Here is a 111,631-nt window from a genome sequence, read left to right as displayed (position 1 = left end):
ACGGCGAGCCGAGGAAGTTGTCCTTGTCGAGGAACGGGGCGACGTAGTTGTCGGCGTCGGGGAAGTCAGGGAACCAGCCCATGCCGTAGACCTCGTACTTGCCCTTCTTCTCGGCGGGGCGGAACACGTCCCAGGCGGTGCCCTTGATGTCGACGTCGAACAGGCCGCTGCCGTTGAGCTGTTGCTTCAGCAGCTCGAACTCGTTCTTCGTGGCCGGGCCGTAGTGGTCGGTGGTGTAGTGCAGCGTCAGCCGGACCGGGGTGGTGACGCCGGCCCGCTCCAGGATCGCCTTGGCCTTGCCGTTGCTGGGCTCGCCGTACTTGTTGAAGAACGAGTTGGAGTGGCCCGTGATGCTGGCGGGGACCAGGGAGTACAGGGGCTCGGCCTGGGAGCCGTACACCTTGGAGACGAGTTCGCCGCGGTCGATCAGCTGGGCCATGGCCTGGCGGACGGCCTTGCTGCGCACGCTGGAGTCGTTGGTGTTGAAGGCGAGGTAGCGGATCTCGAGGCCCGCCATGTCGATGAGGTCGACGTCGTCGTCGGAGTCGGCGGACAGCTTGTCGATCTGCCCCGGCGACATGGCGCGGGTCATGACGTCGATGTCACCGCTGTCGAGGGCGGCGCCCATCGCGTCGGCGCTGTCGTAGCTGCGCATCTCGACCTTGTCGTTGTTCACCTTCAGGCTCCCCTTGTACTCGGGGTTCTTGGTGAACTCGGCGGAGACGAGCTTGTCGCCGTCGACCTTCGCCTTGAAGGTGTACGGGCCGGAGCCGTCGACCTCGAAGCCGCTGCGCAGCTTCTTCTTGTCGTACACGTCCGGGTCGATGATGCCCGCGACCGGGGTGGACAGCTTGTACGGGAAGGTGGCGTCGGCGGTCTTCAGGTGGAAGACGACCTCGCGGTCGCCGCGCGCCTCGACGGTGTCGATGGTGGACAGCAGGGCGAAGACGCCGCTGTCGGCCTTCAGGGAGAGGGCGCGGTCGATGGAGTACTTCACGTCGTCCGCGGTGACGGCGTCGCCGTCGGCGAACTTGAGGTCCTTGCGCAGGGTGCAGGCGTAGCGTTCGTTGCCGCTGTCCGTGAAGCTGCAGCTCTCGGCGGCCTCGGGGACGGGTTCGCCCTCGCCGCGCGGCTGGATCATCAGGGTCTGCACGGTCTGGCGCAGGATGTTCCACAGGCCGACGTCGTAGGCCCAGGCCGGATCGAGCGGTGCGGGGCTCTCCTCCGAGGCAGTGAACACATCCGTGGTGCCCACGACGATCCCGTCGCCGCCGCCGCTGCCGCTGTCGGCTCCGCCACAGGCGGCGAGAACCGGCGCGAGCAGGCCGATGACGACCGGCAGCACCAAAGTCTTGCGGTTCATGCTCGGGTTTCTCCAGCTGTCTTCTCCGTGTATCCGCCATGCAGAGGGTGGTGCGGCGGATCACGGGGGTAAGGGCGATGTTCTCGCGACGAGATTAGTCCGCGCCCACAGGAGGGTTGGAGGGGACCGGAGTTGAGCCTTCCTCACTCAGCGGAATCGGATGTGGACGCACCGGAAGGCCAAGGCGGGAAGGATTGGCGCACCGATCCATGAATCAGGACACAAGGGTGCGCTCGAAACCGCTGTCCGGGGGTGGGAAGCATGCGGAGGGCACCCCCGCGCGACCCCTTGGAGTGGCGAACGTCACAGATTGGACGATCTTGAGGGGGCGCCGGAATTCAGCCGTCCGGCGCGATCGAATTTCCATGCGGAATTTCTCCGCCGTCAAAGGGCCATCAAAGCAGCACGCTCGGTGAACAACTGGCGGATTCAAGTTGTCATGACTGTGACGAGTCGTGGTCAGACCGTCATCAGGCCGCGCAGAAATGCCAGATCGACGTGTTCCAGCGAGGGCACCACCGTGCGCCGGGCGGCCGGCGCGATGGGCGCGATCGAGGGCACGGCCACCACATGGCAGCCGGCGGCCTCCGCGGCGGCGACCCCGGTCGCCGTGTCCTCGACGACGGCGCACCGGGCGGGGTCGGCCCCGAGGCCGACGGCGGCGAGCAGATACGGGTCGGGGTGGGGCTTGGTGCGCGCCACCTCGTCACCGGCGACGGTCAGGGCGAAGTGCTGCGGGCCGAGCGTGGTGAGCACCCGGTCGATGATGCGGCGGTGCGAGGCGGAGACGAGGGCCGTCGGGATCCGGTGCTCGGCCAGCTCGGCCAGCAGCCGGGCGGCTCCCGGCATCAGAGGCAGGGAGTGGTCGATGCGGTCCTCGAAGCCCTGGTTGAGCAGCACCGTGAGCTCGTCCAGGCCGATGTCGGCGCCGGTGGCCTCGATCAGGAAGCCGGCACTGCGGGTCATGGGCCCGCCGACCACGACATGGCGCCAGGTGTCGTCAAGGGTGTGGCCGAGGGAGGCGAAGACCTCGACCTCGACATCCCACCAGAAGCCCTCGGAGTCCACCAGGGTGCCGTCCATGTCGAGGAGTACGGCCTGCAGGGCCGATCCGTCGGCCGTACGGGTCGACGGGGCGGGGACGGTGCTGGTCATCCACGTACCTCCTTCAAGGGACGACCAGGCCGGTTCCCACGGAGGGAACCGGCCTGCGGTGGACCGTCCAGTGTACGACGCTCCCCGCGGTGTCGCCTGAGCGACCCGCTGTGCCTTCGGCACACCGGCGTCGGGCCCCCGGGAGCGGGCGTCAGCGTGCGTTGAAGTACTTCGCCTCCGGGTGGTGGATCACGATGGCGTCCGTGGACTGCTCGGGGTGGAGCTGGAACTCCTCGGACAGGTGGACGCCGATGCGCTCGGGACGGAGCAGGTCGGCGATCTTGGCGCGGTCCTCCAGGTCGGGGCAGGCGCCGTAGCCGAGCGAGAAGCGGGCGCCGCGGTACTTCAGGGAGAACATGTCCTCCATGGCGGCCGGGTCCTCGCCGGCGAAGCCGAGCTCGGCGCGCACGCGGGCGTGCCAGTACTCGGCGAGGGCCTCGGCGAGCTGGACGGACAGGCCGTGCAGTTCGAGGTAGTCGCGGTAGGCGTTGGCCTCGAAGAGCCGGGCGGTCTCCTCGCCGATGCGGGAGCCGACGGTGACGACCTGGAAGCCGACGACGTCGGTCTCGCCGGACTCCTGGGGGCGGAAGAAGTCCGCGAGGCACAGACGGCGGCCGCGGCGCTGGCGCGGGAAGGTGAACCGGGTCCGTTCGTTGCCGTGCTCGTCGAGGACGATCAGGTCGTCGTCCTTGGAGACGCACGGGAAGTAGCCGTGGACGACGGCCGCCTCGAGCAGGTTGTCGGTCTGGAGCCGGTCCAGCAGGCCGCGCAGCCGCGGGCGGCCCTCGGTCTCGACGAGCTCCTGGTACGACGGCCCGCCCCCGGACCGGGACTCCTTCAGGCCCCACTGCCCCTTGAACAGGGCGCCCTCGTCCAGCCAGGAGGCGTACTCCTTGAGCTGGATGCCCTTGCTGACGCGGGTGCCCCAGAACGGCGGTTCGGGGACGGGGTTGTCGGTGGCGACGTCGGAGCGCACGTGACCGTCCTCGGGGCGCTCCTCGACCACGGCCTGCGCGGTCGCCCGCACCCGGCGCTGCCTGAGCTCGGGCAGCTTGGCGCCGGGCACGCCGCGCTTGACGCCGATGAGGGCGTCCATCAGGCGCAGTCCCTCGAAGGCGTCGCGGGCGTAGCGGACCTCGCCCTCGTAGACCTCGTGCAGGTCCTGTTCGACGTAGGCGCGGGTCAGGGCGGCACCGCCGAGGATGACCGGGTAGTCGGCGGCGAGGCCGCGCTGGTTCAGCTCCTCGAGGTTCTCCTTCATGATCACGGTGGACTTCACCAGGAGCCCGGACATGCCGATGACGTCGGCGCGGTGCTCCTCGGCGGCTTCCAGGATCGCGGAGACAGGCTGCTTGATGCCCAGGTTGACCACGGTGTAGCCGTTGTTGGACAGGATGATGTCCACGAGGTTCTTGCCGATGTCGTGGACGTCGCCGCGCACGGTGGCCAGCACGATCGTGCCCTTGCCCTCGGCGTCGGACTTCTCCATGTGCGGTTCGAGGTAGGCGACGGCGGCCTTCATGACCTCGGCGGACTGCAGCACGAACGGCAGCTGCATCTGCCCGGAGCCGAACAGTTCGCCGACGACCTTCATGCCGTCCAGGAGGGTGGCGTTGACGATGTCCAGGGCGGGCCGGTCCCGCAGGGCCGCGTCGAGGTCGGCCTCCAGGCCGTTGCGCTCGCCGTCGATGATGCGCCGCTTGAGGCGTTCCTCCAGCGGCAGGGCGGCCAGTTCCTCGGCCCTGCCGGCCTTCAGGGACTTGGCGGTGGCGCCCTCGAACAGGGCCATGAGCTTCTGCAGCGGGTCGTAGCCCTCGGCGCGGCGGTCGTAGATGAGGTCGAGGGCCGTGCGCACCTCTTCCTCGTTGAAGCGGGCGATCGGCAGGATCTTGCTGGCGTGCACGATCGCCGAGTCCAGGCCGGCCTTCACGCACTCGTCCAGGAACACGGAGTTCAGGAGGATGCGGGCGGCCGGGTTGAGGCCGAAGGAGATGTTCGACAGGCCGAGCGTGGTCTGCACGTCGGGGTGGCGCCGCTTGAGCTCGCGGATCGCCTCGATGGTGGCGATGCCGTCCTTGCGGGACTCCTCCTGACCGGTGCAGATGGTGAAGGTCAGGGTGTCGATGAGGATGTCGGACTCGTGGATGCCCCAGTTCCCCGTCAGGTCCTCGATCAGCCGTTCGGCGATCTCGACCTTCTTCTCGGGGGTGCGGGCCTGCCCCTCCTCGTCGATGGTCAGCGCGATCAGGGCCGCACCGTGCTCCCGGGCCAGCTTCGTGACGCGCGCGAACCTCGACTCGGGGCCGTCGCCGTCCTCGTAGTTCACGGAGTTGATGACCGCGCGTCCGCCGAGCTTCTCCAGGCCGGCCTGGAGGACGTCGACCTCGGTGGAGTCCAGCACGATCGGCAGCGTGGAGGCGGTGGCGAAGCGCCCGGCGAGCTCGCGCATGTCGGCGACGCCGTCCCGGCCGACGTAGTCCACGCACAGGTCGAGCATGTGCGCGCCCTCGCGGATCTGCTCGCGCGCCATCTCCACGCAGTCGTCCCAGCGGCCGTCCAGCATGGCCTCGCGGAACTTCTTGGAGCCGTTGGCGTTGGTGCGCTCGCCGATGGCCAGGTAGGAGGTGTCCTGACGGAAGGGCACGGTCTGGTAGAGCGAGGCGGCGCCGGGCTCGGGGCGCGGGTCGCGCTCGGTCGGCGCCAGGTCCCGGACCCGCTCGACGAGCTGCCGCAGGTGCTCGGGCGTGGTGCCGCAACAGCCGCCGACCAGGGACAGCCCGTAGTCGCGGACGAAGGTCTCGTGGGCGTCCGCCAGCTCCGGGGCGGTCAGCGGATAGGTGGCGCCGTCCTTGCCGAGGACGGGCAGGCCCGCGTTCGGCATGCAGGACAGCGGGATGCGGGAGTGCCGGGAGAGGTAGCGCAGGTGCTCGCTCATCTCGGCGGGTCCCGTGGCGCAGTTCATGCCGATCATGTCGATGCCGAGCGGCTCCAGGGCCGTCAGGGCGGCGCCGATCTCGGAGCCGAGGAGCATGGTGCCGGTCGTCTCGACGGTGACGGAGACGATGATCGGCAGGTCCAGGCCGGAGAGCTCCCGGGCGCGCTGGGCGCCGATGACGGCGGCCTTGGTCTGCAGCAGGTCCTGTGTGGTCTCCACGATCAGCGCGTCGGCGCCGCCGGAGATCAGGCCCTCGGCGTTCTGCTGGAAGGCGTCGCGGATGGTGGTGTAGCCGATGTGGCCGAGTGTGGGGAGCTTGGTGCCGGGGCCGATGGAGCCCAGCACCCAGCGGTCGCGCCCGTCACGGGCGGCGTAGGCGTCGGCGGTCTCCCGGGCGATGCGGGCGCCGGCCTCGGACAGTTCGAAGACGCGCTCGGGGATGTCGTACTCGGCCATCGCGGCGTGGTTCGCCCCGAAGGTGTTGGTCTCCACGCAGTCCACGCCCGCGTCGAAGTACGCCTCGTGGACGGAGCGGACGATGTCCGGCCGGGTCACGTTCAGGATCTCGTTGCAGCCCTCGAGATTCTGGAAGTCGTCCAGCGTGGGGTCCTGGGCCTGCAACATGGTGCCCATCGCTCCGTCGGCGACGACCACACGGGTGGCGAGGGCCTGACGGAGGGCGGACACACGGGTCCGGCTGTCGGCGGAAGGGGTCGGTGGCAACGAGGCCATGAAAGGGCTCCCTGGAGTGCGACGGCTGTCGGCTTTGCGCCCGCAGGGCAGGTTCCACGGCGGGCGCACCTCGTCAGCGTAGCCGGGAGCGCCGCGCGATGGTCGCGACGTCCACGGGCCGGGACGCGGACGGCCCCGGGACGGCACCCGGTATACGTGTGACACGGTCCGGACGGATGAAGTCCGACGGACCATTAGCGGAGGGTCGACATCGACCGGTAGTGTTCGACATTGCCGAACGACGGCAGCGACGTCGTGTAGGTCGACGGTCGAAGGGGACGGAGGCAGTACGGCGATGGCACGGAACATCCAGTCGCTCGAACGGGCGGCCGCGATGCTGCGGCTGCTCGCAGGTGGTGAGCGGCGCCTCGGCCTGTCGGACATCGCCTCCTCGCTGGGCCTCGCGAAGGGCACCGCCCACGGGATCCTGCGCACCCTCCAGCAGGAGGGGTTCGTCGAGCAGGACGAGGCGTCCGGACGGTACCAGCTGGGGGCCGAGCTGCTGCGCCTGGGCACGACCTATCTGGATGTGCACGAGCTGCGCGCCCGCGCGCTGGTGTGGACGGACGACCTGGCCCGCTCCAGCGGCGAGAGCGTCTATCTGGGGGTGCTGCACCAGCAGGGCGTCCTGATCGTGCACCACGTCTTCCGCCCGGACGACAGCCGTCAGGTGCTGGAGATCGGTGCCATGCAGCCGCTGCACTCCACCGCGCTGGGCAAGGTGCTGTCGGCGTACGACCCCGTGGCGCACAGCGAGGCCGTCGAGGCCGGCCGCAAGGCGTTCACCGAGCGCACGGTGTGCGAGCTGGACGACTTCGAGCAGCTCCTCGACCTGACCCGCGCGCGGGGGTACGCGGCCGACGTCGAGGAGACCTGGGAGGGCGTCGCGTCGGTCGCCGCCCCCATCCACGACCGGCGCCGCATGCCGGTGGGCGCGGTCGGCATCACCGGCGCGGTGGAGCGCCTGTGCCGCGAGGGCGAGTTGCGCGCGGAGCTGATCGCGGCGGTGCGGGACTGCGCCCGCGCGGTGTCGCGGGATCTGGGCGCCGGGCGCTTCTGAGCCGTCCGCCCGCCCCTCGACGGGGCAGGACCACGACATTTGACGACCCGGACGCCGGACGGCGCTCCGGGTCTTCCCACGTGCGCCCGCGGGGCGTGCCGATGCGGGCGGTGCGCACACAGCGTGTCCCTTACGCACCCGTACGCACACGTGACGTCGTATCGACAAATCAACACAGCCGATAACGATCGAGCATTCAGGAACAGGACTCTTGACGCACCCCTGACGCCGGGGCAAGACTCCCGTCCATCGGTCGGCATTGTCGAACACCTACCGGCAATACGCGCTAGAGTGGGACAACGCCAGAGGCCGGTATCGCTCTCATCCCGAGAGCAACACGAACCACCGGTGGGACCCGGGGTTCGGCTTCCCCTGGACGAAGGACAAAGGAGTCGCGGGTGTCCAGCTCCGACATCTTCATCGGCGAGACCATCGGTACCGCCATACTCATCCTGCTCGGCGGCGGCGTCTGCGCCGCGGTCACGCTGAAGGCCTCCAAGGCCCGCAACGCCGGCTGGCTCGCCATCACCTTCGGGTGGGGCTTCGCAGTACTCACGGCGGTCTACACCTCGGCACCGCTCTCCGGCGCCCACCTCAACCCGGCCGTGACCGTCGCCATCGCGATCAAGGACAACGCCTGGAGCGACGTCCCGACGTACTTCGCCGGACAGCTCCTCGGCGCCATGATCGGCGCGGCGCTGGTGTGGGCCGCCTACGCCGGCCAGTTCCACGCCCACCTCACCGACAAGGAGATCGTCGGCGGCCCGGGCGCGCAGGCCACGACCACCAAGGCCGTCGAGGCACAGGAGAAGGGCGCCGGTCCCGTCCTGGGCATCTTCTCCACCGGTCCCGAGATCCGCAACGTCGTGCAGAACCTGATCACGGAGATCATCGGCACCGTGGTGCTGGTGCTCGCGGTCCTCACCCAGGGCCTCAACGACAGCGGCAAGGGTCTCGGCACCCTGGGCGCCCTGGTCACCGCGCTCGTGGTCGTGTCCATCGGCCTGTCGCTCGGCGGCCCGACCGGGTACGCGATCAACCCCGCCCGTGACCTCGGTCCGAGAATCGTCCACGCCCTTCTGCCCCTGCCCAACAAGGGGGGCTCCGACTGGGGCTACGCCTGGATCCCGGTGGTGGGACCGCTCATCGGCGGCGCCGTCGCGGCAGGCATCTACAACGTCGCGTTTGCCTAGGAACAGCGCTTCACCCGTCCGGGTGAGAAGCACCGAAACTCTCGGCGCACGCCGTACGTAAAGCCCCATAACCACGGACTTCCAGGAGCTAACAGTGACCGACGCCCACACCGCCGGCCCCTTCATCGCCGCGATCGACCAGGGCACGACCTCGTCCCGCTGCATCGTCTTCGACCGCGACGGCCGGATCGTCTCCGTCGACCAGAAGGAGCACGAGCAGATCTTCCCGAAGCCGGGCTGGGTCGAGCACAACGCCACCGAGATCTGGACCAACGTCCAGGAAGTCGTCGCCGGAGCCATCGAGAAGGCCGGCATCACCCGCGACGACATCAAGGCCATCGGCATCACCAACCAGCGCGAGACCACCGTCCTGTGGGACAAGAACACCGGTGAGCCCGTCCACAACGCCATCGTCTGGCAGGACACCCGCACCGACTCCCTGTGCCGCGAGCTCGGCCGCAACGTCGGGCAGGACCGCTTCCGCCGCGAGACCGGCCTGCCCCTCGCCTCCTACTTCGCCGGTCCGAAGGCCCGCTGGCTGCTGGACAACGTCGAGGGCCTCAAGGAGCGCGCCGAGGCCGGCGACATCCTCTTCGGCACCATGGACACCTGGGTCATCTGGAACCTGACCGGCGGTGTCGACGGCGGCAGGCACGTCACCGACGTCACCAACGCCTCCCGCACCATGCTGATGAACCTGCACACCATGGAGTGGGACGCGAAGATCGCCGAGTCCATCGGCGTCCCGCTGCAGATCCTGCCCGAGATCCGCTCCTCCGCCGAGGTCTACGGCGAGATCACCGGCGGCAAGCTGGGCGAGCTGCTCGGCGGCATCCCGGTGGCCTCCGCGCTCGGCGACCAGCAGGCGGCCCTGTTCGGCCAGACCTGCTTCGCCGAGGGCGAGACCAAGTCGACGTACGGCACCGGCACCTTCATGGTGATGAACACCGGCGACAAGATCATCAACTCCTACGCCGGTCTGCTGACCACCGTCGGCTACAAGATCGGCGACCAGGACACGGTGTACGCCCTGGAGGGCTCGATCGCCGTCACCGGTTCGCTGGTGCAGTGGATGCGCGACCAGATGGGCCTGATCTCCACCGCCGCCGAGATCGAGACGCTCGCGCTCTCCGTCGAGGACAACGGCGGCGCCTACTTCGTGCCGGCCTTCTCCGGCCTGTTCGCCCCGCACTGGCGCTCCGACGCCCGCGGTGTGATCGCCGGCCTGACCCGGTACGTCACGAAGGCGCACCTCGCCCGTGCCGTCCTGGAGGCCACCGCCTGGCAGACGCGGGAGATCGCCGACGCCATGGTCAAGGACTCCGGCGTCGAGCTCATCACCCTCAAGGTCGACGGCGGCATGACCGCGAACAACCTGCTCATGCAGACCCTCTCGGACGTCCTGGACGCGCCCGTGGTGCGCCCGATGGTCGCCGAGACGACCTGCCTCGGTGCCGCCTACGCCGCCGGTCTCGCCGTCGGCTTCTGGAACAGCACCGACGACCTGCGCGCCAACTGGCGCCGGGCCGCCGAGTGGACCCCCCGCATGGACGCGGAGACCCGCGACCGTGAGTACAAGAGCTGGCTCAAGGCCGTCGAGCGGACCATGGGCTGGCTCGAGGACGACGAGAGCTGACCCGCTCCTCGCCGGCCCTCGAACTCTGATGAGGAGTAAGAATCCGACATGACCAATCAGACCACCCTGCAGTCCGTGCCTGCCCTCGGTACGCACCCGGCCTCCGGCTCCCAGCCGAGCCGCGCCGAGACCCGGGAGCAGCTCTCCAAGGCGTCGTACGACCTCCTCGTGATCGGCGGCGGCATCCTGGGCATCTCCACCGCCTGGCACGCCGCGCAGTCCGGCCTCAGGGTGGCCCTGGTCGACGCCGGTGACTTCGCCGGCGCCACCTCCTCCGCCTCCTCCAAGCTCCTCCACGGCGGTCTGCGCTACCTGCAGACCGGCGCGGTGAAGCTGGTGGCGGAGAACCACTTCGAGCGCCGTGCGGTCTCCCGCCAGGTGGCCCCCCACCTGGCGAACCCGCTCACCTTCTACCTCCCTGTGTACAAGGGCGGGCCGCACGGCGCCGCGAAGCTCGGGGCGGGCGTCTTCGCCTACTCCGCGCTCTCGGCGTTCGGTGACGGCGTCGGCCACCTCCTGTCGCCCGCCAAGGCGGCGCAGGACGTGCCGGAGCTGCGCACCGAGAACCTCAAGGCCGTGGCCGTGTACGGCGACGACCAGATGAACGACGCGCGCATGGCGCTGATGACGGTCCGCGCGGCCGTCGAGTCCGGCGCGGCCGTGCTCAACCACGCCGAGGTCACCGGGCTGCGCTTCACGCAGGGCCGGGTGACGGGCGCCGACCTGCGGGACCGCCTGTCCGGTGACGAGTTCGGGGTGAACGCCCGGCTCGTGCTGAACGCCACCGGTCCCTGGGTCGACCACCTGCGCAAGATGGAGGACCCGAACGCGGCGCCGTCGATCCGTCTGTCCAAGGGCGCGCACCTGGTCCTGAAGCGGACCGCGCCCTGGAAGGCGGCGCTGGCGACCCCGATCGACAAGTACCGCATCACGTTCGCCCTGCCGTGGGAGGACATGCTGCTGCTGGGCACCACGGACGAGGCGTACGAGGGCGACCCCGCGGACGTCGCCGTCAACGACAAGGACATAGCCCAGATCCTGGACGAGGCCGCGTTCTCCATCCGCGACCAGCAACTGGGCCGCGACCTGATCACATACGCCTTCGCGGGCCTGCGGGTGCTGCCGGGCGGCCCCGGCGACACGGCGAAGGCCAAGCGCGAGACGGTCGTGACCGAGGGACGCGGCGGGATGCTGTCCGTGGCGGGCGGCAAGTGGACGACGTTCCGGCACATCGGCCGGACCGTCATGAAGAAGCTGGAGGCGCTGCCGGGCGCCCCGCTGGGCGACGACTTCGAGCCCATCTCCGCGCTGCCGAAGAAGCTGCCGCTGCCGGGTATCGCGAACCCGCGCGCGGTCGCCCACCGGCTGCTGACCGACCGTCCGGCGCCGGGCCCGCGCATGGCGGCGGACACCGCCCGGCACCTGGCCACGCACTACGGTTCGCTGGCCTTCGACATCGCCCGCCTCGCCAACGAGAACCCGGAGCTGGGCGAGCGCGTCCACCCGGACGCCCCGGAGATCTGGGCGCAGGTCGTCTACGCCCGGGACAACGAGTGGGCGGAGACCGCGGACGACGTGCTGCGCCGCCGGACGACCCTGACGATCCGGGGTCTGGCCACGGACGACGTCCGGGCGAAGGTGCAGGACGTGCTCGACAAGAAGTGACCTCGCGCGCGGCGGGCGGTTTTCGCCGGATGAGCCGTCCGCCGCGCGGGGTCCGGCCACTCCCCTGACCGCGCCGGACCGTACGAGGGCGGCCCCTTCCGCACCGGGGCCGGCCACCACCGGAGGGGCGGCTCCTCGCCGACGGAGCCGCCCCTTCGCGCTGCCCGGACCGCGTACGCCCGCCTGGGCGGCCGTACATAATGTGCCGAGACATCGGAGGTCTCGCGGGGCGGGGTGGACGACGGGGAGGGCGGCCATGGCGGTCACCGACGAGGCGATCGAGAAGATCAAGGGGATGATCGTCTCCGGCGCGCTGCGCCCCGGCGACCGGCTCCCCAAGGAGAGCGAGCTCGCCGCCGTCCTCGGGCTGTCCCGCAACTCGCTGCGGGAGGCGGTAAGGGCCCTGTCGCTGATCCGCGTCCTGGACGTCCGGCAGGGCGACGGGACGTATGTGACCAGCCTGGACCCGCAACTGCTGCTGGAGGCGCTGAGCTTCGTCGTCGACTTCCACCGCGACGACACGGTCCTGGAGTTCCTGGCGGTGCGCCGCATCCTGGAGCCGGCGGCCACGGCGATGGCGGCGACCCGGATCAGCGAGCGGCAGCTCGACACGCTGGCCGGCCGGCTGGACCGGCTCGGTGACGCCCCGTCGGTGGAGGAACTCGTGGCGAGCGACCTGGAGTTCCACCGGGGCATCGTCAACAGCGCGGGCAACTCGGTGCTGTGTTCGCTGCTCGACGGTCTGTCGGGGCCGACGACGCGGGCCCGGATCTGGCGGGGGCTGACCCAGGAGGACGCGGTGGGCCGGACCCTGTACGAGCACCGGGCGATCCTGGCGGCGCTGCGGGACCGGGACGCGGAGGCGGCGCGGTCCTGGGCGACCGTGCACATCGCGAGCGTGGAGCAGTGGCTGCGCTCGACCCTGTGACCGGCGCCCGGCCGTGCCGGAACACGGCGGCCGGGGACCCGCGTTGTGCCGTGCGGTGTGGACGTCGGATCTCTGCTGGGGGTGTTCCCGGGTGGGGATCGGGGCAGTGATCCCGCATCCCCCCTGCGAGGGGGCTGCGGGCGCCCCCGCCGCACGCCGTAAGGTTGGTTCGTCAGGCGAGGGCACGTCGGAAGGAGGCGCTGGGTGATCGAGCTCGAGGGGGTTCCCGAGCTGATCGACCCGGTCATGGTGGCCGCGTTCGAGGGCTGGAACGATGCCGGCGACGCCGCTTCCACCGCGGTCGCGCATCTGGACAGGGAGTGGAAGGGCGAGGTGTTCGCGGCGCTGGACGCCGAGGACTACTACGACTTCCAGGTGAACCGGCCCACGGTGTGGATGGACGCCGGAGTGCGCAAGATCACGTGGCCGACGACCCGGCTGTCCGTGGTCCGGGTCGGTGGTGACAAGCCGCGCGACCTCGTGCTGGTCCGCGGTATCGAACCGTCCATGCGCTGGCGCTCGTTCTGCAACGAGCTCCTCGGCTTCGCGCACGAGCTGGGTGTGGAGCTGGTGGTCATCCTGGGCGCCCTGCTCGGGGACACCCCGCACACGCGTCCGGTCCCGATCAGCGGGACCACCTCCGACCCGGACCTGGCCCGCCGGATGGATCTGGAGGAGACCAAGTACGAGGGCCCGACGGGCATCGTCGGCATCCTCCAGGAGGCCTGCACGCACGCCGGTGTGCCGGCGGTGTCGCTGTGGGCGGCGGTGCCGCACTACGTGTCGCAGCCGCCGAACCCGAAGGCGACGCTGGCGCTGCTGAACCGCCTGGAGGACCTGATCGACGTGCGGATCCCGCTGGGCGAGCTGCCCGAGGACGCGCGCGCCTGGCAGGTCGGCGTGGACCAGCTGGCGGCGGAGGACAGCGAGGTCGCCGAGTACGTGCAGTCGCTGGAGGAGGCCCGGGACACCGCGGAGCTCCCGGAGGCGTCGGGCGAGGCGATCGCCCGCGAGTTCGAGCGGTATCTGCGCCGGCGGGACGGGGGCGGGCCGACGGCCGGCGGGCACCCCACCGACGGCCCGGACGGTCCCTCAGGGCCGCCGTACCGGCGGGAGGGCCCCGGTGGCCGTACACGTCCGCCGAAGCCTCCGCGGTCCGGCGGCAAGGACCCGGGCGAGGGCGACGAGTCGTCGGAGGACTGAGGGTCGCCGGCACGGACGACGAGAAGGACCGAGGGCGGTGCGCTTCACGCGCACCGCCCTCGGTCGTCCTCAGCCCCGCACCGGCTACAGGGCCACGCCCATGAGCGCGTCCACGGCGCGGGAGACGACGCCGGGGGCGGCGGTGTCCGTGCCGCCGTGCTCCTCCTGGGCGGCGGCCCAGCGGTCGACCGCGGCGAGCGCGGTGGGCGCGTCCAGGTCGTCGGCGAGGGCGTCGCGGATCTCCTCGACGAGCGCCTCGGCCGAGGGTCCGTCGGGCCGGGAGACGGCGGCGCGCCAGCGGTCGAGACGGGCGACGGCCTCCCGGAGCACGTCGTCGGTCCACTCCCAGTCGGCCCGGTAGTGGTGGGCGAGCAGGGCGAGCCGGATCGCGGCCGGGTCGACGCCGTCGCGGCGCAGCTGGGAGACGAAGACGAGGTTGCCCTTGGACTTGGACATCTTCTCGCCGTGCAGGGCGACCATGCCGGCGTGGACGTACGCCTTGGCCATGGGGAACTCGCCGGTCAGCACCTGGGCGTGGGAGGCGCCCATCTCGTGGTGCGGGAAGGCGAGATCGGAGCCGCCGCCCTGGACGTCGAAGCCCATGCCGAGGTGGTCGAGGGCGATGGCGACGCACTCGATGTGCCAGCCGGGGCGGCCCCGGCCGAGGGAGCCGCCGTCCCAGCTGGGCTCGCCGGGTCGGGCGGCCATCCACAGCATCGGGTCGAGGGGGTTCTTCTTGCCCGGCCGGTCCGGGTCGCCGCCGCGCTCGGCGGACAGCAGCCGCATGGCGGCGGCGTCCAGGTGCGAGACCTGGCCGAAGTGCGGGTCGGACTCGACGGAGAAGTAGATGTCGCCCCCGAGTTCGTAGGCGGCGCCTGCCTCCCGGAGCCGTTCGACCAGCGGGACGATCCCGGGTATGGCCTCCACGGCGCCGATGTAGTGCCGCGGCGGCAGCATCCGCAGGGCCGTCATGTCCTCACGGAAGAGTGCGGTCTCCTTCTCGGCGAGGGCCACCCAGTCGACGGAGTCGCGCTCGGCCCGCTCCAGGAGCGGGTCGTCGACGTCGGTGACGTTCTGGACGTAGTGGACCTGGCGCTTGGTGTCGAGCCACACGCGCTGCACGAGGTCGAACGCGTTGTAGGTCGCCGCGTGCCCCAGGTGGGTGGCGTCGTACGGAGTGATGCCGCAGACGTAGATACGGGCGACGGGACCGGGGTCCAGGGTGACCGGGCCGCCGGTCGCGGTGTCGTGGATCCTCAGGTCGCGGCCCTGACCAGGCAGGGCGGGGACCTCAGAAGCGGGCCAGGCATGCATGTCATGAGCCTAACCGGACTGGAGTTCCGTATACGAACCGGACCGGGCCGGATGGCCGGTAAGGCGCTCTTGTGTGTCGGCGGCCGGTGTGCTGCCGGCCGCCGCGCGGTCCTACACGGGCGGCCAGGGGATGGCCGGCCAATCACCGCCGGGCTGCGGGTGGACGCCGATGGCCAGCAGGGCGGCGACCCGCGCGCGGGTGGCGTCCACCTCGGCGGGGGTGATGAGCTGCCCGAGGCGCGCCGCGAGGGCCCCGCCGTCCTTCAGCCCTTCGTCCAGGATATGCAGGACCCGCAGGGCGTCGTCCGTCAGCGGCTCCCCCGCCCAGCCCCACAGCAGGGTCCGCAGCTTGTCGTCGACGTGGAAGGTCACGCCGTGGTCGATGCCGTGGAGCCGGCCGTCCGCGGTGGGCAGCAGATGCCCGCCCTTGCGGTCGGCGTTGTTGATCACGGCGTCCAGGACGGCGAGCCGCCGCAGCCGTTCGTCGTCGGCGTGCACGAGCAGCGCGGTGCGGCCCTCGCCGACGTCGGCGAAGCCGATCGCCTTCCATCCGGGCTCCGGCTCCTCCCCGTCCACGAGGGCGAGCAGTTCCGCCTCGGGGGTCACGTCGACCCAGAACTGGACCATGCCCTCGCCGTACGGCCCGTCACGCAGCACGGTGGGCGGGACGAGCCCCCAGCCGGTCGCCTCGGAGACCTCGTACGCGGCGACCTCCCGCTCGGCGAGGGTGCCGTCGGGGAAGTCCCACAGCGGCTGCTCGCCGGCGACCGGCTTGTAGACGCAGGACGCCTCACGCCCGCCGTGGGCGACGGTGCACAGGAACGCGGCGTTGGACGCCTCGCGGATGCGGCCGCGCACCGTCAGCTCACCCTCGGTGAGCAGGTCCACGGGGGTCACGCTCCGCGGCGGTATCCGTTCTGGCGCGGACATACGTGTCCTTCCGGGTCGAGCGGGAGGCTGCACAGCGGGCACGGCGGCCGCCCGGCGTTGACGACGTCGAGGGCGCGTTTGGCGAAGGCCCTCGCCTGGGCGCCGGTGAGCCGGACCCGCAGCATCGGGGGGCCGTTCTCCTCGTCCTGGAGGAGCCGCTCCTCGGCCTCGGCGAGGTCCTCCTCGGTCTCGGCGTCGAGCTCCACCAGGGCCTGCGCCTCGACGATCATGCGCTGTTCCTCGCCGTCCCAGGCCAGCGCCATGGTGCCGACGCGGAACTCCTCCTCGACGGGGGTCTCCAGCGGGCCGGTGTCGGCGATCTCGCTGGGGGCCACGACGGGGACGGCGGCGCTGCCCCCGCTGCGCCGTACGACCTCGTCCAGCAGTTCGTCCATGCGCTCCGCGAGGGCGGCGACCTGTGTCTTCTCCAGGGCCACGCTGGTCACCCGGGGGCCGGCGGTGGCCTGGAGGAAGAACGTACGGCGTCCGGGCAGTCCGACCGTGCCGGCCACGAAACGGTCCGGGGGGTCGTAGAGGAACACCTGACGGGACACGTCCTGTCTCCATGGGGGTCGTGAGTACGGCGGTTCGTGGGAATCACGGGTGGTGCGGGCGGCGCTGCTTCGACCGCTTCACCCTACTGCGCCGGACGATCACGGTGCGCCCGCGCCGCCCCCGACGGCGGCGTCACCGGCGGCGGGCTCCTCGCGGGGGGCGAGGGACGCGAAGTCGCCGGTGTCCCCGAGGCGTACGAGGAACGGCCTCAGACGGGTGTAACGGATCGCGGTGATGGAACACGGTTCAACGGAGATCCTCTGGAAGAGGTCGAGATGAAGACCGAGTGCGTCCGCGACGAGCGACTTGATGATGTCGCCGTGCGAGCACATGAGATAGACGGCGTCGGCGCCGTGGTCGCGCTCCACGCGCGCGTTCCACTCGCGGACGGCCTCGGCGGCGCGGGTCTGCATGGCCCGCATCGACTCGCCGCCGGGGAACGCGGCCGCGGAGGGGTGGGCCTGGACGACGTCCATCAGCGGCTCGTCCTTGAGGTCGGCGAGCTTACGGCCGGACCAGTCGCCGTAGTGGCACTCGCCGATGCGCTCCTCGGAGTGCGCGGTGAGGCCGGGGCGGGCGTCCAGCAGGGGGCGGATCGTCTCCTGACAGCGCTGCAGGGGGCTGCTGACGACCTCGGCGATCGGCAGGGCGGCGAGCCGGGCGGGCAGCGCGGCGGCCTGCCGGGTCCCGCGTTCGTCGAGGGCGACGCCGGGCGTCCAGCCGGCGAGCACCCCTTCGGTGTTGGCGGTGGAACGTCCGTGGCGGACCAGGATCAGCGTGGGCATGCCGTCCAGCGTAGGCATACGGGCGGACACACTCGGGACCGGATGACGGGAGAACACACCCTGTGATCGTCGACTGCGCCATCTACCGTGACGGGCGTCGCTCGGAGGAGCCCCCTCGGGACTTCTCCGACGCCCTCGACCTGTGCCGTCTGCGGGACGACGCCTTCGTGTGGATCGGCCTGCACGAGCCGACCGAGGACGAGTTCGACAAGGTCTCGGAGGAGTTCGGGCTGCATCCGCTGGCCGTGGAGGACGCCTTGAAGGCGCACCAGCGGCCCAAGATGGAGGTGTACGACGACTCGCTGTTCGTGGTCCTCAAGCCGGTCGCCTACGAGCCGGACAGCGATGTGGTCACCGCGGGCGAGGTGATGCTGTTCATCGGCGACTCCTTCGTGGTGACGGTCCGGCACGGCGAGGAGACCACCCTCGGGGCGGTCCGCCAGCGTCTGGAGGGGGATCCGGACATGCTGCGGCACGGCCCGACGGCGGTGCTGTACGCCGTCGCCGACTCCGTGGTCGACCACTATCTCGAGGTGGCCGAGGAGCTGGGCATCGACCTGGAGGAGCTGGAGGCGGAGGTGTTCTCGCCGACGGCGAGCGGCTCGCGGAACACGGCCTCGCGCATCTACGCCTTCAAGCGGCAGGTCCTGGAGTTCCGCAGGGCGACGGGCCCGCTGGCGCACCCGCTGGTCCGGCTCGCCCAGACCGGGCCGACCGGTACACGGGTGCCGTTCGTGCGCGACGAGGCGCAGCCGTTCTTCCGGGACGTGAGCGACCACCTCACGCGCGTGAACGAGTCGGTGGAGGGCCTGGACCGGCTGGTCTCGGACGTCCTGTCGGCCCATCTGGCGCAGACGGGCGTGCAGCAGAACGACGACATGCGCAAGATCTCCGCATGGGCGGCCATGGCCGCCCTCCCCACGTTGCTCGCGGGGATCTACGGCATGAACTTCGAGCACATGCCCGAGCTGACCTGGGTGTGGTCGTACCCGGCGCTGCTCGCGATCATGGCCGCCCTGGAGATCCTGCTGTACCGGACCTTCAAGCACCGGGGCTGGATGTAGAGGTCAGGCGAACTCGGGTGCCGAGGTGGCCGGTCCGCCGAGGGCGTCGCGGCGCTCCGGCATCGACAGGGACACCATGCGCCGCCAGCCCGCGATCCGCTCCCATGCGTACACCGCGTGGATGCCCGCGGCGAGTACCGCGGCCCTGGGCCGGGACCAGCCCAGGATGCGGCCCATGTGGTCCATGACGGCGAGGCTGACGTCGCGGTAGATACGGATCTCGGCGAGCGCGCTCTCGCGCAGGGTCCGCTGGATGGCCCGGCCGTGGCCCTGGGCGGCGTAGCGCAGGAGTTCCTCGTGGCAGTAGGCGAGGTGGTTGTCCTCGTCGCCGGAGATCATCCGCACCGCGCGGCCGATGTCGGGGTGGTCGGCGAAGTGCCTGCGCAGCAGTTCCATCTGCTCGGAGGCCCGCTGCTCGGTGACCCGGCTGTGCGCGAGGTAGGTGACGATGTCCTGCAGGGTGAGCGGCTGGTCGCTCTTGAGCTTGTCGTGGGCGAGGCCGATGCCCTGCCGCTCGAGGAGCATCGTGTAGTCCGTCTCGGGCGGGACGGGCACCGGTTCGAGGCCGCGCTTCTTCAGCAGGGCGTTGAAGATCCGCCCGTGCTTGTCTTCGTCGGCGCCGTGCCTGGAGATCTTGGGGGCGAGGGCGCGTTCGCTCGGGGGGACGAGCGCGGCGATGCGCGCGTTCTCCCAGCCGCCCTGGGACTCGCCGCTGGCCGCGATGGAGCAGAACAGCCGGAACGACTCGTCGTTGTCGAGGATCTCCTGGAACAGACTCTTGGCCGAAAGCATCGTGGGCCACCTCTCTCAGGACGCCGCAGGATTACCGCGAAGAACGAGTCAAATGCGGTGAGAGTGGTGCTGCAACAGCTGTGTCGGACAACTGGGCCGAACGGATGACGTGCGGGGCACGACGGGAGCGTAACCACTTGGGGCACGCGGGCGTTGTTCTCCGTGACGGCCGTGGCGGGGAAGACCCCCGAGCCCCCACCACGGCCGTAGGAATGTCCGGGACCGGCCCCCGGGGTCAGGCCAGGCCGGCGCGCTCCAGGGCCTCGACGCCGGCGCGCAGCGAGCGCAGCCGCTCGTCGAGGGTGAAGCCGGCCGGGGCGAGGGACAGCGTGGTGACACCGGCGGCGGCGTAGGCCTTCATCCGGTCGGCGATGCGGTCGACGGAGCCGAGCAGCGTGGTCCGGTCGATCAGCTCCTGCGGTACGGCGGCCGCGGCGCCCTGCTTGTCGCCGGAGAGGTACTTGGCCTGGATGTCGGCGGCTTCCTTCTCGTAGCCCATGCGCTGCGCGAGCTGGTTGTAGAAGTTCTGCTTGGCGCTGCCCATGCCGCCGACGTACAGCGCGGTGTAGGGGCGGAAGGTGTCCGCGAGCGCGGCGACGTCCTTGTCGTCGCCCACGGCCAGCGGCAGCGTCGGGCAGACGTCGAAGCCGTCGAGGGTCTTGCCGGCCTTCTCGCGGCCCGCGCGCAGGTGCCGGATGGTGGTGTCCTCCAGGTGGTCCGCGGAGGGGAAGATGAGCAGGGCGCCGTCGGCGATCTCCCCGGTCTGCTCCAGGTTCTTCGGGCCGATCGCGGCGATGTAGAGCGGGATGTGCTCGCGCTGCGGGTGCACGGTCAGCTTGATCGGCTTGCCGGGGCCGCCGGGCAGCGGCAGCGTCCAGTGCCGGCCCTCGTAGCTGAGGCGCTCGCGGGTCATGGCCCGGCGGACGATCTCGACGTACTCGCGGGTGCGGGCGAGCGGCTTGTCGAACTTGACGCCGTACCAGCCCTCGGAGACCTGCGGTCCGGAGACGCCGAGGCCGAGCCGGAAGCGGCCGCCGGACAGGGAGTCCAGGGTCGCGGCGGTCATCGCGGTCATCGCGGGCTGGCGGGCCGGGATCTGGAAGATCGCGGAGCCGACGTCGATGCGTTCGGTCTGGGCGGCGACCCAGCTGAGCACGGTGGCCGCGTCCGAGCCGTACGCCTCGGCGGCCCAGCACACGGCGTACCCGAGCCGGTCGGCCTCCTGCGCGACGGCGAGATTGTCCGCGTCCATTCCGGCACCCCAGTAGCCGAGGTTGATCCCGAGCTGCATGGCCGACTCCTCTTACCGATCAGTAACGTCCTGGTGCGCCAGACCTTAGCGCGGGGGGCCGGTCACGGGGAGGGCGGTGTGGCGGGCGTCGCCCGGCCGGGGCCGTCCACCGCGCCGAAACTGGTCATCCACAGGCCCCCACAGGTCAGGTTCTGGCCAGTAATCTCGGCGTCCATGGAGCAGAGGCATCTCGGCCGCACCGGCCTGCGCGTGTCCCGGATCGGGCTCGGCACCCTCACCTGGGGAAGGGACACCGACGAGCACGACGCGGCGGACCTCCTGAAGACGTTCTGGGAGGCGGGCGGCACCCTCGTGGACACGGCCGACGTGTACGGCGACGGGGAGGCGGAGTACCTGCTGGGCCGGCTCATGGAAGGGCTCGTCCCGCGCCGGGACCTGGTCATCTCGACGAAGGCGGGCAGCGTCCCCGACCCCGACCGCAGGGTCGACGGCTCGCGCGGCCATCTGCTCTCCGCGCTGGACGCCTCGCTGGCCCGCCTCGGCACGGAGTACGTCGACATCTGGCACATCCACGCCTACGACCCGCACACCCCGCTCGACGAGACGCTGCACGCCCTCGACCTGGCGGTGTCCAGCGGCCGCGCCCGCTACGTCGGCGTCTCCAACTTCTGCGGCTGGCAGCTCGCCAAGGCGGCCACCTGGCAGCTCGCGGCGCCGGGCACCCGGACCAGGCTGGCGAGCACGCAGCTGGAGTACTCGCTGCTCCAGCGGGGCGTGGAGCGTGAGGTGCTGCCCGCCGCGCTGGACCTGGGGGTCGGCCTGCTGCCGTCGTCGCCGCTGGGCCGAGGCGTGCTGACCGGCAAGTACCGCAACGGGACGCCACCGGACTCGCGCGGCGGCTCGGAGCACCTGGCCCCGTTCGTCGCCCCCTACCTCGACGACACGGCGAGCCGCATCGTGGACGCCGTGCAGACGGCCGCCGACGGGCTGGCCGTCTCCCCGCTCCAGGTCGCCCTCGCCTGGGTCCGGGACCGGCCCGGCGTGACCGCCCCCGTCGTAGGCGCGCGCACCTCGCAGCAGCTCACGGCCGCGTTGTCAGTGGAGGACCTTAGTCTTCCTGACGAGATCTGCCGGGCGCTCGACGACGTCTCCGCGCCCGTGCACCACTACCCCGATCACGACTGGAGCACGCTGTGAGCACGGAGCCGCCCGAGAGCACGGAGGACGCCGAGCCGGGGACGCCGGCGGACGAGCCGGCCGGCACCGAGGGGCCGGAGGGCACGGCCCCCGCGGCCGAAGGCGACGCGGCGAAGCAGTTGTCGGAGGCCGAGGCCGAGCTCGCCGCCCAGCGCCTGGAGCGGGAGCGGATCGAGCGGCGCAAGGCCGAGAAGCAGGCGCCCGTGGCCGCCGGGGCCAAGCTCAGCGGCAAGGCCGCGGACCTGCTGGCCGCGGTGCGGGCCGTGGAGAGCGGCGCCAAGCCCGCCGCCACCGTCTTCAGCGAGCCGGAGCCGCCGCGCCGCCCCGCGCCCGAGCCGGTGCGCCGCCTCGAGCCCGTGGCCGAGCCGGGCGCCCCCGCGGCGCCGGCAGCGGAGAGCGTCGAGGCGGTGCGGGGCGTGCTGACCGAGGGCGGCGCCCCGGAAGGGCTCGCCCCGCAGGTGGCGGCGGTCCTCGGCGAGACCGCCGCGCAGGCACTGCGGGAGGACCCGTGGCAGCTCCTGCGGGTCGCCGGCGTACGGCCCGAGCAGGCGGACGGGTTCGCGCGGGCGCTGCTCGGCGCCGAGTGCGCACCGGACGACGAGCGACGCGGCCGCGCGGTCACCGGATGGCTGCTGGAACAGGCCGCGATCGCCGGGCACACGGCGCTGGAGCTGCCGGCGCTGACGGCCGCGCTCGCCCGGCAGGGGGTTCCCGACCCGGACGCGGCCGTGCAGGACACGCTGGCCGAGGGCGAGGCCCTGGCGTTCCAGGACGCCCTGGAGGAGCCCGGCGCCCAGGCCGCCCCGGCCGCGGCGGGCGGTGGGGCGGGCGAGGACGAGGAGCGCCCGGTCCGGGTCCTCGTCGGCCTCGAGCGGTACGCCCTCGCGGAGGAGAGCCTCGCCGACGGACTGGCCCGGCTGATCAACTCGGCGCCCAAGCAGGACGGTTCGGCCGAGGACTGGGAGGGGGCGGCGAGCGGCGCGGGTTCCGCCGCCGAGCTGATCCGCGCGGTCGCCGCGCACGGCCTCGTCCTGCACACCGGCGGGGAGGCGTCGCTGGCCGAGCCGGCGGCCCTGCTGCGTGCGGCGGGGGCGCTGGGGCTGCGGGCCTGGGCCGCCGCGCACACCCCGGGCGGCCGGGACCGCTTCACGGCCCTGTCCGACGGGCCGGACGCGGGGGGCGGGGGGACCGTGGCGACCGTCGCCGGTCTGCTCTCCGGCGCGGAGGGCCCCGGCAGGGACGCGGACGGCGCCCTCGACCTGGACCTGCTGATCGTGCTGGACGCGCCGGTGCTGGATGTCGAGACGGCGGCCCTCCTGACCGAGTCGCTGCCCGACGGCGCCCGGCTGGTGCTGGCCGGCGACCCCGGAGTGCTGTGGTCGGCGGGCCCGGGCCGGGTGTTCGCCGATCTGCTGGCGGCGCGGGTCTGCCCGCAGCTCGCCTCGCGGCGCCCTGATCCCGGCCCGCTGGGCGAGCTGGTGTCCGGCATCGGCATCGGCGAGCTCAACCAGGTGGAGGCCCCCGGCAAGGAGGTCGTGATCGTGCCGGTGCGGGACGCCGGTGAGGCTGTCCACCGCACCGTGCAGCTCGTCGCGGACTCGGTGCCGCGGGCGATCGGCGTCTCGCCCGAGGACACCCAGGTGATCACGCCGGGACACGGCGGCGCGGCCGGTACACGCGCGCTCAACGCCGCCCTCAAGGAACGCCTCAACCCCGGCCCGGGCCGCTTCGGCGGCTTCGACCCCGGGGACCGCGTCGCCTACTCCCCCGCGCCGGGCCGTACGGTGCCGGGGCAGGTCGTGGGGGCCGACACCGAGGGGCTGCGGCTGACCTGCGCGGGAGAGGCCGTGCTCGTGCCGAGGGCGCGGGTGGAGCAGTCCGTACGGCACGGCTGGGCGCTCACCGCGCACCAGGCGGCGGGCGGCCGCTGGCCGGCGGTCGTCGTGGTCCTGCCCGGTGACGCCGCCCAGGCGCTGAGCCGTCCCTGGGTCTACACGGCCTTCAGCCGCGCCGACCGCCACTTGTCCGTCGTCCACGGCGTGGAGCAGGCCCTGCCCCGGGCCGTCGCCGAGGTCCCGGCGAAGCCGCGCACGACCCGGCTGGCCGCGCTGCTGCGGCCGCAGGTGCCGACGCCGGCGTGACCTGACGGTCCGCTCACGACGGCGGCGGTGGTCACGGAGGGTTTCTCCGTGACCACCGCCGCCGTCGTCGCCTGTCGCTTGGGCGCGGGCGGCGCTTCAGCGCCGGTCCACGTCGTCGTCCGCGTCCAGGGGCTCGGCCTCGTCGTCGTCTCCGTCGTCCTCGTCTCCGGCCTCGTCCGGTTCGGTGTCGAGTTCCTCCTCGAGGTCGTCGTCGGCGTCCTCGTCGGGGTCCTCCGCCTCGTCGACGTCCTCCAGGTCGTCGTCGAAGACGGTGCTCACGTCGAAGCGGCAGATCACCCGCTGCGGGTCGGCGCCGTCGAAGGGCGCCTCCAGCCACTCGCCGGGGTCGGCCTGCTCGTCCGACGCGGTCACCCAGAGCGTCGAGTCGCCCTCCTCCAGACCGAACTCCTTGTGCCGGGACGCGATCTCGTCCGGCTCGAACTCGCCGAACAGCACCCCCAGCGCTCCGTGCACGGTGCCCGAGGCGTCCCCGTCCGCGCCGTCGTAGTCCGCCGCCTCGATCCGCTCGGCCTGGGCCATCAGCCGCTGCGGCTCCACCACGGAGTAGTCGCGCCGGATCAGCACGCTGACCGCGCTCGGTTCCTCGGGCCCCGTGTACGGGGGCAGTGCGTCCTCGGTGCCGGGGATCTCGAAGGGGGTGACCTCGTCGTAGCGGTCGTAGAGCAGCTCGTCGTAGGCCTCGGCGGCGGCGGCCAACTCGTTGAACGCCTCGTAGACGGCCGGGTCGTCCTCACCCGACCGGCGTTCGACGGCGGCCAGGTGGCGGTCGAGCGCGGTCTTGACCGCCTCGGCGGCGGCGCGTACCTCGGCAGCGGTGGGCTGCACAGCATCAGACATAGTGCAGACGCTATCCGTACCGGGCCCCAGCCCGCACAATAGATGCGATGCCGGAATACGAATTTGTCGACGTGTACGTACCGCGCGGGGTCTCCCGCAAGGACGCCACACGTCTGCTGACGGACCATGCCGAGTACGGACACTGGGAGTTGGACCGCCTGAGTCTGCTGCGCGACGGCAGCCGCCGGGTGCGGTTGCGCCGCCGGATCATCCGCCAGGTGCGGGCCACCTGGTGAGCTGAGCCACAGACGGGACGGACGGAACGGAGGCGGGCCCCGCGTGGACGGGGCCCGCCGTGTTCGTACCGGTCCGCTGTGTCCTGCTAGGCGGACTGACGGGTCTTGCGGTACAGGACCGCGCCCGCGAGCAGCGCGCCGGCGCCGACCGGCAGGACGAGGCCCATCGGGACGTCGCTGCCGGTGTGGGCGAGCTGGGCGTCGCCCTGGGGCTGGGTGACGAAGTGGGCGCCCGGCTGGTTGCCGTGCGAGCCGCCGCCCGGGGTGTTCGGCTCCTCGGGCGTACCCGGGTTGCCGGGCTCACCGGGGTTGCCCGGCTCCCCCGGGTTGCCGGGCTCACCGGGGTTGCCGGGGTTCCCCGGGTTACCCGGCTCTCCGGGGTCGCCCGGCTCTCCGGGGTTACCGGGCTCACCAGGGTTGCCGGGGTTCCCCGGGTTGCCGGGGTTCCCCGGGTTGCCGGGGTTGCCCGGCTCCTCGGGCGAACCGGGCGGGTTCTGGTGGCCGCCGCCGTTGGCGCAGTCGTTGTCCTCGGCCGCGTTGCCGATGCCGATGACGTCGACCGTGTTGCCGCAGACGTTGACCGGCACGTGCACCGGGACCTGAACGTGGTTGCCGGAGCCGATGCCCGGCGAGTCACTGGCGTGCCCGTCGGCCTTGGCGCCCGAGCCGCCCTTGTTGGCGCAACTGTTGCCCACCGCGGGGTTGAGGACGCCCACCACGTTGACGGTGTTGCCGCAGACGTTGACCGGCACGTCCACCGGCACCTGCACCGAGTTGCCGGACAGCACGCCGGGCGAGTGGGACGAGGAGCCGTGCGCACTCGAGCCGGTGGCGTGCGCGGCGCCGCCCGCGGCCGCGATGACCCCGGTCGCCGCCGCCACGGTCATCAGGCCCTTGCGGGTGACCTGTCGCATTGCTGGATACCTGCCTTCGACCTTGTTCCGAGAAGACACGTCGGGAGATCGGCCGACGTTCCGTAAAGGCCGGTCGGCCCCGGAGCGCATGGCACGCACTCCGGGGCCGACGGCTCAGCCCTGGTCACAGGGCGAGACACAACGTCACTTGTTGATGCAGGTGTTGCCGAAGGCGGGGTTCAGCAGCCCGATCACGGAGACCGTGTTGCCGCAGACGTTCACGGGGACGTGAATCGGAGCCTGGATCACGTTGCCGGACACGATGCCCGGGGAGTGCACGGCGGCACCCTGGGCACCGGAGTCGGCAACGGCCATGCCCGCGCCCGCGAGAACCAGCCCACCGGTGGCAGCCGCAGCAGCGACGACCTTCTTGATCATTGTTCCTCCTTGTTGGCAAAGCGATCTCACTTGCTGATCGCATCACCTGTAACGAGGAGCGGTTAATAGAGCTACGACCCTATGAGCGTGTTCACCCGTCCAGATCACATCCCGTACCCCTGGTCGAATTACGACGCGTCGATGAACCGGTCGAGCACCCGCACCCCGAAACGCAGCCCGTCGACCGGTACGCGCTCGTCGACCCCGTGGAACATGCCCGCGAAGTCCAGCTCCGGGGGGAGCTTCAGCGGGGCGAACCCGAACCCGCGGATGCCGAGGTCGTCGAAGGACTTGGCGTCGGTGCCGCCGGACAGCATGTACGGGATGGCCTTGGCCGCCGGGTCCTCCGCGACCAGCGCGGACTGCATCGCGGCCACGAGGGCGCCGTCGAAGCCGGTCTCGACGGCCTTGTCGGCGTGCACGTCCTCGCGCCGCACGTTCGGTCCGAGGATGCGGTCGAGGTCGGCCAGGAACTCCTCCTCGTGTCCGGGCAGGAAACGGCCGTCGACGTGCGCGGTGGCCTCGCCGGGGATGACGTTGACCTTGTAGCCGGCGTTCAGCTGGGTCGGGTTGGCCGTGTTGCTGAGCGTGGCGCCGATGAGCTTGGCGATGCCGCCGAGCTTGGCGAGGGTGCCCTCCATGTTCTCGGGGTCGAGCTCGGTGCCGAGCGCGTCGCCCAGTTCGTCGAGGAAGGCGCGGGTGGTCTTGGTGACCCGGACCGGGAACCTGTGCCGGCCGAGCCGCGCGACGGCCTCCGACAGCTCGGTGATGGCGTTGTCGCGGTGGATCATCGAGCCGTGCCCGGCGGTGCCGGCCACGGTCAGCTTCATCCAGTGCATGCCCTTCTCGGCCGTCTGGATCAGGTAGAGCCGCCGCTCCTCGCTCACCGTGAACGAGAACCCGCCGACCTCGCTGATGGCCTCCGTGACGCCCTCGAAGAGGTCCGGATGCTTGTCGACGAGGAACCGGGCGCCGTAGGTGCCGCCCGCCTCCTCGTCGGCGAGGAAGGCGAGCACGATGTCCCGGGGGGGCTTGCGGCCGCTGCGCAGCCGGTCGCGGACGACCGCGAGGGTCATCGCGTCCATGTCCTTCATGTCGACGGCTCCGCGCCCCCACACGCAGCCGTCGGCGATCTCGCCGGAGAACGGATGGTGGGTCCAGTCGCCGGCGTTGGCCGGGACGACGTCGGTGTGGCCGTGGATCAGCAGCGCGGGCCGGGAGGGATCCTCGCCCTCGATGCGCGCCACGGTGGAGGCGCGCCCCGGGTGCGACTCGAAGATCTTCGGCTCCAGGCCCACCTCGGCGAGCTTCTCGGCGACGTACTCGGCCGCCGCGCGCTCGCCGGGGCCGGAGTGGTCCCCGTAGTTGCTGGTGTCGATGCGGATCAGCTCGCGGCAGAGGTCCACGACCTCGTCCTCGCCGGTGACGCTCCTGGTCGTGTCCGTGTCGCTCACGCTGCTTCCTCCCGCGGTGTCACTGCTGGTGGGTCCCCCTCATCCTCTCTCTCCGCCCGGCACGGCCCAAGACCGGCCGCGCCTCGTCACACGCCGTTCACGCCGCTCCGGGGGGTGATCGGGGGCCCTTCGAAAGCCTGGTAGTGTTTTCTCTGTCGCCGCGAGGGAGACCCGCGCGACAGACACCTTGTCCGGGTGGCGGAATGGCAGACGCGCTAGCTTGAGGTGCTAGTGCCCTTTATCGGGCGTGGGGGTTCAAGTCCCCCCTCGGACACAGATCGGACAGCCCCTCCTGGTGAGGGGCTGTTCTCGTTGTGGGCGGGTTCGTCGCGCGCGGGCCGGACCGGCACAATGGGGCCCATGTCCCGACGTGCCGCCCGTCCCTCCTCCGTGTCCAGGTCCTCGGACGGGTGCCCGTGCGGGCTGCCCGGTTCCTACGAGGCGTGCTGCGGGCGGTTCCACTCCGGGGCGGCGGCCGCGCCGACCGCCGAGGCGCTGATGCGGTCGCGGTACAGCGCGTTCGTCCGGGGCGAGGTGCCGTATCTGCTGCGCACCTGGCATCCGCGGACGCGGCCCGGCCGGCTGGAGCTGGATCCGGGGACGCGGTGGACGGGTCTTGAGATCCTCGGGACGGCGGACGGCTCGGCGTTCCACACCACGGGGACGGTGACCTTCCGGGCCTCGTTCCGCGGCGGATCGCTGCACGAGCGCAGCCGGTTCGAGCGGGTGGACGGCGCCTGGGTGTACGTCGACGGGGAGTTCCTCAGCTAGGGCGCCAGGATGTCGAGCTCCTGGAGGGCGCCGACCGCGATCTCGCGGGTGAGGTGCTCGGCGCGGACGGCGTCGCCGGCGCGGACCGCCTCGGCGACCTGGACGTGCAGGGTGACCGCCGCCGGGTCGGGGTCCTCGAACATGACCTCGTGATGGGTGCGGCCGGCCAGGACCTCGGCGACGACGTCGCCGAGCCGGGCGAACATCTCGTTGCCCGAGGCGTTGAGGATGACGCGGTGGAAGGCGATGTCGTGCAGGAGGTAGCCCTCCAGCTGGTGGCCGCGTGAGTGGGCGACCATGCCGAGGGCGCACTCGGTGAGTTCGGCGCACTGCCCGGCCGTGGCGTGCTTGGCGGCCAGGCCCGCCGCCACCGGTTCCACGGCGGAGCGCAGCACGGTGAGCGAACGCAGCTGGTGCGGGCGGTCGGCACCGGCCAGCCGCCAGCGGATGACCTGGGGGTCGTAGACGTTCCACTCGGCCTTGGGGCGGACCGTGACACCGACGCGGCGGCGGGACTCGACCAGGTGCATGGACTCCAGGACGCGTACCGCCTCGCGCATCACAGAGCGTGAGACATCGAAGCGCTGGGCGAGTTCGTCCGTGCGCAGAACGCTGCCCGGCGGATACTCGCCCGCGGTGATCGCGGGGCCGAGGGAGTCCAGTACTCGGCCGTGCAGCCCCCGGCCCGTTGTACTCATGCACTCAGCGTACGGGCCGGATCACGGGAACAAAAAGTCAGACTTATATGTCACAGACTCTTGATTCGTCGTACCTAATGGGTTTCAGTGTGCGTCGACATCACGTGTCGACGAGGACAGACAGTGAGGCAGCGATGAACACCCCCCATGTCGTCGTGGTCATGGGCGTCGCGGGCACCGGGAAAACCACCATCGGTCCCCTGCTCGCGGCCCGCCTCGGCGTTCCCTACGCCGAGGGCGACGACTTCCACTCCGAGGCCAACATCGCCAAGATGTCGGCCGGCACCCCGCTCGACGACGACGACAGGTGGCCGTGGCTCGACGCCATCGGCGCCTGGGCGCACCGCCGGGCCGGGCTCGGAGGAGTGGTCAGCTGCTCCGCGCTGAAGCGCTCGTACCGCGACCGGTTGCGGGCCGCCGCGCCGGACGTCGTGTTCGTACATCTCGCGGGTGACCGCGCGGTGATCGAGGACCGGATGTCCCACCGGCAGGGGCACTTCATGCCGACCGCGCTGCTCGACTCCCAGTTCGCCACCCTCCAGCCGCTCCAGGAGGACGAGGCGGGCGTCGCCGTGGACGTGGCCGGCACCCCCGAGGAGATCACCGAACGGGCCGTCACGGCCCTGACGGCGCTCCCCGAGCCGACCGTGTAACCCCCTCCCCAACCCCGTACCTGCAAGGGAAACACCCGTGACCAGACTCAGCGTCGAGATGCTGGCAGCGGACCCCGTCGAGCCCATCACCTCGGCGGGACACGCTCAGCTCGGTGTCGCCGTCCTGGTGGGCATCGCCGTCATCGTGCTGCTCATCACCAAGTTCAAGCTCCACGCCTTCCTGTCCCTGACCCTCGGGTCGCTGGCGCTCGGCGCGATCGCCGGCGCGCCGCTGGACAAGGTCATCGCCAGCTTCACCACCGGCCTCGGCTCCACGGTCGCGGGCGTCGGCGTGCTGATCGCCCTGGGCGCCATCCTCGGCAAGATGCTGGCCGACTCCGGCGGCGCCGACCAGATCGTCGACACCATCCTCGCCAAGGCGGGCGGCCGCTCGATGCCCTGGGCGATGGTGCTGATCGCCTCCGTGATCGGACTGCCGCTCTTCTTCGAGGTCGGCGTCGTCCTGCTGATCCCGGTCGTGCTGATGGTCGCCAAGCGGGGCAACTACTCGCTCATGCGCGTCGGCATCCCGGCGCTGGCCGGTCTGTCCGTGATGCACGGTCTGGTCCCGCCGCACCCCGGCCCGCTGGTAGCGATCGACGCGGTCGGCGCCAACCTGGGCGTCACCCTGGCGCTCGGCGTCCTCGTCGCGATACCGACGGTGATCATCGCCGGTCCGGTGTTCTCGAAGTTCGCCGCGCGCTGGGTGGACGTCCCGGCGCCGGAGCGGATGATCCCGCAGCGCGCCTCGGAGGTGCTGAAGAAGCGTCCCGGCTTCGGCGCCACCCTGGCGACGATCCTGCTGCCGGTCGTCCTGATGCTGTCCAAGGCGCTGGTCGACATCGTCGTGGACGACCCGGAGAACACCGTCCAGCGGGTCTTCGACGTCGTCGGCTCGCCGCTGATCGCCCTGCTCGCCTCCGTGCTCGTCGGCATCTTCACGCTGCTGCGGCCGGCCGGGTTCGGCAGGGAACGCGTCTCGCCGCTCGTCGAGAAGAGCCTCGCGCCGATCGCGGGCATCCTGCTGATCGTCGGCGCCGGCGGCGGCTTCAAGCAGACGCTGATCGACACCGGCGTGGGCCAGATGGTCCTGGACATCTCCAAGGACTGGTCGATCCCCGCGCTGCTGCTGGCCTGGCTGATCGCGGTGGCGATCCGGCTGGCGACGGGCTCGGCGACCGTGGCCACGGTCTCCGCGGCCGGTCTGGTCGCCCCGCTGGCGGCCGACATGTCGACCACGCACGCGGCCCTGCTCGTCCTGGCCATCGGCGCCGGCTCGCTGTTCTTCAGCCATGTCAACGACGCCGGGTTCTGGCTGGTGAAGGAGTACTTCGGGCTGAACGTCGGGCAGACCATCAAGACCTGGTCCGTCATGGAGACGATCATCTCCGTGGTCGCCGGCGGCACGGTCCTGCTGCTGTCCCTGGTGTTGTAGGGGTACGGCGCCGGCGGCCCACCCGCTGCTCGACATCTCCGGGCGCACGGCATCTCCGGGCGCACGGCATCTCCGGGCGCACGGCCCTGGTCCCCGGCTCCAGCCGGGGCACCAGGGCCGTGCGCTCGCCCGTGGCCCGGCCGAGGTCGGCTGCACGGTCGTCCTCGACGGACGGGACGGCGAATGCCTCGTCCGGGCCGCCGATCGCGGACGTCGACGAGCGGGTGGGCCCGCTGGACATCCTGGACGCCGACCTCACCGGCGCGTTCCTGGGGGCCGGGAGGCCGCCCGGCGGATGACGGAACGCGGCCAAGGCGAGATCGTCGGCATCTGCTCGCCGCGGAGCGAAGTCGTCCGGCCGGGCGTCGCGCCCTACGCCGCCGCCAAGGGCGTGCTCACCATGCTCACCAAGGGCAGGTGCGCCGACCGGGGCTCGCACGGCGTCCAGGTCGGCGACTCGGCCCCGGCCGCATCGGGGCCGAGCTGACCCGGCGCCCCGTCGAGGACGCCGAGTCCAGCGCCCGGGTGCGGCGACGCGTCCCGGCCGGGCGCCGGGGCCGGATCGAGGACCTGGTCGGCGGACCGCTGTTCCCCGCCTCGCCGGCCGCGGACGTCGTCGTCGGGCAGGTGCTGTACGTCGACGGGGCATGACGCCCGTGCTGTGAGCGGGGCTCCGGCGACCGGCCCGGTTCCGCCGGTCCTCGCGTGATCCTGTCCCGGATGCCCGGAAGGTTCCCTATCGGCGCCCTGTCGATGTCCTCACGGCTTCCCCCGGAGCGCGCGGGGCCCGATGATGTGGTGATCCCCCGGAGGCCGCCGCGGCCGTCGGGGGCACGGACGTCGGGGGGTCTCATGGCGGTTTCCCTCGGGATGCGCATCTCGGGGCTGCTGTTCGTCGGCGCGGTGGCGGTGGCCGCCGCCGCCTTCACCGGCCTGGAGGGCGGCGACCGCGCGGACGGCGGGGGCGGCGGCGGACCGGCGGTGACCGCCGGGCCCTCCCCCGGGCCGGTGACGGCCTCGCCCTCCCCCTCCACCCGTCAGCGCCCGGACGGGCACATCGGCGCGCCCGCGGTCACCGGCACGTCCGGTGCCGTCGCGGACGGCGCCCCGTCGCGCCGGTCCGCGAGCCCCGCCCCCTCGGAGAGCCGCGAACACGTCGTGGCACCCGCCTGGCTGCCGCCCGGCCCCGGCTCACCCGACCTCGACGGCACCGCCGACCCGGCGAGCGTGTACGACCGGCTCCGGGACCCCGCCGCGTGCGGGACCGCGCTGGACGGTGTGCCCGAGCCGGCGGACGGCGACGAGTGGACCCTGCTGCGGGCCCTGTCGTCGGCCTGTCTGGCCGTGCAGGGCGAGGGCGGCGACTGGGAGCAGGCGGGCCGGGACCACGCGGCCCTGGCCGGCGAGGTGCGATCCTGCAAGGGGCGTGCCGCCTACGCCGTGCTGGGCGGGCTGCTCGACTTCCACCGGCGCAGCCCCGGCGCGACCGTGCGGCTGCGGACGCCGGCCGGCGGGACCCCGGCGTGCGGGTACCGGATCGCGGGCGTGGACACGGGCGGCGACGGCACCGCGCGGCCCGCCGAGGTGATCGGCATCGAGCTGGCGGACGCCTACTTCGACCCCGCCGAACTGCCGCGGGCCGCGACGGTGACCGTCGGGGGCCGGCAGGTGCCGGGCGTCCCCGTGCTGGGACCGCGCTCCGGCGACACGGCCGTCCTGTCCGTCGTGGTCCCGGCGCTCGGGCCGGGCCCGGTGGACGTGTCCCTCCGGTACGGCGGCGACGAGGTGCGCCTGCCACAGGCGTTCACGATCGCCCTGCCGGACGTGCTCCCCGACCCGGAACCCGAACAGGACACCGACGGCGGTCAGGACGTGCAGGCGCCGTCGGCCGAGGTGCCGGCCGGGGTCATGTCGTTCGCTCGGCCGGGGGCGCCGCGGGGAGGGCTGGAACAGGTCACGGGCGCCACGCCGAGTGCTCCCGCTCGGCCCACTCGCGGCTGACGGTGCCGGTGCGGAGGCCGTGGCGGGACTCCGGGTCGGCCAGGGCCATGCCGACGTGACCGGCGAGGACGACGCCGAGGGTGAGCGCGAGCCAGTCGTGCACGAAGGTGGCGCTGGTGCGCCAGCGCAGGGGGGTGAGGTCGGTGAACCACATCAGCAGGCCGGTGCCGAGCATCACCAGCGTCGCCCCGGCGAGCCAGGAGGCGTAGATCTTCTGCCCGGCGTTGAACTTGCCGGCCGGGCGGGAGCCGGGGCGCCGGTCGCGGCGCAGGACGGACCGCAGCCAGATCCGGTCGTGGGGGCCGAAGCGGTTGAGGAGTCCCAGGTCGCGGCGGAAGGCGCGGGAGACCAGTCCGGCCAGGGCGGGCACGGGCAGGGCGAGACCGGCCCACTCGTGGACGCGGACCACGAGTTCGCGGCGGCCCACCAGCTCGGCGAACTGCGGGATGTAGAGGCAGGCCGCCGTGACCACGCACACGCCCATCAGCGCGGCGGTGGCACGGTGCACCCGGCGGGCGGCCGGGGTGAAGCGGAGCACCTCCGTGGCCGGGCGGAGCGCGTCAACTCGTGGGGGCATCGTCGCGTCCGTTCGAGCGGCCGACCCAGGCGTCGACGTCGTAGCCCCGTTCCTCCCAGTAGCCCGGCCGCACGTCCCGGGTGACGGTGATGCCGGAGAGCCACTTGGCGGACTTGTAGAAGTACATGGGGGCGACGTAGAGGCGCGCGGGGCCGCCGTGGGCGTGGCCGAGGTCCTCGTCCCGCATGCGCAGGGCGACCAGGACGTCGGAGCGGCGGGCCTGGTCGAGGGTGAGGCTCTCGGAGTAGGCGCCGTCGAAGCAGGTGAAGCGCACGGCGCCCGCGCCGGGGCGCACGCCGGCGGCGTCGAGCAGCCGGGACAGCCGTACGCCTTCGAAGGGGGTACCGGGGACCCGCCAGCCGGTGACGCACTGGACGTCGCGGACGAGCCGGGTCTGCGGGAGGGCTCGAAGGTCGGCCAGCGTGTAGGAGTGCGGACGGTCGACGAGGCCGTCCACGGTCAGGCGGTAGCCGGTGGCGCTCTTCCGGGGGACGGAGGAGGTGACCGAGTAGTAGCGGAAGCCGCCGCCGTTGGGCAGCAGGTCGGTCAGGCCGGTGGGGTCCTTGTCGGACGCTCCGGCGAGGAAGGACTCCAGGCCGCGTTGCAGAGTGGGCGCGGTGGCCACGCCGAGGACGCCGAGACCGAGGGTGCCGAGGAGGACGCGGCGGCCGATGGGCCGGCCCCGCTCCTCGCCCTCCGCCTCGGGGGCGCCGGGCTGTTCGGGGTTCACCCCCTCATTCGAACACCCGCGGCCCGGGCGGAGCCAGGGATCGCGGGTGTTCGTCAGACTTCCGTCATCTGTCGGGTGCGGAGCGCCGGATCACGAGGTCTCCTCGGCGGCCTTGTCGAGCTGGAACGCCTCGTTGCCCAGGCCGAGGCGCGCGTGCCGTTCGGGGGCGCGCGAGCGCAGCAGCAGACCCTGGACGACCCCGGCGGCCAGGGCGAGGGCGATGACCGAGGGCAGGACCCAGCTCAGGGCGGAGCCCGGGCCGGCGCCGATCAGGACGTCGAAGTCCTTGACCGTGTGGACGACGATGAAGAGCAGTGCCAGGACGGACAGCGCCGAGGCGGCGAGCCGCCAGAACTGGGCCGCGGCGGCACCGCGCCGGACGAAGAAGGCGATCACGGAGACCGAGGCGGCGGCCATCAGGGCGGTGACGCCCAGCGCGCCGAGGCTGCCCATCCAGGTGAACAGGTGCAGGACGGGTGCGGTGGGGTCGCCGGCCGGCTTGTCGTCGGTGAGCGCGAAGGCGGCGACGGCGACCAGCGAGACGCCGGTCTGCAGGAGCGAGCCGGTGCCGGGGGCGCCGCTGGCGCCGCTGGTGCGGCCGAAGGCGGCGGGCAGCAGGCCCTCGCGGCCCATGGCGAAGGCGTAGCGGGCGACGACGTTGTGGAAGCTGAGCATGGCGGCGAACATGCCGGTCACGAACAGCACGTGCAGGACGTCGGTGAAGGTCTCGCCGAGGAGGTCCCCGGTGAGGAGGAAGAGCATGCCGGCGCTCTGCTCCTGGGCGGTGCCGACGACGGCGGAGGGCCCGGTGGCGACGGTGTACGCCCAGCAGCTGACGGTGTAGAACACCGCGATGCCGCCGATGGCCAGGAACATCACGCGGGGCACGAGGACGTGCGGGCGGCTGGTCTCCTCGGCGTAGACGGGCGCCTGTTCGAAGCCGAGGAAGGCGGCGACACAGAAGCACAGGGCGGTGCCGATGCCCGCGCCGGTGAGGGTGTCGGGGTTGAAGGCGTGCAGCGACAGCCCCTCCTTCGCGGGACCGGAGATCGCGGCGACGTCGAAGATCACGACGAGGACGACCTCGACGACCAGCAGCACGCCGAGCACGCGCGCGTTCAGGTCGATCTTCAGCCAGCCGAGCGCGCCGACGGCGAGCGCCGCGAGCAGGGCCGGTATCCACCAGGCGATCTCCAGGTCGAGGTAGGTGGCGAACAGCCCGGAGACCTCGAAGCCGAAGATGCCGTAGATGCCGACCTGGAGGGCGTTGTAGGCGACGAGCGCGACCATCGCGGCGCCGGCGCCGGCCGTGCCGCCGAGGCCGCGGGAGATGTAGGCGTAGAAGGCGCCCGCGTTGTGGACGTGCCGGCTCATCTCGGCGTAGCCGACGCTGAAGAGGGCGAGGACGAGGCCGAGGATCACGAACAGCAGCGGCTGCCCGACCACGCCCATCACCCCGAAAGTCGTGGGCATGACACCCGCGACGACCATGAGGGGCGCGGTCGCCGCGAGCACGGACAGCAGCAGGCCCGCGGTGCCCAGCCGGTCGGCGCGCAGGGCGCGGTCCTGCCCCTTGAACGTATGGATCCCGCCGTCACCGGCGGTGGCGCTGCTGATGCTGGAACTGCCCGTCGTCATCGAGTGTCCGTCCTTCGTCGGGTCGGGTGGCGCTGGGTGTGTCCTGAGGGTCCGCCGCTCTCAGGCCGTGCCGAGCGCGGTGTCGCGGGCGGCGCGGAAAGCGGAGTACGGGTCGCGGTCCGGGTAGGACCACGGTGACGGGGTGGCGTGGTCGCCGATGCGGTGGAACAGTGCGGCGGCCTCGGCGCCCCGGCCCGCGCAGACCTTCGCGTGGGCGAGGAAGTTCAGGTCGATCAGCCGGCGGGGGTGGCCCTCCTGCTCCCACTCCAGCCACCAGTCGAAGGCGGAGCGCATCACCTGGCGGGCCCGGCGGCCGGTCCAGTGCCCGGAAGCGGCCGCGTCCCGGGGTTCGTGCCCCGCCGCCGCGAGGACGCGGTAGCGCTCGGTGTGGGCGACGACCGGCAGGACGGCGAGCGGCGAGTCTGCGGGGGCTCGCTGGGCGACGTCCAGGGCGAAGCCGTACACCTCGTGCATCGGGTCGGCGCCGGCCGCGGAGCGCTGTTCCGCGAGCCGGGCGACCACCAGGTGGTGGGCGTGGTGGTGGTCGGTGTACCGGGCGCGCACCTCGGCGAAGCAGTGCCACAGCTCCGGCTCGGCGCCGAGAGCGCACTCCAGCATGAGCAGGCCCAGCCAGGGGGTGGGGTCGGCGGGCAGGAGCGCGGCGGCCCGGTGGCAGGCGTCACGGGCGCGGGGCGGCTTCTCCTTGCCGCGCAGGGCGAGCCGCACCTGGGCGAGGGCGAGCAGGACGGTGGCGTCGCCCGAGTCGGGCTCGGCGAGCAGCCAGTCGCGGGTCCAGGCGGCGCAGTACGGCTCCGCGGCGAGGACGGTGGCGCGGTGCCCTCTGCGGTCCCAGTCGTCGCCCGTACGGGCGAGCAGGGAGCGGACCGCCTGCCAGCGCCCCTGGGAGAGGGCGGTGCGGGCGGCGGCGAGCTCGGCGTCGTCCAGTGCCGCGTCGAAGGGGTGGCCGCCGCGCTTGCGCCCGCGACCGAGAGGGGGTGGGGGTGGGGGTGGCGACACCGGTTCCGGGTCCTGGGAGCACATCGTGGGCTGTCATCAGGTGGTCACGCACAGCAAACCCCCCGCCAAGGGTCTGCGTCAAGGGCCGCTCAGGGGGCTACACGCGTCAACTTCCGTGATCCATGGGGCAGTTGTTGCTCAAGTGATGCCCGAAATGATACGAATTGTTGAGACTGTGTGGCGTAGGTCATGGCGACGGGGTACTCGGTGCCGCACACTCGTAGGACGCGCATGCCGGGCCTGAGGTCGCTACAGTCGGCCTTTACGCACCCCGTCCCCTCCCCCGGCAGGATGATCGAGGTACGCAGCGTGTCGCTCCAGATCCTCATACTCGCCGTCGCCGCCGCATCCTGTCTGGGCTTCGGCTTCGTACTCCAGCAGAACGTCGCCCAGCGGGCTCCGCTCAACGACTACCTCTCCCCCCGGCTGCTGCTCGACCTGATGAAGGTCCCGCGCTGGCTCGGCGGCATCGGTCTCATGGTGGTCGGCATGGCCCTCGGCGCGATGGCGCTGGGCCAGGGCGAGATCTCTTTGGTGGAGCCGCTGCTCGCCACGAACCTGCTCTTCGCGCTGATGCTCTCGCGCCGCCAGACCAGGCAGCCCCTGGGCCGCCAGGGCTGGGCGGGCCTCGCGCTCCTCGCGGGCGGGGTGACGGCGTTCATCATGGCGGGGCAGCCCCAGGGCGGCTCGGCCGCGGGCGGCTCGTTCCGGCAGTGGCTGATCATCGGCGTCATGGTCGGGGCGGCCCTGCTGCTGACGGGGTACGCCAGACGCTCACGGCTCAACGCCGGCCCGGCCCTGCTCGCCACGGCCGCCGGCCTCCTGTACGGCGTGCAGGACGCGCTGACGCGGATGACCGGGCAGCGCTTCGCGGACGGCGGCCTCACCGCGGTCATGACCAGCTGGCAGCCGTACGCCATCGTCGCGCTCGGCCTGACCGGGCTGGTGCTCGTCCAGAGCGCCTTCGAGACGGCGTCGCTGCGCATGTCGCTGCCCGCGCTGACCGCGGCCCAGCCGCTGGCGGGCATCCTGTGCGGGGTGGGCTTCCTCGGCGACCGGCTGCGCACCGACCCGGGCGCGCTGGCCTGGGAGTCCGCGGGCCTCGCGGGCATCGTCGTCGGCATCATCCTGCTCGGCACCCACCAGGCCATGCCCTGCGGCACCCGGCAGCCCGAGCGCACCACGGCCGCGGTCCCGGCTCCGCTGAGCTGACTCGCCGCCCGTACGCACCGGGGCCCCTCCTGCTTGGATGGGCCCCATGAGCGCTGCTGACGAGATCCTGGACATCGTCGACGAGCAGGACCGGGTGGTGGGGCAGGCCCCGCGCGGCGAGGCGTACGCCCGGGGGCTGCGGCACCGCTGCGTCTTCATCGAGGCCCGGGACGCCGAGGGCCGTCTCTTCGTGCACCGGCGCACCCCCACCAAGCTGGTCTTCCCCTCGCACTACGACATGTTCGTCGGCGGGGTGGTCGGCGCGGGCGAGACGTACGACGCCGCGGCGCTGCGCGAGGCCGAGGAGGAGCTCGGCGTGAGCGGCCTGCCGCGGCCGGTGTTCCTCTTCAAGTTCCTCTACGACGACGGCGCCGGGCAGACCTGGTGGTCGGCGGTGTACGAGGTGCGCTGCACGCTGCCGGTGGAGCCCCAGGCCGAGGAGGTCGCCTGGCACGGCTTCCTGACCGACGGGGAACTGGAGCGCAGGCTCCCGGAGTGGCCGTGGGTGCCGGACGGAACGGCGGCGTACGAGCGGCTGCGGGCGCACCGGGCGGCCGGCTGACCGGTGGGCGGCACCGGCCGGGCCCTCCCGCCCGTGCCCGGTTAGGGTCGTGCGTGTGATCGAGATCGTGCGCAACGTCCGGCTGTGGTTCGCGCCGGAGCAGATCCGGCGGGAGGGCGCCACGCCCGACTACCGGTTCTCGCTGGCCAACGAGCGCACCTTCCTCGCCTGGCTGCGGACCGCGCTCGCGCTGGTCGGCGGCGGCTTCGCGGTGGACCAGTTCCTGCCCGACCTGCGCTGGGGATGGCGCGTCGGGCTCGCGCTCGCGCTGCTGGCGGCCGGTGTGCTGTGCGCGCTGCGCGCCGTCAACCACTGGGTGCGCTGCGAGCGGGCGATGCGCCGCGACGAGGACCTTCCGGTGTCCCGGTTCCCGGCGCTGCTCGGCCTCGTGATCGCGCTGGTGGCCGTGGCGATGGTCTTCGTGGTGCTCGTCGGGTGGGAGACGTGACTGCCGGCCCGGCGGCCGGACCCGTACGGGACCCCGGGCTCCAGCCCGAGCGGACGCGGCTGGCGTGGCGGCGGACGACGCTGGCCGCCACCGTGGCCGCCGTCCTCGCCGCGAAGAGCGCGCTGCGGGGCGGGGTCTCGGTGACCGGTGCGGTCGTCGGCGCCCTGTGCTGCGTCCTGTGGCTGGGGTTCCTGGCGCTCGCCCACCACAGGATCCGACTGCTGACCGCGTCGGCCGAACCCCGGGCGCTGACCCCCCGGCACGCGACGGCCGCGGCCCTGGTCACCGTGGCCCTGGCGGTCTGCGGGGCGGGACTGCTCCTCTGAACCCGAACCGGTCTGCGGCCCGGTCAGTCCGTCTTCTCCCACAGCCCCGGCGGGGTCGTGTCCTGCGTCTCCCGGTCCACGGTCACCACGATCTTGCCGGATGTCCCGCCCTCCTCGCTCAGGCGGTGCGCCTCGGCCGCCTGTTCCAGGGGGAGCGTCCGCGCGACGCGGACGCTCACGACGCCCTGCTCCGCCAGCTCGGACAGCCGCAGCAGGTCCTCGGGGTCGGGGCGGGTGAAGTGGTAGCGGCCGCCGTAGGCGACGACGTCCGGGTCGGCGATCGAGAGCAGGCGCCCCTCGGGGGCCAGCAGGTTGGCCGAGACCTTCAGGGCGTCGCCGCCGACCGTGTCGAGAACGGCGGTCACCCCTTCCGGCGCGAGACCGCGCACCCGTTCCGCCAGCCCCTCGCCGTACTCGACCGGCTCGCCGCCGAGTCCGCGCACGAAGTCGTGGTTGCGGGCGCTCGCCGTGCCGATCACCCGGGCGCCCGCGTGCCGGGCGAGCTGGACGGCGAGGGAGCCGACCCCGCCGGACGCCCCGTGCACAAGGACGGTCTCGTCCCTTCTGACCTGGAGCGTCCTCGTGAGCGCCTGGTAGGCGGTCAGCCCCCCGAGGGGCAGCCCGGCCGCCTCCTCCCAGGTGAGGTTGCGGGGTTTGCGCGCGAGGGTGCGCACGGGCGCCGCGACGTACTCGGCGAAGGTGCCGTGCGCGAGGACGTCCTGGCGTACGTAGCCGATGACCTCGTCGCCGACGGCGAACTCCGGGACGGCCAGTCCGGGCTGGACGACGACCCCACTCACGTCCCAGCCCGGCACCACCGGGAAGACGGGCTCGATCAGCTGGTCCAGGTGACCCTCGCGGCACTTCCAGTCCACGGGGTTCACCGCCGCCGCCCGCACCTCGACCAGCACGAAGTCGACACCGACCCGGGGGTCGTCGACCTCCCCGTAGGCGAGCACGTCCGGCCCGCCGTAGCGTGAGTAGCTGATGGCCTTCATGGGTCCGACCCTCCGGGGCGGGGGGACGCCGCGCAAGCGGAATACCCCGATATGCACCGTTCGCGTGGCAGCCTGGGCGCCGTCGGACTCCGCTCCTTCCGAAGGTGAGCACCATGACCATCCAGCACGTCGAACACGCCGCCCACACGCATGTCCACGGCCCCGGCTGCGGACACACCCCGGTGCCGCACGGCGACCACACCGACTACGCGCACGACGGGCATCTGCACCGCGAGCACGCGGGCCACTGGGACGAGTGCGTCAGCGAGCACCACGTCACCCACGACGACCACGGCCACCGGCACGGCGAGGGCTGCGGGCACGAGAGCGTCCCGCACGGCGACCACGTCGACTATCTGCACGACGGGCACCGGCACGCGGCGCACGACGGGCACTGGGACGACCACTGAGCCCACCGGGCCCGGCGGAACGCACCCCCGGACAGCTCCCTGGCGCTCCGCCCGGGAGCTGTCGCCTATCGTGGGCCCGATCACGTTCGGGCGACCCTCTGGACTACATACCGACTGGTCGGCATCATAAGTCGGGTCACATTCACCCGTCCCGAGGAGCAATGATGAGCCCCGACCATCCGCCCGGACTCGATCTCGACCGGCTGCACGGCCTGCTCGAGCGCGAGCTGCCCGGTCTGGCGCAGGGCCCGCTGACCGGCCGGCTCATCGAGGGCGGACGGTCCAACCTGACCTACACCGTCTCGGACGGCACCTCCCGCTGGGTCGTGCGCCGCCCGCCGCTGGGACACGTCCTCGCCACCGCGCACGACATGAAGCGCGAGCACCGCGTCATCAGCGCGCTGCACCCGACCAGCGTGCCGGTTCCCCGGCCGCTGCTGCTGTGCGAGGACGAGGAGGTGCTCGGCGCGCCGTTCTACGTGATGGAGTTCGTCGAGGGCATCCCCTACCGCACCGCGGACCAGCTCGCCCCGCTCGGCCCGCAGCGCACGCGGGACGCGGTGCTGTCCCTGGTGGACACCCTCGTCGGACTGCACGCGGTGGACCCCGCCTCGGTCGGCCTCGAGGACTTCGGCCGCCCCGAGGGCTTCCTGGACCGGCAGCTGCGCCGCTGGGGCAAGCAGCTGGACGCCTCCCGCAACCGCGAGCTGGCCGGGATCGACGAGCTGCACGCGACGCTGGGCCGCCGGCTGCCCGACTCGCCCGCCCCCACCGTGATCCACGGCGACTACCGCCTGGACAACGTCCTGATCGGCCCGGACGACCGGATCAAGGCCATCCTCGACTGGGAGATGTCCACCCTCGGCGACCCGCTCACCGACCTGGGCCTGCTGGTGATGTACAGCATGCCGCTCGGGGCGCCCGACTCCCCGGTCTCCACGACCGCCGAGGCGGCCGGCCACCCCACGCCCACCGAGCTGATCCAGCGGTACGCCGAGCGGTCGGGCCGTGACGTCTCCGCGGTGTCCTGGTACACGGCGTTCGCCTGGTTCAAGCTCGCCGTGATCCTGGAGGGCATCCACTACCGCTACACGCTGGGCCAGACGGTCGGCCGCGGCTTCGACCGCATCGGCGACCTGGTCCCGGTCTTCATCCAGCACGGTCTGACCACGCTTCGCGACGGCATCCAGGAAGGCTGACGGACATGGACTTCGCGTTCGACGCGCGTACCGAGGAACTCCGCGCCAGGCTGCTCGCCTTCATGGACGAGCACGTCTACCCGGCCGAGGCGGTGGCCGAGGAGCAGCGCGCCCTGCTGGCCTCGCCGTGGGACACCCCGGCCGTGGTGGAGGAGCTGAAGGCCGAGGCGCGCCGCCAGGGCCTGTGGAACCTCTTCCTGCCCGACGCCGCGTACGGCGCCGGTCTCACCAACCTGCAGTACGCGCCGCTCGCCGAGATCACCGGCCGCTCCCCGCACCTGGCGCCCACGGCGACGAACTGCGCGGCGCCGGACACCGGGAACATGGAGGTGCTGGCCCAGTTCGGCGACGAGCGCCAGAAGAAGCAGTGGCTGGAGCCGCTGCTGGCCGGCGAGATCCGCTCGGCGTTCGCGATGACCGAGCCGGAGGTGGCGTCCTCCGACGCAACGAACATCACCACCCGGATCGAGCGGGACGGCGACGAGTACGTCATCACCGGCCGCAAGTGGTACATCTCCGGCGCGATGAATCCCGACTGCGCGATCTTCATCGTGATGGGCAAGACGGACCCGGACGGCGCGGACATCCGCCGCCAGCAGTCCATGGTCCTGGTTCCCCGGGACACCCCGGGGGTCACGATCCGGCGTGCCATGCGGGTGTTCGGCTACGAGGACCACTCCCACGGCGGCCACGCCGAGGTCGTCTTCGACCAGGCGCGCGTGCCCGTGGGCAACCTCGTCGGTGAGGAGGGCGGCGGCTTCGCCATCGCCCAGGCCCGGCTCGGCCCCGGCCGTATCCACCACTGCATGCGGCTGATCGGCATGGCCGAGCGGGCGATCGAGCTGATGTGCCGGCGCGCGGTGTCGCGTCAGGCGTTCGGCAAGGCGCTCGCCCAGCAGGGTGTGGTGCACAACTGGATCGCCGACGCCCGGGTGACCGTCGAGCAGCTGCGGCTGCTGGTGCTGAAGACGGCCTGGCTGATGGACACCGTCGGCAACAAGGGCGCGCACGCCGAGATCCAGGCCATCAAGATCGCCACACCGCGTGCGGTCGTCGGCATCCTCGACCGGGCGATCCAGCTGTACGGCGCGGGCGGCGTCAGCCAGGACTTCCCGCTCGCGGAGCTGTACGCCTCGGCGCGGACGCTGATGATCGCCGACGGGCCGGACGAGGTGCACCAGCGGTCGCTGGCGCGGCGCGAGCTGAAGAAGTACCTGTAGCGGGGCGCGTGCGGGGGCTCGGGCCCCCGCACGCCCTCAGGGGCGCAGGGCGCGCAGCAGCAGGTCGGCGAGGTGGTCGGCGACCTCCTGCGGGCCGAGCGGGCCGTCGGGCCGGTACCACGTGGACAGGTGGTGGACCGAGCCGAAGTGGTAGTCGACCACGAGGTCGGCCGGGGTCGCCGTGGAGAAGACGCCGGTGCGCTGCCCCTCCTCGATGAGCGCGCGGAAGCGTTCGTGGTAGCGCCGGCGCTCGGCGCGCACCAGTTTGTTCTTCTCGGGGCTCAGGTGGTGCATCGAGCGGAAGAAGATCGACGCGTCGTCGAGGTTCTCGATGGTCGTCACGACCACGTCGGCGGCGGCCCCGCGCAGCCGCTTCTCGACGGGCTCGTCGGCGTCCGCGAAGGCGTCCAGGCGCTCCTGCTGCACGCGCAGGACCCGCGCGTACACCTCGTGCAGGAGGTCGTCCTTGGAGCCGAAGTAGTGGTAGAGCGCCCCCTTGGTGACGCCGGCCGCCTCCACGATCTCCTGCACCGAGGTGCGGTCGTAGCCCTGCTCCGCGAAGAGCCGGGTGGCGGCGGCGAGCAGCCGCTGCGGGACGGGCGTACCGTCACCGTCCGTCGTTCTGGCCACTGTGCCGCCACCTGCCCTTCCGAGATGTCCGCTTGCTGTCTATCCGTCGTGGGTACGGGAACGAAGTTCCCGACGGAGGATCTTCCCACTTGCCGTCTTGGGCAAGTCGGGCAGGATCTCCACCTGACGTGGATATTTGTAGGCGGCCAGTCTCTCCTTGCAGTGCGAGACGAGTTCGCCGGGGTCGGTCTCGGCACCCGGACGGAGGCTGATGTACGCCTTGACGGTCTCGCCGCGGTAGCCGTCGGGCACCCCGACCACGGCGGCCTCCCGCACGGCGGGGTGGGTGTGCAGGACGTCCTCGACCTCGCGCGGCCAGACCTTGAAGCCGGACGCGTTGATCATGTCCTTCTTGCGGTCGACGACGTACAGCCAGCCGTCGGTGTCCATGAACCCGATGTCCCCGGTGCGCAGTTCGCCGTCCGGGAAGGTCTCCGCGGTGGCCTCGGGCCGCCGCCAGTATCCGGGGACCACCTGCGGCCCGCGGACGACGATCTCGCCCTGCTCGCCGAAGGGCACCTCCTCGCCCCGGTCGTCGACGATCCGGACGACCGTCTCGGGGCCCGGCAGGCCCACGGCGAGCGTCCCGGAGGCCGGGTCCACGGGGGCCTCCAGCCCGGGCGGCACGGAGGCGCAGGGGGCGGTGCACTCGGTGAGGCCGTAGCCGTTGCGGATGTACGGACCGAGGGCGGCCCGGAACCTCTCCACCAGGGCCGGCGGCAGCGGGGCGCCGCCGGAGGAGATCATGTGGAACGAGGCGAAGTGGTCGCGGGTGACGTCCGGGTGGGCGGCCAGCGCCATGAACGCCGTGGAGGGGCCGACGGTGTAGTGCGGACGGTGTTCCGCGAACGCGTCGAGGACGACGCCCGCCTCGAAGCGGTACGCGAGGACGAGGGTGCCCCCGCTGACCACGCAGGCGCCGAGCTGGCAGACCATGCCGGTGATGTGGAACAGCGGCGCGAGCCCGAAGTAGACGGGCGGGTCGGGCAGTTCGAGGCCGGTCCGCTGCCGCTCGGCGTTGTACAGGATGTTGTGGTGCGTGTTGGTGGCGCCCTTCGGGACGCCGCTGGTGCCCGAGGTGTAGCTGATCAGCGCGATGTCCGACGGCTCCGGGTCGCGGCCCTCGGGCGCGGGATGCCCGGCGCGGGCCACGGCCGTCAGGTCGTCGGTGCCGGCCGGCGTGGGGAGGCGGTCGAGGCCGGCCACCCGGGGGTCGTCGCGGGTCTGGAGGTCCGCCTCGCAGGCGGTGAGCACGATCCGCACCGGCGAGTCGGCCGCCGTGTCGCGCAGATACGTCTCCCAGGCCCGGCCGGAGCAGACGAGGGCGGCGACCTCGCCGTCCTCGAGGACGTGGCCGACCTCGCCCGACTTGTACATCGGGTTGACGGGGGCGACGATCGCGCCCGCCTTCCAGGCGCCGAGCAGGGCGAGCACGAAGTGCGGGGAGTTCTGCAGCAGGATCGCCACCCGGTCGCCGGCCTCCAGGCCGCGGGCGGCGAGATGTCCCGCGACCGAGTCGCTGAGCTCGTCGACCTGCCGGTACGTCAGACGGGCGTCGAAGTAGGCGAGGCAGACCCGGTCGGGGGTCTCCGCGGCGGCCCGGCGCAGGGCGTGCACGAGGGAGTCGTCCGGCGCGACGGGGGCGCGCTGGGCGTCGTTGAGCAGGGCCAGCCAGGGCATGGCGGCGTAGCGCGAGCCGGTCATCGGGTCTCCTCCCAGCGCTGCTGGAGGTGGTTCATCCCGGCGAGCCAGCGGTCGGGGGCGGCCGCCCGCGTCTCGTAGTAACCGGCGACCTCGGGGTGCGGCAGGATCAGGAAGCGGTCCTCCTCCATGCCCTTGAACAGGGCGTCCGCCACGTCCTCGGGGTCGATGGCGGTGGGCTTGAGCACCAGGTCGCCGGCGCTGCCGGTGGCGTCCAGCATGTCGGTGCGCACGCCCTGCGGGCAGATGGCGTGGACCTTGATGCCGCGGTGCCGGTAGGTCAGCGACAGGTACTCGGCGAAGGCGAGGGCGCCGTGCTTGGTGACGGCGTAGGGCGCGGCGCCGATCATGGTGAGCAGCCCGGCGGCGGAGACGGTGGAGACGAAGCGGCCGCTGCCGCGTTCCAGCCAGGCGGGCAGCAGGGCCTGGGCGGCCCGTACGTGCGCCATGACGTTGACGTCCCAGGACGTCGCCCACGTCTGCTCGTCGAGGGGTGCGCCGGGCTCGTCCCCGGCGAAGGCGACGCCCGCGTTCGCGCACCAGACGTCGATCGTGCCGCCGAGCGCGTCGCGGGCCTCGGAGAGGATCGAGGAGGCGTCGCCGGGGACGGCGAGGCCGCCGATCTCCTCCGCGACCGTCCGCGCCTTCGCGGCGTCGAGGTCGTTGACGGCGACCCGGGCCCCGGCGGCCGCGAACCGCCGGGCCAGCGCGGCCCCGATGCCCCCTCCGGCCCCGGTGACGACGACTGCGGCGTCCTGCACGGCTTGCACCATCGGTCTCCTTCGACTGCGGCTCCTGGCATGGTCAGACTAACCGGTCGGTATGTGCCAGGGAAGGGCACGCGCCACCCGCTCCGGCACCTTCCCTGCGCTCCGCACGGGCAATACGGTGCACCCCATGCGCCTCTCCAGACGAGCTCTTCTCGCAGCGACCACGGCGGCGACAGCGGCCTCCGTCTCCTCCCCGGCCTCGGCGGCACCGCGCCCCCCACGCCTGCGCACCGGTTTCGAACGGCTCTCGGCGGACGGCTACGCGCTCCTCGACGGGCAGAAGGTCGGGATCGTCACCAACCCTACCGGCGTGACCCGGGACGTCCGCCACATCGTGGACGCCATGCACGCCGACGACCGGGTGAACCTGACGGCCGTCTTCGGTCCCGAGCACGGTTTCCGCGGCACCGCGCAGGCGGGCGGTTCGGAGGGCCGCTACGACGACCCGGCCACCGGGCTGCCGGTGTACGACACCTACCTCAAGAGCGGCCGGCCGCTGGCCGACGTCTTCACCGCGTCCGGCGTCGACACGGTCGTCTTCGACATCCAGGACGCCGGCGCCCGCTTCTACACGTACATCTGGACCCTCTACGACTGCATGGAGGCGGCCCAGCTCGCCGGGAAGCGCTTCGTCGTGCTGGACCGGCCCAACCCGGTGACCGGCCGAGCCGCCCTGGGGCCCGTCCTGCACGAGGAGTTCGCCACCTTCGTCGGCCGCCGGCCCATCGCGCAGGCGCACGGCATGACGGTCGCCGAGCTGGCGCTGCTGTTCAACGGGGAGTTCCTGGACACCCCCGTCCCGCTGGAGACCGTGCGGATGACGGGCTGGAAGCGCTCGGACTTCTACGACGCCTCGGGGCTGCCCTGGGTGCCGCCGAGCCCCAACATGCCCACCCCGGACACCGCGCTCGTGTACGCGGGCACCTGTCTGTTCGAGGGCACCAATCTCTCGGAGGGGCGCGGCACCACCCGCCCGTTCGAACTGCTCGGCGCGGACGGCGTCGACGGGCGCTGGGCGGCGGCCGTCAACGGACTCGGGCTGCCCGGCGTGCGGTTCAGGGAGGCGTACTTCGCGCCGACCTTCTCCAAGTTCCAGGGGAAGACCATCGGCGGTGTGCAGCTCCATGTGCACGACCGGGCCGCGTTCGACCCGGTGCGCACCGGCATCGCGCTGCTGGTGACGGCCAAGCGGACCTGGAGCGGCTTCGCCTGGCGTGCGGACAACTGGATCGACAAGCTCACCGGGTCCACCCAGGTGCGCACGATGATCGACGCGGGCGCGGACACCGACGAGGTGGTGGCGGGCTGGCAGCGGGAACTGGCCGCGTTCCGCCGGGTCCGCGAGGAGTATCTGCTGTACCGGTGAGGCCTGGCGCGGGGGTCGAGGCCCCCGCGCCGGTCCGCGCCGGATCACCGGTGCGAGGTGAACTCCACGACCTGCTGGTACGTCGGCCGGTTCTGCCAGCTGATCTTCCCGTGCCTGATGCCGCCCAGGGTGCGCTGGACGATCGCGTCGGCGCACCACTGGTCGCCCGCCGCGCACTGGTCGTCGCCGGGGTAGACCTGGGCCGCCGTGCGGCCGGCCGCCTCCTTCAGGGTGCTGATCAGCAGGTCCCGGCAGGCGGTCAGGCTGCCGCCGCCGCAGTACACGCGGTCGAGCGGACCCCGGACCGGCTCACCGAGCACCGCCCGGATGTCCTTGTCGACATAGCTCCACCAGCCGTACTGGAAGGAGCTGCCGGCGTGCGATCCGGTGGGGCCGTGCCCGGCGGACGGGGCCTCGTCGACGGGCAGGTTGCGCTGCATCACCGTGTAGAGGGTGCTGCCGAGCCCGGGTTCGAACTGGGCCTTCACCAGCCGCGGCCACCAGGCGTCCAGGATGCGGATCGCGTCGGCGTCGGCGTACTTCTTGGAGCCGGCCGAGGTCTCGGTGCGCCGGGCGCCCGCCGCGACCCACGCCTGGAGCCTGGTCACCGCCGCGGCGGCCTGGGAGTCGGTCACCGGCGCGCTGGTGACGACCCTCAGCAGCCCGGGCAGGACGTCCTCGGCGCGCAGGTCGGCGAGGCCGGCGTCGGCCATCGCCTTCACCAGCGCGGCCCGGGTCACCCCGCCCTTGCCGACCAGCGCGCGCACCCGGTCGTCCAGCAGGTCGCCCCGGTGGACGGAGCCGTCGCCCCAGGGCGCGGTGCTGTAGTCGGCGGCCTGCTTGTTGTTCCAGGAGATGTAGTAGTCCTGGTCGACGGAGCTAGGGTGCTCGGACGGCGGGGTGTACCGCGCGGTGTTCCCCGCCGGGTCCCAGCCCTGCCACTCGTGGGCCGGGCGCGCCCAGACCGGGAAGTCCGCGTCGACGCCGGCCGCCCGGACCGGGTTGTCGCCGCTGTTGTGGTACGCGGTGTGCGCGGAGTCGGCGTAGAACCAGTTGAAGGTGAAGTTGATGTGCTGGGTGGCCCGCTGGAAGTCGGCCGGGCCCTTGACGTAGTCGGGGTCGTTCAGCATCTGGAAGCCGATGATCGAGTCGACCTCGTGCAGGTACGACGAACGCAGGCTGGTGTAGGCGACCTTCTTGCCGCCGACGGTCGCGCGGTGCGTCACCGGGCCGTACGCGGTGCGCCACACCCGCATCGTGTACGAGCCCACGGCGGTGCCGTCGGCGGTGGTCGGCTTCCAGGCGTTCCTCCGCTCGACCTTGTCCATCGCCGTGCAGGTGCCGCGGTGGAGGTAGTGGTGATCGTCCTGGCAGAGCTCGACGGCGTAGGTGTCGACGATGTCCTGGCCGGAGGTCGTGGCGCTCCACGCGTAGTCCTGTCCGCGGCCGAGTTCGACGTACATGCTCAGGCCCGCGAAGGAGGCGCCGCGCGCGCTGATGCCCGGGCCCTGGATCTCCTGGAGGAGCAGCAGCTGGGGCGCGAAGTAGCCGGTCTGGGGCCCGAAGACGGCGATCGGGTGGCCGCTCGCGGTGTGCTCGCCGCTGACGACCAGCGCGTTGGACATGCCCCGCCGGGCCGAGCCGAGGGCGGTGGCGGCGGCCGTCGCGGAGGCACCGCTCGCGGCGGCGCCGGCCGCGCTGCCGGTCCGGTCGTACACCAGTTGCTCGTCGGTCACCGAGCCGGCGTCCGGCAGGGCCGTGCCCTGCGGGTCGGCGGGCTTCGTGGCGTACGGGAAGCTCTTGCCGTGGACGGTGACGGCGGCCTCGGGATCGTTGCGCTGCCGGAACGACTCCCACAGCCGGGTGCCCTCGACGACGCCGTACTTCTCCTGGGCGGCCAGCAGGGAGAGCGCGTTGTCGACCTCGCCGCCGCCCCCGGAGCCGAACAGGGCGCCGATGACGGAGGCGAGCGCGACCAGGTCCGTCAGCTTGAAGTGCTCGATGGTGCCGGCGTTGGTGATCGAGTCCTTGTGGCCGGTCAGGACGTACTCGCCGGGGAAGTAGCGGCCGCTGTCGGAGGCCTCGATGTAGCTGTTGACACCGTCGAGGTAGGCCGTGGCGTCGGCGAGCGCCTGCCGGCCGCGGTCGCCGCCCTTGGCGACGGCGCTGTCGATCTGCGCCTGCAGTTCGGCCTCGGTGTAGGGCGCGCTGCGCCAGAACTGCTGTTCTAGCCCCTGGTTGGAGGGGGCTCCGCCGGCGAAGGAGGTCAACTGGCCGCGTCCGACGTGCCGGAAGACGTCCATCAGCCACAGCCGGTCCTGGGCGGCCGCGTAGCCCGCGCCGAACTCGGTGCCGTAGCGGGTGGTCCCCGTGATGTGCGGCACGCCCGTCTTCTTGTCCCGGACGATCGTCACGTCGCCGCGTCCGGCGGGCTCGAGGGTGGAGGCGACCTGGTCGGACGGGACACCGAAGGAGGCGTCCTCGAAGAAGGTGCTGAGGGTGGCGTCGGTGAGTCCCGGGTGGCCCTTGGCCAGGGCGGCGTACGGGCCGAGCTGGTCGGACGCGTGCTCGGGCAGGGTGCCGAAGGCCTGGTTGAGCAGGATCTGGGCCAGGGTCGCGTTGCCGTTCTGGCCCGGCGGGAGGATGTCGGAGCAGCGTCCGCCGCAGTGGTCGGTCACGGCGGCCGGCTCGGCGGCGGCCTGGGACACGGTCACCGCCGGGGAAAGCGGTGACAAAAGACCGGCAATCAACATGCATACGGATGCGGCCTTCAGGAACCCGGGGAATCCGCCGGGAGTTCTCGGTACGGCTGGGGCGTTGCGTGGGGTACGCCGTGGCATGGCAGCTCCTACCGACGAGGGGGGCCGGGACGTTACCGGCGGTATCCCCGAGATTGAAGATGAACATGCGTCAGGTTTCCGAGTCGCCAGGACTCGCTGAGGAGGTCGTCGCACAACGGATGGAGCCGAATCGCTTGTCGATACGTCTATTCGTCAACGCCGCGCCGGAAGGAGGCGCGGTGTCGCCGAAGTGACCGAAGTACAGGTGCAGATGTGACGGAGGTGCAGGGCGATGGCAGGTTTCCGGAGTCTGGCGAGACAGGTGCGCGATCCGCGGTGCGACCTGGCACTGCGGCGTTATTCACTGCGCAAGTGCCTGGAGCGGTTCGCTCCGTACGGGCACAGGGCGACCTGGGACCACTTGTGCTCCCGGGCGGGATTCGGTCCGGAGGACCGGTCTCCTGAGCCGGCGCGGCTCGTGGCCGCGTTGGAGGAGCTGGAAGAGGCGCGTTCGGTCTGGCTGGCCTACGAGGTCGCGTTCGCCGAGCGGCGCAAGAAGGAGAAGCACGACGGACTGCGCAGGCCGGGCAGCGTGGACGACTGGCACCGGCTGACCTGGGGCGGGTTCGGCGTCGCCTGGTGCGACGACCCCCGGGTGCACCCGCGGGGGCCGCTGGCCGACGTGCTGCGCAAGCTGATCTCCGCGCTGGAGCGCGCGCCGGGCACGAACTGCCCGGTGTGCCACGGGGACCGGCTGGTCTGGAAGTACGACCTGGCCCATGAACCGTCGTCCGGCCCGGTCTGCACGGACTGCGGCATCGTGGTGCCGCGTCCGGTTCTCACACCGGAGGCGCTGGCGACGGCGCGGCGCGGACAGCGCATGCTCGTGTCCGCCTAGGGGGGCGCCCCCTCCCAGGGGGATCCTCAAGCACGTCGGGGGTGCGCCGGGGATGCCGCACCCCCTCCCTCGGGACGCGCCGCCGCGTCCTGCGCTGTCGGTGCCGCCTGGCACCATCGGTACATGGTCCAGGTCTGTCTGAACGGTTCCCGGGGAGCGGGCGACGGAGCGCGGGTGCCGCTGACCCCTTCGGCCCTCGCGGAGTCGGCCGCCGACGCGGTCGCCGCCGGGGCCACCGACGTGCACGTCCACCCCAAGTCCCCCTGCGGGCAGGACAGTCTGTCCGCGGGTGTACTGACCCCGGTGCTCACCGCGCTGAGGGACCGGGTGCGGGTGCCGGTCGGGGTGACGACGGGGGTCTGGGCGGAACCGGACCCGGCGGCACGGGTGGCGCGCATCCGCGGCTGGACGGTCCTGCCCGACCACGCCTCGGTCAACTGGCACGAACCGGGCGCCGAGGAGGTGGCCGCCGCGCTGCTGGCGCGGGGCGTGGGCGTGGAGGCGGGCATCTGGTCCGGCACGGACGGTGCGGCCCGGTTCGCCGCGTCCCCGCTGGGCCCGAGGGTGCTGCGGGTGCTGGCCGAGGTGACCGACGCCGATCCCGGCAGCGCGGTGACGACGGCTCGGGCGCTGCTCGCCGAACTGGGGCCCGCCCACGGCCGCCCGGTGCTGCTGCACGGGGAGGACGGGGGCGCGTGGCCGGTGCTGCGGCTGGCGGGCCGGCTGGGCCTGGCGACCCGCGTCGGCCTGGAGGACACGCTGTTCCTGCCGGACGGCGAACGGGCGCACTCCAACGCCCACTTGGTGAGCGAGGCCCTGAAGTGGCTCCCGCACTCCGGTACCGCGAAGACGGTGTGACGTGCGGTCAGGGACGGTCGGCGTCCTGCCGCCGCCTGTTCCCCCTCTGCTCCGCCAGCAGGCGCGAGCCCGTCAGCCGTTCACCGGTGATGTCGTCGGGGTTGGACAGGACGCAGCCGTCGAGGGAGAGACAGCCGCAGCCGATGCAGTCGGTCAGGTGGTCGCGCAGGCGGTTGAGCCGGCTGATGCGTTCGTCGAGCTCCGAGCGCCACGCCTCCGACAGCCGCGCCCAGTCCTCGCGGGTGGGCGTGCGCTCCTCGGGGAGTTCGGCGAGCGCCTGCCGGATCGTGGCCAGCGGGATGCCGACGCGCTGCGCGGCCCGGACGAAGGCGACCCGGCGCAGGGTGTCACGGGTGTAGCGGCGCTGGTTCCCGGAGGTGCGGCGGCTGGTGATCAGGCCCTTGGACTCGTAGAAGTGCAGGGCGGACACCGCGGCACCGCTGCGGGCGGACAACTGGCCGACCGTGAGCTCGTGGATCTTCTCGGGGATCTGGGGCACGCCCCCAACCTACCCACCCGTGTCACTCCCCCGGTCCGTTGACAGGCATCCGGCCACCTAGCATGCTAAGCAGTTGCTTAGAGTTTGCTTCTTCCGAGACACGTGACGCGAGAGGCCTGGACATGGCAGAGCCGAGGATCTTCACCGGCGCCGACGACCTGAAGGCGGCGGTGGGCGAGCAGCTGGGGTACACGGACTGGGTGGATGTCGACCAGAAGCGGATCGACACCTTCGCGGAGGCCACCGGCGACCACCAGTGGATCCACGTCGACCCGGAGAAGGCCGCCTCCGGCCCGTTCGGCACGACGATCGCCCACGGCTATCTCACCCTGTCGCTGCTGCCGCTGTTCGGCCCCCAGCTGATCGCCGTCGAGGGCGTGAAGATGGGCGTCAACTACGGCACCAACAAGGTGCGTTTCCCCGCCCCGGTCCCGGTCGGCTCGCGGCTGCGCGCCACCGCCGTCATCACGGACGTCTCGGACGTGGCGGGCGGTGTGCAGGTCAGCGTCGCCTTCACCGTGGAGCGCGAGGGCGGGGACAAGCCGGTCTGCGTGGCCGAGTCCGTGTCCCGGTACTACCTCTAGCGGCTGGCGGATGTCCTGTCGATCATGCCGGACACCGGGAGCCCGGCATGATCGGCGAGACGCCCGCCGGGTGGCTACTTCGCCCCGACCATCCGCAGCACGAGGTCGGCGTAGAGCGCGCCGACCTCGTCCGGCGTCCAGGGGCCGGACACGTTGAACCAGCGCGCCACGTCGATGCACAGGGACAGGACGGCGAGGGTGGTGCCCTTGACGTCCAGGACGTCGAAGTCGCCGGCCGCCACGCCGTCCTCGATGATCCCGCGCACCTCGGCGTCGCACTGCCGGCGCAGCGCGAGGATCTCGGCGCGGGCGTCGGGACCCAGCGAATCGAGTTCGTACTGCACGACCCGGGCGGTGGTGCGCCCGCCGGCGTGCCAGCGGACGAAGGAGCCGACCGCGTCGGCGAGCCGCTCGGCAGGGGTGCCCTCGCGCCGGGCCGCCGTGCGCAGGATGTCCAGCGCCTTCTCGTGGCCGATGCGGCTGATCCGGTGGAGGAGCTCCTCCTTGGTCTTGTAGTGGATGTAGAGCGCGGCAGGGCTCATCCCCGCGCGGCCCGCGATGTCCCGGGTCGTGGTGGCGTGGTAGCCGCGCTCGGCGAAGGCCTCCACGGCGGCGATCAGCAGCCGCCGGGCCGCGTCGGGCGTGACCTCACCCCACGCCGACGTCTCGCCGCCGGCCGTGTCCTCCGCCGTACTCATCGCTCACTCGCCCCTCTCGCAGACAGAGGGTCCACCATACCGCCCCAGGTGAGCGGGCGCTTAGCGCGCGGTACGGCCCCGGTCCCTCAGTGCTTGGGGAAGGGCGGGTAGGCGGGCGGTGCCGTCGCGTCCTGGCGGTCCCGGATGACCTTGGCGAGGGTGAACGCGGACGTGACGAGGTAGAGCACGGCGATCGCCAGGAAGGCCCGCACCCAGGCGTCGGCGTTCAGCTTGAAGATGCCGATCGCGGTCGCGGCCATGGCGACCGCGAAGGAGGCGACGGCCTGGCCGTAGAAGGCCGCGGTGTTGTGGGGCTTGCCCGATGCGTCACTCATGGGCCCATGCTCGGGCCGCCGCGGCCGGTCCGGCATCCGTCGAAGTACCCAGAGGGGCCCAGGGGGTACTCAGCCGGTACTCAGAACGCCCCAGCCGGTGATCAGAACGCGGAGACCCCGGTGAGCGCCCGGCCGATGACCAGCTTCTGGATCTGGCTGGTGCCCTCGTACAGGGTCATCACACGGGCGTCGCGCAGCAGCTTGCCCACCGGGTACTCGTCGATGTAGCCGTAGCCGCCGAAGACCTGCAGGGCGTTGTTGGCGGCGCGGACGGCGGCCTCGGAGGCGAACAGCTTGGCCTTGGAGGACTCCACGGCGAACGGCTGCCCGCGGTCGATCAGGTCGGCCACCCGCCAGGTCAGCAACCGGGCCGCGTCCACGTCGACGGCGATGTCGCTGATCAGCTCCTGGACGAGCTGGTGCCCGGCGATGGGCTTGCCGAACTGCTCGCGCTCGCCCGCGTAGCGCACGGCGGCGTCGAGCGCGGCCTGGGCGATGCCCACGCAGCCCGCGGCGACCGACATCCGACCCTTGGCCAGCGCCGACATCGCGACGGAGAATCCCTTGCCCTCCTCGCCCACCCGGGCCGACGCGGGCACACGCACCCCGTCGAGGACGAGTTCGGCGGTGGCCTGGCCGCGCAGACCGAGCTTGCCGTGGACGGTGCGGCGGGTCAGGCCGGGCGTGTCCGTGGGCACCAGGAACGCGGAGACGCCCTTGTGACCGGGCGCGTCCGTGGAGCGGGCGAAGAGCAGTACGACGTCGGCCCAGGTGCCGTTGGTGATGAACATCTTGGTGCCGGAGATGACGTAGTCGCCGCCGTCGCGTACGGCCCGGGTGGCGAGGCTGCCCGCGTCGGAGCCGGTGCCCGGCTCGGTGAGGCCGAAGCAGCCGACCAGCTCGCCCGCGGTGAGCCCGGGCAGCCAGCGCCGCTTCTGCTCCTCGCTGCCCCAGGCCGCGATCGTCTTGGCGACGAGGCCCAGCGAGACGGACACGATGCCGCGCACGGACGAGTCGCCCCGGCCCAGCTCCTCGGTGACCAGGCAGTACGCGAGGTGGTCGCCGCCCGAGCCGCCGTACTCCTCGTCGATGGTCAGGCCCAGGAAGCCGACCTCGCCGAGCTTCTTGACGATCGAGCGGTCCACCTCCTCGGCGCGGTCCCAGGCGACGGCGTGCGGGGCGATCTCCCGTGCGACGAAGTCCCCGGCGAGCCGGCGGACGGCGGCCTGCTCCTCGCTGAGCTCCAGGTTCATGCGGCGGACACCTCACCATTAAACTAACACTGCTAGTTTCTATCGGGCAGCCCTACTATGTGCGCCATGGCCCGACCGCGCAAGCCCCTCCTCAACTACGACCGGATCGTCGCGACGGCCCGCGAACTCGTGGACACGGAGGGCCTGTCGGCTCTCTCCACGCGTCGGCTCGCCGCCGAGCTGGGCGTCAGCGGCCCCTCCCTGTACAACCACTTCCGCACCAAGGACGAGATCCTGGAGGCGGTCGCCGACTCGGTGAGCGCCCAGGTCGACCTGTCGATGTTCGAGGACGGCCGCGACTGGCGGACCGCGCTGCACGACTGGGCCGTCTCCTACCGGGCTGCCCTGCGCGACCACCCCAACATCGTCCCGGTGCTGGCCCGCGGCCCCGGCCGCCGCCCGGCCGCGCTGCGGCTCGCGGACGCCGTCTACGGCGCGATGGTCGAGGCGGGCTGGCCCGCGTCGCAGGCCACCTCCATCGGCGCGCTGATGCGGTACTTCATCATGGGCTCGGCGCTCGGTTCCTTCGCGGGCGGTTTCGTGGACGACGCCAGCGCGTACGACCCCGCCGACTACCCCCACCTCGGCCAGGCCCACCTCCTCGCCGAGCAGCAGGAGAAGGTCGACGAGCGGGCCTTCGAGACGGGCCTCGCCGCACTGCTGGACGGGCTGGCCCTGCAGTACGCGCGCCTGGCCGGCGAGAGCTGACGCGGGCGTACGGACCGTTCGGCGCGGGCCGAAACGTCCGTGCCCCATCCTGGGAGGCATGGCCACCAGGGAACCCCAGGCGCCGCGGCTCGCCCGGCTCGCGGCGCTCATCGCCGACGAGACGCGGGCGGCCTGTCTGCTGGCGCTGCTGGACGGGCGGGCCTGGACCGCCGGTGAGCTGGCCCGGCACGCGGGGGTCGCCGCGTCCACCCTGAGCGAGCACCTCGGCAAGCTCGTCGCGGGCGGGCTGCTCGCCGAGGAACGGCAGGGACGGCACCGGTACGTCCGTCTGGCCGACGCGCGGATCGCGCAGCTGGTGGAGACCTGGTGGCCCAGGTGAGCCCGGGCGCCCGGCCGGCGCCCGGGAGCCTGCGGGAGGCCGGCGCCCACGCGGCGATGGCCCGCGGCCGCACCTGCTACGACCATCTCGCCGGGCGGCTCGGCATCGCGCTCACCGACGCGCTCACCGCGCGCGGGCTGCTGCGCCAGGACACCGGGTTCGCCCTAACCGACGCCGGCCTCGGCTGGTTCGCCGCCGCCGGCATCCCGCTGGAGCGGACCGGGCGCCGGCCGCTGGCCCGCGCCTGCCTCGACTGGACCGAACGCCGGCCGCACCTCGCCGGGTTCGCGGGCGCCGCCCTGTGCCGGCACGCCCTGGACGCCGGGTGGTGCGTACGGATCGGCTCGGAGCGGGCCGTGAAGGTGACCGCCGCCGGTGAGCGGGCGTTCTGCGACCTGCTCGGCGTCGAGGCGGGCGCCCTTCGCTGAAGGCCGCCGCCCGAAGTTGAAGGCCGCTACCCGAAGTTGTAGGCCGCCGTCCGAAACTGAAGGCCGCCGTCCGAAAAACACTTTCGCCGAGCCCCGTTCCCGGTCCACGATCCACCGGTCCCCACCCGACTCCCTCCCGACGCCCGGAGTATTGATGACCTCCCCTCTCGCCTCCCCGTCCCGCCGTACCGGGCTGCTCGCCGCGGGCGCCGCCACCGTCACCGTCGTGCTGTGGGCCTCGGCGTTCGTGTCGATCCGCCGCGCGGGCGAGGAGTACTCCCCGGGCGCGCTGGCGCTCGGACGGCTGCTCGTCGGCGCCGCGGTGCTGGGCGCCCTCTGCCTGATCCGGCGCGAGGGACCGCCGCCCCGGGCGGCCTGGCCCGGTGTCGCGATATCGGGCTTCCTCTGGTTCGGCCTCTACAGCGTGGTGCTGAACTGGGGTGAGCAGGAGGTCGACGCGGGCACGGCGGCCCTGGTGGTGAACGTCGGGCCCCTCCTCATCGCCCTGCTGGGCGCCCGGCTGCTCGGGGACCCGATGCCGCCGCGGCTGCTGGCCGGGATGGCGGTCTCCTTCGCCGGCGCGGTGACCGTGGGCGTGTCGATGTCGGGCGGGGGCGGCTCCTCGGTGCTGGGCGTGGGCCTGTGCCTGCTGGCCGCCGTCGGGTACGCGGGCGGGGTCGTGGCGCAGAAGCCGGCGCTGGGGCACGCCAGCGCCCTCCAGGTGACGACGTACGGGTGCCTGGTGGGCGCGGTGCTGTGTCTGCCGTTCGCCGGCCGGCTGGTCACGGAGGTGGGGGACGCCTCGCTGCCGGCCACGCTCCACGTGGTCTACCTGGGGGTGTTCTCGCTCGCGGTGGCCTTCACCACCTGGGCGTACGCCCTGGCCCGCACGACCGCCAGCCGGATGGGCGCGACGACCTACGCGGTGCCCGCGCTGGTGATCCTGATGTCGTGGCTGGCGCTGGACGAGGTGCCCGGGCTGTTGACGCTGGCGGGCGGGGCGCTGTGCCTGGCCGGCGTCGCCGTGTCGCGGTCGGGCTCGCGGGCCGCCCGGGTGGTGGCGAAGGCGCCGCGCACCGGGCGGACCCACGAGTCGCTGTGACCGGGCCCTGGGCGCCGGGGCCGGTCAGAAGACGACCAGGGCCCGGCCTCCCTTGCCGGCGAGCATGTTCTCGAAGGCGGCCGGGATGCCGTCCAGGGCGATCCGCTCCGTCACCAGGGCGCCGAGGTCGAGGCGGCCCTCCCGGACGTGTCCGGCGAGGACGGGCACGTCCCGCGCCGGGTCGGAGTTGCCGTAGACGCAGCCCGCGAGGGTGCGGCCCCAGTGGAAGATCTCCAGAGCGTTGAAGGTGACCTGCTGGTCCTTGCCGCCGATGCCGACGACCGTGGTGCGGCCGCCGCGCCGGGTGGAGTCCCAGGCGGCGCGGATCGTGGTGGCCCGGCCCACGCACTCGACGGCGACGTCCACGCCCTGCCGGCCGGTCAGGCCGCGGATCTCCCGGGCGGTGTGCTCGGAGGCGACGACGTAGTCGGTGGCGCCCGCCGCGCGCGCCAGTTCCTCCTTCGCCGGGGAGACGTCGACGGCCACGATCCGTCCGGCGCCCGCGATCCGGGCGGACTGGAGCGCGGCCAGGCCCACGCCCCCGACGCCGAACACGGCGACGCTCTCGCCGGCCCGGACCCGCGCCGAGTGGTGCACGGCGCCGTAGCCGGTGAGGACGGCGCAGCCCAGCAGGGCGGCGTCGGTGAGCGGCACACCGTCCGGCAGGGGCAGGACGCAGTTCACCGGGACGACCGTCTCCTGCGCGAACGCCGCGACATTGAGGCCGGGGTGGAGCTCGGTGCCGTCGGTGGTCCGGGCGTGGACGTTCGCGGCGCCGTTCAGCGCGTTGGCGCACAGCCACACCTCCCCCAGCCCGCAGGCGTGGCAACTCCCGCAGGACGGCGCCCAGTTCAGGACGACCCGGTCGCCGGGGGCGACGGCGGTGACGCCCTCGCCGACGGCGACGACGGTGCCCGCGCCCTCATGGCCGAGCACGGCGGGGACGGGGACGCGCATCGTCCCGTCGGACAGGGACAGGTCGGAGTGGCAGACGCCGGCGGCGGCGAGCCGGACGCGGACCTGGCCGGGTCCGGGGTCGGGCAGGACGATCTCGGTGACCTCGAGCGGGGCCCCGACGGCGGGCAGGACGGCGGCGCGGACGGCCATGGCGGACGACTCCTCGGTCCTAGAAGGGCTGGTGGCGGGCCTCAGAACTGCAGGGACTTGGTCTGGAGGTACTCGGTCAGGCCGTGTGCGCCCAGTTCCCGGCCGACGCCCGACTGCTTGTAGCCCCCGAAGGGGGCCAGCGGGTTGAACCGGCCTCCGTTGATGTCGACCTGGCCGGTGTCCATGCGGCGCGCGAAGGCCACGGCCTGTGCCTCGTCAGCGGCCCAGACGGCACCCGCGAGACCGTACACGGTCCCGTTGGCGATCCGCAGGGCGTCCTCCTCGTCCTCGTAGCGCAGGATCGACAGGACCGGCCCGAAGATCTCCTCCTGCGCGATCGTCATGTCGGGACCGACGTCGGCGAAGACGGTCGGGCTGACGAAGTAGCCCTTCTCGCGCGGCGCTTCCGGGCCGCCCGCCACCAGCCGGGCCCCTTCGGCGACGCCCTTCTCGATGTAGCCGAGCACCCGCTCCTGCTGCCGGGCGCTGACCACGGGACCGATGCGCTCGCCGTACTTCGCGGCGGCCTGCGCGGCCAGTTCCACGGCCTCGTCGTACCGGTCGCGGTGGACCAGCATGCGGGTCCAGGCGCTGCACGTCTGCCCGGAGTTGGACATCACGTTGGCGACACCGACGTTGACCGCCTTGGCCAGGTCGGCGCCCGGCAGGATGACGTTGGCCGACTTGCCGCCGAGCTCCAGGGCGACCTTCTTGACGGCGGCGCCCGCCACCGAGGCGATCCGCCGCCCGACGGCCGTGGAGCCGGTGAAGGAGACCAGGTCGACGCCCGGGTGCTCGGCGAGCGCCTGCCCGGCGACCGGGCCGAGCCCGGTGACCAGGTTGAGGACGCCCGCGGGGACCCCGGCCTCGTGCACCGCCTCGGCGAACAGCTGGGCGACCAGCGGGGTGTTCTCGGCGGGTTTCACGACGATCGTGCAGCCCGCGGCCAGCGCCGGGGCGGCCTTGGCGACGATCTGGTGGAGCGGGTAGTTCCAGGGCGTGATGGCGCCGACCACGCCGATCGGCTCGTGGTACACGGTCGAGTTGCCGACCTTCTCCTCGAACGCGTACGTGCCCGCCAGCTCCGCGTACGAGCCGGCCACCGCGATCGGCACGGCCGCGTGGACGGCCTGGGAGAACTTCAGCGGGGCGCCGAGTTCGGCGGTGACCGTCGCGGCGATCTCGTCCCGGCGGGCGTCGAGGACGTCCCGCAGCGCGGTCAGCCGCGCGGCGCGCTCGGCGGGCGGGGTGGCGGCCCAACCCGGCAGCGCGGCCCGGGCGGCCCGTACGGCGGCGTCGATGTCGGCGGCGGTGCCGGCCGGAACCGTCCCGACGACCTGCTCGTCGGCCGGGTTCACCACCTCGATGACGTCCTGGCCGGCGGCGGGGCGCCAGGCACCGTCGATGTACATGCCGTCGTGTGCCCTCATGGCGGTTCCTCCCGGGGCGGGCCGTCGACCGGCCGCCGCCGCGTTCGTCGTTCCGGCTGTGGTCATCCGGTCCATAAACTAGCGGCGATAGTTTTGACGCGCCAGGGACCCCAGGGGATCGGCCCGGTCCAGGAGCCACCTTCACGCCGTCACTCCTCCAGGTCCGGCAGCCGCGCCGGGGCCGGGCAGATCCGGTCGCCGTGCTGGTCGAAGACGAACAGGTGGGCGATGTCCACGAGCAGCGGCACCTGCATCCCGTGCCGCAGCGCGAGGTCGGGGGTGGTGCGCACGATGAGGTCGCCCGGGAGCCGCCCCTCGGGCGGCGCCGGTTCGCCGGCCGGACCGGCGGGTTCCTCCACCGTCACCACCGGGCCGGCCCGCAGGGCGCCCGCCCGGCCGCGCAGCCGCTCCAGCACGGTGCCGCCCTCGCGGCGGCGCCGCCGGTTCGGCGGGGCCGGGCGCGGCGCCTCCAGGTCGGGGACGACGGCGGGCCGGGAGCCGGTGTTGAAGTGGACGAGCATCTCGTGCCCCTGGAACTCCAGGTGCTCGACCAGTCCCGTGATGTGCGCCTCGCCGGGCCGGGCGGCGGCCCGGTCGCCGATCCGCACGGCCTCCGAGCGCAGGCCCACGATGACCTCGCGGCCCTGCTGCACCCGGAGCAACTGGTGGTCCAGGCTGAGGGGTTCGGGCAGCCGCAGGTACTGCTTGCCGAGGCTGATGGTCATGGCGCCGTCGAGCGGGGCGCGGACGACGCCGCGCAGCAGGTTGATGCGCGGGGTGCCGATGAAGGCGGCGACGAAGACATTGCGGGGCAGCGCGTACACCGTGCGCGGGGTGCCGACCTGCTGGAGGACGCCGCCGCGCAGCACGGCGACCCGGTCGCCGAGCGACATGGCCTCGGCCTGGTCGTGGGTGACGTACACCGTGGTGACGCCGAGCGTGCGGGTCAGGCCCGATATCTCGGCGCGCAGATGGTTGCGGAGCTTGGCGTCGAGGTTGGACAGCGGCTCGTCCATCAGGAACGCGGTGGGGCGGCGGGCGATGGCCCGGCCCATGGCGACGCGCTGGCGCTCCCCGCCGGAGAGCTGGCCGGGGAAGCGGTCGAGCAGTTCCTCGATGCCGAGCAGGCGGGCGGTGGCCTCGACGCGCGGGCGGGGGTCGGCGCCGGGCGACTCGATGCGCAGCGGGAAGCCGATGTTGTCGCGGCTGGTCATGCTCGGGTAGAGCGCGAAGTTCTGGAAGACCATGGCCATCCGGCGGTCCGCGGGCAGCAGGTCGTTGGCGTACTCGCCGTCCAGGAGCAGTTCGCCGTCGTCGATGTCCTCCAGTCCGGCGATCATGCGGAGCACGGTGGACTTGCCGCATCCGGAGGGCCCGAGGAGGACGAGGAACTCACCGGGCCGGATGTCCAGCGAGAGCCGGTCGACGACGCGGGCGCCCCGCGTGTACGACTTGCTCACGGTGTGCAGAGAGATGGCGCGTGTCATGGCGGCTGCCCCCGGGGGCTCACTCGATCGCCTCGTGCGGTCGTACGGGGCGTGTGAGTCACGGAAGTTAACGGAATGTGTGCGGCCGGGGGAAGGGAACGGGCGGGATCGGGCGGCGCGGTCCAGCACGTGAGAAAGCGGACGCTCCCGTTCAGCCCTTGCGCGCGGGTTCGCGGGTGCCGGTGAGATGCGCGAAGACGACCACGTTGCCCGAGTAGCCGGTCCTGTGGTCGTAGGTGCCGCCGCAGGTGATGAGCCGCAGCTCCGGACGGTTGCGCGTGCCGTAGACCAGCCGGTCGGGGAACTCGTCCTTCTCGTACGACTTGATGGCGTCGACCGTGTAGACGGCGGTGCGCCCGTCGGCGCGCCGGACCTCCACCCGCTTGCCGCGCTTGAGCTCACCGAGGCCGCCGAAGACGGCGGGACCGGTGTTGGTGTCGAGATGGCCCACGGCGACGGCGGTGCCCGGCTCCCCGGGGGACGGTCCGTCCGTATACCAGCCGGCCAGTTCGGGCTCGTCCTCGGGCGGTGTGGTCAGCCGGCGCTCGCTGTCCAGGCCCAGGTCCATGAGGTCGGCGTCGACGCCGATGTAGGGGATGACGATGCGGGTCGCCCGGGAGCGGGGCAGCGTGCGGGGTGCCGGGCGCCCGGACGCCGCCTCGGGGCGGGGCGCGGCGGACGTGCGCGCCGGACGCGGGGACGGGGTCCCGGGGCCGGCGGTCCCGGGGCGTGCGGAGGTGGACGGGTCGGGGGTGGTGGCCCCGGGGCGCGCGTCACCGGCCTGGACGGCCCGGGGCTCCGGAGCCGGCGCGGCCGTGCCGGCTCCGGGGCCTTCCCGGTGGACGATCCGGCTGCCGCCCACCACCAGGACGACGGTCAGGACCGCCGTCCTGGCCAGCCGGTAGGCGCGCCTGCGGTACCAGGGCCGGCGCCTTCTACGCGCCATGCGAACGCCGACGGAGCCGGAACCACATCACCCCGCCCACGGCGGTCAGGCCGACGGCGGCGGCACCGGCGACCGTGGTGAAGGCCTGGTCACGGGCGATGCCGCCACCCCCGGCGGCCGGTCCGCCCTGCGGGGCGGGCGAGGGGGTCGACATGGAGGCCCGGCAGTCGACGGTGAAGGTCTTCTCCCGGTTGGGGGCGGTGGCGCCCGTGAACTCCCAGGTGAGCCGGTACTGGCCGTCCGGCAGGGTCAGGTCCTCGCTGTGCCCGATGCCCCGGTTGAGGGTCACGGTGCCGTTGAGCGTGGCTCCGCTCGGGACCGTCGGCTGGGTCACGATGTTCCAGGTCACGGTCCCGACGGTCTCGAAGTTCGCCAGGTCGAGGTAGAAGCGGCAGACCCTGGGCTCGTCGATGGCGTCGCCGTAGTCCGTGCGCCGGACCCCGTCCCACGGCGCCGTGTGGATCTTGACGGTGCCGTTGTCCCCCGGGGCCATCGGAGCGGCGGCTCCGGCCGACGGCAGCCCGGTGAGCGGGGTCAGCGCGGCGGTGAGCGCCGTGACGGCGGCGATGCGCGCGGCTCGGCGTCGAAGAGGCGTGGTGGGCATGCGAGTCCTCCGAGTCAGACGATTTTCGTACAAATCACTCGTCTCTGACTCTCTTTCACATCCGCCCCTCAAGATCGTGGAAGCAGGGCCTTACGGACCATCAGATACCACTCTTTCGACGCAACACGGCCTCGGGGCCGTGTCGCGCGCCGTCGTCCCCCGCCTCTCCGGCCGGCCGCGCGGGCGAGCGCAGCGCCGTCCCCGCCGAGACCAGCAGCAGCGCCCCCAGCATCACGAACGGCGCCGCCACCCCGGCCAGTCCCGCCACCAGGCCCGCCGACGCCGGGGCGGCGACCTGCCCGAGGCGGTTGCCGGTCAGCCGCAGCGCGAGGGCGGTGGAGCGGGCACCCTCGGGGGCCGCCTGGACGACCGTCGTCATGGACAGCGGCTGGCCGACGCCGAGACAGAACCCGAGCACCGTCAGCATCGCGGCGAGCGCCCACACCGGCACCGGCAGCGCGACACCCGCGCACAGCAGGGCGCCGAGCAGGCAGGTGACGGTCAGCAACGCGGTGCGGCCGAGCAGCCGCAGCAGGGGCGTCAGGACCAGCCGGCAGGCGATGGTCGCGGCGGCGCGCAGGCTGAGCAGGACGCCGATCACGGAGGGCGCGATGCCCCGGTGCTCGCCGACCACCGGGAGGTAGGCGGTGAGGATGTCGGTGGCGGAGAGCACGGAGAGGCTGACGAAGATGCCCGCGGGGACGCCCCGCGAGCGCAGGATGCGCCGGACGGGCACCCGGTCCCCCGGCACCGTCGGGGACCCGCCGGTCGTACGGCTCTCTATGCGCCACAGCGAGGACAACGCGACCGCGCACCCGGCGCCCGCCGCCAGCAGGGCGAGCGCGCTGCCGTGCGCCCGGTCCGGGCCGCCGATCAGCGCGCCCGCCGCGATCGGCCCGACGAGCTGGCCGAGGGAGGCGCCGATGGTGAAGTGACCGAAGTTGCGGTCCTGTTCGTGCGGGGCGGACTGCCGGGCGACGAGGGACTGCGCGCCGATGACGAAGCAGAGGTGGCCGAGGCCCATCACACCGCTCCAGACGGCCATCGCGCCCAGCGAGCCGGCCAGGCCGCTCAGCGCGCAGCCGCCGGATATCAGCACGACTCCGGCCGGCAGCAGCGGCGCACAGCGCCCGTGGTCGGTGCGGCGGCCCAGCGGGACCGCGGCGAACAGCGGGAGCAGGGCGTACACCCCCGCGATCACGCCGACCGCCCGCTCGTCGGCGCCGAGCGCCAGGGCCCGGTAGGAGACGGCGGGCCGGGCCATCGACACCGCCCCCTGCGCGAAGCTGAAGGCGATGACGAGGCGGAGCAGCCAGCCGCGGTTCCCACCGGGCTTCATGGTCGTCTCCTTCCGGGACGGGCCGAACGGGACCTGGGGATCAGACGATTCCGAAGAGGACGCCCGCCGCGAGGACGACGAGGCAGGTGAGCGCGGCCCACTTCACCACGAACCGCGTATGGTCGCCGAACTCGACCTTGGCCATGCCGACGAGGACGTAGACGGCCGGGACGAGCGGACTCGACATGTGCAGCGGCTGGCCGACCAGGGAGGCGCGGGCCATCTCCAGCGGGGTGACTCCGTGCGCGGCCCCGGCCTCGGCGAGGACGGGCAGGACACCGAAGTAGAAGCCGTCGTTGGACATGAAGTAGGTGAGCGGGAGGCTCAGCACCCCGGTGACCAGGGCCATGTGCGGGCCCATGCCCTCGGGGATGACGTCCACCATCCACGTGGCCATGTGGTCCACCATGCCCGTGCCCTGGAGGACACCGGTGAAGACGGCGGCGGCGAAGACCATGCCGGAGACGTTGAGGACGTTGTCGGCGTGGGCGGCCAGGCGGGCCTTCTGGTCCGGGATGTGCGGGAAGTTCACCGAGAGCGCGAGCGCGGCGCCGAGCAGGAACAGCACCGGGATGGGCAGCAACTCCATGATCATGGCGGTCAGCAGGGCGACCGTGAGCAGCGCGTTGAACCAGTACAGGCGGGGGCGCAGGGTAGGCCGGTCCGGGTCGAGGGCGGCGAAGCGCTCGTCGTCGGCGCCGTCCGGGCCGGTGCCCTCGGTGCCGGCTGTGGCGGTGCCCTCGGTGCCGGTGCCCGAACCTTCGCCGGACGCCGGGGAGCCGGCCGCCGCGCCGCCCGCGCCCACGAGGACCGTCTCGGTCTCCTTCTCCGTCACCAGGACCTCGTCCGGGGCGAGCACGCCGAGGCGCCTGCGCTCGCGCACCCCGAGGACGTACGACAGGACGAGGACGGCCAGCAGGCCCACGGCGAGGGCCGGGATCATCGGGACGAAGACGTCGCCGGCGTCGACCTTGAGCGCGGTGGCGGCGCGGGCGGTCGGGCCGCCCCAAGGCAGCGTGTTCATCACGCCGTTGGCCATCGCGGCGACGCCGGTCATCACGACCAGGCTCATCTTCAGGCGCTTGTACAGCGGGTACATCGCCGAGACCGTGATCATGAAGGTGGTCGAGCCGTCGCCGTCGAGCGAGACGACCGCGGCGAGGACCGCCGTGCCGACGACGATCCGCATCGGGTCGGCCTTGCAGAACCGCAGGATGCCCCGCACGATCGGGTCGAACAGGCCGACGTCGATCATCACCCCGAAGTAGACGATCGCGAACATGAGCATCGCCGCGGTGGGCGCGAGGCCGGTGACGCCGTCGATGACGTAGTCGCCGAGCTTCGCGCCCTTTCCGACGAAGACGCAGAACGCGGCCGGGATCAGCACGAGTGCCGCGATCGGTGACATCTTCTTCATCATGATCAGGACCAGGAAGGTCGCGATCATGGCGAAGCCGAGAATGGTCAGCATGAGTGGATACCTAACGTTCGCCCTTGAACGACCCACCAGGGCCGGCGGTGCGTTGGACGTTAGGTCCCGCCGAACGGTGTTAACAAGACGTTGACATGCGAGCAATAAGCGCAGAACTCCAGGTCAGAGCTTTGCTCAGGTCAGCGCACTGATCGTTTCGGCCACCGGTGACACCTCGACCGGCACGCCGTTGAGCACCGCGTTGCCGGACAGCGGGTCGAGCGCGCGGCCGTCGAGGAGCTGGTTGACGTTGACTCCGGGGTCGCCGGAGGCGTGGCCCAGCCGGGTGCCGGGGCGGTCGTGGCCCCAGCCGTGCGGCAGGCTCACCACGCCGAGGCGCACGGCGTCGGTGACCTCGGCGGGCGCGGTCACCTCTCCCCCGGCGCCCTTCAGGCGTACGGGTGCCCCGTCGCGGACGCCGAGGCGTTCGGCGTCGTCGGGGTGGATGTGCAGGGTGCAGCGGTTGGAACCGCCGGTGAGGGCGGGCACGTTGTGCATCCAGCTGTTGTTGGAGCGCAGGTGCCGGCGGCCGACCAGGACGAGTCCGTCGGGGCGCTCGCGCAGGGCCGCCCTGAGCCGGGGCAGGTCGCCCGCGAGGGGTTCGGGCAGCAGCTCCACCTGACCGCTGACGGTCTTCAGCGGCTGCGGCAGCCGGGAGGCGAGGGGCCCCAGGTCGATGCCGTGCGGGTGGGCGAGGAGCCGGTCGAGGCTGAGCCCGTCCGGCCGGGCGCCGAATCCGTCGCCGTAGGGGCCGAGGCGCAGCATCATGTCGAGGCGCCGCTCGGGGCCGCTGACGCCCGTGAGGAGGGCGGCGAGTTCGCGCGGGTCGCGGCCGTGCACCGGGGAGTGCGGTTCGGTGACGGCCTTGCCGAGGGTCTGCCCGATGACCATGTCGTCCACGGCGGAGGGGTCGGTGCCGTGCAGGCCGGTCGCGGCCAGGACGAGCCGGGCCATGATCTCGGTCTCGGCCATACGGCCCGGCTCCAGCGGGATCGCGGGCCGGGTGTAGCGGACCTGGTTGCGCACGGCGAGGGTGTTGAAGGCGAAGTCGTGGTGCGGGCTCTGCGACGGCGGGGGCGGCGGGAGGACCACGTGCGCGTGCCGGGAGGTCTCGTTGAGGTAGGGGTCGACGCTGACCATGAACTCCAGGGAGTCCAGCGCCTTGTCGAGGCGGTCGCCGTCGGGCGCGGAGAGCACGGGGTTGGCGGCGACGGCGATGAGGGCGCGGACCGGTGTGCCCTCGTCGGTGGCGGTGTCGATCTCCTCGGCGAGCGCGGAGAGCGGCAGTTCGCCCTTGGCCTCGGGGTGGCCGCTCACCCGGGAGCGCCAGCGGCCGAGCGCGAAGCCGTGGCCGGGTCCGGCCGGGCGGGGCGTGCGGTCGGTGGCGGCCTGCGGGAAGAGGGCGCCGCCGGGGCGGTCGAGGTTGCCGGTGAGGATGGTGCAGACGTCCACGAGCCAGCTGGCCAGGGTGCCGTGCGGGACGGTGCAGCTGCCGATGCGCCCGTAGACGGCGGCGGTGGGGGCGGCGGCGAGCTCCCGGGCGAGGGTCCGGATGGTGCCGGCGTCCACGTCGCACGCCCCGGCGACGGCCTCGGGTGTGAAGTCCCGCAGCGCGTCCCGGAGTTCACCGAGACCCTGGAGGTGCGGGGCGAGCTCCCCCGGATCGGCGAGGTCTTCCTCGAACAGCGTGTGCGCGATCGCCGCGAGGAGCAGCGCGTCCGTGCCGGGCCGGATGGCGATGTGCCGGTCGGCGAGCCGGGCGGTGCGGGTGCGGCGCGGGTCGATGACGGTGAGGGTGCCGCCGCGGGCCTTGAGGGCCTTCAACCGGCCGGGGAAGTCGGGGGCGGTGCACAGACTGCCGTTGGACTCCAGCGGGTTGGCCCCGATCAGCAGCAGGTGCGCGGTGTGGTCGAGGTCCGGTACGGGGATCGCGTTGGCGTCGCCGTACAGGAGTCCGCTGGAGACGTGCTTGGGCATCTGGTCGACCGTGGAGGCGGTGAACAGGCTGCGGGTGCGCAGGCCGGCGAGGAGGACCGGCGGGTAGAGGGCGCCGGCCATGGTGTGCACGTTGGGGTTGCCGAGCACGATGCCCACCGCGTCCGGCCCGTCCCGCTCGACGACCGTGCGGAGGCCGGCGGCCACGGCGTCGAAGGCCTCCTCCCAGGTGGCCTCGCGCAGGACGCCGTCCCGGCGCACGAGCGGGGTGCGCAGCCGGTCGGGGTCCGCGTCGACGGCACCGAAGGCGGCGCCCTTGGGGCAGATGAACCCCTTGCTGAAGACGTCGTCGCGGTCGCCGCGGGCGCCGGTGACCTTGGTCCCCTCGATGGTGAGCGTCAGGCCGCAGGTGGCCTCGCACAGGGGGCAGATGCGCAGTGCGGTGCGGGACACAGGTCCTCCCGGGGTGGGTGACGGCGGCGGTGGGCGCCGCCGTGCGCCGAGCATACCGACCGGTACGCATGGTGGGGAGTCCCCGGTCGGAGCGGCAGCCCTCAGCCGAGCACCCGGCCGAGATACGCCCGGAGCAGTTCCCGCGCCTCCTGAAGGATCCGCTCGTCGCCCTCCGGAGCCATCCGGAAGGCGAGGTGGACCAGGGTGTCGGCGGTCTCCACGGCGACGAGGAAGGTCCGGCGCAGATCCTCGTCCGGTTCGTGGCCGAGGTGGCCGGCGAGCAGGTCGGTGAGCCGGTCGGCGACGCGGCGGTTGGGCTCGCCCCGGGTGCCGACCGGGATCTGGTTGCCGAAGTCGACGAGGGAGAACCCGGGCGCGGTGCGCTTCATGGCGACGTACTCGCCCAGGAGGGCGTCCAGCGCGACCTGCCAGCCGCCGCCGGCCTCCTTCAGCCGCTCGGTGACGCGGGCGCCGTAGCGCTCCAGATTGCGCTGGGCCAGGGCGTCGGCCATCTGGCGTTTGTTGCCGAAGAACCGGTAGACCGAGCCGATGGGGACGCCCGCGCGCTGCGCGACGGCCCGGGTGCTCAGATCGTCGTAGCCGACCTCGTCGAGGAGGTCGGCGCAGGCGTCCAGGATCCTGGTGAGCCGTTCGGCGCTGCGCCGCTGCACGGGCGCCCGGCGGAGCGATGCGGGATGGGGCACGGTCTCATGATGCCCCTCGGCCGCGGCCCGGTGAACGTCGGCCCCCGGGCGCCCGGCGCACCTCGTCACGGGGCCGGCCGGCCCGTCGCCTCCGCCTCGGAGGCGGTGATGTCGGCCGTCCGCTCGACGGGCTCGTCCCCCACGGCCCACACCGTGCCGTCGTCGGCGTAGAGCCGGACGGTGACCTGGTGCGTGCCGCGCGGGACGAGGGAGGCGGGGATGCGGTACCGGTCGGTGCGCAGCTCGGTGACGATGCGGCCGTCCACGAGGAGGTGGGCGAACCCCCGCCCGGCGGCCGGCTCCGCGCGCGTGTCCGCGGGCGAGAAGCGGAAGTTGCGAAGGCTGAGCCGGACGTCCCAGTCGCCGGCGCGGGCCGGGTCGGGCTGGACCTCGATGTCCACGCCGGGTGCGCCCTGCTCCCCGACCTCGCGGTAGTGCCGGCCCTCGCCGTCCGTGTCGTCCAGGACCTTGCCGACGGGCGAGGAGGCGATGCCGTCCCGGCCTCCGGGCGTGCCGGAGCCGCAGGCGGCCGATCCGGCCAGCAGGAGGGCGGCCACGAGGGCCGCGTAAAGGGACCGTGTCCACGACATGTCCGGAGACTAGAACACGGGTCTGACAGCCGGGATCCCCCTTGAGTCGGGTCCGTGTCCGCCTCGCGGCGTAGGCGGGCCGGGGCCCGGCGGATCTTCCCGGACGAGTCGGGCCGATCTCTTGCGTGCGGGAAATCGCAATCCTACGGTGAAGCATAGGAATCGGATCGCAAGGGAGCGAGCATGAGCGGGGACGCACGGAAGACCGCCGAGGGCCTGTCCTATCTGTCCGGGTTCGGCAACGAGCACAGCTCGGAGGCGGTGCCGGGCGCCCTCCCCGAGGGCCGCAACTCCCCCCAGCGCGCCCCGCTGGGTCTGTACGCGGAGCAGCTGAGCGGTTCGGCCTTCACCGAGCCGAGGGCGCACAACCGCCGCTCGTGGCTCTACCGCATCCGCCCCTCGGCCCAGCACCCGGCGTTCACCCGCACCGGCAACGGCGCGCTGCGCACGGCGCCCTTCACCGAGACGGTGCCGGACCCGAACCGGCTGCGCTGGAACCCCCTTCCCGAGCCGTCGCCCGGCACCGACTTCCTGGCCGGGCTGTGGACCCTGGGCGGCAACGGCGACGCCACCCAGCGCGCCGGGATGGCCGTGCACCTGTACCACGCCGACGCCTCGATGGACCGGGTGTTCAGCGACGCCGACGGCGAGCTGCTGATCGTCCCGGAGCGCGGCGGGCTGCTGCTGCGCACCGAGTTCGGGCTGCTGCATGTGGAGCCGGGACACATCGCGCTGATCCCCCGTGGGGTGCGCTTCCGTGTGGAGCTGCTGGACGACTCCGCCCGGGGTTATGTGTGCGAGAACTATGGTGCGCCGTTCCGGCTGCCCGACCTCGGCCCGATCGGCGCCAACGGCCTCGCGAACGCCCGGGACTTCAGGGCGCCGGTGGCCGCGTACGAGGACACCGAGGGACCGGTGGAGGTGGTCAGCAAGTTCTGCGGGAACCTGTGGACCGCGACCTACGACCACTCCCCCCTCGACGTGGTCGCCTGGCACGGCAACCATGTGCCCTACGTCTACGATCTGCGCCGTTTCAATGTGATCGGCACCATCTCCTACGACCACCCCGACCCCTCGATCTTCACGGTGCTGACGTCCCCGTCGGACACCCCCGGGCTGGCGGGCGTCGACTTCGTGGTCTTCGCGCCGCGCTGGCTGGTCGGCGAGGACACCTTCCGGCCCCCGTACTTCCACCGGAACGTGATGAGCGAGTACATGGGACTCGTCGAGGGCGCCTACGACGCGAAGGCGGAGGGCTTCGTGCCCGGCGGCGGATCGCTGCACAACATGATGTCCGCGCACGGCCCGGACCGGGAGACGTTCGACCGCGCGAGCGCCGCAGAGCTGAAGCCGCAGAAGATCGACGACGGACTGGCCTTCATGTTCGAGACCCGCTGGCCGGTGACGCTCACCCCCCAGGCGGCCGGCGCGGAGCACCTGCAGCAGCGGTACGACGACGTCTGGGACGGCCTGGAGCGCCACTTCCGTCCGTTGCGCTGACCGATCCGCGGAAGGTACGGATAGCCCGTGACCCCCTTCGCCCCGGACTCCATCGTCCTCAACCGCAAACTGCCGCTCTGGTACCAGGTGTCGCAGTCGCTGCGCGCCTCCATACTGGGCCGCCGGCCGCAGGACCCGCTGCGCCTGCCCACCGAGGAGCAGCTCGCGGAGCACTACGGCGTGAGCGTGCTGACGATGCGCCAGGCCCTGAAGGAGCTGGAGGACGAGGGCCTGATCACGCGGCACCGCAGGCGCGGCACCTTCATCGAGCCGGACGCCCTCCGGGGCGCCCCCGTTCGGCTGCTCGGCTCGGTGGACGCGATCGTGGCCCAGCAGTCCGGCATGACGGCCGAACTGCTGGACCACGGCCCGGCGCCGGTGCCCGCCGAGGTCGCCGAGCACTTCCCGGACCTCGACGAGGTGGCGACGTACCACCGGCTGCGCAGCGACGGGACGACGGGCGAACCGACCAACCACGCGCGCAACTACGTCCGTCCCGAACTGGCCGAGCGCATCGACCCGGACGACCTGCTGCGCTGGCCGATGACCAAGGTGCTGCGGGACGTCGTCGGGGCGGGCATCAGCCGGATCACGGACACCGTGGAGGCCCGGCTCGCCGACCCGGAGACGGCGAGGCTGCTCCAGGTCCCGCTGCTGAGCCCGATCCTGCACTACACCGGCGTGACCTACGACGCGGGCGGCCGGGTGCTGGACGCGGCGGTCATCCACTACCGCGGCGACCGCTTCTCCTTCACGGTGACCCTGGAGGCCACCTGACCCCCGGGCGGCCCGCAGGCCGTACGATGCCGGGCGTGACGCACGACGACGCTCCGCCGCTGGCGGACCTCATGCCGTGGTCCGTCGCACCGCCGCGGCTCGGCCGGGGCTGGCCGGCGGGCCCCGACGCGGCGTCCCTGAGGGCCCGTTGGGACGCGTTCGTGAAGGCCGAGGGCCCTGACCGGGAGGCCCTGCTGGAGCCGACCCGCTCGCGCACCCTGCGCTCGGCGGCCGCGCAACTGCCCGGCCAGGCCACCGGCACCGGCAAGCTGCTGCGGGCCTCAGGCCCCTGCCCGGAGCCGGTGCGTGTCCTGGCCGCCCCGTTCGACGAGCAGTGGCTGATCCCGGACCACCGGCTGATCGACGCCGCCCGCCCGGAGCTGTGGCGGGTGGCGGACGCACACCAGGTCTTCGTCGTGGAGACACCGGAGTCCGGGCTGCTGGCGACCTCGCTGCTCCCGCTGGTCCGGCCGGGCCGCGTCCGCCCGCTCTACCGGCGCCCCCACGGCACGGAACCCAATCTGGCGCCGGGCCTGCTGCCGTACCTCGAAGGCCGCCTGGGCGTCCCGGTCGAACCGTTCGACGTGCTCGCGTGGACGTTCGCGGCCGTCCGCCCGGACCTGCGGGTGCCGCTCACCGACGACCCCGCGCTGTGGGCGCGCGGTGTGGAGGCGGGCCGGCGTGTCCTGTGGCTGATGCGCCGCGACGGCGACCGCCCCAAGCTGCCCGGCGGGCGCCGCCCCTACGTCCGCGCTCCCCTGCCGTCCCGGCCGCCGGCCCTGGAGTACGACCGCGACGAGGAGGTCCTGTCGCTCGGCGAGGGCCGCGTCTCGCCGGTGCCGGCGTCCGCCTGGGACCTCACGGTGGGCGGGGAGCGGGTGCTGGAGCAGTGGTTCGCGGCACGCACGGCCGCCCCGGAACCGGGCACCCTGGCCGCGATCCGCCCGGCGGCCTGGCCGCAGGAGTGGACCTCGGAACTGCTGGAACTCATCACGGTCCTGGCCCTGCTGGCGGAGGCCGAGCCGCTGGGCGAGGACCTGCCGTCCACGGTCACCTCGGCGGATCTGCGGGCGGCGGGCGTGCTGCCGGTCCCGCGCGCGGCCCGCCGGCCGGCGTCGGTGCTGGAGGGCCAGGAGGAGGGCCCGGAGGGCCAGCTCGCGCTGATCTGAGACGTCAGCGGGTGGGGTCGAAGGCGTCCAGCACCCGTTCGAGGGCCCGCCGGAACACTCCTTCCAGGTCGATCGGGCCGCTGCTCTCGGCGAAGGCGGCGGCCAGCCGGGGGTAGGCGCCGGTGGCGACCTGACCGCCCAAGTAGGCGATGCGGACCGCGTTCTCCTCCTCCTCGGACCACGGCATGGAGCGGGTGCGTTCGGAGGTGGCGATCTCGTTCGCCGTGTAGGTCGTCACCACGCCGTTGAGGAGCGCGACCAGCTCCATCTTCTCGCTGTACGGGACCTCGAGCGGCTCCAGGCAGTCCAGACAGTGCTCCAGGTAGCGCAGGCTGTTGGGGCTGAAGCCGTAGACCCCGGACATCAGCCGGGGCGCCCAGGTGTGCCGGTGCAGGATCGCGCGCGTCTCGAGCGCGTTGCGGATCATGTCGGCCCGCCAGTCGCCCGAGGGGGCGCGGATCTCGTGCTCGGCGCCGATGGCGTCGATCATCAGCTCGTACAGGTCCTCCTTGCGGGGGACATAGTTGTAGAGCGACATCGTGCCGCAGCCGATCTCCGCGGCCACATGCCGCATGGAGACGGCGTCCAGTCCGCCGTCGTCGGCGACGCGCACCGCCGCGGCCGCGATGTCCGCGCGGGTGAACGCGGGCCGGGGACCGCGTCCCGTCCGCTCGGGTCGCGCCCAGATCACGCTCGGTACGGACGTCTTGCCGGCCATGGATCACCACCTCGACCTCCATCCTAGTTACGTACAGCGTACGTAGTGCGCTATGGTCGGGCCATGACTTCTACGTACGCTGTACTTAGTGAAGGTCTGTGCAAACGGTTCGGTGCGGTCGAGGCCCTGCGCGGGCTGGATCTCGCCGTCGCGCGGGGCACGGTCTGCGGCCTGCTCGGACCGAACGGCGCCGGCAAGACGACCGCCGTACGCCTGCTCGCCACGCTGCTGCGGCCGGACGCCGGTTCGGCCCGGGTCGCCGGGCACGACCTGCTCCGCGATCCGGCGGCCGTGCGCCGCCACATCGGGGTCACCGGCCAGTACGCCAGCGTCGACGGCGATCTGACCGGCCGCCAGAACCTCCGGCTGTTCGCCCGGCTGCACCGGGTGCGCGGGGCCGCCGGGCGGGCCGACGAGCTGCTGGACCGCTTCGGGCTGACCGAGGCCGCCGACCGGCCGGCGTCCACCTACTCCGGCGGGATGCGCCGCCGCCTCGACCTCGCGGCGAGCCTCGTCCGCCGTCCGGATGTGCTCTTCCTGGACGAGCCCACGACCGGGCTCGATCCGGCGGGCCGGGGCCGGATCCGGGAGGCGGTGCGGGAGCTGGCCGCGGACGGCACGGCCGTGCTGCTGACCACGCAGTATCTGGAGGAGGCCGACCAGCTCGCCGACGACATCGCGCTGTTGGACCGGGGGCGGATCGCGCACACGGGCTCACCGGCCCGGCTCAAGGCGGTCCTGGGCACGCAGGTCGAGGTGGTGGTCGGCGACGTGGGCACGATGGTGGACGCCGCGGCGGTTCTGGACCGGCTCACCGGCGCCGAGCCCTCGCTCGATCCCGAGCGGCGGGCCGTGGGCGCCCTCACCCGGGACGCCACCCTCACCCTCCCCCGCCTCGTCCGCGAACTCGACGCGGCGGGCGTGCCGTTGGTCGACGCGAGCCTGCGGCCGCCGACTCTCGACGACGTCTTCCTCCGCCTCACCGAGGAGCATGCGGCATGAGCGCACTGGTGTACGACGGCGGCGCGATGCTGGGCCGGCAGCTGCGGCGGGTCCGCAACAACCCGGGGCTGCTGATCCTCACCCAGACGATGCCGATCAGCATGCTGCTCTTCTTCGGGTACGTCTTCGGCAGCGCCCTCGCGATGCCGGGCGAGCGGTACCGGTCCTTCCTGCTGCCCGGTCTGCTGGTGGCGACCGCGGCGAACGGGATCATGACCGGCATGTTCCAGGCCGCGCAGGACACGCACCGGGGCGTGACGGACCGTTTCCGGACGCTGCCGATGAGCCGGGCGGCGGCTCCGCTCGGGCTGGTGGTCGCGGATCTGGTGGTGACCGCGGTGGGGACGGTGCCGCTGCTGCTGACCGGGCTCGCGGTGGGCTGGCGGATCGAGGGGTCGGCGCTCGGAGCGGGCGGCGCGCTGGGGCTGTTGCTGCTGTTCCGGTTCGCGATGACGTGGATCGGGGTGTTCCTGGGGCTGCTCACCCGGAGCGAGGAGGCCGCGGGGCAGCTGGGCGGGGCGACGTTCCTGCTGCCCCTGCTGTCCAACGCCTACATCCCGGCCGACGGGCTGCCGGGGTGGCTGCGCACGGTCGCCGAGTGGAATCCGATCAGCGCGGTCACGACGGCGCTGCGGGAGCTGTTCGGGGACGCGCCGGTACCGGACGGGTCCGCCTGGCCCGTCGCACACCCGGTCGCCGGTTCGCTGGCCTGGTGCGCGGTGCTGCTCGCGGTGTTCATGCCGCTCGCGGTGCGCCGGTACGCGCGCGGAGAGGGCTGAGCGGCCCCGCCGGGGGCACGGCGAAGGCCCCGTCGACATCCGTGACGTGACACGGGAGGACGGGGCCGGTGAGCGCGGGGTGGATTCCGGGGGAACCGCCCGCACCCGGGTGGCACTCCGGGACGCCACTGCGGTGCCGTGGGGATGACGGCGGCGACAGCGCGGCGGCACCGGGACGGAAGGGCCGGCCGGGTACGGGCCTGGAGACGTCGCTCGGCGGTGACCCGTGCGGGTCAGTGTCCGCCGAACAGCGAGCGACGGAGCCTGCGCAGCGGGGCGAAGAGCGAGACGCGGCGTACGCGCGCGGTCCGGTCGCTGCGCTCGTGCACGGTGTCCCGCGTGGTCAGCTCACGCATCAGCGACGTCGCCTCGGCAGCCTCCCGCTGGGGCACGGCGGGACCCGCCAGCACCGCGAGATGGCGGTCGAGGCGCGAACTGGTCGCGCTGCTCCCGCAGGTGATCGCAGGGACCCTGGCCCTGCTGCGCACTGTTATCTGATCCATGTCACTCCCCACCCGTACGAGTCCACCCGGCCCGGGCAGGTTAACCCTATCGTCCCGGTGGAGCACGCGTGTATCGCGGTCACAGGATTCACCTTCCCCGTAAGGGTGTTGACGACCCGTAGGCGATTACCCTTCGAATCCGACCGATTTCAGGGCGAGTTGGACAATCGGCTGGCTGGTCGGTTGCGGAGATCCTCCGCCGGGCTCGACGGTGACGGCCAGTGACGTCGACGAGGTGCCCAGACCCGACGCGATCAGCGGCGTGTCGCCCTCGAAGAGCCCGAGGGAGCGCGGTTGCGCGCCGGAGCGCATGAGCCAGAGCTGATGCACCCGGCCGCCGGGGGGATGACCGTATCCGCTCAGAGTGACGACCGCGCGCCCCTCCGATGCGGAAGCCACCACTCCGATCCGTCGGCCCTTCGCGTCCTCGCCGGTGCTCGCGCGGGCGTCGGGCGCGCCCAGAACGTCGGCGATCTCACTCGCCCGGGCCCGCTGCGCGGCCAGATCGTCCCGCGCCTCGTTCGCCTGGACGGCGAACAGGGAGGCGACGACGAGTGCCGCGGCGGCGGTGGCGGTGGCGAACGGCACGAACAGCGGGCGGCGGCTCGCACGGCCGCGCGGCGGCGGCTGGCCGCCCCACACATGCGGCGGCAACTGGCGCGCACGCGCGCGGGCCGGCCCCCCGGCGCTCTCCTGCGGCAGGGTCCGTACGGCGGACAGCACGCGCTCACGCAGCGCGGCCGGCGGGGCCGCGGCCGTCGACCAGGCCAGCCGGACGGCGTCCTCGGTCAGCGCGCGCACCTCGGCCGCACAGACCTCACACGTACTCAGATGCTTCTCGAAGCGCTGCCGTTCGGCCCGCTCCAGGGCGTCCAGGGCGTAGGGGGCGGCGAGGGAGTGCAGGTCCTCGCGCCTCAGCAGGCGGGCGACGAAGCTCATGCGACTCCTCCCAGGCACTTGCGCAGCTGAGTGAGTCCGTCGCGCATCCGGGTCTTGACCGTGCCCAGCGGCAGGGACAGCCGCTCGGCGACCTCACGGTAGGTGTACCCCTCGTAGTAGGCCAGGGTGACCGACTGGCGCTGGAGGGCGGTGAGGCGTTCCAGGCAGCGGCGCACCCACTCGCGCTCCAGCCCGGCCTCGACCTCCTCGGAGACGTGGTCGAAGGCGGGCTGCCCGGAGCGCAGGGCCTCGCGCTGCTCGCGTTCGCCGGCGGCGCGGGCGCTGCGCACCCGGTCGACGGCGCGGCGGTGCGCGAGGGTGAGGACCCACGACAGGGCGCTGCCCCGCCGCGGGTCGAACCGCGCGGCCGACCGCCACAGTTCGAGCAGCACCTCCTGAGCCACCTCCTCCGACTGGGCGGGGTCGCGCACGACCCGCCGTACGAGTCCGTAGACCGGTCCCGAGACCAGCCCGTACAGGTCTTCGAACGCCTTCTGGTCACCGCCCGCCACGAGCACCAGCAGCTCGTCCGCGTCCAACTCGCCTCCCCCTCCAGCCAGACCGCATCTCGGCCGTTCCGTCCCACGAGGTCTTCGCAACGAACACACCTCCGGATGGGGTTACGGATCGAGGAGCCGAAAAAGCGGGTCGGACGGGCACGGAAATTCTTTTCGGGATCGACCAATCCGGCCCCGCCCCCACTCCGAATCCCGATGCGTCAGGCAAGTTGGCACTGAGGACGGACGGCATGACACCTACTTCCAGGAGCGGGGCGGGACGCAGGGGACTCGCGACCCTCGTATGCGGTGCGTTGGCCGCCGGCGGGCTCGCAGCCGCCGGTGTGACCGCGCTGGAACCGGGGGCGGCCTCCGCCTCCAGCCACCGCGAGGCCCCGCTGATCTCGGGGACACCGCAGTACGACAACACGGACGTGTACGCGTTCGTCAGCCCGGACAAGCCGGACACGACGACGATCGTGGCGAACTGGATCCCGTTCGAGGAGCCCGCGGGAGGACCGAACTTCTTCCCGTTCGCCGAGGACGCCCAGTACGACATCCACATCGACAACAACGGGGACGCGCAGGGCGAGCTGCTCTACCGCTTCACGTTCGACACGCACGTCAAGAACAAGAAGACGTTCCTCTACAACACAGGGCCCGTCGAGAGTCTCGACGACCCCGACCTCAACATCACGCAGACGTACGACATCGAGCTGCTGAAGCTGAAGGACCAGCACCTGGTCTCGAAGACGAAGGTCGCCAACGACGTCCCCGTGGCGCCGTCGAACGTCGGCAAGGCGTCGATGCCCGACTACGCGAAGCTGCGCGAGCAGGCCGTGCACGAGCTCCACGGCGGCACCTCGGCGTTCGCCGGCCAGGCCGACGACCCGTTCTTCCTGGACCTGCGGGTCTTCGACCTGCTGTACGGCGGGAACCTCTCCGAGGTCGGCAACGACACCCTCAAGGGCTACAACGTCAACTCCATAGCCCTGCAGGTCCCGAACCACATGCTCGCCGAGTCGGCGGACCAGCCGATCGTCGGCATCTGGTCGACGACCCAGCGCAAGAACGCCAAGGGCTACTTCGAGCAGGTCTCGCGCCTGGGCAGCCCGCTGGTCAACGAGGTCGTCAACCCGCTCAAGGACAAGGACCGGTTCAACGCGTCCGCGCCCTGGGACGACGCCAGGTTCCTCAAGAACGTGACCAACCCCGAACTGCCGAAGCTCATCGAGGCGATCTACAAGATCCCGGCACCCGCCGAGCCGCGCAACGACCTGGTCGACGTCTTCCTCAAGGGCGTCAAGGGCCTCAACCAGCCGCCCCACGTGACGCCTTCGGAGATGCTGCGCCTGAACACCTCGATCAAGCCGACCGACAAGCCCAAGCGGCTCGGCGTGCTCGACGGTGACAACGCGGGCTTCCCGAACGGCCGCCGGCTCACCGACGACGTGATCGACGCCTCCCTCCAGGTGGTCGAGGGCGAACTGCTGGGCTCGAAGAACGACCTGGGCGACGCGGTCGACAAGAACGACAAGGACTTCGAGAAGTCCTTCCCGTACGTCGCCCTGCCGACGGAGGGCTCGCGCGGACCGCTCGCCAAGGGCACGGACGGCGAGACCGACGTCCGCAGCCAGCTCGGCGACGCGCTCCAGCCGGCCGGGGCGGCGGGCGGCATGGGGAACACGGCGCTGATCGCCGGATCGGCGGGCGCCGGCGCCCTGGGCATCCTGCTGATCGGCGGCGCCCTGCTGTGGTGGCGCCGGATGCGGGACCGGGCGTACTAGGCCTTTCGTCTGGATCAGCCCGGCTGTGGCCGACGGGACATGGTGACGTGCCCGAGCGGGGTCTGGTGCGTGCGGCTGCACGGCGAATGACGACAACGCCGCAGATGCGCGTGCCGGACCCCGCGACGCCGGGACGATCCAAACGAAAGGCCCTGGCCGACCGCGTACCGGCCGTCGACCGGCGCGGCCCGTGACGTACCCATCCCCCACGGCGCGGGCCGCGCCACACCGGACGAGCACCACCGCTTCGAGACCCACGAGGAGGGGGCATGGCCCCGCCCACGCACGACACCCCGCAGGACCCCGGGCCCGACCGTGACGCGGGTCCGGACACGGCGGCCCCGGCCGGGGGCGAAGGGGCGGGGCCCCCGGAGGACGGGACCACCGCGGACGGCGGGGCCGGGGCGCAGGACGGCCGCCGGGTCGCCGCGCTGCGCCGCTTCGCCGCCGCCCGCCGCCGCGCCCTGCACCTCACCGGCTGCGCGGCTTTGCTGGCCGTGGCCGTCACCGGCGGCTCGGTGGCACTCGGCGCCGCGGGCGACGGAACCGCTCCGCGGGTCGCCCCCGCCTCGGCGGCCGTCTCCCCCGGTCTGCTCGCCTCCGGGGACCTGGACGAGGGCATCACGGCCCTCCAGTCCCATCTGCGGAACCAGCCACGGGACTTCGGCGGCTGGGCCACCCTGGGCCTGGCCTACGTCGAACAGGCCCGGACGAAGGGCGACCCCTCCCGCTATCCGCAGGCCGAGCGGGCGTTCGAGCGCTCCCTGGCGTTGGCGTCCGGCAACGACCAGGCCCTGGCGGGCCGCGCCGCCCTCGCGGCCGCCCGGCACGACTTCGAGGGCGCCCTGGCCCTCGCCGACCGGGCCCTGAAGGAGAACCCCTACAGCGAACGCGCCCTGTGCGTACGGGTGGACGCGCTCGTCGAACTCGGCCGGTACCGCGACGCCGCCGAGGCCGCGGACACCGCCGACGACCGCCGCCCGGGCATCCCGGTGTTCACGCGCTACGCCTACGTCCACGAACTGCGCGGCGACGTCCGCACGGCCCGGCGCGTGCTGGAGCAGGCGCTGTCCTCGGCGTCCGCCCCCGGCGACATCGCCTATGTCGCCACCCAGCTCGGCCAGCTCGCCTGGAACCAGGGCGACTACGGCACGGCCCTGACCCACTACGCCCGCGCGCTCGCCGCCGACGAGGACTACGTCCCCGCGCTGGAGGGCCGGGCCCGCGCCCGGGCCGCGAGCGGGGACCGGGCCGGCGCGATCGCGGGCCTGAAGGACGTCGTCGCCCGCTTCCCCCTGCCCGGTCCGCTCGTCGCCCTGGGCGAGCTGTACGAGGCGGCCGGCGACCGGGCCGCGGCCGCCGACCAGTACGCCCTGGTCGACGCCTGGACGTCCCTGGCCCGCGCCAACGGCGTGGACGCCGACCTGGACACCGCGCTGGCGGCCGCCGACCACGGAGACAAGGCGGCGGCGCTGCGGGCGGCCCGCGCCGAGTGGGACCGCCGCCGCACCGTGCACACCGCGGACGCCCTCGCCTGGGCCCTGCATGTCAACGGCAAGGACGACGAAGCCCTGCCGTACGCCCGCCGGGCCACGGCCACCGGCTACCGCAACGCCGTGTTCCTCCATCACCGCGGGATCATCGAGCGCGCCACCGGCCGCGTGGACGACGCCCGTACGCATCTGCGCGCCGCACTGAAGCTGAACCCGGGCTTCGCACCGCTGGGCGCCCGCGACGCGCGTGCGGCGCTCAAGGCCCTGGAGGCGGACCAGTGACCCTCCGCCGGCTCGCCGCCACGGGCGCCGCCGTCCTCACGGCGGCCTGCGCGCTCACCCTGGTGCCCTCGTCGCCCGCGAGCGCGCACCCCCTCGGCAACTTCACGGTCAACCGGTACGACGGCCTGGTGGTCGCTCCCGGGGAGCTGCGCGTCGACCATGTCGAGGACCTGGCCGAGATTCCGGCGACCCAGGCCGGGCCCGCGATCGAGAAGGCGGGTCCGACGGCCTGGGCCCGGCAGCGCTGCGTGAGCGCGGCGCGGGACAGCGCGGTCACCGTGGAGGGCCGCGAGACCCCCTTGACGGTGACGAGCGCTCAAGTGCGCGTGCGGCCCGGCCAGGCGGGGCTCGACACGCTCCGGGTGGAGTGCGGGCTGACGGCACCGCTTCCCCGAGGTGTCCCGCTCGCGCTGGAGTTCAAGGGCGCGGGCGGCGGGACCGGGCCCGGCTGGCGGGAGATCACGGCGCGCGGCGACCGGACGACGCTGACCGCCTCGGACGTGCCGAAGGAGTCGGCGTCCGCGAAACTGACCGCGTACCCGCGGGAGTTGCTGTCCTCCCCCGCCGACACGAGGGCGGCGTCCCTGCAGGTGCGGCCCGGCGGCCCGGCCCTCGCCGTCTCCGGCGCGGACGCCCCGGAGTCCTCGTCCGTCCTGCCGCGTGGCGCCGATCGCTGGACGCGGGCCCTGGACGACCTGGTCTCCCGCCGCGAGCTGACCGTGGGCTTCGCGGCGCTCGCCCTGCTCCTCGCGCTCTTCCTCGGCGCGCTGCACGCGCTCGCCCCGGGGCACGGCAAGACGATGATGGCGGCGGTGGCGACCGCGCGCGGCGGCCGGGCCCGGCTCCGGGACGTCCTGCCGCTGGCCGCCTCGGTGACGGTCACCCACACCCTGGGCGTGGTGGCGCTGGGGCTGCTGGTCACCGCGGGTTCGGCGGCGGCGCCCTCGGTGGTCACCTGGCTGGGGGTCGCGAGCGGCGCCCTGGTGACGGCGGCGGGCGTGACCCTGGCCCGCCGGGCCTGGCGGCTGCGCGCTCCCGGCCATCCGCACCCGCACGACCACGACAGCCACCCGCACCCGCATCCCCACCCAGGTGAGCCCGCGCCCGGTCATGCCCCCGTGCGCCGGCCGGTGCTGGTCGGCGCCGCCCCGGAACCGTCCGCCGCGCCGGTCACCCCCCATCCCCACGACCACGTCCGTGCGCACCCCCACGACCATGTGCACGAACACGCCGACCACGGTCACACCCACACCCACACCCACGGCGGCGTCCCCCACACGCACCCCACCGCTCCCACCCTCCGCGGCACGATCCTGCTCGGCTTCGCCGGGGGGCTCGTCCCCAGCCCGTCCGCCGTCGTCGTGCTGGTCGGCGCCGCCGCCCTCGGCAAGGCCTGGTTCGGGCTGCTGCTCGTCGTCGCCTACGGCGCCGGGCTGGCCCTCACGCTCACCGCGGCCGGGTTCGCCGTCGTCCGGCTGGGTACAGGGGCGATGCGGGTGCTGGACCGGCGTCCGCGCGCGCTGACCCATCCCGTGACGGTCCTCGTCCGCCGTACGGCGCCGCTGGCGTCCGCGGTGCTCGTCGTCCTGATCGGGGCGGGACTCGTGGTCCAGGGGGCGGCATCCGCACTCGGCTGAGCTACTTTTGTGGAGAATGCGCACGGATGCGAAGGGGGGACGCCCGTGTCCGAAGAGCATGGCGCTGACCGGATGATCGCGGGCCGCTACCGCCTGCTCTCCCCGCTCGGCGAGGGCGGCATGGGGACCGTGTGGCGGGCCCGCGACGAGCTGCTGCACCGCGAGGTGGCCGTCAAGGAGGTCCGCGCACCCGCCGGGCTGGCCTCCTCGGACGTCGAGCGGATGTACGCCCGGCTGGAGCGCGAGGCGTGGGCGGCGGCGCGGGTCGCCGACCGCAATGTCGTCACGGTGTACGACGTGGCCACCCAGGACGGGCGGCCGTGGATCGTGATGGAGCTGGTCCGGGGCATCTCTCTGGCGGAACTGCTGGACGCGGAGGGCCCGTTGAGTCCCCGAAGGGCCGCGCACATCGGTGCCGAGGTGCTGTCCGCGCTGCGCGCCGCGCACGGGGCGGGGGTGCTGCACCGGGACGTGAAACCGGCCAACGTGCTGCTGTCGAACGACGATCGCGTGGTGCTGACCGACTTCGGCATCGCCATGGTCGAGGGCAGCTCGGCGCTGACCATGACGGGCGAGGTCATCGGCTCCCCGGAGTTCCTCGCGCCGGAGCGGGCGCTGGGCCGTACGCCCGGCCCGGAGTCCGACCTGTGGTCGCTCGGCGTGCTGCTGTACGCGGCCGTGGAGGGCAACTCGCCGTTCCGTCACGACACTCCGCTCAGCACCCTGCGCGCCATCGTCGACGAGGAGCTGCCGCCGCCGCGCCGCGCCGGTCCGCTGACCCCTGTCATCGAGGGTCTGCTGCGCAAGGATCCGGCCGAGCGGCTGCCGGCGGCGCGGGCGCAGGAGGACCTGCGGGTCGTCGCGGCCGGGGGCACGCCTCGCGGCGGCGGTGCGGGGGCGGCGCCGTACGCCCCGACGATCGCCGCGTTCCCCGCGCCGTCCGGGACCGCCCCGACCGCTCCGGTGCCGCCGCCCGGCCCGACCCGGCCCACCGGCGCCCAGGTGGCCGGCACGGCTCCGGTGCGCTCCGGACGCGACCGGCGGGCCGCGCCGGTGCTGATCGCGGGCGTCGTGGTCCTGGCCCTCGCGGTCGGGGGACTGACGTACGCGCTGCTCAACCGGGGCGACGACGGCGGGAGGAGCGCAGGCGGGGAGACCGCCACCGCGACGGGCGGGCGGACGGCGGAGACCGGCACGAAGGAGGAGCCCGCCACCAGGGAGCCGAGCGCGTCGCCGAGCCCGAGCCGGAGCGCGTCGCCGCCGGCCGCGCCGCAGTCCGTGCGGGTGTCGCTGACCGGCTCCCACACGGACTACTCGGGTGCCTGTCCGCCGCCTCGCGGCCAGGCCCCGTCGTTCACGGCGACGTTCACGGTGGGCAGGCTGCCCGCGCAGGTCACCTACCGCTGGGTGTCCGAGGACGGCGACGTCCTGGACGAGGGCTGGAAGACCCTGCCCTTCCCGGCGGGCGGCGACCGGACCAGGCAGGACAGGGTGTTCCTGACGACGTACGACGAGAGCGGCACGTTCGCGAGCGAGATCGCCGTCGAGGTGCGCGATCCGGTGCGGACGAGGTCCGCCTCGGTGCCGTTCTCGGTGACCTGTGCGAGCGAGACCCCGTCGGGCGGGGCCTCGCCGTCGTCCGGCGGGTCACCGGACGCGTAGCCGCAGCGGGTCGCTCAACTGGCGGAGTTGAGCGCCGCCAGATATCCACCCGACTGGCCCGCGGCCGTCGGGTGGTACGACTCCGAGATGCTGAGCCAGTTCACGGAGTGCATCCACGGACTGCCCGAGCACAGTTCGTGCCCGGCGAACGCGGCCCGTACGTCGCCGAAGGCGAAGCCGTGGTCGCGGGCCCGCTTCTCGATGGCGGCGTCGATGTGGTCCGCGGCGTCGTTGAGCGCCCGGCGCTTGGTCTCGGACAGGCCGACGCAGCCCGAGGCGCCCAGCTTGTAGAAGCGGGGGTAGCCGAGCACGACGACCCGGGCGGCGGGTGCCCGGGAGCGGATGGCGTTGTACACGGCGTCCAGCCGGCCCGGCAGGGTCGAGTCGACGAACGCCTTGGCGGTGTTGATGCGTGAGACGCAGGCGCTGTCGCCCTGGAGCACACAGGTCGTCATGATGTCGGCGAACCCGGCGTCGTTGCCGCCGATGGACACGGACACCAGGGCGGTGGAGGCGCTGAGCGGGCCGAGCTGACTGGCGGTGACATCACCCGTCTGAGCGCCCGAGCACGCGGTGAAGTCGAAGGACGAGGGTGAGTTGGCGGCGGCCCACAGGGCCGGGTACGCCTTCGAGCTGCGCTTGCAGTCGCCACTGTTGCCGAGGTAGCTGCCGGCGCCCAGGCCCGAGGAGTAGGAGTCGCCGAGTGCCACGTAGCCGCCCGCGGCGGCGGTGTCGGCGGCCTGCGCCGTGGCAGCCCCGGTGAGGGCGGTACCGACGGCGAGGAGGAGCGAGGCGACGTGTACGGAAAGTCGGGAACGTCTCATGGAACCTCCCTATAGCAGGATCTCTGCCGTAACCGTCGTACCAACTACGCGTGTTGAGTGGAAGTGTTCATGCCAAAACTTTTTCCGGGCGCCATCCGTCCGAGGGACCCTTTCGCGCCCGCGTTTCATTTCGTGTACATGGCAAGGTTGTTGACAGGTCGTCAACTCTCTTGTCGGCCGGCCAGGCGTTGCGGAGCCTTGTCCTCGGCCCGGTACGGGACTCCCCGCACCAGGCCGTGCGTGCGACGACGCACGCACCCCCCACATGTGCGCGCACCACCCCTGCGCACCGCCTTGAGGAGGACTCCCCCGCGATGGCACCACTGCGTAGCACCAAGCTCCGGTACGCCGCGATATCCGGCCTGGCCGCCGCCGCCCTGGTCGGCGGGATCGGCTCGCCGCCCGCCCAGGCCGCCCAGGCCGAGGGCACGGTCCTGGCGGCCGGTTCCCCCACGGCCGTCAAGGACAGCTACCTCGTCACGCTCAAGGACACCGCCGGACTGAAGGCCGCCTCCAGCAGGGGCAAGAGCCTCGTCAAGCGGTACGGCGGTTCCGTGAGGAAGACGTTCGGCGCCGCACTGAACGGCTACTCCGCCACCCTCTCGGCCACCGAGGCGAGGAGACTCGCGGCCGACCCGGCCGTCGCGTCGGTCGAGCAGAACCAGACCGTCCGCCTGGCCGACACCACCCAGAGCAACGCCCCCTGGGGCCTGGACCGCATCGACCAGAGCGCCCTGCCGCTCTCGGGCACCTACACCTACCCCGACAGCGCGGGCAGCGGGGTGACCGCGTACGTCATCGACACCGGCGTGCGCATCACCCACCAGCAGATCAGCGGCCGCGCCTCCTACGGCTACGACGCCGTCGACGGCGACACCACCGCCTCCGACGGCAACGGCCACGGCACCCATGTGGCCACCACCATCGCCGGCTCCACGTACGGCGTGGCCAAGAAGGCGAAGGTCGTCGCGGTCCGGGTGCTCGACGACAACGGATCCGGCACCACGGCCGGCGTGATCGCGGGCATCGACTGGGTGACGGCGAACCACTCCGGTCCCTCGGTCGCCAACCTGTCCCTCGGCGGCGGCGCCTCCACCGCCCTCGACACCGCCGTCCGCAACTCCATCTCCAGCGGCGTGACCTACGCCGTCGCGGCCGGCAACAGCAGCGCCAACGCCTCCTCGTACTCACCGGCCCGGGTCACCCAGGCGATCACCGTCGGCGCCACCACCAGCACGGACGCCCGCGCCGGCTACTCCAACTACGGCTCGGTGCTCGACCTGTTCGCGCCGGGCTCCTCGATCACGGCGGGCTGGCACACCGGCGACACCGCGACCAACACCATCTCCGGTACGTCGATGGCGACCCCGCACGTCGCCGGAGCGGCCGCCGTCTACCTGGCGGGCCACCCCTCGGCCACCCCGGCCGCGGTGGCCTCGGCCCTGACCTCCGGTGCCACCGCCAACGTGGTCACGAGCCCGGGCAGCGGCTCCCCGAACCGGCTCCTGAAGCTCGTACGGTGAGACACCTGCGCACCCTGCGCCACCGCACCATCTGAACCAGCGGCCCCCGGAGGCGTCACACCACCGGGGGCCGCCCCCGCGTGAACCGAGGACGAACCGTTGTCAAGGGGCCATCGGCATCTTGACGGCGGATATACCCCTGAGCCACATTGAAGCCCGGCATCCGGCGCTTCGGGGGGCAAAGTCGCCAATGCAGACCATCCATGGCACAACAGCTGTGTCCGACGACGCCGAGCGTGCGCGACCAGGTCCGGGGAGGGACCTGACGCCACTGCTCGCGGGCGCCGCGACGGCTGTGGGGGGAATCGGCGCGGTCCTCGCGCTCGCCGGCTCCGACTCGCCGCTGCGCGGCCCGTTCACCCTGTTCTTCCTGCTCGCGGCACCGGCCGCGGCGATCGCCGCCGCGCTGCGCGGGCTGGATCCCTTCGGCCGCGTCGTGACCTCGGTCGCGGGCGCCGTCGTCCTCGACATGCTCGTGGCCCAGGCCATGCTGGCCCTGCACCAGTGGTCGGTACGCGGCGGGATCGTGGCGGTGACCACGATCAGCGCGCTCATCCTCCTGCTGGTGACGGCACAGCGGCTGCGTGGCCGTACCACCCGAGAGCGGACGGTCTGACGTGGACATCAGCGTGTACCGCCCCGGCGAGCTCAGCGCCGCCGACCGGGCGGCCTGGACCTCCATCCAGTCCAAGGCCCACCTCCAGGGAGCGCCCGAGCTGGGCAACCCCTTCCTCTCACCGGAGTTCGCGCTCGCCGTGGGCCGCTGCCGGCGCGGGGTGCGGATCGCGGTCGTCCGGGAGGGCGGGGAGCCGGCCGCGTTCCTCCCCTTCCAGCGGACCGCCACGGGCGTGGGCCGGGCCATCGGCCTCGGTGTCTCCGACGCCCAGGGCCTCGTGCACCGGCCGGGCTTCACCGTCGACACCCAGAGGCTGCTGAAGGCGTGCGGGCTCGCGGTGTGGGAGTTCGACCACCTGGTCGACGGCCAGACGGCGTTCGCGCCGGCCGCCACCGGCAGCTATCCGTCGCCCGTGATGGACGTCGACCAGGGGTACGACGCCTATCTGGCCCATCTGCGGGAGCACGCGCCGAAGTTCACCCGCACGACCCTGGCCAAGGAGCGCAAGCTGGCCCGCGACCACGAGGGCGTGCGGTACGTGCACGACGAGCGTGATCCGGCCGCGCTGCGCACCCTGATGTCCTGGAAGTCGGCCCAGTACCGCAGGACGGGCCGCAGCGACCGCTTCGCGCAGGAGTGGATCACCCGGCTCGTGGAGCACCTGTTCCACACCCGCTCGGACTCGTTCGCGGGCGTCCTGTCGGTGCTGTACGCGGACGGCCGGCCGGTCGCCGCGCACTTCGGGCTGCGCAGCGAGCGGATCCTGGCCTGCTGGTTCCCGGCCTACGACCCGGCGTTCTCGAAGTACTCGCCGGGCCTGGTGCTGCATCTGCGCATGGCCGAGGCGGCGGCCGCCGACGGCATCGCGCACCTGGATCTCGGCCGGGGCCAGAAGGAGTACAAGGACTCCCTGAAGACACGCGAGCTGACGGTGTCGGAGGGGTGGGTGACCCGGCGTCACCCGGTCGCGTTCGGACACCGGGCACGGCGTGCCCCGGTCCGGGCGCTGCGCAACACCGTGCAGTCACGGCCGGAGCTCTTCGGACCGGCGGACCGGCTCCTGAAACGCATGGGGAAGATCCGTTCGAGCCGTACGTAACGGCCAAACCCACAAAAATGCGAGAGCTGGTTCCAGCCCTTGCCATACAGGCGCAATCATCAATACCGTCGTACATCTCACTCGCATCGGACGGTCGGCCCGCGGCTCCAGGGGAGGGACCGAGGGACCGCAGGACGGCACCGGAGCGGGACGCGGTAGGGGGGTGCTCGGTGAAGGTGTCCGCACCGTCGACCGAGTCGTGCCGCGCGACCGGCCGCCGCTTCTCAGGGTGGCCGGCCAGACATGCCAGCTCACCACACGCACGGGGAGAGACAGTCGCCGTGCTCGGGTGACACAACCCCCCTTTCGAACCGGACACTTCACCGGGCCGCCCAGGGGCGGGCGGTCCACCGGACGAGAGGGACCGACTCATGAGTTCTGTGCTGCGCCCGGCGGTCGCGGGCCACGATCCGTCACCGGCCGGGTACCGGCCCGTCTCCTCACACCTGGCCATCGCACCGCCGGTGAGCGTGGTGATCCCGGCCATGAACGAGGCGGAGAACCTTCCGTACGTCTTCAAGACCCTGCCGGACTGGATCCACGAAGTGGTGCTGGTGGACGGCAACTCCACCGACGCCACCGTCGAGGTCGCCCGTGAGCTGTGGCCCGAGGTCAAGGTCGTGCGCCAGCGCGGCAAGGGCAAGGGGGACGCCCTGATCACCGGGTTCGAGGCGGCCACCGGCGACATCATCGTCATGGTCGACGCGGACGGCTCCGCCGACGGCAACGAGATCCTCAGCTATGTCTCCGCCCTGGTCTCGGGCGCGGACTTCGCCAAGGGGTCCCGGTTCGCCAACGGCGGCGGAACCGACGACATGACGTTCATCCGCAAGCTGGGCAACTGGGCGCTGTGCACGGCCGTCAACCGCAAGTTCGGCGCCCGCTACACCGATCTCTGCTACGGATACAACGCGTTCTGGCGGCACTGCCTGGACAAGATCGACCTCGACTGCACCGGCTTCGAGGTCGAGACCCTGATGAACATCCGGGTCGTCAAGGCCGGGCTGAAGGTGCAGGAGATACCGAGCCACGAGTACCTCCGCATCCACGGCACCAGCAATCTGCGGGCCGTCCGCGACGGCCTGCGGGTGCTGAGGGTCATCCTCAAGGAGCGCTCCAACCGGCGTGCGCTGCGCCGCCGCAGCGCCGCCGCGCACTCCCCCGTGCTGGCCTCGGTCGGCTCGCGCTCCCAGGCCCGGGGAGAGACGTCTTGAGCGGTCCCGGCATCTCCGTCGTGATCTGCGTCTACACCGAGGACCGCTGGGAGGACATCCTCGCCGCGGTCTCCTCGGTGCGGGCGCAGGCGTACCCGGCCCTGGAGACCCTGCTGGTCGTCGACCACAACGAGGCGCTGCTGGACCGGCTGGCCAAGGAGTACAAGGAGACGCCCGAGGTGCGGGTGCTGGCCAACGCGGGTCCGCGCGGCCTGTCGGCCGGCCGCAACACGGGCATCGCGGCGTGCCGCGGGGAGGTCGTCGCGTTCCTCGACGACGACGCCGTGGCCGAGCGGGACTGGCTGACGTACTTCGCGGCCGGGTACGACGACCCGCGGGTCATGGCCGTCGGCGGGCGCACCGAGCCGATCTGGGCGTCCGGCCGCCGGCCGGACTGGTTCCCGGAGGAGTTCGACTGGGTCGTGGGCTGCACCTACCGGGGTCTGCCCGGCGGCCGGACGACGGTGCGCAACGTCCTCGGCGGCAACGCCTCCTTCCGCCGTACGGCGTTCGACGTCGCGGGCGGTTTCGCGACCGGCATCGGCCGCGACGGCGACCGGCTGCCGCTGGGCTGCGAGGAGACGGAGCTGTGCATCCGGCTCACCCGGGCACGGCCCGGCGCGGTGCTGCTGATCGACGACCGCGCGATCATCCACCACCGGGTGCCCGGTCCGCGGGAGCGCTTCCGGTACTTCCGCACCCGCACCTACGCGGAGGGGCTGTCGAAGGCCCTGGTGGCCCGCAGTGTCGGCGCGGACAAGGGACTGGAGTCCGAACGCCGGTACACCACACGGGTCCTGCCGGCCGGGGTGGCGCGCGGTCTGCGGGACGCGCTGCTCGCCCGGCCCGGGGGCGCGGGGCGGGCGGGCGCGATCGTGGCGGGGGTGCTGACGGCGGCGGGCGGGTACGTCGTCGGGAGTGTCCGCGCGCGCCGGGGCGGCGCCACGTACGCGGTGGCCGGGATCGAGGGATCGCCGGGCGCCGGAGGGGGGACGGGATGAGCGAGTCGCGGGTGCCGATCCTGATGTACCACGCGGTGTCCAGCGCGCCGAACGACGCCACCCGGGAGCTGTCGGTGGCTCCGGAGGCGTTCGCGGAGCAGATGGCCCTGATCGGCGACCTGGGCCTCACGCCGGTGCGTACGGCGCAGCTCGCCGAGCACTGGCGCTCCGGGAAACCGCTGCCCGAGCGGCCGGTGCTGATCACCTTCGACGACGGCTACGCGGGCGTGCACCGGCACGCCCTGCCCGTGCTGCGCGCCCACGGCTTCACGGCCACGGTGTTCGTCTCCACGGGCTGGCTGAAGGGCCCGCACGACATGGGCGGCGGCCTGGACACCATGCTGGACTGGGAGCAGGTACGCGAACTGGCGTCCGCCGGCGTCGAGATCGGCGGTCACAGCCACACCCACCCGCAACTGGACCAGCTCCCGGACGACCGGCTCCGCTCGGAGCTGATCCTCTGCAAGGAGATCGTCTCGGACCACCTGGGCACCGCCCCGGCCTCGTTCGCCTACCCGTACGGCTACTCCAGCCGCCGGGTGCGTGAGGCGGTGCGGGAGACCGGGTACGCCCAGGCGCTCGCCGTCAACAACGGCCTCGCCCGGCGCCGGCAGGGGCCGTACGCGCTCACCCGGCTCACCGTGCGCCGCGCCACCGGCATCGAGGAGTTCGGCCGGCTGGTCGAAGGCCGTGCCGTCGCCCGTACGTTCGCCAGGGACCGCGCCCTGACCAAGGGGTACGCCGTGGTCCGCAGAGCCCGTCAGGTCCGCCGGAAGGCCATCCGTACCCGTGTCTGACACGACGACCACGACCGAGCCCGCCTCGACCGACGCGCCGGCGCCCGGGCGGCCGGGGCGCCGCCTTCGCCTGCCCGGTCTGGGCAGGTCCTCCGGCGGCAGCCAGCTGTTCCGCAACGCCTACGCCCTGATGATCAACACCGGTGTCTCGGCGGTGCTGGGACTGGGCTTCTGGCTGGCCGCCGCCCGCTACTACTCCGAGTCCGCGGTCGGCCAGGGGTCGGCCGCGATCGCCGCGATGAAGTTCCTCGCCGGGCTGACGGCGGTGACGCTGACCGGGGCGCTGGCCCGGTTCATCCCGGTGGCCGGGCGGTCGACGGGCCGTCTGATCCTCCGTACGTACGCCGGAAGCTGTGTGGTGGTGGCGCTGGCCGCCGGGGTCTTCCTGCTGACGCTGGACCTGTGGGGGCCGTCGTACCGGTTCCTGCACGGGCCGCTGAACGGGCTGTTCTTCGTCGTCGCCGTCATCGCCTGGAACCTGCTCACCCTCCAGGACGGGGTGCTGACCGGACTGCGCAGCGCGGTGTGGGTGCCCGTCGGCAACACCGTGTTCTCGGCGGTGAAGCTGGGGCTGCTGGTGGCGTTCGCGGTGGCGATCCCGACCGCCGGCGTCTTCCTGTCGTGGGTGGCGGCGATCGCGGTGTCGGTGCTGCCGCTGGGCTGGCTGGTGTTCCGCCGACTGGTGCCCCGGCACATGGCGGCGACCGAGGACCACGCGCGGCCGCCGTCGCTGCGGGAGGTCGGCCGGTTCCTGGCCGGGGACTACACCGGCTCGCTGTTCTCGCTCGCCGTCGTCTACCTCATCCCGGTGATCGTGGCGGCGCGGGTCTCCGCCGAAGACAACGCGTACTTCTACATCACCGCCACCATCGGCGGCACCGTCAACCTGCTCGCCATCAACATGGGCGCCTCCCTGACCGTGGAGGGCTCGCACGCCCCGGGGCGGCTGGCCGCCGACACCCGGGCGGCGCTGACCCGCATGGCCCGCATCATGCTGCCGGTCTCGGCGGTCCTGTTCTTCGGGGCGCCCTGGATCCTGGGCGTCTTCGGCGCGGGCTACGCGGACGCGGCCACCCCGCTGCTGCGCTGGTTCGCGGTGGGCGGGCTGCTGCGGGTCGTCATGGAGACGTACTTCGCGGTCCTGCGGGCGCAGAGCCGGACGGCCGGACTGGCGTGGCTGCAGGGGCTGTTGTGTGCCCTGGTGCTCGGGCTGACGCTGCTCCTGCTGCCCCGGATGGGCCTGACGGGCGCCGGGGTCGCCGAGATCGCCGCGCTCTCGGTGATCGTGGCGATCGCCGCGCCCCGGCTGTACCGGACGGTGCGGGGCTCCGGGGCGGACGTGCCCGAGGACGCGGCCCCCGACGGGGACCTGGCCGACCTGGGGACCCGGGAGGCGTCCGCCGGGGCGCGCAAACGCGGGCCCGGCTGGGCGCTGGACAGCGACACCCTCGCGCTGGGCATCCACGTCGACTTCGACCATCTGGAACGCCGGCCCGACGTCCGGCCCGGACCGGGCACCCCGCCCACGGGCACTCCGCGCGTGCGCCCGGAGCACCGGCCCGCCTGGGCCCGCGCCGCGGAGGCCGGGCTGCCGGTGGAGTCGGGGCGCGAGCCGGGCTCGGAGGCGTCGGCGGGTCCCGCCGAGGTGGACGCGCCGTTCGAGGACGCGTTCGACGCGGGCAAGGGCGAGGTGACCGCCGCCGTGGAGGAACCCGACGAGACCGCCGCGCCGCCGGAACCCGGAGCGGCACCGGAGCCGCCCGGTCCGGGGGAGCCGCAGCGGCGGTGGGGCGCGCCCGCGGGCGGCCGGCGCGAGCGGCTGCTGCCGACCCGGGTCGGCGTCGTGCTGGGCTGCCTGCTGGTCGCGGCGCTCCTGCTGTACTGGGTGCCCGCGCTGCGGCTCGGCGAGAGCGACCTGGACCGCATGGGCGGGCTCGGGCTGATCTCGGTGCTGCCGCCGCCGACGCTGCTGGGGGCGGCCCTGCTGGCCGTCGTGTTCGCCTCGCTGCTGTGGCTGAACCGCGAGCACCGGGCCCTGCTGCTGGTCACCCTGCTGGCGACGGTGGTGTCGCTGCACGCCCTGCCCGCGCTGATCGAGACCGAGCCGCGGTTCGCGACGGCCTGGCAGCACCTGGGCTTCCTCGACTACATCGACCGCACCGGCTCCGCCGTCCCGGATCTGGACGCGCGCTGGAGCTGGCCGGGATTCTTCGCGGTGGCCGCGTTCACCGCGCGGGCCTGCGGGGTCGACGATCTGACCGAGGTGGTCCGCTGGTGGCCGACGGCCGTCCAACTGCTGTACCTGGTCCCGATGTTCCTGCTGGTGCGCCATATGCGGGCGAGCTGGCGGGCGAAGTGGACCGGTGTCTGGGTCTTCGTCCTCGCCGGCTGGGTGGGCCAGGACTACTTCTCCCCGCAGGGCTTCACCTATCTGCTGTACCTGGTCTTCGCGGCGGTCCTGCTGGTCTGGTTCCGCGCGCCGCGCGTGATCTGGACGCGGCGCCGGCCCGGCGAGCTGGAGGTGGAACCGGCGAACCGGCGGCAGCGGGCCGTGCTGCTGGCGGTCGTGATGGGGCTGTTCGCGGCCAGTGTCCCGGCCCACCAGCTGACGCCGTTCGTGATGCTGGGCGTGGTGACGGCGCTGGTGCTTCTCGGCCGGTGCGAACTGCGCGGCCTGCCCGTCCTGTTCGGCGTGATGGTGACCGCCTGGATCGGCTTCCTGGCCGAGCCGTACTGGTCGGGGCACTTCGACGAACTGTTCGGCGGGGTCGGCGGGGTCGGCGGCAACGTCACCTCCTCCGTCTCCGGCAGGATCGAGGGCGGCAGTTCGACCCACCGGCTCGTGCTGTACGTCCGTGTCCTGCTGGCCGGCGGGGTGATGGCGTTCGCCTGCTGGGGCTGGTGGCGCCGGCGCTTCCACCACTACCGGGAGCGCTCGCTGCTCATCCTGACCTTCGTGCCGTTCCTCGGCTTCGGCATGCAGTCGTACGGCGGTGAGATGGCGCTGCGGGTCTTCATGTTCGCCCTGCCCGGGGCGGCCCTGCTCACGGGGCTGGCCCTGTTCCCGCGGACCGGCGTCACCGCCGAGGAGCGTGAGCGGGACCGGGTGAGTCTCGCCCCGCTGGCCGCGCTCATGGCGGGGCTGGTGCTCATGGGCGGCTTCCTGGTGGCCCGGTGGGGCAACGAGCCGTTCGAGCGGGTGCGGCCGGGCGAGGTCGCCGCCATGGAGTACGTGTACGCCCATGACGATCCGAGTCTGCGTCTGCTGTGGCTGAGCAGCGATCCGGTCGAGGACGTGACGCCCGCGATGCCGTGGGGCGCCCGGGACATGGAGAAGGTCTCCTATCTGCCGACGCAGGCGCCGGCCGACCCGGTCCTGGTGTCGGGCCTGGTGAAGGCGCTGAAGGACGCGGGCCCGAACTCGTATCTGATGGTCAACCGCGGTCAGGTCACCTTCCTGCGGCTGGACGTGGGCTACTCGCCGACGTGGGAGACCCGGCTGCTGCGGAACCTGGACCGGCGGCCGGAGCTGAAGCGGGTCTTCGCCAACGCGGACGTGACGATGTACGCGCTGCGCGAGCAGCCGGCGGGCGCGGTGCCGAAGGCCGATCCGGGTCCGGTCGGGCCGCAGGTGACATGGACGCCGTGGTCGGTGGTCGGCGGTCTCGCGGCCGTCGCGCTGATCCTGCTGCTGGCGGCCCGGGAGATCGTGCGGGTGGCGACCGCGCCGAGCGTGCGGCAGCTGAGCCGGCTGCAGAGCAGTTTCTGGTTCTCGCTGCCGCTGCTGGCGGTGCTGCTGGCCTCGCTGGTGCAGCGGTTCCTGACGATCAAGTGACGGGTGCCGGGTGGCTCAGCGCTCGAGCCACTCGACCTGGTAGGCGTGCAGGGTGACCTTCCTGCCGTCGACCCGGGCGCTGATCTGCCGGTCGCGGGTGTTGACGACCAGCATCGTCTCGCCGGTGGCCAGCACCCGCACGCCCGCCCCGTCCACGGGCACCCGCTCGAACCGGGTGCCCGGCCCGAACTCCTCGCCGAACCGGGAGAGCAGTCCGTACATGGGCAGTTCGGCGCCGCCGCGTGTGGCCCCGGTGGGGGTCCACAGACAGCCCGCGCAGGCGGTGCCCTTCTCGTTCTCCGGGTTCCAGTAGAACGCGGAGGTGGTGCCGCCCTCGGCCAGCGCGATCAGCCCGGTGGCGTGGACGGCGACCCGGCGGGCCTCGGACCAGCCCTCGCGTTCGTCGTCGCCGTCGGCCGGCTCGACGTAGTACTCGGCCCACCACAGCGGCAGGTCACCGGTCTGCTCGCGCACCCACCGGCTGACGTCGGTGAACTTGGCGGTGGCCGCGAACTCGTCGGGCAGCAGTTCGTCGTCGCGGGTGTAGCTGGAGCCGTCCACGACGACGAAGTCGGCTCCGGCCTTGTGCTCGTTCCAGTACCGGAAGGCGTCGACGGTCCGCTGGTCGAGGGCGCCCCACGGGCCCCTGAGGGCTTGGGACGCCTCGTGCGCGCGGGGGTCGACGCTGTCCATCACCAGGTAGGGGCCGCCCACCATGATGTCCCGGTCGACCTTCTTCAGCGCCCGGTAGACCAGGTTGTAGAGCTTCGTGTAGCCCTCGTGGTCCCAGCGGGCCTCGGCGTCGTTCCAGAACCCCTTGAACTCGTTCCAGACGACGAAGTGCCGTACGTCCGGGTAGCGTCTGGCGACCGTCACGGCCAGCGCCGCGTAGTCGTCGTAGTGCTCGGGCTCGGGCGCGCTCTCCAGGGCCGCCTGGCTCCAGTCGGTCGCGTCGACGCCGGGCTCGCCGCCCTTCATCCAGTCCGGCGCGCAGCACAGGGTGACGACCGGGGTGCCGCCGGAGGCGCGCACGAAGTCGATACGACGGTCCATCGCCTCGAAGTCGTAACGCCCGCGCACGGGCTCGGGGTTGTCGGCGCCCCAGCCCATGATGTGCTGGATCTGCGGCAGTCCCCCGTCGTCGGCGATCCGGCGCTCGACGCGTGCGACGGCGGCCGGGGCTCCCTCGTCGGCGCTGTGCTGGGTGTGCGTGAACCCCCAGCCGACCTCGGGGTCGCGCGCGTGCGGCGCGGCCGTCGGGGTGCCGTGCACCTTGTCGCCGTCGCGTGTGGTGCCGTCGGCGTCCACGCCGTTGCCGGGAAGTGTGCTCAGGAGGGTCACGATCAGGGCCAGAGCCGCCGCGCCCACCCCGAGCAGCGCGGTGAACCGCCACCGCCGTGCCTCCGAATTCCACCCATGACGTCCCATCAAGGACAACGGTAACGGGGGTGTCGGCCGCCTGGGCAGGTTTCCGCGGCACAGGGTGCCCCAACGGCACGGGACGGGGACGCGACGGGGAAACGGCGTGCACGGCGACCCGCTGTGACGGATCATGGCCGCATGTCTGCGAACCCACACGACGCTCTGCCGATCAGGCTCAACGTCGACGACAGCGACTCGCCGTCCGACGTCGTCGACGCGCTGTTCCTCGGCCGCTTCGCGACGGGCGAGCAGCCGTACGCGCACGCGGCGAACATCGACCGCGTCCGGTCCGGGGCGACCCTGCTGCCGCCGGGCGCGCGGGTGCTGCGCGCGGCCCGCGACGACGACCGCAGCGCGACGCTGGCGGAGGGCGACGGCTGGACGCTGCTCGTCTCCCGCTGGAACCGCGGCGCCGACGTCACCGTGACCGCCACCAGCGAGGACCTGGCGGCGCGCGTCCTGAGCGAGGCGACGGACGGCGCGGCGGACGAACCGGAACCGCAGCCGGAGAACGTGACCATGGGCTTCTGGTACGTCTCCCCGCGGCGCGGCCCGCACCGCACGACCCGGCAGATCTCCGCCGGTACCTGGGAGGAGGTGCGGGCCAACTACACGGCACCGGTGGCGGACGCGATGGACCGGCTGATGAAGACGACGCCGGAGGACATCGCGGGCCGTCTCCTGCTGCTGCACGGCCCGCCCGGCACCGGCAAGACGTCGGCGCTGCGGACCCTGGCCCGCTCGTGGCGCGACTGGTGCCAGGTGGACTGCGTACTGGACCCCGAGCGCCTGTTCGGCGACGTCGGGTACCTGATGGACATCGCGATCGGCGAGGACGACTCCACGGGCAAGGGCCGCTGGCGGCTGCTGCTCCTGGAGGACTGCGACGAACTGATCCGGGGCGAGGCGAAGCACACCGCGGGCCAGGCCCTGTCGCGGCTGCTGAACCTCACGGACGGCCTGCTGGGCCAGGGCCGCAACGTCCTGGTCGGCGTCACCACCAACGAGGACCTGGAGCGGCTGCATCCGGCCGTGGTCCGCCCGGGCCGCTGTCTGGCCCGGATCGAGGTGGGGCCGCTGACCCGTCCGGAGGCGATCGGCTGGCTCGGCACGGACGAGGGCGTGGGCCGTGAGGGCGCCACCCTGGCGGAGCTGTACGCGCTGAAGCGGGGCACCTCGCCGACGTCGCTCCCGGACCCGCGGGACGGCGCCGACGCGGGCCTGTACCTGTGACGGCGTTCCCGCCCCCGGCCACCCCGGATGCTTTGATGGACGCATGACCCTGTTCGTCGGCACCTCGGGGTGGCAGTACCGGGACTGGCGGGACGTCCTGTACCCGGCGGACGTGCCCATGCGGCGGTGGCTGGAGGAGTACACGGCCCGGTTCGCCACGGTCGAGCTCAACAACGCCTTCTACCGGCTGCCGTCGCGCGAGAACTTCGAGGCCTGGCGCGAGCGGGTGCCGGACGACTTCGTGTTCGCGGTGAAGGCGAGCCGCTATCTGACCCACATCAAGCGGCTGAAGGAGCCCGAGGAGCCGGTGCGCCGGCTGATGACCCACGCCGAGGGCCTCGGCGACCGGCTGGGCCCGGTCCTCCTGCAGTTGCCGCCGACCCTGCGCGCGGACGCCGGGCTGCTGGACGCCTGCCTGGCGTGCTTCCCGTCCGGCGTCCGGGTCGCCGTCGAGCCCCGGCACGACAGCTGGTGGACGTCCGGCACGCGGGACGTCCTGGAGGCCCGGGGCGCCGCCCTGTGCTGGGCCGACGTGGGGTCGCGCCCGGTGACCCCGCTGTGGCGCACCGCGGGTTGGGGGTACGTCCGCTTCCACGTGGGCCGCGCCCGGCGCTGGCCGCACTACGGCCGGCAGGCGCTGGACACCTGGGTGCGGCGCATCGCCGGCACCTGGTCCGCCGGCGAGGACGTGTACGCGTACTTCAACAACGACCCGACGGGCGCGGCGGTCGAGGACGCCATGGCGTTCGCCCGGGCGGCGCGCAGGGCGGGCCGGGAGCCGACCCGTACGCCGGAGCGCCTGCTGGGCCCGGCGCGGGACGCGGCTCAGTCCTCGTAGGCCGCCCGCAGCGCGTCCCGTACGGCCTCCAGCGCCGCGTCCTCGTCCAGGCCGAGCCTGCGGACCCGCTCGGCGTAGACCTGGGCGGCCGATGCCGCCTCCCGTTCCGCGGCCGATCCGGCGGCGGCCACGAACGTGCCGTTGCGTCCCCGTGTCTCGATCACCCCGTCGTTCTCCAGCGCCCGGTACGCCTTGGCGACGGTGTTGGCGGCCAGCCCCAGCGACTGGGCGAGCCCGCGCACGGTCGGCAGCCGGTAGCCCACCGGCAGTACCCCCGACCGTGCCTGCTCGGAGATCTGCGTCCGCACCTGTTCGTACGGCGCGACGGCACTGTCGTCGATGTGGATCTTCAAGGTCACAGGCCGATTGTCCCGTACCCGCCGGAAAATGGGAGGCACCGCCGGCAGGTCCCCGATTAGCGTGCGCGCCATGACCGTGATCGTGCGCGACCTCCGCATCGAAGACCCCGACGACGTCGAGCGGTTCGTCCACTGCCGCCACCTCGGTCTTCCGTACATCCTGTGGAACGAGGACGCGGTGCGCCACCGCCAGGCGCATACGCACCCCGGCGCCCACTACCGCTCCCTGGTGGCGGAGGAGGACGGCGAGACGATCGGCACGGCCCAGCTCGGACTGGCGTACGACAGCCCGGAGCCGGGCCAGGGCTACCTCAACGTCTATGTGCGGCCGGACCGCACGGGGCGCGGCGCGGGCAGGCTGCTGGTGCGGGCCGCCGAGGAGCATCTGGCGGCGCGGGGCGCGACCAGGCTGTTCTCATGGGTCCTGGACGAGCCGGAGCATCGGGCGTTCGCCGAGCGCCGCGGCTACCGGCCCAGCCGTTCCTCGCACTTCCTGCGCCTGGACCTGGCCGGCGGGGCACTGCCCCCGCTCCAGGACCCGCCGCCCGGCGTGGAACTGCGCACGGCCGCCGACTTCGCGGACGACCCCCGCCCGCTGTTCCTCCTGGACGCCGAGGTGACGTCGGACGAACCCGGCGATGTGCGGGCCGAGTTCGCCGACTACGAGGTCTGGCTGCGCGAGACCTGGCGGCACCCCCTCCTCGACCCCGACCTCACCTCGGTCGCGGTGGTCGACGGCCGCCCCGTCGCCTTCAGCGCCGCCCACACGGACCGCGCCGGCCGCTACGCGACGGCCATGACCGGGACCGCGCGCGCCTTCCGCGGGCGGGGCCTGGCCAAGCTCGCCAAGAACCACTCCCTGCACCGCGCCCGCGCCGCGGGGTACGGGGAGGCGCTGACCGGCAACGACAGCGACAACGCACCCATGCTGGCGGTCAACCGCTGGTTCGGGTACGAGATCTGCGCGACGGAGGTGCGGCATGTCCGCGAACTCGGCTGACCGGCCCGGCCGGCTGGACGTGGTGCTCGTCAAGGGCGGGCGTACGAAGATCCGTTACGCGGCGGAGTTGCTGGACGACGACGGCGTCCGTATCGCCGTCCGCGCCCCGTGGGCGGGCTCCGGGGTCCGCGACTTCGGCTTCGTGCGCTTCGAGCCGGGCGACGTCTTCACCGAGTACTACTGGCGCGACCGCTGGTACTCGGTGAAGGAGGTCCGGGCCGCGTCGGGCGCCCGCAAGGGCTGGTACTGCGACGTCACCCGTCCGGCCACGCGGTCCGGCGGCGAGCTGGTGGTGGAGGACCTCGACCTGGACCTGTGGTGCTCGGCCGACGGGGCGGAGGTGCGCCGGCTCGACGAGGACGAGTTCGCCGAGAGCGGTCTGACCGAGGCGGACCCCGAGGCCGCCGCCGCGGCGGTCGCCGCCCTGGACGCGCTGGAGGCGCGCGCGAGGGGCGAGGGCGGCCTGGAGTCGCTGCTCGGCTAGGGCCTTTCGTTTGGATCAACCCGGCTGTGGCCGACGGGTCTGGCACGCGCATCTGCGGCGTTGTCGTCACCCGCTGCCGGCTACGGCACGGCGACGACCGCGTACCGCTCGTCGGTCACGGTCCTCCCCCACAGCCGGGCGTCGTCCGACAGATGCTCCACGCGGGCGTCCCCGGCGAGGGGGGCGAGCAGGCCGGTGAGCCGGTCCGCCGGTATGCCGACCGGGCTGACCGTGCCCCACACCCCTTCCACGAGCACCAGCCGCCCTCCGGGCCGCAGCAGGCCCGCCCAGTGCCGCAGCACGCGCGCGGGATTCGCCAGCGTCCACAGGACGTGCCGGACGAGCACGGCGTCGAAGCGGTCCTCGCCGACCGGTGGCGCCGCCGCGTCACCGACGAGGAACACGGCGTCACGTCCGGCGAGCTTGGCGCGGGCGCGCTCCACCATCGCCGGGGACAGGTCGACGCCCGTCACCCGGTGTCCTTGCTCGGCCGCGAGCAGCGAGAGGCTGCCGGTGCCGCAGCCGACGTCGAGGACGTCGCCGGGACGGTCGGGCAGCCAGGAGCGCAGCCGGTCCGCCCACGCCTGCCGCACCTCGGGGTCGCGCAGGCCGTGGTCGGGCTCGTCGTCGAAGGCGGGCGCGGCCGCGTCCCAGTCCGTGTACGCGCTGCTGAGTGGCTGTTCACCGTTGGTCATGGACCCAGCGTGACACCCGCCACTGACAGCGGGATTCGTGACGGCCGCCACTGACAGGACCTGCGGCGATGAGGAACTCTCCCCGGACCCGTCTACCTCCGCGCCGACGCGGAACACGGTAGGCACTGCACTGAAGGAGGCAGCCATGCACCGGACGACCGTGCAGAAGCCCCTGAAGAAGTCGGACGCCCGCAGGGTCCGCGAGGAGGCGGACCAGTCCCCGTCGGGACGGCCCGAGATCCGCAAGGACATCGCCCGCACCTGGTGGCCGGAAGGCTGAGACGCCAGGCCGTGAGCCGGACCCGACCGGATCAGCCGAGCCGCTTGCGGTAGTGCAGGCGATCGTAGGGACCGCTCACGCGCCGCTCGACGAGCTCGTAGCCGTACCTCGGGTAGATCTTCTGGTTCTCCCACATCAGCGCGTTGGTGAAGAGCCTGACCTCGGGCAGGCCGAGCGCACGCGCGTGCGTCTCCACGAACCGCAGCAGCCGTCCCCCGACGCCCTGCCCCTGGGCGTCGGGGTGCACGGCGACGGTGTCCAGGTACAGGTGGTCGGGGTACGCCTGGACGACGACCAGCCCGGTGACGGGCCGGCCCGTCACATACACCTTCCCCGCCGCCACGTTCGCCGCGTGGTCGGCCTCCATGGGCACGGGGACGACCCCGATGCGCTCGATGTACGGCGTGAACGCCGCATCGGTCACCGCCTTCACGGCCGGCACGTCGGCGGCCGTGGCCGGCCGGATCTGCTCGCTCGTCATGGGACGACGGTAGCTACCTGATCCCAGGCTGAGCGGTTCCTTAAGGCGACCCTAAAGATCGCCATCACCCCTCTCCGGCAGGCGATTTCGGCGTCCGTTCGGGCTAACTTCTGATCGCCCCCACGGGATTCACCCCCTGCACCAGGCCCCTGAGGAGATCCGCCATGCCCGCACGCCGCAAGGCCGCCGCCGTCGCCGCGCTCGGTCTGACGCCGCTCGCCCTGACCGCACTCGCCGCCGCGCCCGCCTCGGCGCACGGGTCGATGGGCGACCCGGTCAGCCGGGTCTCGCAGTGCTACGCGGAGGGCCCGGAGAGCCCGAAGTCCGCGGCGTGCAAGGCGGCCGTCGCGGCCGGCGGCACCCAGGCCCTGTACGACTGGAACGGCATCCGCATCGGTGACGCGGGCGGCCGGCACCAGGAGCTGATCCCGGACGGGAAGCTGTGCAGCGCGAACAACGAGGAGTTCAAGGGGCTGGACCTGGCCCGTGCGGACTGGCCGGCGACGAGCGTGAGCAGCGGGTCGTACACCTTCAAGTACCGGGTCACGGCCCCCCACAAGGGCACGTTCAAGGTGTACGTCACCAAGCCCGGCTACGACCCGTCGAAGCCGCTGGCCTGGGGTGACCTGGATCTGGCGAACCCGGTGGCGAGCGCCACCGACCCGGTGGCCGAGGGCGGCTTCTACACGTTCTCCGGCTCGCTGCCCGAGCGGTCGGGCAAGCAGGTGCTGTACGCGGTCTGGCAGCGCTCGGACAGCCCGGAGGCGTTCTACTCCTGCTCGGACGTCACCTTCGGCGGCAGCGGCGGGGGCACGGCGGGCGGCGGTTCCCCGGCGGCGCCCGAGGCGTCGGCGGCGCCGAGCGCGTCCGCGCCCTCCGAGGAGCAGATCGAGGCCGGTACGGAGAAGTCGACGGTCGAGCACGGCGGGCACGGGGACCAGGACGCCCGCACGTCTGCGGAGCCGGCCGCGGCCGAGGACACGCCGTCCGCCGCGGCGAACCGGCCGAAGGCCGCGAGTGCCGGGGAGAACCTTGCGGAGACGGGAGGGGACGCCTCCACCGGGTATCTGGCGGTGGGCGGGGCGGCGACGCTCGCGCTGGGTTCGGCGGTCCTGTTCGCGTCGGTGCGCCGGCGGGCGGCGGGGGGCGCCCGGCACGGCGGCTGATCCCTCGGGTTCCGGGGCCTGAACGGCGGCTCAGGCCGGTCAGGCCCCGGCGGTGTGTCCGCGGTCAGCCGCTAACTGATCGCGGACGCGCAGGTGGTGGGGGTGGCGTGGGCCGGGTCGAGCGCGTTGGCCACCTCGTGGAAGGCGATGCGGTCGGTCAGGCCCAGGAGGGCGTGTTCGGACAGGTCGATCGCGCACTTGTCCTGGATGAGGACGTTCGTCACGGAGGAGCCGGACAGGAACTGGGTGCGGTGCGGGGTGACCACCTCGTCGTACTTGGTGGCGATGACGGTGTAGCGCACGCCGGGGACGGTGTCACCGCCCGCGTTGAGCCGGTTCATGAAGTCGGACCCGGCGACCTGCTGGGCGAGGGCGGGGGTGGCGGCGTTCAGGAGGTCGCCGGCGCCGGGGAAGTACGGCAGCAGGTTGGCGAGCCCGGACAGGGTGGTGCCGTGGTTGTTGGGCGCGATGCCGACGAGGGCGTTCACCTTGGGTCCGCCACCGAGGAACTTGAGGTAGTAGCGGGGCATCATGCCGCCCTGGGAGTGGCCGACGAGGTCGGCCTCGGCGGCGCCGGTGGCCGCGAGCACCTTGTCGACGAAGGCCGACAGCTGTTCGGCGGACTTGTCGATGGGGCCGAGGGCGTGGAAGAACGGCACGCCGGGCAGCTGGCCGTAGTCGAGGGAGAAGACGCAGTAGCCCCGGTCGGTGAGGTAGGGGGCGAGGACCAGCCAGTTGTCGACGGAGTTGGCGAAGGTGCCGTGCACGAGGACGACGGGGTGGGGGTGGGCGGCGGAGGGCTTGCAGGAGTAGTCGTTCCAGCCGCTGCTGGGTGCTGCCGCCGTCGGGGCGGCCTGGGCGGTGGTGGCGGGGACGACGGCGACCGCGGCGGTCAGCAGCAGTGCGGTCAGCGGTCTGAGCGCTCGTTTCCAGGGCAGCATCGGGTGATCTCCTCGCGGCTCAGGGGGGAGGTGCGACGGCCTTACGCCCTGTGATCCGGATCACGAAGGATGCTGTTCACTCGTCAAGTTACGGGCGAGTAGCAGTGGTGGGAAGTTACGTGTCGGTAAAAACTTCCAGTGGTAACCAGGGGTTCTGATAATGGCCCTGACAGGCCGTCACCAACTGGGGCGAACCGGGCCGTGCGGGGCGATCCGCGTCAGCCCGTGCAGCAGGACCCGCAGGTCGGCTTCGCCCAGCTCCTCGGCCCAGGCCCCCACGACCTCCGCCGCCGCCGCCTCGGCGGCACGGGTGCAGGCCCACCCCCGCTCGGTGAGCACGACCAGCCGGGCGCGCGCGTCACCGGGGTGCGGACGGCGCTCGGCGTAGCCCTTGCGCACGATCTCGTCGACGAGCTGGCTCGCGGCCTGCTTGGTGACACCGAGATGGGTGGCGAGCTCGGTGACCGTGGCGCCGTCCGGGGCGAGCCGGGCGAACGCGAACCCGTGCGCGGGCCGCAGTCCCTCGAAGCCCCGGGCGACCACGCTGTCGTGAATGCGCCGGGTGAGGTCGCCGGCGGCGGCGAGCAGGGCGGCGGACAGGGCCATGGCGTCGGAGTTCTGCACGCGGGCATTGAAACACCCTTGACCTGTCGGTCAAGCAGCTTGACCATATAGTCAAGCTACTTGACCATTGTGAAGGAGTCCGTCATGCCCGTCGTCCGTCCGTCCGACGCCGTGGTGCACGAGATGCACGGCGCCCGTTTCGTCTCGTACGCCACCCCGCGCACCGGCAGCCGGGAGCTGTGCGCCTGGCGCGGTGAGGTGCCGGCCGGCACCCGCGCGCCCGCGCACACCGTCAGCAAGGAGGAGATCCTGCACGTCCTCGACGGCGAACTACGCGTCACCCTCGACGGGGAGACGACCCGCGTCACCGCGGGCGACACGCTCATCGTCACCGCCGGTGCCACTCTCACCGTCGAGAACCCGGGCGCGCGTCCCGCGATCACCTGGGTGACCACGCTCGTCGGCCTGGAGGCGGAACTCGCGGACGGGACGCGCATCGCGCCCCCGTGGGCCCGCTGAGGGTCAGGCGGCCAGCGCCCCCGGCAGCATCGCGCGCGCCCCGAACTTCGCCCGCACCCGGTCCGCGACCTCCTCGACGCGGCGCGCCTTCTCGTCCACCGGGTCGAAAGTGAGCTGGTACGAGGCCCGTTCGGCCGGGTCGAGACCCTCGGCGCGCAGCGCGACCGCCCGGACGCGGGCGCGCTCGAGGCCCAGGGCCTCGTACAGGCCGTAGGCGGTCCTGGTGAGCGCCACCGAGTGGGCCGTGGGTTCGGCCAGGGTGCGGCTGCGCGTGGTGGAAGGGGAGTCGGCGTGGCGCACGGTGAGGGTCAGGGTGCGGCAGACCTTGTCCAGGGCGCGCAGCCGGGCGCCCAGTTCCTCGGCGGCGGAGAGCAGTGCGCGGCGGTGCCGTCCGGGGTCCGGTTCGTCGCGGGTGAAAGGGCGTTCGGTGGCCAGCGAGCGGGACACGGCGTTCGGGACGACCCGGCCGCGGTCGATCCCGCTCGCCTTCTCGCGCAGTTCCCGGCCGGCCCGGGCGCCGATCAGCCGCTGAAGGGTGGGCAAGGGCGCGGCGGCGACCTGGCCGAGGGTGTCGAGCCCGTACGCGCCCAGGGTGCGGACGGTGGCCGGGTCGACGCCGGGCAGCGTCGCGACGGGCCGCTCGGCCAGGAACTCCGCGAGGGCGTCCGGTTCCCCGGGTGCCACGCCGGTCACGCCGGGCCGGGCGTCCCGCAGGGCCACGCGGGCCGGCATCGGTCCGGGGCCCGCGCCGATCGCGCAGTCGATCCCGAGGTGGGCGAGGGCCCGCACCCGGATCATCGACGCCAGTTCGACGGCGTCCCGCCCGAAGTACCGCTCGGCGCCGCGCAGATCGGCCAGCACCATGTCCGGGGGCAGCGCCTGGACGACGGGCGTGAAGTCCTCCAGCAGTCCGAGCAGTCCGAGCAGGGCCGTCTCGTCCCCGGTCGGCGGCTGGAAACGTACGCAGAGGATGGTCATCCCGCACTCCCCGGACTCTGGTGCCACAACTTCCGTCCACCCGCGGGCCCTTCGCCCGCGGGACGCAGATCGGCCCAGGGGTGCATCTCGTACCCCGTGGACATGCGGATCGTCCGCTGCCGCTCCATGCGGTCCTGGGCCGCGGAGCCGGCCGGCGCGGGCGCCCCCTCCGATCCGGCGAGGCGGCGGCGCGCCGCTCCCTCGCCGTCGGCGCCGGGGCCGCCCCCGGGGCCGCCGTCACCGGCCAGCCGGGCGGCGACGCCCTCCAGCCCCTCGCGCCGGCGCACCTCCAGCAGGTCCGCGAGGTTCCAGGCGGCGGAGCCCACGACGCTGAGGCTGCGCGGCCCGCGCCGCTGCACGACGCCCCGCACCAGCAGCAGCCAGGAGTGGAAGACGGTGTGGGCGCAGGCGTCGTGCGAGTCGTCGAAGAAGGCGAGGTCGACCAGGCCCGTCCCGTCGTCGAGCGTGCTGAAGATGACCCGCTTGCCGGACCGGATCGGCGGGGTCTGGGTGGCCGCCTTGGCGCCCGCGACCAGCACGGTCTCCCCGTGCCGCGCCTCCCGCAGCCGGCGCGCGCCGACCACGCCCAGCTCCTGGAGGAACTCCCGGTGGTCGTCCATCAGATTGCGCGAGGCGTCCATCGACAGCACTCCCAGCTCGGCGCTGAGGCGCTCCTCCGAGGTCAGGTCGGGCAGTCCGGCCGGGGCCGTCCGCCGGCCGCCGGCCAGCGGGAGCTGGTCCCCGCCGCCGCCCCGGGCGCCCCGGTGCAGTTCGGTCAGGTGCAGTTGCAGGTCCCGCCGGTTGGCACCGAACGCGTCCAGCGCGCCGACCTGGGCGAGCCGCTGGGCGAGCGGGCGGCTGGGGCGGGCCCGCTCCCAGAAGTCGAGCAGGGAGGCGTACGGCTGCCCGGCCGCGATCCGGGCCGCCTCGGCCTCGCTGATGCCGTGCACGTCGGAGAGGGCGAGCCGCAGCCCCCAGGTGCCGCCGGACTCCCCTGAATCAGACACCAGTTCGGTCCGATGGGTGACGCCCGAGACGTTCACGTCCAGCGGCAGGATCGGCACCCCGCGCCGCCTCGCGTCCGCCAGCAGCAGCCGCTTCGGGTACATCCCGGGATCGTGGGTGAGCAGCCCGGCGTAGAAGGCGGCCGGATGGTGGGCCTTCAGCCAGGCCGACTGGTAGGTCGGCACGGCGAAGGCGACCGCGTGCGCCTTGCAGAAGCCGTACGACCCGAACGCCTCGACGATCTCCCAGGTGCGCCCGATGGTCTCCGCGTCGTACCCCTTGGCGGCCGCGTGCTGGGCGAACCACACCCGGATCCGCCCCTGCGACTCCGGGTCGGAGAGCCCGCGCCGCACCCGGTCGGCCTCGTCCCGTCCGCAGCCGGTCATGAGGTGCACGATGTCGATGATCTGCTCGTGGAAGACGACGACCCCGTACGTGTCGCGCAGCGGTTCCGCCAGGTCAGGGTGCGGGTAGCGCACCGGCGCCCGCCCGTGCCGGGCCTCGATGAACGGCCGCACCATGTCGGCGGCGACCGGTCCGGGCCGGAAGAGCGAGATGTCCACGACCAGGTCGTGGAAGGTGGCTGGCTGGAGCCGTCCGACGAGGTCCCGCTGGCCCGGCGACTCGATCTGGAAGCAGCCGAGCGTCTCGGTGGACCGGATCAGCCCGTAGGTCGCCGGGTCGCCGTCCGGCACCCCGTCCAGGTCGATCCGCTCGCCCGTGGCCCGCTCCACCTCGGCGACCGCGTGCGCCATCGCCGACTGCATCCGCACCCCGAGCACGTCGAGCTTGAGCAGCCCGAGGTCCTCCACGTCCTCCTTGTCGAACTGCGACATGGGCAGGCTCTCGCCGCTGGTCGGCACGACGGGCGTCCGGGAGTGCAGGGAGGCGTCGGACAGGAGCACCCCGCACGGGTGCATGGCGATGCCGCGCGGCAGGGCGTCCAGCGCCTCCACCAGCTCCCACAGCCTGCCGTACCGCTCCCGCTCCCCGGCCAGCCGGCGCAGCTCGGGCAGTTCGTCCAGGGCCGCGCGGGCGTCCCGGGCCCGGATGTGCGGGAAGGACTTGGCGATGCGGTCGATGTCGGCCGGGTCCATGGACAGGGCCGCGCCCACGTCCCGGATCGCGTGCCGCACCCGGTAGGTCTCCGGCATCGAGACGGTCGCCACCCGCTCGCTCCCGAACCGGTCGATGATCGCGCGGTACACCTCCAGCCGCCGTGCGGACTCCACGTCGATGTCGATGTCCGGCAGCACCAGCCGCCGCTTGGACAGGAAGCGCTCCATCAGCAGCCCGTGCTCGACGGGGTCGGCGTGCGCGATGCCCAGCAGGTGGTTGACGAGCGAGCCCGCGCCGGACCCCCGGGCGGCCACCCGGATCCCCATGGCCCGTACGTCGTCGACGACCTGGGCCACCGTGAGGAAGTAGGAGGCGAACCCGTGGTGGGCGATGATGTCCAGCTCGTGGTGCATCCGCTCCCAGTACGCCCGCCGCCCGTCGTAGCCGCGCCGCACCATTCCGGCCACCGCCCGGGAGGCGAGCGCCCGCTGGGCGGTGCGCCGGCCGGCGCCGACGAGATACGGCTCGGGGAAGTGGACGGTGCCGATGCCGAGGTCGTCCTCGGGGTCGACGCGGCACTCGGCGGCGGTCGCCCCGGTCTGCTCCAGCAGCCGGCGCGCGGCGTCGCGCCGGAAGCCCGCCGCCTCCACGACCCGCTCGGCGACCCGCTCCATCTCCTCGGCGCCCTTGAGCCAGGCTTCCCCCGAGTCCCGTTCCCCGAGGGCGTCGACCGGCACGAGCCGGCGCGCGGCGTCCAGCACGTCGGCGACCGGTCCGAGGCCGGGGTCCGCGTACCGCACGGCGTTGCTCAGCACGGGCCGGACCCGCTGCTCGGCGGCGAAGCCCACGGTCCGGGCGGCGAGCCGCAGCGACCCCGGCCCGGTGCCCTGGCGCCCGTGCCACACGGCCTCCAGCCGCAGGGCGTCGCCGTAGGTCTCCCGCCAGGGCTCCAGCAGCCGGGCCGCCCGGTCGGGACGACCGGCGGCGAGCGCGCGGCCCACGTCGGACGCGGGTCCGAGCAGGACGGTCAGCCCGTCCCCCCGGTTGTCCGCCCGGGGCAGCAGGGGTGGGCCGTCGCCGCGGTGGGCGGCGGAGACGAGCCGGCACAGGTCGGCCCAGCCGTGGGCCCCGTCCCGGGCGAGGAAGGTCACCCGCTGCGCGGGTTCCTCGACGAACGCGCCGCCGCGCACCGGGGTCCGCCGGCGCCCCGCCGCCTCCCCGCGCGGCGCGGACTCCTCCACCGCCAGCTCGACGCCGTACAGCGGGCGCACCCCGGCCGCGGCGCAGGCCTTGGTGAAGCGGACGGCGCCGGAGAGCGAGTCGCGGTCGGTGAGGGCCAGGGCGTCCATGCCCCGCTCGGCGGCCCGCTCGGCCAGCCGCTCCGGATGAGAGGCGCCGTGCCGCAGGGAGAAGCCGGAGACGGTGTGCAGATGCGTGAAGCCCGACACACGCACCTCCCTCGCGGGCCCGAGATCGACCCTCGAACATCAGTTCCCTACTCCCTCACCATAGACCATCTCCGCGCCCTTTATCGAACACCCGTACGACACTCATTCGGCCCTCCCCCACCTGCGCGAAGACCGCCGCCCACGGAGCGTGGAGGCATGACGCAGCCCAGCCCCTTCCTCGCCGAGGTGAAGGAGGCCGTCACCCCCCGGGCCACCCTGCTCGTGGCCGGCGTACTCGCCCTCAGCCTGCTCTTCATCACCTCCTACGTCGGTGCCCTCCACGACCCGAAGCCCAGGGACGTCCCCGTCGGCGTCGTGGCACCCCCGGCGGTCGCCGGGCAGACGGTGGACCGGCTGGCCGGGCTGCCCGGCAGTCCCCTGGACCCCCGCGCGCTCCCCGACGCGGGGACCGCCCGCGCCCAGATCCTGAACCGCGACCTCTACGGCGCCCTGGTGATCGACCCGGCCGGCACCCGGGACACCCTCCTGGTCGCCAGCGGCGGCGGAAGGGTCCTGGCCCTCGCGCTGGAGACCCTCTTCACCGATCTGGAGCGACCACAGGACCGCACCCTGCGCACCGTCGACGTGGTCCCGGCCGACCCGCAGGACGCCAACGGGCTCACGCCCTTCTATCTGACCGTGGGCTGGTGCGTGGGCGGCTACCTGTGCGCGTCGATCATGGCGATCAGCTCCGGCTCCCGCCGCCCCACCCCGCGGCGCACCCTGATCCGCCTCTTCGCGATGGCCGTCGTCGCCGTCGTCGCGGGGCTCGGCGGCACCCTGATCGTCGGGCCGATCCTCGGGGCGCTCCCGGGCAGCATCCCCGCCCTGTGGGGCCTGGGCACCCTGACCGT

General features: G+C 72.9%; 101 protein-coding genes, 1 tRNA gene and 2 pseudogenes (2 of these 104 only partly in view). 54 read left to right on the top strand and 50 right to left on the bottom strand.

Annotated features, from left to right (window positions below):
* From ABZ899_RS03145 to metH, 3 genes are all read right to left on the bottom strand, one after another.
* Positions 1-1,363, bottom strand: the 5' portion of a protein-coding gene (locus tag ABZ899_RS03145; RefSeq protein ID WP_361339952.1) for an ABC transporter substrate-binding protein. Its footprint begins 242 nt before the window's first position; the window shows 1,363 of its 1,605 coding nt (coding positions 1-1,363); the start codon lies at positions 1,361-1,363; its stop codon lies off the left edge, out of view.
* A gap of 459 nt (positions 1,364-1,822) precedes the next feature.
* Complete coding sequence (locus ABZ899_RS03140; RefSeq protein WP_361339949.1) at positions 1,823-2,518, bottom strand: HAD family phosphatase; 696 nt, start codon at positions 2,516-2,518, stop codon at positions 1,823-1,825.
* 151 nt (positions 2,519-2,669) lie between these two features.
* Entirely contained in the window at positions 2,670-6,185 is a 3,516-nt protein-coding gene (metH, locus tag ABZ899_RS03135) for a methionine synthase (RefSeq protein ID WP_361339946.1), read from the bottom strand.
* A gap of 295 nt (positions 6,186-6,480) precedes the next feature.
* On the opposite strand from metH, the gene ABZ899_RS03130 reads away from it, so the two are divergent.
* The 6 genes from ABZ899_RS03130 to ABZ899_RS03105 all read left to right on the top strand — a co-directional run bounded on the left by ABZ899_RS03130 (position 6,481) and on the right by ABZ899_RS03105 (position 13,870).
* Complete coding sequence (locus tag ABZ899_RS03130; protein WP_361339943.1) at positions 6,481-7,245, top strand: IclR family transcriptional regulator; 765 nt, start codon at positions 6,481-6,483, stop codon at positions 7,243-7,245.
* A 398-nt stretch (positions 7,246-7,643) separates the two neighbouring features.
* Entirely contained in the window at positions 7,644-8,438 is a 795-nt protein-coding gene (locus ABZ899_RS03125) for an MIP/aquaporin family protein (protein WP_361339940.1), read from the top strand.
* Positions 8,439-8,532: 94 nt separating this feature from the next.
* Entirely contained in the window at positions 8,533-10,074 is a 1,542-nt protein-coding gene (gene glpK, locus ABZ899_RS03120) for a glycerol kinase GlpK (protein WP_361339937.1), read from the top strand.
* A 48-nt stretch (positions 10,075-10,122) separates the two neighbouring features.
* Positions 10,123-11,739 carry a glycerol-3-phosphate dehydrogenase/oxidase gene (locus tag ABZ899_RS03115; RefSeq protein ID WP_361339935.1) on the top strand — a complete coding sequence of 539 codons (1,617 nt, stop codon included), beginning with the start codon at positions 10,123-10,125 and terminating at the stop codon, positions 11,737-11,739.
* A gap of 256 nt (positions 11,740-11,995) precedes the next feature.
* Positions 11,996-12,667 carry a FadR/GntR family transcriptional regulator gene (locus ABZ899_RS03110; protein ID WP_361339932.1) on the top strand — a complete coding sequence of 224 codons (672 nt, stop codon included), beginning with the start codon at positions 11,996-11,998 and terminating at the stop codon, positions 12,665-12,667.
* 204 nt (positions 12,668-12,871) lie between these two features.
* A complete protein-coding gene (locus ABZ899_RS03105) occupies positions 12,872-13,870 on the top strand; it encodes a PAC2 family protein (RefSeq protein WP_361339929.1) in 999 nt (332 codons plus the stop codon).
* An 84-nt stretch (positions 13,871-13,954) separates the two neighbouring features.
* On the opposite strand, the gene mshC is transcribed toward ABZ899_RS03105, so the two are convergent.
* The 4 genes from mshC to ABZ899_RS03085 form a co-directional block, all read right to left on the bottom strand.
* Entirely contained in the window at positions 13,955-15,184 is a 1,230-nt protein-coding gene (gene mshC, locus ABZ899_RS03100; protein ID WP_361339926.1) for a cysteine--1-D-myo-inosityl 2-amino-2-deoxy-alpha-D-glucopyranoside ligase, read from the bottom strand.
* A 111-nt stretch (positions 15,185-15,295) separates the two neighbouring features.
* A complete protein-coding gene (locus ABZ899_RS03095; RefSeq protein ID WP_361339924.1) occupies positions 15,296-16,114 on the bottom strand; it encodes an SCO1664 family protein in 819 nt (272 codons plus the stop codon).
* Positions 16,078-16,668, bottom strand: coding sequence for a DUF3090 domain-containing protein (locus ABZ899_RS03090; protein WP_361339922.1), 591 nt, complete (start codon positions 16,666-16,668; stop codon positions 16,078-16,080). The genes ABZ899_RS03095 and ABZ899_RS03090 overlap by 37 nt, the downstream gene beginning before the upstream one ends.
* Before the next feature lie 99 nt (positions 16,669-16,767).
* Positions 16,768-17,454 carry a histidine phosphatase family protein gene (locus ABZ899_RS03085; RefSeq protein WP_361339920.1) on the bottom strand — a complete coding sequence of 229 codons (687 nt, stop codon included), beginning with the start codon at positions 17,452-17,454 and terminating at the stop codon, positions 16,768-16,770.
* Between the two features lie 62 nt (positions 17,455-17,516).
* Here ABZ899_RS03085 and corA point away from each other — a divergent pair, with 62 nt between their 5' ends.
* Positions 17,517-18,518 (top strand): magnesium/cobalt transporter CorA, encoded by a 1,002-nt coding sequence (gene corA, locus ABZ899_RS03080; RefSeq protein ID WP_361339917.1) that lies wholly within the window; start codon positions 17,517-17,519, stop codon positions 18,516-18,518.
* A 3-nt stretch (positions 18,519-18,521) separates the two neighbouring features.
* Here corA and ABZ899_RS03075 read toward each other — a convergent pair whose 3' ends face one another.
* On the bottom strand, positions 18,522-19,310 hold the full coding sequence (locus tag ABZ899_RS03075) for a ferritin-like domain-containing protein (RefSeq protein WP_361339915.1): 789 nt from the start codon (positions 19,308-19,310) through the stop codon (positions 18,522-18,524).
* A 235-nt stretch (positions 19,311-19,545) separates the two neighbouring features.
* Positions 19,546-20,601: an LLM class F420-dependent oxidoreductase gene (locus ABZ899_RS03070; protein ID WP_361339913.1), complete on the bottom strand. Its 1,056-nt coding sequence runs from the start codon at positions 20,599-20,601 to the stop codon at positions 19,546-19,548.
* Between the two features lie 174 nt (positions 20,602-20,775).
* Here ABZ899_RS03070 and ABZ899_RS03065 point away from each other — a divergent pair, with 174 nt between their 5' ends.
* Both ABZ899_RS03065 and ABZ899_RS03060 read left to right on the top strand, forming a co-directional pair.
* Positions 20,776-21,759: an aldo/keto reductase gene (locus ABZ899_RS03065; RefSeq protein ID WP_361339911.1), complete on the top strand. Its 984-nt coding sequence runs from the start codon at positions 20,776-20,778 to the stop codon at positions 21,757-21,759.
* Positions 21,756-23,900, top strand: coding sequence for a helix-hairpin-helix domain-containing protein (locus ABZ899_RS03060; RefSeq protein WP_361339908.1), 2,145 nt, complete (start codon positions 21,756-21,758; stop codon positions 23,898-23,900). The genes ABZ899_RS03065 and ABZ899_RS03060 overlap by 4 nt, the downstream gene beginning before the upstream one ends.
* 96 nt (positions 23,901-23,996) lie before the next feature.
* On the opposite strand, the gene ABZ899_RS03055 is transcribed toward ABZ899_RS03060, so the two are convergent.
* Positions 23,997-24,758 (bottom strand): hypothetical protein, encoded by a 762-nt coding sequence (locus tag ABZ899_RS03055; protein ID WP_361339906.1) that lies wholly within the window; start codon positions 24,756-24,758, stop codon positions 23,997-23,999.
* A gap of 47 nt (positions 24,759-24,805) precedes the next feature.
* Here ABZ899_RS03055 and ABZ899_RS03050 point away from each other — a divergent pair, with 47 nt between their 5' ends.
* Complete coding sequence (locus tag ABZ899_RS03050; RefSeq protein WP_005485166.1) at positions 24,806-24,994, top strand: DUF5703 family protein; 189 nt, start codon at positions 24,806-24,808, stop codon at positions 24,992-24,994.
* A gap of 86 nt (positions 24,995-25,080) precedes the next feature.
* Here the strand turns inward: ABZ899_RS03050 and ABZ899_RS03045 are convergent, their stop codons facing one another.
* The 3 genes from ABZ899_RS03045 to ABZ899_RS03035 all read right to left on the bottom strand — a co-directional run bounded on the left by ABZ899_RS03045 (position 25,081) and on the right by ABZ899_RS03035 (position 27,740).
* Complete coding sequence (locus ABZ899_RS03045; protein ID WP_361339903.1) at positions 25,081-25,908, bottom strand: chaplin; 828 nt, start codon at positions 25,906-25,908, stop codon at positions 25,081-25,083.
* A 144-nt stretch (positions 25,909-26,052) separates the two neighbouring features.
* A complete protein-coding gene (chpH, locus tag ABZ899_RS03040; RefSeq protein ID WP_361339901.1) occupies positions 26,053-26,286 on the bottom strand; it encodes a chaplin ChpH in 234 nt (77 codons plus the stop codon).
* A 128-nt stretch (positions 26,287-26,414) separates the two neighbouring features.
* The gene (locus ABZ899_RS03035) at positions 26,415-27,740 is read right to left on the bottom strand and encodes a M20/M25/M40 family metallo-hydrolase (protein ID WP_361339898.1); all 1,326 of its coding nucleotides are present in this window, start codon (positions 27,738-27,740) and stop codon (positions 26,415-26,417) included.
* A gap of 189 nt (positions 27,741-27,929) precedes the next feature.
* Between ABZ899_RS03035 and ABZ899_RS03030 the strand changes: the two genes are divergently transcribed.
* Both ABZ899_RS03030 and ABZ899_RS03025 read left to right on the top strand, forming a co-directional pair.
* A tRNA-Leu gene (locus ABZ899_RS03030) sits at positions 27,930-28,014 on the top strand.
* An 86-nt stretch (positions 28,015-28,100) separates the two neighbouring features.
* Positions 28,101-28,511 carry a YchJ family metal-binding protein gene (locus ABZ899_RS03025; RefSeq protein ID WP_361339896.1) on the top strand — a complete coding sequence of 137 codons (411 nt, stop codon included), beginning with the start codon at positions 28,101-28,103 and terminating at the stop codon, positions 28,509-28,511.
* On the opposite strand, the gene ABZ899_RS03020 is transcribed toward ABZ899_RS03025, so the two are convergent.
* Positions 28,508-29,209, bottom strand: a complete 702-nt coding sequence (locus ABZ899_RS03020) for a FadR/GntR family transcriptional regulator (RefSeq protein ID WP_361339893.1) — start codon at positions 29,207-29,209, stop codon at positions 28,508-28,510. The two genes, ABZ899_RS03025 and ABZ899_RS03020, sit on opposite strands and share 4 nt — an antisense overlap.
* A 134-nt stretch (positions 29,210-29,343) precedes the next feature.
* On the opposite strand from ABZ899_RS03020, the gene ABZ899_RS03015 reads away from it, so the two are divergent.
* The 4 genes and pseudogenes from ABZ899_RS03015 to ABZ899_RS03000 all read left to right on the top strand — a co-directional run bounded on the left by ABZ899_RS03015 (position 29,344) and on the right by ABZ899_RS03000 (position 33,298).
* The gene (locus ABZ899_RS03015; protein WP_361339890.1) at positions 29,344-29,862 is read left to right on the top strand and encodes a gluconokinase; all 519 of its coding nucleotides are present in this window, start codon (positions 29,344-29,346) and stop codon (positions 29,860-29,862) included.
* A 37-nt stretch (positions 29,863-29,899) separates the two neighbouring features.
* Positions 29,900-31,297 carry a gluconate:H+ symporter gene (locus ABZ899_RS03010; protein WP_361339887.1) on the top strand — a complete coding sequence of 466 codons (1,398 nt, stop codon included), beginning with the start codon at positions 29,900-29,902 and terminating at the stop codon, positions 31,295-31,297.
* Between the two features lie 68 nt (positions 31,298-31,365).
* Positions 31,366-31,948, top strand: a pseudogene (locus ABZ899_RS03005) (SDR family oxidoreductase).
* 201 nt (positions 31,949-32,149) lie between these two features.
* The gene (locus ABZ899_RS03000; protein WP_361339884.1) at positions 32,150-33,298 is read left to right on the top strand and encodes a hypothetical protein; all 1,149 of its coding nucleotides are present in this window, start codon (positions 32,150-32,152) and stop codon (positions 33,296-33,298) included.
* Here the strand turns inward: ABZ899_RS03000 and ABZ899_RS02995 are convergent.
* The 4 genes from ABZ899_RS02995 to ABZ899_RS02980 all read right to left on the bottom strand — a co-directional run bounded on the left by ABZ899_RS02995 (position 33,252) and on the right by ABZ899_RS02980 (position 37,260).
* On the bottom strand, positions 33,252-33,875 hold the full coding sequence (locus ABZ899_RS02995; protein ID WP_361339881.1) for a cytochrome b/b6 domain-containing protein: 624 nt from the start codon (positions 33,873-33,875) through the stop codon (positions 33,252-33,254). The genes ABZ899_RS03000 and ABZ899_RS02995 overlap by 47 nt on opposite strands.
* The gene (locus tag ABZ899_RS02990; RefSeq protein WP_361339878.1) at positions 33,859-34,605 is read right to left on the bottom strand and encodes a molybdopterin-dependent oxidoreductase; all 747 of its coding nucleotides are present in this window, start codon (positions 34,603-34,605) and stop codon (positions 33,859-33,861) included. The genes ABZ899_RS02995 and ABZ899_RS02990 overlap by 17 nt, the downstream gene beginning before the upstream one ends.
* A gap of 90 nt (positions 34,606-34,695) precedes the next feature.
* Complete coding sequence (locus ABZ899_RS02985; protein WP_361339876.1) at positions 34,696-36,243, bottom strand: APC family permease; 1,548 nt, start codon at positions 36,241-36,243, stop codon at positions 34,696-34,698.
* Between the two features lie 60 nt (positions 36,244-36,303).
* Positions 36,304-37,260 (bottom strand): hypothetical protein, encoded by a 957-nt coding sequence (locus ABZ899_RS02980; protein ID WP_361339873.1) that lies wholly within the window; start codon positions 37,258-37,260, stop codon positions 36,304-36,306.
* Between the two features lie 309 nt (positions 37,261-37,569).
* On the opposite strand from ABZ899_RS02980, the gene ABZ899_RS02975 reads away from it, so the two are divergent.
* The 4 genes from ABZ899_RS02975 to ABZ899_RS02960 are packed head-to-tail and all read left to right on the top strand — an operon-like array spanning position 37,570 to position 39,808.
* The gene (locus ABZ899_RS02975; protein ID WP_361339870.1) at positions 37,570-38,472 is read left to right on the top strand and encodes a DMT family transporter; all 903 of its coding nucleotides are present in this window, start codon (positions 37,570-37,572) and stop codon (positions 38,470-38,472) included.
* Positions 38,473-38,518: 46 nt separating this feature from the next.
* Entirely contained in the window at positions 38,519-39,034 is a 516-nt protein-coding gene (locus ABZ899_RS02970; protein ID WP_361339867.1) for an NUDIX domain-containing protein, read from the top strand.
* Positions 39,035-39,089: 55 nt separating this feature from the next.
* Entirely contained in the window at positions 39,090-39,482 is a 393-nt protein-coding gene (locus ABZ899_RS02965; protein WP_361339864.1) for a DUF202 domain-containing protein, read from the top strand.
* Entirely contained in the window at positions 39,479-39,808 is a 330-nt protein-coding gene (locus tag ABZ899_RS02960; protein WP_361339861.1) for a DUF202 domain-containing protein, read from the top strand. Before ABZ899_RS02965 ends, ABZ899_RS02960 begins: the two co-directional genes overlap by 4 nt.
* 23 nt (positions 39,809-39,831) lie before the next feature.
* On the opposite strand, the gene ABZ899_RS02955 is transcribed toward ABZ899_RS02960, so the two are convergent.
* On the bottom strand, positions 39,832-40,806 hold the full coding sequence (locus tag ABZ899_RS02955) for an NADP-dependent oxidoreductase (protein ID WP_361339858.1): 975 nt from the start codon (positions 40,804-40,806) through the stop codon (positions 39,832-39,834).
* Between the two features lie 113 nt (positions 40,807-40,919).
* Here ABZ899_RS02955 and ABZ899_RS02950 point away from each other — a divergent pair, with 113 nt between their 5' ends.
* From ABZ899_RS02950 to ABZ899_RS02940, 3 genes are all read left to right on the top strand, one after another.
* Positions 40,920-41,216: a hypothetical protein gene (locus tag ABZ899_RS02950; protein ID WP_361339855.1), complete on the top strand. Its 297-nt coding sequence runs from the start codon at positions 40,920-40,922 to the stop codon at positions 41,214-41,216.
* Between the two features lie 164 nt (positions 41,217-41,380).
* Entirely contained in the window at positions 41,381-42,415 is a 1,035-nt protein-coding gene (locus ABZ899_RS02945) for a phosphotransferase family protein (RefSeq protein WP_361339853.1), read from the top strand.
* 5 nt (positions 42,416-42,420) lie between these two features.
* On the top strand, positions 42,421-43,635 hold the full coding sequence (locus ABZ899_RS02940) for an acyl-CoA dehydrogenase family protein (RefSeq protein ID WP_361339850.1): 1,215 nt from the start codon (positions 42,421-42,423) through the stop codon (positions 43,633-43,635).
* A 36-nt stretch (positions 43,636-43,671) separates the two neighbouring features.
* Here the strand turns inward: ABZ899_RS02940 and ABZ899_RS02935 are convergent, their stop codons facing one another.
* The 3 genes from ABZ899_RS02935 to ABZ899_RS02925 are packed head-to-tail and all read right to left on the bottom strand — an operon-like array spanning position 43,672 to position 46,739.
* On the bottom strand, positions 43,672-44,265 hold the full coding sequence (locus ABZ899_RS02935; protein ID WP_361339847.1) for a TetR/AcrR family transcriptional regulator: 594 nt from the start codon (positions 44,263-44,265) through the stop codon (positions 43,672-43,674).
* 39 nt (positions 44,266-44,304) lie between these two features.
* Complete coding sequence (locus ABZ899_RS02930; protein WP_361339844.1) at positions 44,305-45,969, bottom strand: AMP-binding protein; 1,665 nt, start codon at positions 45,967-45,969, stop codon at positions 44,305-44,307.
* Positions 45,966-46,739 (bottom strand): SDR family oxidoreductase, encoded by a 774-nt coding sequence (locus ABZ899_RS02925; RefSeq protein WP_361339841.1) that lies wholly within the window; start codon positions 46,737-46,739, stop codon positions 45,966-45,968. The genes ABZ899_RS02930 and ABZ899_RS02925 overlap by 4 nt, the downstream gene beginning before the upstream one ends.
* 124 nt (positions 46,740-46,863) lie before the next feature.
* Here ABZ899_RS02925 and ABZ899_RS02920 point away from each other — a divergent pair, with 124 nt between their 5' ends.
* Positions 46,864-48,102, top strand: coding sequence for a DUF1343 domain-containing protein (locus ABZ899_RS02920; protein ID WP_361339838.1), 1,239 nt, complete (start codon positions 46,864-46,866; stop codon positions 48,100-48,102).
* A gap of 44 nt (positions 48,103-48,146) precedes the next feature.
* Here ABZ899_RS02920 and ABZ899_RS02915 read toward each other — a convergent pair whose 3' ends face one another.
* Complete coding sequence (locus ABZ899_RS02915; RefSeq protein ID WP_361339835.1) at positions 48,147-50,942, bottom strand: penicillin acylase family protein; 2,796 nt, start codon at positions 50,940-50,942, stop codon at positions 48,147-48,149.
* A gap of 232 nt (positions 50,943-51,174) precedes the next feature.
* On the opposite strand from ABZ899_RS02915, the gene ABZ899_RS02910 reads away from it, so the two are divergent.
* Complete coding sequence (locus ABZ899_RS02910) at positions 51,175-51,780, top strand: hypothetical protein (RefSeq protein ID WP_361339832.1); 606 nt, start codon at positions 51,175-51,177, stop codon at positions 51,778-51,780.
* Between the two features lie 123 nt (positions 51,781-51,903).
* Entirely contained in the window at positions 51,904-52,638 is a 735-nt protein-coding gene (locus ABZ899_RS02905) for a 3-keto-5-aminohexanoate cleavage protein (protein WP_361339829.1), read from the top strand.
* A gap of 7 nt (positions 52,639-52,645) precedes the next feature.
* Here the strand turns inward: ABZ899_RS02905 and soxR are convergent, their stop codons facing one another.
* Positions 52,646-53,137: a redox-sensitive transcriptional activator SoxR gene (soxR, locus tag ABZ899_RS02900; protein ID WP_361339826.1), complete on the bottom strand. Its 492-nt coding sequence runs from the start codon at positions 53,135-53,137 to the stop codon at positions 52,646-52,648.
* Between the two features lie 122 nt (positions 53,138-53,259).
* Between soxR and ABZ899_RS02895 the strand changes: the two genes are divergently transcribed.
* Positions 53,260-53,721 (top strand): MaoC family dehydratase, encoded by a 462-nt coding sequence (locus ABZ899_RS02895; protein WP_361339823.1) that lies wholly within the window; start codon positions 53,260-53,262, stop codon positions 53,719-53,721.
* Positions 53,722-53,795: 74 nt separating this feature from the next.
* Here the strand turns inward: ABZ899_RS02895 and ABZ899_RS02890 are convergent, their stop codons facing one another.
* From ABZ899_RS02890 to ABZ899_RS02880, 3 genes are all read right to left on the bottom strand, one after another.
* Entirely contained in the window at positions 53,796-54,419 is a 624-nt protein-coding gene (locus ABZ899_RS02890) for a TetR/AcrR family transcriptional regulator (protein WP_361339820.1), read from the bottom strand.
* Positions 54,420-54,505: 86 nt separating this feature from the next.
* On the bottom strand, positions 54,506-54,754 hold the full coding sequence (locus ABZ899_RS02885) for a YiaA/YiaB family inner membrane protein (RefSeq protein ID WP_361339817.1): 249 nt from the start codon (positions 54,752-54,754) through the stop codon (positions 54,506-54,508).
* Between the two features lie 101 nt (positions 54,755-54,855).
* The gene (locus ABZ899_RS02880) at positions 54,856-56,007 is read right to left on the bottom strand and encodes an acyl-CoA dehydrogenase family protein (RefSeq protein WP_361339815.1); all 1,152 of its coding nucleotides are present in this window, start codon (positions 56,005-56,007) and stop codon (positions 54,856-54,858) included.
* Positions 56,008-56,073: 66 nt separating this feature from the next.
* On the opposite strand from ABZ899_RS02880, the gene ABZ899_RS02875 reads away from it, so the two are divergent.
* The 3 genes and pseudogenes from ABZ899_RS02875 to ABZ899_RS02865 all read left to right on the top strand — a co-directional run bounded on the left by ABZ899_RS02875 (position 56,074) and on the right by ABZ899_RS02865 (position 58,585).
* On the top strand, positions 56,074-56,715 hold the full coding sequence (locus ABZ899_RS02875; protein ID WP_361339812.1) for a TetR/AcrR family transcriptional regulator: 642 nt from the start codon (positions 56,074-56,076) through the stop codon (positions 56,713-56,715).
* A 58-nt stretch (positions 56,716-56,773) separates the two neighbouring features.
* A pseudogene (locus ABZ899_RS02870) lies at positions 56,774-57,483 on the top strand (winged helix-turn-helix domain-containing protein).
* Between the two features lie 154 nt (positions 57,484-57,637).
* A complete protein-coding gene (locus ABZ899_RS02865; RefSeq protein WP_361339809.1) occupies positions 57,638-58,585 on the top strand; it encodes a DMT family transporter in 948 nt (315 codons plus the stop codon).
* Positions 58,586-58,609: 24 nt separating this feature from the next.
* Here ABZ899_RS02865 and ABZ899_RS02860 read toward each other — a convergent pair whose 3' ends face one another.
* The 10 genes from ABZ899_RS02860 to ABZ899_RS02815 all read right to left on the bottom strand — a co-directional run bounded on the left by ABZ899_RS02860 (position 58,610) and on the right by ABZ899_RS02815 (position 70,651).
* A complete protein-coding gene (locus tag ABZ899_RS02860; RefSeq protein ID WP_361339806.1) occupies positions 58,610-59,692 on the bottom strand; it encodes a Zn-dependent alcohol dehydrogenase in 1,083 nt (360 codons plus the stop codon).
* 41 nt (positions 59,693-59,733) lie between these two features.
* Positions 59,734-61,122, bottom strand: a complete 1,389-nt coding sequence (locus ABZ899_RS02855; protein WP_361339805.1) for an aldehyde dehydrogenase family protein — start codon at positions 61,120-61,122, stop codon at positions 59,734-59,736.
* Between the two features lie 149 nt (positions 61,123-61,271).
* Positions 61,272-62,609: an ABC transporter ATP-binding protein gene (locus ABZ899_RS02850; RefSeq protein WP_361339803.1), complete on the bottom strand. Its 1,338-nt coding sequence runs from the start codon at positions 62,607-62,609 to the stop codon at positions 61,272-61,274.
* 151 nt (positions 62,610-62,760) lie between these two features.
* Positions 62,761-63,555, bottom strand: coding sequence for a class F sortase (locus ABZ899_RS02845; RefSeq protein ID WP_361339800.1), 795 nt, complete (start codon positions 63,553-63,555; stop codon positions 62,761-62,763).
* Positions 63,545-64,159, bottom strand: a complete 615-nt coding sequence (locus ABZ899_RS02840; protein WP_361339797.1) for a hypothetical protein — start codon at positions 64,157-64,159, stop codon at positions 63,545-63,547. Before ABZ899_RS02840 ends, ABZ899_RS02845 begins: the two co-directional genes overlap by 11 nt.
* Positions 64,160-64,259: 100 nt before the next feature.
* Positions 64,260-65,498, bottom strand: coding sequence for an MFS transporter (locus tag ABZ899_RS02835; RefSeq protein ID WP_361339795.1), 1,239 nt, complete (start codon positions 65,496-65,498; stop codon positions 64,260-64,262).
* Between the two features lie 40 nt (positions 65,499-65,538).
* The gene (locus ABZ899_RS02830; protein WP_361339792.1) at positions 65,539-67,005 is read right to left on the bottom strand and encodes a citrate:proton symporter; all 1,467 of its coding nucleotides are present in this window, start codon (positions 67,003-67,005) and stop codon (positions 65,539-65,541) included.
* Positions 67,006-67,104: 99 nt separating this feature from the next.
* Complete coding sequence (locus ABZ899_RS02825) at positions 67,105-69,357, bottom strand: molybdopterin oxidoreductase family protein (protein WP_361339790.1); 2,253 nt, start codon at positions 69,355-69,357, stop codon at positions 67,105-67,107.
* Between the two features lie 101 nt (positions 69,358-69,458).
* Positions 69,459-70,061 carry a TetR/AcrR family transcriptional regulator gene (locus ABZ899_RS02820; RefSeq protein WP_361339787.1) on the bottom strand — a complete coding sequence of 201 codons (603 nt, stop codon included), beginning with the start codon at positions 70,059-70,061 and terminating at the stop codon, positions 69,459-69,461.
* Between the two features lie 65 nt (positions 70,062-70,126).
* Positions 70,127-70,651 carry a hypothetical protein gene (locus ABZ899_RS02815; protein ID WP_361339786.1) on the bottom strand — a complete coding sequence of 175 codons (525 nt, stop codon included), beginning with the start codon at positions 70,649-70,651 and terminating at the stop codon, positions 70,127-70,129.
* Between the two features lie 183 nt (positions 70,652-70,834).
* On the opposite strand from ABZ899_RS02815, the gene hmgA reads away from it, so the two are divergent.
* The 3 genes from hmgA to ABZ899_RS02800 are packed head-to-tail and all read left to right on the top strand — an operon-like array spanning position 70,835 to position 74,097.
* Positions 70,835-72,151, top strand: a complete 1,317-nt coding sequence (gene hmgA / locus ABZ899_RS02810; RefSeq protein WP_361339784.1) for a homogentisate 1,2-dioxygenase — start codon at positions 70,835-70,837, stop codon at positions 72,149-72,151.
* 27 nt (positions 72,152-72,178) lie between these two features.
* Positions 72,179-72,928, top strand: a complete 750-nt coding sequence (locus ABZ899_RS02805) for a GntR family transcriptional regulator (RefSeq protein ID WP_361339782.1) — start codon at positions 72,179-72,181, stop codon at positions 72,926-72,928.
* A gap of 26 nt (positions 72,929-72,954) precedes the next feature.
* On the top strand, positions 72,955-74,097 hold the full coding sequence (locus ABZ899_RS02800; protein WP_361339779.1) for a type ISP restriction/modification enzyme: 1,143 nt from the start codon (positions 72,955-72,957) through the stop codon (positions 74,095-74,097).
* A gap of 4 nt (positions 74,098-74,101) precedes the next feature.
* Here the strand turns inward: ABZ899_RS02800 and ABZ899_RS02795 are convergent, their stop codons facing one another.
* The gene (locus tag ABZ899_RS02795; RefSeq protein WP_361339776.1) at positions 74,102-74,815 is read right to left on the bottom strand and encodes a TetR/AcrR family transcriptional regulator; all 714 of its coding nucleotides are present in this window, start codon (positions 74,813-74,815) and stop codon (positions 74,102-74,104) included.
* Between the two features lie 63 nt (positions 74,816-74,878).
* On the opposite strand from ABZ899_RS02795, the gene ABZ899_RS02790 reads away from it, so the two are divergent.
* Positions 74,879-75,817: an ATP-binding cassette domain-containing protein gene (locus tag ABZ899_RS02790; protein ID WP_361339772.1), complete on the top strand. Its 939-nt coding sequence runs from the start codon at positions 74,879-74,881 to the stop codon at positions 75,815-75,817.
* Positions 75,814-76,596 carry an ABC transporter permease gene (locus tag ABZ899_RS02785; protein ID WP_361339770.1) on the top strand — a complete coding sequence of 261 codons (783 nt, stop codon included), beginning with the start codon at positions 75,814-75,816 and terminating at the stop codon, positions 76,594-76,596. Before ABZ899_RS02790 ends, ABZ899_RS02785 begins: the two co-directional genes overlap by 4 nt.
* Before the next feature lie 233 nt (positions 76,597-76,829).
* On the opposite strand, the gene ABZ899_RS02780 is transcribed toward ABZ899_RS02785, so the two are convergent.
* The 3 genes from ABZ899_RS02780 to ABZ899_RS02770 form a co-directional block, all read right to left on the bottom strand.
* Positions 76,830-77,099, bottom strand: a complete 270-nt coding sequence (locus tag ABZ899_RS02780; RefSeq protein ID WP_361339767.1) for a hypothetical protein — start codon at positions 77,097-77,099, stop codon at positions 76,830-76,832.
* Between the two features lie 126 nt (positions 77,100-77,225).
* Positions 77,226-78,038 (bottom strand): anti-sigma factor, encoded by an 813-nt coding sequence (locus tag ABZ899_RS02775; RefSeq protein ID WP_361339764.1) that lies wholly within the window; start codon positions 78,036-78,038, stop codon positions 77,226-77,228.
* The gene (locus tag ABZ899_RS02770; protein ID WP_361339761.1) at positions 78,035-78,577 is read right to left on the bottom strand and encodes a sigma-70 family RNA polymerase sigma factor; all 543 of its coding nucleotides are present in this window, start codon (positions 78,575-78,577) and stop codon (positions 78,035-78,037) included. Before ABZ899_RS02770 ends, ABZ899_RS02775 begins: the two co-directional genes overlap by 4 nt.
* A gap of 209 nt (positions 78,578-78,786) precedes the next feature.
* On the opposite strand from ABZ899_RS02770, the gene ABZ899_RS02765 reads away from it, so the two are divergent.
* The 4 genes from ABZ899_RS02765 to ABZ899_RS02750 all read left to right on the top strand — a co-directional run bounded on the left by ABZ899_RS02765 (position 78,787) and on the right by ABZ899_RS02750 (position 85,396).
* On the top strand, positions 78,787-80,322 hold the full coding sequence (locus ABZ899_RS02765) for a DUF4331 domain-containing protein (protein ID WP_361339758.1): 1,536 nt from the start codon (positions 78,787-78,789) through the stop codon (positions 80,320-80,322).
* A gap of 269 nt (positions 80,323-80,591) precedes the next feature.
* The gene (locus ABZ899_RS02760) at positions 80,592-82,097 is read left to right on the top strand and encodes a tetratricopeptide repeat protein (protein WP_361339756.1); all 1,506 of its coding nucleotides are present in this window, start codon (positions 80,592-80,594) and stop codon (positions 82,095-82,097) included.
* The gene (locus ABZ899_RS02755; RefSeq protein ID WP_361339753.1) at positions 82,094-83,734 is read left to right on the top strand and encodes a nickel transporter; all 1,641 of its coding nucleotides are present in this window, start codon (positions 82,094-82,096) and stop codon (positions 83,732-83,734) included. Before ABZ899_RS02760 ends, ABZ899_RS02755 begins: the two co-directional genes overlap by 4 nt.
* A gap of 45 nt (positions 83,735-83,779) precedes the next feature.
* Positions 83,780-85,396, top strand: a complete 1,617-nt coding sequence (locus ABZ899_RS02750; protein WP_361339750.1) for a serine/threonine-protein kinase — start codon at positions 83,780-83,782, stop codon at positions 85,394-85,396.
* A gap of 14 nt (positions 85,397-85,410) precedes the next feature.
* On the opposite strand, the gene ABZ899_RS02745 is transcribed toward ABZ899_RS02750, so the two are convergent.
* On the bottom strand, positions 85,411-86,220 hold the full coding sequence (locus tag ABZ899_RS02745) for an SGNH/GDSL hydrolase family protein (RefSeq protein ID WP_361339747.1): 810 nt from the start codon (positions 86,218-86,220) through the stop codon (positions 85,411-85,413).
* A gap of 314 nt (positions 86,221-86,534) precedes the next feature.
* On the opposite strand from ABZ899_RS02745, the gene ABZ899_RS02740 reads away from it, so the two are divergent.
* The 7 genes from ABZ899_RS02740 to ABZ899_RS02710 all read left to right on the top strand — a co-directional run bounded on the left by ABZ899_RS02740 (position 86,535) and on the right by ABZ899_RS02710 (position 96,305).
* Entirely contained in the window at positions 86,535-87,743 is a 1,209-nt protein-coding gene (locus ABZ899_RS02740) for a S8 family peptidase (RefSeq protein ID WP_361339744.1), read from the top strand.
* Between the two features lie 190 nt (positions 87,744-87,933).
* Positions 87,934-88,359 (top strand): hypothetical protein, encoded by a 426-nt coding sequence (locus tag ABZ899_RS02735; RefSeq protein WP_361339742.1) that lies wholly within the window; start codon positions 87,934-87,936, stop codon positions 88,357-88,359.
* A gap of 1 nt (position 88,360) precedes the next feature.
* Complete coding sequence (locus ABZ899_RS02730; protein WP_361339739.1) at positions 88,361-89,458, top strand: GNAT family N-acetyltransferase; 1,098 nt, start codon at positions 88,361-88,363, stop codon at positions 89,456-89,458.
* Between the two features lie 371 nt (positions 89,459-89,829).
* Positions 89,830-90,672, top strand: coding sequence for a glycosyltransferase family 2 protein (locus ABZ899_RS02725; protein ID WP_361339736.1), 843 nt, complete (start codon positions 89,830-89,832; stop codon positions 90,670-90,672).
* Positions 90,669-91,673, top strand: coding sequence for a glycosyltransferase family 2 protein (locus ABZ899_RS02720; protein ID WP_361339733.1), 1,005 nt, complete (start codon positions 90,669-90,671; stop codon positions 91,671-91,673). Before ABZ899_RS02725 ends, ABZ899_RS02720 begins: the two co-directional genes overlap by 4 nt.
* The gene (locus tag ABZ899_RS02715; RefSeq protein WP_361339730.1) at positions 91,670-92,470 is read left to right on the top strand and encodes a polysaccharide deacetylase family protein; all 801 of its coding nucleotides are present in this window, start codon (positions 91,670-91,672) and stop codon (positions 92,468-92,470) included. The genes ABZ899_RS02720 and ABZ899_RS02715 overlap by 4 nt, the downstream gene beginning before the upstream one ends.
* Positions 92,463-96,305: a lipopolysaccharide biosynthesis protein gene (locus tag ABZ899_RS02710; RefSeq protein ID WP_361339727.1), complete on the top strand. Its 3,843-nt coding sequence runs from the start codon at positions 92,463-92,465 to the stop codon at positions 96,303-96,305. Before ABZ899_RS02715 ends, ABZ899_RS02710 begins: the two co-directional genes overlap by 8 nt.
* A gap of 15 nt (positions 96,306-96,320) precedes the next feature.
* On the opposite strand, the gene ABZ899_RS02705 is transcribed toward ABZ899_RS02710, so the two are convergent.
* Positions 96,321-97,733 (bottom strand): xylan 1,4-beta-xylosidase, encoded by a 1,413-nt coding sequence (locus tag ABZ899_RS02705; protein WP_361339724.1) that lies wholly within the window; start codon positions 97,731-97,733, stop codon positions 96,321-96,323.
* Positions 97,734-97,847: 114 nt separating this feature from the next.
* Here ABZ899_RS02705 and ABZ899_RS02700 point away from each other — a divergent pair, with 114 nt between their 5' ends.
* Both ABZ899_RS02700 and ABZ899_RS02695 read left to right on the top strand, forming a co-directional pair.
* Positions 97,848-98,960, top strand: a complete 1,113-nt coding sequence (locus tag ABZ899_RS02700; protein WP_361339721.1) for a DUF5925 domain-containing protein — start codon at positions 97,848-97,850, stop codon at positions 98,958-98,960.
* A 43-nt stretch (positions 98,961-99,003) separates the two neighbouring features.
* Entirely contained in the window at positions 99,004-99,798 is a 795-nt protein-coding gene (locus ABZ899_RS02695) for a DUF72 domain-containing protein (protein ID WP_361339718.1), read from the top strand.
* Here the strand turns inward: ABZ899_RS02695 and ABZ899_RS02690 are convergent.
* Positions 99,786-100,157, bottom strand: a complete 372-nt coding sequence (locus ABZ899_RS02690; RefSeq protein WP_361339715.1) for a GntR family transcriptional regulator — start codon at positions 100,155-100,157, stop codon at positions 99,786-99,788. The genes ABZ899_RS02695 and ABZ899_RS02690 overlap by 13 nt on opposite strands.
* Before the next feature lie 70 nt (positions 100,158-100,227).
* On the opposite strand from ABZ899_RS02690, the gene ABZ899_RS02685 reads away from it, so the two are divergent.
* Complete coding sequence (locus ABZ899_RS02685; protein ID WP_361339713.1) at positions 100,228-101,157, top strand: GNAT family N-acetyltransferase; 930 nt, start codon at positions 100,228-100,230, stop codon at positions 101,155-101,157.
* A complete protein-coding gene (locus ABZ899_RS02680; protein WP_361339710.1) occupies positions 101,138-101,641 on the top strand; it encodes a DUF402 domain-containing protein in 504 nt (167 codons plus the stop codon). The genes ABZ899_RS02685 and ABZ899_RS02680 overlap by 20 nt, the downstream gene beginning before the upstream one ends.
* A gap of 80 nt (positions 101,642-101,721) precedes the next feature.
* Here the strand turns inward: ABZ899_RS02680 and ABZ899_RS02675 are convergent, their stop codons facing one another.
* Positions 101,722-102,336 carry a class I SAM-dependent methyltransferase gene (locus ABZ899_RS02675; protein WP_361339707.1) on the bottom strand — a complete coding sequence of 205 codons (615 nt, stop codon included), beginning with the start codon at positions 102,334-102,336 and terminating at the stop codon, positions 101,722-101,724.
* A 145-nt stretch (positions 102,337-102,481) separates the two neighbouring features.
* On the opposite strand from ABZ899_RS02675, the gene ABZ899_RS02670 reads away from it, so the two are divergent.
* On the top strand, positions 102,482-102,616 hold the full coding sequence (locus ABZ899_RS02670) for a hypothetical protein (RefSeq protein WP_361339704.1): 135 nt from the start codon (positions 102,482-102,484) through the stop codon (positions 102,614-102,616).
* A gap of 31 nt (positions 102,617-102,647) precedes the next feature.
* Here the strand turns inward: ABZ899_RS02670 and ABZ899_RS02665 are convergent, their stop codons facing one another.
* On the bottom strand, positions 102,648-103,097 hold the full coding sequence (locus ABZ899_RS02665; protein WP_361339702.1) for a GNAT family N-acetyltransferase: 450 nt from the start codon (positions 103,095-103,097) through the stop codon (positions 102,648-102,650).
* A gap of 164 nt (positions 103,098-103,261) precedes the next feature.
* Here ABZ899_RS02665 and ABZ899_RS02660 point away from each other — a divergent pair, with 164 nt between their 5' ends.
* Positions 103,262-104,263 (top strand): lytic polysaccharide monooxygenase, encoded by a 1,002-nt coding sequence (locus tag ABZ899_RS02660; RefSeq protein ID WP_361339699.1) that lies wholly within the window; start codon positions 103,262-103,264, stop codon positions 104,261-104,263.
* 71 nt (positions 104,264-104,334) lie between these two features.
* On the opposite strand, the gene ABZ899_RS02655 is transcribed toward ABZ899_RS02660, so the two are convergent.
* Positions 104,335-105,204, bottom strand: a complete 870-nt coding sequence (locus tag ABZ899_RS02655; protein ID WP_361339696.1) for an alpha/beta fold hydrolase — start codon at positions 105,202-105,204, stop codon at positions 104,335-104,337.
* Between the two features lie 177 nt (positions 105,205-105,381).
* Positions 105,382-105,828, bottom strand: coding sequence for a MarR family winged helix-turn-helix transcriptional regulator (locus tag ABZ899_RS02650; RefSeq protein WP_361339693.1), 447 nt, complete (start codon positions 105,826-105,828; stop codon positions 105,382-105,384).
* Positions 105,829-105,912: 84 nt separating this feature from the next.
* On the opposite strand from ABZ899_RS02650, the gene ABZ899_RS02645 reads away from it, so the two are divergent.
* On the top strand, positions 105,913-106,287 hold the full coding sequence (locus ABZ899_RS02645; RefSeq protein WP_361339690.1) for a cupin domain-containing protein: 375 nt from the start codon (positions 105,913-105,915) through the stop codon (positions 106,285-106,287).
* A 3-nt stretch (positions 106,288-106,290) separates the two neighbouring features.
* Here ABZ899_RS02645 and ABZ899_RS02640 read toward each other — a convergent pair whose 3' ends face one another.
* Both ABZ899_RS02640 and dnaE read right to left on the bottom strand, forming a co-directional pair.
* Complete coding sequence (locus tag ABZ899_RS02640; protein ID WP_361339687.1) at positions 106,291-107,265, bottom strand: hypothetical protein; 975 nt, start codon at positions 107,263-107,265, stop codon at positions 106,291-106,293.
* Positions 107,262-110,777 (bottom strand): DNA polymerase III subunit alpha, encoded by a 3,516-nt coding sequence (dnaE, locus tag ABZ899_RS02635; protein WP_361339684.1) that lies wholly within the window; start codon positions 110,775-110,777, stop codon positions 107,262-107,264. The genes ABZ899_RS02640 and dnaE overlap by 4 nt, the downstream gene beginning before the upstream one ends.
* Before the next feature lie 156 nt (positions 110,778-110,933).
* On the opposite strand from dnaE, the gene ABZ899_RS02630 reads away from it, so the two are divergent.
* Positions 110,934-111,631, top strand: partial view of a DUF3533 domain-containing protein gene (locus ABZ899_RS02630; RefSeq protein WP_361339681.1) — the 5' portion only. It continues 364 nt past the right edge of the window; only the first 698 of its 1,062 coding nucleotides appear in the window; its start codon is at positions 110,934-110,936; its stop codon lies off the right edge, out of view.

Source organism: Streptomyces sp. NPDC046859, assembly GCF_040645135.1.
Lineage (GTDB): Bacteria > Actinomycetota > Actinomycetes > Streptomycetales > Streptomycetaceae > Streptomyces.
Note: the sequence above shows the minus strand (reverse complement) of the source record. Positions and strands in the feature narration are given on the sequence as shown.

What these genes read in the sequence shown, in the direction of transcription:
- ABZ899_RS03140 (WP_361339949.1), bottom strand. Translation starts at nt 2,518, where the DNA reads ATGACCAGCACCGTCCCCGCCCCGTCGACCCGTACGGCCGACGGATCG.
- metH (WP_361339946.1), bottom strand. Translation starts at nt 6,185, where the DNA reads ATGGCCTCGTTGCCACCGACCCCTTCCGCCGACAGCCGGACCCGTGTG.
- ABZ899_RS03130 (WP_361339943.1), top strand. Translation starts at nt 6,481, where the DNA reads ATGGCACGGAACATCCAGTCGCTCGAACGGGCGGCCGCGATGCTGCGG.
- ABZ899_RS03115 (WP_361339935.1), top strand. Translation starts at nt 10,123, where the DNA reads ATGACCAATCAGACCACCCTGCAGTCCGTGCCTGCCCTCGGTACGCAC.
- ABZ899_RS03110 (WP_361339932.1), top strand. Translation starts at nt 11,996, where the DNA reads ATGGCGGTCACCGACGAGGCGATCGAGAAGATCAAGGGGATGATCGTC.
- mshC (WP_361339926.1), bottom strand. Translation starts at nt 15,184, where the DNA reads ATGCATGCCTGGCCCGCTTCTGAGGTCCCCGCCCTGCCTGGTCAGGGC.
- ABZ899_RS03095 (WP_361339924.1), bottom strand. Translation starts at nt 16,114, where the DNA reads ATGTCCGCGCCAGAACGGATACCGCCGCGGAGCGTGACCCCCGTGGAC.
- ABZ899_RS03085 (WP_361339920.1), bottom strand. Translation starts at nt 17,454, where the DNA reads ATGCCCACGCTGATCCTGGTCCGCCACGGACGTTCCACCGCCAACACC.
- ABZ899_RS03075 (WP_361339915.1), bottom strand. Translation starts at nt 19,310, where the DNA reads ATGCTTTCGGCCAAGAGTCTGTTCCAGGAGATCCTCGACAACGACGAG.
- ABZ899_RS03070 (WP_361339913.1), bottom strand. Translation starts at nt 20,601, where the DNA reads ATGCAGCTCGGGATCAACCTCGGCTACTGGGGTGCCGGAATGGACGCG.
- ABZ899_RS03065 (WP_361339911.1), top strand. Translation starts at nt 20,776, where the DNA reads ATGGAGCAGAGGCATCTCGGCCGCACCGGCCTGCGCGTGTCCCGGATC.
- ABZ899_RS03055 (WP_361339906.1), bottom strand. Translation starts at nt 24,758, where the DNA reads ATGTCTGATGCTGTGCAGCCCACCGCTGCCGAGGTACGCGCCGCCGCC.
- ABZ899_RS03050 (WP_005485166.1), top strand. Translation starts at nt 24,806, where the DNA reads ATGCCGGAATACGAATTTGTCGACGTGTACGTACCGCGCGGGGTCTCC.
- ABZ899_RS03045 (WP_361339903.1), bottom strand. Translation starts at nt 25,908, where the DNA reads ATGCGACAGGTCACCCGCAAGGGCCTGATGACCGTGGCGGCGGCGACC.
- chpH (WP_361339901.1), bottom strand. Translation starts at nt 26,286, where the DNA reads ATGATCAAGAAGGTCGTCGCTGCTGCGGCTGCCACCGGTGGGCTGGTT.
- ABZ899_RS03025 (WP_361339896.1), top strand. Translation starts at nt 28,101, where the DNA reads ATGTCCCGACGTGCCGCCCGTCCCTCCTCCGTGTCCAGGTCCTCGGAC.
- ABZ899_RS03020 (WP_361339893.1), bottom strand. Translation starts at nt 29,209, where the DNA reads ATGAGTACAACGGGCCGGGGGCTGCACGGCCGAGTACTGGACTCCCTC.
- ABZ899_RS03015 (WP_361339890.1), top strand. Translation starts at nt 29,344, where the DNA reads ATGAACACCCCCCATGTCGTCGTGGTCATGGGCGTCGCGGGCACCGGG.
- ABZ899_RS03000 (WP_361339884.1), top strand. Translation starts at nt 32,150, where the DNA reads ATGGCGGTTTCCCTCGGGATGCGCATCTCGGGGCTGCTGTTCGTCGGC.
- ABZ899_RS02995 (WP_361339881.1), bottom strand. Translation starts at nt 33,875, where the DNA reads ATGCCCCCACGAGTTGACGCGCTCCGCCCGGCCACGGAGGTGCTCCGC.
- ABZ899_RS02985 (WP_361339876.1), bottom strand. Translation starts at nt 36,243, where the DNA reads ATGACGACGGGCAGTTCCAGCATCAGCAGCGCCACCGCCGGTGACGGC.
- ABZ899_RS02970 (WP_361339867.1), top strand. Translation starts at nt 38,519, where the DNA reads ATGAGCGCTGCTGACGAGATCCTGGACATCGTCGACGAGCAGGACCGG.
- ABZ899_RS02955 (WP_361339858.1), bottom strand. Translation starts at nt 40,806, where the DNA reads ATGAAGGCCATCAGCTACTCACGCTACGGCGGGCCGGACGTGCTCGCC.
- ABZ899_RS02950 (WP_361339855.1), top strand. Translation starts at nt 40,920, where the DNA reads ATGACCATCCAGCACGTCGAACACGCCGCCCACACGCATGTCCACGGC.
- ABZ899_RS02945 (WP_361339853.1), top strand. Translation starts at nt 41,381, where the DNA reads ATGAGCCCCGACCATCCGCCCGGACTCGATCTCGACCGGCTGCACGGC.
- ABZ899_RS02940 (WP_361339850.1), top strand. Translation starts at nt 42,421, where the DNA reads ATGGACTTCGCGTTCGACGCGCGTACCGAGGAACTCCGCGCCAGGCTG.
- ABZ899_RS02930 (WP_361339844.1), bottom strand. Translation starts at nt 45,969, where the DNA reads ATGACCGGCTCGCGCTACGCCGCCATGCCCTGGCTGGCCCTGCTCAAC.
- ABZ899_RS02925 (WP_361339841.1), bottom strand. Translation starts at nt 46,739, where the DNA reads ATGGTGCAAGCCGTGCAGGACGCCGCAGTCGTCGTCACCGGGGCCGGA.
- ABZ899_RS02920 (WP_361339838.1), top strand. Translation starts at nt 46,864, where the DNA reads ATGCGCCTCTCCAGACGAGCTCTTCTCGCAGCGACCACGGCGGCGACA.
- ABZ899_RS02915 (WP_361339835.1), bottom strand. Translation starts at nt 50,942, where the DNA reads ATGCCACGGCGTACCCCACGCAACGCCCCAGCCGTACCGAGAACTCCC.
- ABZ899_RS02910 (WP_361339832.1), top strand. Translation starts at nt 51,175, where the DNA reads ATGGCAGGTTTCCGGAGTCTGGCGAGACAGGTGCGCGATCCGCGGTGC.
- ABZ899_RS02905 (WP_361339829.1), top strand. Translation starts at nt 51,904, where the DNA reads ATGGTCCAGGTCTGTCTGAACGGTTCCCGGGGAGCGGGCGACGGAGCG.
- ABZ899_RS02895 (WP_361339823.1), top strand. Translation starts at nt 53,260, where the DNA reads ATGGCAGAGCCGAGGATCTTCACCGGCGCCGACGACCTGAAGGCGGCG.
- ABZ899_RS02890 (WP_361339820.1), bottom strand. Translation starts at nt 54,419, where the DNA reads ATGAGTACGGCGGAGGACACGGCCGGCGGCGAGACGTCGGCGTGGGGT.
- ABZ899_RS02885 (WP_361339817.1), bottom strand. Translation starts at nt 54,754, where the DNA reads ATGAGTGACGCATCGGGCAAGCCCCACAACACCGCGGCCTTCTACGGC.
- ABZ899_RS02880 (WP_361339815.1), bottom strand. Translation starts at nt 56,007, where the DNA reads ATGAACCTGGAGCTCAGCGAGGAGCAGGCCGCCGTCCGCCGGCTCGCC.
- ABZ899_RS02875 (WP_361339812.1), top strand. Translation starts at nt 56,074, where the DNA reads ATGGCCCGACCGCGCAAGCCCCTCCTCAACTACGACCGGATCGTCGCG.
- ABZ899_RS02865 (WP_361339809.1), top strand. Translation starts at nt 57,638, where the DNA reads ATGACCTCCCCTCTCGCCTCCCCGTCCCGCCGTACCGGGCTGCTCGCC.
- ABZ899_RS02860 (WP_361339806.1), bottom strand. Translation starts at nt 59,692, where the DNA reads ATGGCCGTCCGCGCCGCCGTCCTGCCCGCCGTCGGGGCCCCGCTCGAG.
- ABZ899_RS02855 (WP_361339805.1), bottom strand. Translation starts at nt 61,122, where the DNA reads ATGAGGGCACACGACGGCATGTACATCGACGGTGCCTGGCGCCCCGCC.
- ABZ899_RS02850 (WP_361339803.1), bottom strand. Translation starts at nt 62,609, where the DNA reads ATGACACGCGCCATCTCTCTGCACACCGTGAGCAAGTCGTACACGCGG.
- ABZ899_RS02845 (WP_361339800.1), bottom strand. Translation starts at nt 63,555, where the DNA reads ATGGCGCGTAGAAGGCGCCGGCCCTGGTACCGCAGGCGCGCCTACCGG.
- ABZ899_RS02840 (WP_361339797.1), bottom strand. Translation starts at nt 64,159, where the DNA reads ATGCCCACCACGCCTCTTCGACGCCGAGCCGCGCGCATCGCCGCCGTC.
- ABZ899_RS02835 (WP_361339795.1), bottom strand. Translation starts at nt 65,498, where the DNA reads ATGAAGCCCGGTGGGAACCGCGGCTGGCTGCTCCGCCTCGTCATCGCC.
- ABZ899_RS02815 (WP_361339786.1), bottom strand. Translation starts at nt 70,651, where the DNA reads ATGTCGTGGACACGGTCCCTTTACGCGGCCCTCGTGGCCGCCCTCCTG.
- hmgA (WP_361339784.1), top strand. Translation starts at nt 70,835, where the DNA reads ATGAGCGGGGACGCACGGAAGACCGCCGAGGGCCTGTCCTATCTGTCC.
- ABZ899_RS02800 (WP_361339779.1), top strand. Translation starts at nt 72,955, where the DNA reads ATGCCGGGCGTGACGCACGACGACGCTCCGCCGCTGGCGGACCTCATG.
- ABZ899_RS02795 (WP_361339776.1), bottom strand. Translation starts at nt 74,815, where the DNA reads ATGGCCGGCAAGACGTCCGTACCGAGCGTGATCTGGGCGCGACCCGAG.
- ABZ899_RS02790 (WP_361339772.1), top strand. Translation starts at nt 74,879, where the DNA reads ATGACTTCTACGTACGCTGTACTTAGTGAAGGTCTGTGCAAACGGTTC.
- ABZ899_RS02785 (WP_361339770.1), top strand. Translation starts at nt 75,814, where the DNA reads ATGAGCGCACTGGTGTACGACGGCGGCGCGATGCTGGGCCGGCAGCTG.
- ABZ899_RS02780 (WP_361339767.1), bottom strand. Translation starts at nt 77,099, where the DNA reads ATGGATCAGATAACAGTGCGCAGCAGGGCCAGGGTCCCTGCGATCACC.
- ABZ899_RS02775 (WP_361339764.1), bottom strand. Translation starts at nt 78,038, where the DNA reads ATGAGCTTCGTCGCCCGCCTGCTGAGGCGCGAGGACCTGCACTCCCTC.
- ABZ899_RS02765 (WP_361339758.1), top strand. Translation starts at nt 78,787, where the DNA reads ATGACACCTACTTCCAGGAGCGGGGCGGGACGCAGGGGACTCGCGACC.
- ABZ899_RS02760 (WP_361339756.1), top strand. Translation starts at nt 80,592, where the DNA reads ATGGCCCCGCCCACGCACGACACCCCGCAGGACCCCGGGCCCGACCGT.
- ABZ899_RS02745 (WP_361339747.1), bottom strand. Translation starts at nt 86,220, where the DNA reads ATGAGACGTTCCCGACTTTCCGTACACGTCGCCTCGCTCCTCCTCGCC.
- ABZ899_RS02740 (WP_361339744.1), top strand. Translation starts at nt 86,535, where the DNA reads ATGGCACCACTGCGTAGCACCAAGCTCCGGTACGCCGCGATATCCGGC.
- ABZ899_RS02735 (WP_361339742.1), top strand. Translation starts at nt 87,934, where the DNA reads ATGCAGACCATCCATGGCACAACAGCTGTGTCCGACGACGCCGAGCGT.
- ABZ899_RS02725 (WP_361339736.1), top strand. Translation starts at nt 89,830, where the DNA reads ATGAGTTCTGTGCTGCGCCCGGCGGTCGCGGGCCACGATCCGTCACCG.
- ABZ899_RS02715 (WP_361339730.1), top strand. Translation starts at nt 91,670, where the DNA reads ATGAGCGAGTCGCGGGTGCCGATCCTGATGTACCACGCGGTGTCCAGC.
- ABZ899_RS02705 (WP_361339724.1), bottom strand. Translation starts at nt 97,733, where the DNA reads ATGGGACGTCATGGGTGGAATTCGGAGGCACGGCGGTGGCGGTTCACC.
- ABZ899_RS02695 (WP_361339718.1), top strand. Translation starts at nt 99,004, where the DNA reads ATGACCCTGTTCGTCGGCACCTCGGGGTGGCAGTACCGGGACTGGCGG.
- ABZ899_RS02685 (WP_361339713.1), top strand. Translation starts at nt 100,228, where the DNA reads ATGACCGTGATCGTGCGCGACCTCCGCATCGAAGACCCCGACGACGTC.
- ABZ899_RS02680 (WP_361339710.1), top strand. Translation starts at nt 101,138, where the DNA reads ATGTCCGCGAACTCGGCTGACCGGCCCGGCCGGCTGGACGTGGTGCTC.
- ABZ899_RS02675 (WP_361339707.1), bottom strand. Translation starts at nt 102,336, where the DNA reads ATGACCAACGGTGAACAGCCACTCAGCAGCGCGTACACGGACTGGGAC.
- ABZ899_RS02670 (WP_361339704.1), top strand. Translation starts at nt 102,482, where the DNA reads ATGCACCGGACGACCGTGCAGAAGCCCCTGAAGAAGTCGGACGCCCGC.
- ABZ899_RS02665 (WP_361339702.1), bottom strand. Translation starts at nt 103,097, where the DNA reads ATGACGAGCGAGCAGATCCGGCCGGCCACGGCCGCCGACGTGCCGGCC.
- ABZ899_RS02660 (WP_361339699.1), top strand. Translation starts at nt 103,262, where the DNA reads ATGCCCGCACGCCGCAAGGCCGCCGCCGTCGCCGCGCTCGGTCTGACG.
- ABZ899_RS02655 (WP_361339696.1), bottom strand. Translation starts at nt 105,204, where the DNA reads ATGCTGCCCTGGAAACGAGCGCTCAGACCGCTGACCGCACTGCTGCTG.
- ABZ899_RS02645 (WP_361339690.1), top strand. Translation starts at nt 105,913, where the DNA reads ATGCCCGTCGTCCGTCCGTCCGACGCCGTGGTGCACGAGATGCACGGC.
- ABZ899_RS02640 (WP_361339687.1), bottom strand. Translation starts at nt 107,265, where the DNA reads ATGACCATCCTCTGCGTACGTTTCCAGCCGCCGACCGGGGACGAGACG.